The 115,343-nt window shown below is 69.8% G+C and carries 90 protein-coding genes and 1 pseudogene (2 of these 91 cut by a window edge); 46 read left to right on the top strand and 45 right to left on the bottom strand.

All coding sequences use genetic code 11. The annotated features are described in order from the left end of the window. Window positions 1–284: the 5' end (the start) of a condensation domain-containing protein gene (locus ACTRO_RS14875; RefSeq protein ID WP_034263647.1), read on the bottom strand. 1,192 nt of this gene lie to the left of the window's left edge; only the first 284 of its 1,476 coding nucleotides appear in the window; it begins with the start codon at window positions 282–284; its stop codon lies off the left edge, out of view. Window positions 285–294: 10 nt separating this feature from the next. Next, window positions 295–1,788 (bottom strand): class I adenylate-forming enzyme family protein, encoded by a 1,494-nt coding sequence (locus ACTRO_RS14870; protein ID WP_034263645.1) that lies wholly within the window; start codon window positions 1,786–1,788, stop codon window positions 295–297. Between the two features lie 140 nt (window positions 1,789–1,928). Here ACTRO_RS14870 and ACTRO_RS43330 point away from each other — a divergent pair, with 140 nt between their 5' ends. The 5 genes from ACTRO_RS43330 to ACTRO_RS14845 all read left to right on the top strand — a co-directional run bounded on the left by ACTRO_RS43330 (window position 1,929) and on the right by ACTRO_RS14845 (window position 5,790). Further along, the gene (locus ACTRO_RS43330) at window positions 1,929–2,216 is read left to right on the top strand and encodes a hypothetical protein (protein WP_063628245.1); all 288 of its coding nucleotides are present in this window, start codon (window positions 1,929–1,931) and stop codon (window positions 2,214–2,216) included. 32 nt (window positions 2,217–2,248) lie between these two features. Continuing rightward, entirely contained in the window at window positions 2,249–2,446 is a 198-nt protein-coding gene (locus ACTRO_RS14860; protein ID WP_034263644.1) for an MbtH family protein, read from the top strand. 298 nt (window positions 2,447–2,744) lie between these two features. Then, window positions 2,745–4,184 carry a cellulose binding domain-containing protein gene (locus tag ACTRO_RS14855; RefSeq protein ID WP_034263643.1) on the top strand — a complete coding sequence of 480 codons (1,440 nt, stop codon included), beginning with the start codon at window positions 2,745–2,747 and terminating at the stop codon, window positions 4,182–4,184. Window positions 4,185–4,270: 86 nt separating this feature from the next. Continuing rightward, complete coding sequence (locus ACTRO_RS14850) at window positions 4,271–5,041, top strand: GntR family transcriptional regulator (protein ID WP_051450856.1); 771 nt, start codon at window positions 4,271–4,273, stop codon at window positions 5,039–5,041. A gap of 161 nt (window positions 5,042–5,202) precedes the next feature. Next, the gene (locus ACTRO_RS14845; protein WP_084316270.1) at window positions 5,203–5,790 is read left to right on the top strand and encodes a diguanylate cyclase; all 588 of its coding nucleotides are present in this window, start codon (window positions 5,203–5,205) and stop codon (window positions 5,788–5,790) included. Between the two features lie 35 nt (window positions 5,791–5,825). Here the strand turns inward: ACTRO_RS14845 and ACTRO_RS14840 are convergent, their stop codons facing one another. Further along, a complete protein-coding gene (locus tag ACTRO_RS14840; RefSeq protein WP_034263642.1) occupies window positions 5,826–6,662 on the bottom strand; it encodes an EamA family transporter in 837 nt (278 codons plus the stop codon). 200 nt (window positions 6,663–6,862) lie between these two features. Between ACTRO_RS14840 and ACTRO_RS14835 the strand changes: the two genes are divergently transcribed. Continuing rightward, window positions 6,863–10,318: a serine/threonine-protein kinase gene (locus ACTRO_RS14835; protein WP_211244252.1), complete on the top strand. Its 3,456-nt coding sequence runs from the start codon at window positions 6,863–6,865 to the stop codon at window positions 10,316–10,318. A 53-nt stretch (window positions 10,319–10,371) separates the two neighbouring features. Here the strand turns inward: ACTRO_RS14835 and ACTRO_RS50330 are convergent, their stop codons facing one another. Then, window positions 10,372–11,412: a glycoside hydrolase family 11 protein gene (locus tag ACTRO_RS50330; RefSeq protein ID WP_034263641.1), complete on the bottom strand. Its 1,041-nt coding sequence runs from the start codon at window positions 11,410–11,412 to the stop codon at window positions 10,372–10,374. Window positions 11,413–11,937: 525 nt separating this feature from the next. Here ACTRO_RS50330 and ACTRO_RS14825 point away from each other — a divergent pair. Beyond that, entirely contained in the window at window positions 11,938–12,957 is a 1,020-nt protein-coding gene (locus tag ACTRO_RS14825) for a substrate-binding domain-containing protein (protein WP_034263640.1), read from the top strand. 133 nt (window positions 12,958–13,090) lie between these two features. On the opposite strand, the gene ACTRO_RS14820 is transcribed toward ACTRO_RS14825, so the two are convergent. Beyond that, window positions 13,091–13,675, bottom strand: coding sequence for a suppressor of fused domain protein (locus tag ACTRO_RS14820; protein ID WP_034263639.1), 585 nt, complete (start codon window positions 13,673–13,675; stop codon window positions 13,091–13,093). 16 nt (window positions 13,676–13,691) lie between these two features. Then, window positions 13,692–14,525 (bottom strand): lysozyme family protein, encoded by an 834-nt coding sequence (locus tag ACTRO_RS48075; protein WP_169739900.1) that lies wholly within the window; start codon window positions 14,523–14,525, stop codon window positions 13,692–13,694. A 283-nt stretch (window positions 14,526–14,808) separates the two neighbouring features. Here ACTRO_RS48075 and ACTRO_RS14810 point away from each other — a divergent pair, with 283 nt between their 5' ends. Together ACTRO_RS14810 and ACTRO_RS14805 are read left to right on the top strand one after the other, a co-directional pair. After that, complete coding sequence (locus ACTRO_RS14810) at window positions 14,809–17,523, top strand: ATP-binding protein (RefSeq protein ID WP_034263638.1); 2,715 nt, start codon at window positions 14,809–14,811, stop codon at window positions 17,521–17,523. 85 nt (window positions 17,524–17,608) lie between these two features. Further along, window positions 17,609–20,407 carry a LuxR C-terminal-related transcriptional regulator gene (locus ACTRO_RS14805; protein ID WP_051450853.1) on the top strand — a complete coding sequence of 933 codons (2,799 nt, stop codon included), beginning with the start codon at window positions 17,609–17,611 and terminating at the stop codon, window positions 20,405–20,407. A 1,542-nt stretch (window positions 20,408–21,949) separates the two neighbouring features. Here ACTRO_RS14805 and ACTRO_RS14800 read toward each other — a convergent pair. The 3 genes from ACTRO_RS14800 to ACTRO_RS14790 form a co-directional block, all read right to left on the bottom strand. After that, window positions 21,950–22,756 carry an SDR family NAD(P)-dependent oxidoreductase gene (locus tag ACTRO_RS14800; protein ID WP_034263637.1) on the bottom strand — a complete coding sequence of 269 codons (807 nt, stop codon included), beginning with the start codon at window positions 22,754–22,756 and terminating at the stop codon, window positions 21,950–21,952. Then, window positions 22,753–23,562, bottom strand: a complete 810-nt coding sequence (locus tag ACTRO_RS14795; protein WP_034263636.1) for an alpha/beta hydrolase — start codon at window positions 23,560–23,562, stop codon at window positions 22,753–22,755. Before ACTRO_RS14795 ends, ACTRO_RS14800 begins: the two co-directional genes overlap by 4 nt. Window positions 23,563–23,707: 145 nt before the next feature. Next, the gene (locus ACTRO_RS14790) at window positions 23,708–24,274 is read right to left on the bottom strand and encodes a universal stress protein (protein ID WP_051450852.1); all 567 of its coding nucleotides are present in this window, start codon (window positions 24,272–24,274) and stop codon (window positions 23,708–23,710) included. Window positions 24,275–24,688: 414 nt separating this feature from the next. Between ACTRO_RS14790 and kdpF the strand changes: the two genes are divergently transcribed. The 9 genes from kdpF (at window position 24,689) to ACTRO_RS14745 (ending at window position 35,908) form a co-directional block, all read left to right on the top strand. Next, window positions 24,689–24,778: a K(+)-transporting ATPase subunit F gene (kdpF, locus tag ACTRO_RS44880; protein WP_034263635.1), complete on the top strand. Its 90-nt coding sequence runs from the start codon at window positions 24,689–24,691 to the stop codon at window positions 24,776–24,778. A gap of 1 nt (window position 24,779) precedes the next feature. Next, window positions 24,780–26,444: a potassium-transporting ATPase subunit KdpA gene (gene kdpA, locus ACTRO_RS14780; RefSeq protein WP_051450851.1), complete on the top strand. Its 1,665-nt coding sequence runs from the start codon at window positions 24,780–24,782 to the stop codon at window positions 26,442–26,444. Continuing rightward, window positions 26,445–28,529, top strand: coding sequence for a potassium-transporting ATPase subunit KdpB (gene kdpB / locus ACTRO_RS14775; RefSeq protein ID WP_051450850.1), 2,085 nt, complete (start codon window positions 26,445–26,447; stop codon window positions 28,527–28,529). Between the two features lie 6 nt (window positions 28,530–28,535). Next, window positions 28,536–29,288 (top strand): potassium-transporting ATPase subunit C, encoded by a 753-nt coding sequence (locus tag ACTRO_RS14770; protein WP_063628003.1) that lies wholly within the window; start codon window positions 28,536–28,538, stop codon window positions 29,286–29,288. Window positions 29,289–29,391: 103 nt separating this feature from the next. Beyond that, complete coding sequence (locus tag ACTRO_RS14765; protein WP_034263634.1) at window positions 29,392–31,968, top strand: ATP-binding protein; 2,577 nt, start codon at window positions 29,392–29,394, stop codon at window positions 31,966–31,968. After that, entirely contained in the window at window positions 31,965–32,672 is a 708-nt protein-coding gene (locus tag ACTRO_RS14760; protein ID WP_034263633.1) for a response regulator, read from the top strand. The genes ACTRO_RS14765 and ACTRO_RS14760 overlap by 4 nt, the downstream gene beginning before the upstream one ends. Before the next feature lie 94 nt (window positions 32,673–32,766). Then, the gene (locus tag ACTRO_RS14755) at window positions 32,767–33,315 is read left to right on the top strand and encodes a PadR family transcriptional regulator (protein ID WP_034263632.1); all 549 of its coding nucleotides are present in this window, start codon (window positions 32,767–32,769) and stop codon (window positions 33,313–33,315) included. Between the two features lie 101 nt (window positions 33,316–33,416). Beyond that, a complete protein-coding gene (locus ACTRO_RS14750) occupies window positions 33,417–34,133 on the top strand; it encodes an ABC transporter ATP-binding protein (protein WP_051452392.1) in 717 nt (238 codons plus the stop codon). Window positions 34,134–34,135: 2 nt separating this feature from the next. Next, the gene (locus ACTRO_RS14745) at window positions 34,136–35,908 is read left to right on the top strand and encodes an ABC transporter permease (RefSeq protein ID WP_034263631.1); all 1,773 of its coding nucleotides are present in this window, start codon (window positions 34,136–34,138) and stop codon (window positions 35,906–35,908) included. Window positions 35,909–35,934: 26 nt separating this feature from the next. Here ACTRO_RS14745 and ACTRO_RS14740 read toward each other — a convergent pair whose 3' ends face one another. Then, entirely contained in the window at window positions 35,935–37,302 is a 1,368-nt protein-coding gene (locus ACTRO_RS14740) for a serine hydrolase domain-containing protein (RefSeq protein WP_034263630.1), read from the bottom strand. Further along, window positions 37,287–38,174 carry a TIGR02452 family protein gene (locus tag ACTRO_RS14735; protein ID WP_051450848.1) on the bottom strand — a complete coding sequence of 296 codons (888 nt, stop codon included), beginning with the start codon at window positions 38,172–38,174 and terminating at the stop codon, window positions 37,287–37,289. The genes ACTRO_RS14740 and ACTRO_RS14735 overlap by 16 nt, the downstream gene beginning before the upstream one ends. 127 nt (window positions 38,175–38,301) lie before the next feature. On the opposite strand from ACTRO_RS14735, the gene ACTRO_RS14730 reads away from it, so the two are divergent. Together ACTRO_RS14730 and ACTRO_RS14725 are read left to right on the top strand one after the other, a co-directional pair. Further along, complete coding sequence (locus ACTRO_RS14730; protein ID WP_034263629.1) at window positions 38,302–39,078, top strand: phytanoyl-CoA dioxygenase family protein; 777 nt, start codon at window positions 38,302–38,304, stop codon at window positions 39,076–39,078. A 183-nt stretch (window positions 39,079–39,261) separates the two neighbouring features. After that, window positions 39,262–41,442: an MMPL family transporter gene (locus ACTRO_RS14725; RefSeq protein ID WP_051450847.1), complete on the top strand. Its 2,181-nt coding sequence runs from the start codon at window positions 39,262–39,264 to the stop codon at window positions 41,440–41,442. 66 nt (window positions 41,443–41,508) lie between these two features. Here ACTRO_RS14725 and ACTRO_RS14720 read toward each other — a convergent pair whose 3' ends face one another. The 3 genes from ACTRO_RS14720 to ACTRO_RS14710 form a co-directional block, all read right to left on the bottom strand. Beyond that, complete coding sequence (locus ACTRO_RS14720) at window positions 41,509–41,715, bottom strand: hypothetical protein (protein WP_157436206.1); 207 nt, start codon at window positions 41,713–41,715, stop codon at window positions 41,509–41,511. Between the two features lie 677 nt (window positions 41,716–42,392). Next, window positions 42,393–43,622: an ROK family transcriptional regulator gene (locus tag ACTRO_RS14715; protein WP_034263628.1), complete on the bottom strand. Its 1,230-nt coding sequence runs from the start codon at window positions 43,620–43,622 to the stop codon at window positions 42,393–42,395. 171 nt (window positions 43,623–43,793) lie between these two features. After that, window positions 43,794–46,466 carry a beta-glucosidase family protein gene (locus tag ACTRO_RS14710; RefSeq protein WP_211244250.1) on the bottom strand — a complete coding sequence of 891 codons (2,673 nt, stop codon included), beginning with the start codon at window positions 46,464–46,466 and terminating at the stop codon, window positions 43,794–43,796. Window positions 46,467–46,887: 421 nt separating this feature from the next. Between ACTRO_RS14710 and ACTRO_RS14705 the strand changes: the two genes are divergently transcribed. Genes ACTRO_RS14705 through ACTRO_RS14685 form a run of 4 tightly spaced genes read left to right on the top strand, consistent with a single transcriptional unit; the run spans window position 46,888 to window position 49,894 of the window. Then, entirely contained in the window at window positions 46,888–47,196 is a 309-nt protein-coding gene (locus ACTRO_RS14705) for a hypothetical protein (protein ID WP_034263627.1), read from the top strand. 9 nt (window positions 47,197–47,205) lie between these two features. Next, window positions 47,206–48,525 carry a putative T7SS-secreted protein gene (locus ACTRO_RS14700; protein WP_051450845.1) on the top strand — a complete coding sequence of 440 codons (1,320 nt, stop codon included), beginning with the start codon at window positions 47,206–47,208 and terminating at the stop codon, window positions 48,523–48,525. Then, a complete protein-coding gene (locus ACTRO_RS14690) occupies window positions 48,525–49,238 on the top strand; it encodes a hypothetical protein (protein WP_051450844.1) in 714 nt (237 codons plus the stop codon). Before ACTRO_RS14700 ends, ACTRO_RS14690 begins: the two co-directional genes overlap by 1 nt. Beyond that, a complete protein-coding gene (locus tag ACTRO_RS14685; RefSeq protein ID WP_034263624.1) occupies window positions 49,235–49,894 on the top strand; it encodes a hypothetical protein in 660 nt (219 codons plus the stop codon). Before ACTRO_RS14690 ends, ACTRO_RS14685 begins: the two co-directional genes overlap by 4 nt. Before the next feature lie 19 nt (window positions 49,895–49,913). Here ACTRO_RS14685 and ACTRO_RS14680 read toward each other — a convergent pair whose 3' ends face one another. Further along, window positions 49,914–53,183 carry an ATP-binding protein gene (locus ACTRO_RS14680; RefSeq protein WP_051450843.1) on the bottom strand — a complete coding sequence of 1,090 codons (3,270 nt, stop codon included), beginning with the start codon at window positions 53,181–53,183 and terminating at the stop codon, window positions 49,914–49,916. A 131-nt stretch (window positions 53,184–53,314) separates the two neighbouring features. Between ACTRO_RS14680 and ACTRO_RS14675 the strand changes: the two genes are divergently transcribed. The 3 genes from ACTRO_RS14675 to ACTRO_RS14665 all read left to right on the top strand — a co-directional run bounded on the left by ACTRO_RS14675 (window position 53,315) and on the right by ACTRO_RS14665 (window position 57,007). Continuing rightward, a complete protein-coding gene (locus ACTRO_RS14675; protein ID WP_034274891.1) occupies window positions 53,315–53,956 on the top strand; it encodes a hemerythrin domain-containing protein in 642 nt (213 codons plus the stop codon). Window positions 53,957–54,158: 202 nt separating this feature from the next. Further along, window positions 54,159–55,220: an AAA family ATPase gene (locus ACTRO_RS14670; protein WP_034263623.1), complete on the top strand. Its 1,062-nt coding sequence runs from the start codon at window positions 54,159–54,161 to the stop codon at window positions 55,218–55,220. Further along, window positions 55,220–57,007: a vWA domain-containing protein gene (locus tag ACTRO_RS14665; protein WP_034263622.1), complete on the top strand. Its 1,788-nt coding sequence runs from the start codon at window positions 55,220–55,222 to the stop codon at window positions 57,005–57,007. The genes ACTRO_RS14670 and ACTRO_RS14665 overlap by 1 nt, the downstream gene beginning before the upstream one ends. A 12-nt stretch (window positions 57,008–57,019) precedes the next feature. Here the strand turns inward: ACTRO_RS14665 and ACTRO_RS14660 are convergent, their stop codons facing one another. The 11 genes from ACTRO_RS14660 to ACTRO_RS14605 all read right to left on the bottom strand — a co-directional run bounded on the left by ACTRO_RS14660 (window position 57,020) and on the right by ACTRO_RS14605 (window position 70,252). Then, on the bottom strand, window positions 57,020–58,546 hold the full coding sequence (locus ACTRO_RS14660; RefSeq protein ID WP_157436204.1) for a hypothetical protein: 1,527 nt from the start codon (window positions 58,544–58,546) through the stop codon (window positions 57,020–57,022). A gap of 158 nt (window positions 58,547–58,704) precedes the next feature. Then, window positions 58,705–59,469, bottom strand: a complete 765-nt coding sequence (locus ACTRO_RS14655) for an ABC transporter permease (RefSeq protein ID WP_034263620.1) — start codon at window positions 59,467–59,469, stop codon at window positions 58,705–58,707. After that, complete coding sequence (locus ACTRO_RS14650) at window positions 59,466–60,410, bottom strand: daunorubicin resistance protein DrrA family ABC transporter ATP-binding protein (RefSeq protein WP_034263619.1); 945 nt, start codon at window positions 60,408–60,410, stop codon at window positions 59,466–59,468. The genes ACTRO_RS14655 and ACTRO_RS14650 overlap by 4 nt, the downstream gene beginning before the upstream one ends. 106 nt (window positions 60,411–60,516) lie before the next feature. Beyond that, the gene (gene cysC / locus ACTRO_RS14645) at window positions 60,517–61,104 is read right to left on the bottom strand and encodes an adenylyl-sulfate kinase (protein ID WP_051450842.1); all 588 of its coding nucleotides are present in this window, start codon (window positions 61,102–61,104) and stop codon (window positions 60,517–60,519) included. A gap of 86 nt (window positions 61,105–61,190) precedes the next feature. Further along, the gene (locus ACTRO_RS43325; RefSeq protein WP_169739899.1) at window positions 61,191–62,228 is read right to left on the bottom strand and encodes an aminoglycoside phosphotransferase/kinase family protein; all 1,038 of its coding nucleotides are present in this window, start codon (window positions 62,226–62,228) and stop codon (window positions 61,191–61,193) included. 137 nt (window positions 62,229–62,365) lie between these two features. Then, the gene (locus tag ACTRO_RS14630; RefSeq protein ID WP_051450840.1) at window positions 62,366–64,210 is read right to left on the bottom strand and encodes a glycoside hydrolase family 15 protein; all 1,845 of its coding nucleotides are present in this window, start codon (window positions 64,208–64,210) and stop codon (window positions 62,366–62,368) included. 47 nt (window positions 64,211–64,257) lie between these two features. Beyond that, complete coding sequence (locus ACTRO_RS44875) at window positions 64,258–66,066, bottom strand: alpha/beta fold hydrolase (protein ID WP_063628002.1); 1,809 nt, start codon at window positions 66,064–66,066, stop codon at window positions 64,258–64,260. Window positions 66,067–66,214: 148 nt separating this feature from the next. Then, window positions 66,215–66,958: an SDR family oxidoreductase gene (locus ACTRO_RS14620; RefSeq protein WP_034263618.1), complete on the bottom strand. Its 744-nt coding sequence runs from the start codon at window positions 66,956–66,958 to the stop codon at window positions 66,215–66,217. A gap of 85 nt (window positions 66,959–67,043) precedes the next feature. Further along, the gene (locus ACTRO_RS14615) at window positions 67,044–67,418 is read right to left on the bottom strand and encodes a cupin domain-containing protein (protein WP_051452390.1); all 375 of its coding nucleotides are present in this window, start codon (window positions 67,416–67,418) and stop codon (window positions 67,044–67,046) included. 96 nt (window positions 67,419–67,514) lie between these two features. Next, window positions 67,515–68,345, bottom strand: a complete 831-nt coding sequence (locus ACTRO_RS14610) for an alpha/beta fold hydrolase (protein WP_034263617.1) — start codon at window positions 68,343–68,345, stop codon at window positions 67,515–67,517. A 176-nt stretch (window positions 68,346–68,521) separates the two neighbouring features. Further along, window positions 68,522–70,252: an FAD-dependent oxidoreductase gene (locus ACTRO_RS14605; RefSeq protein ID WP_034263616.1), complete on the bottom strand. Its 1,731-nt coding sequence runs from the start codon at window positions 70,250–70,252 to the stop codon at window positions 68,522–68,524. 162 nt (window positions 70,253–70,414) lie between these two features. On the opposite strand from ACTRO_RS14605, the gene ACTRO_RS14600 reads away from it, so the two are divergent. Then, the gene (locus tag ACTRO_RS14600; protein WP_034263615.1) at window positions 70,415–71,314 is read left to right on the top strand and encodes an RNA polymerase sigma-70 factor; all 900 of its coding nucleotides are present in this window, start codon (window positions 70,415–70,417) and stop codon (window positions 71,312–71,314) included. On the opposite strand, the gene ACTRO_RS14595 is transcribed toward ACTRO_RS14600, so the two are convergent. Then, window positions 71,287–72,657: an NAD(P)/FAD-dependent oxidoreductase gene (locus tag ACTRO_RS14595; protein ID WP_034263614.1), complete on the bottom strand. Its 1,371-nt coding sequence runs from the start codon at window positions 72,655–72,657 to the stop codon at window positions 71,287–71,289. The genes ACTRO_RS14600 and ACTRO_RS14595 overlap by 28 nt on opposite strands. Window positions 72,658–72,704: 47 nt before the next feature. Then, window positions 72,705–74,168 carry a universal stress protein gene (locus ACTRO_RS14590; RefSeq protein ID WP_157436202.1) on the bottom strand — a complete coding sequence of 488 codons (1,464 nt, stop codon included), beginning with the start codon at window positions 74,166–74,168 and terminating at the stop codon, window positions 72,705–72,707. 126 nt (window positions 74,169–74,294) lie between these two features. Between ACTRO_RS14590 and ACTRO_RS14585 the strand changes: the two genes are divergently transcribed. Next, window positions 74,295–74,936, top strand: a complete 642-nt coding sequence (locus tag ACTRO_RS14585; protein WP_084316266.1) for a TetR/AcrR family transcriptional regulator — start codon at window positions 74,295–74,297, stop codon at window positions 74,934–74,936. On the opposite strand, the gene ACTRO_RS14580 is transcribed toward ACTRO_RS14585, so the two are convergent. Further along, window positions 74,915–75,355 (bottom strand): hypothetical protein, encoded by a 441-nt coding sequence (locus ACTRO_RS14580; protein ID WP_034263612.1) that lies wholly within the window; start codon window positions 75,353–75,355, stop codon window positions 74,915–74,917. The two genes, ACTRO_RS14585 and ACTRO_RS14580, sit on opposite strands and share 22 nt — an antisense overlap. Before the next feature lie 143 nt (window positions 75,356–75,498). Between ACTRO_RS14580 and ACTRO_RS44870 the strand changes: the two genes are divergently transcribed. Further along, a complete protein-coding gene (locus ACTRO_RS44870) occupies window positions 75,499–76,338 on the top strand; it encodes a tautomerase family protein (RefSeq protein WP_063628001.1) in 840 nt (279 codons plus the stop codon). A 7-nt stretch (window positions 76,339–76,345) separates the two neighbouring features. On the opposite strand, the gene ACTRO_RS14570 is transcribed toward ACTRO_RS44870, so the two are convergent. Beyond that, window positions 76,346–78,424: a SpoIIE family protein phosphatase gene (locus ACTRO_RS14570; protein WP_051450839.1), complete on the bottom strand. Its 2,079-nt coding sequence runs from the start codon at window positions 78,422–78,424 to the stop codon at window positions 76,346–76,348. 199 nt (window positions 78,425–78,623) lie between these two features. Between ACTRO_RS14570 and ACTRO_RS14565 the strand changes: the two genes are divergently transcribed. The 3 genes and pseudogenes from ACTRO_RS14565 to ACTRO_RS50945 all read left to right on the top strand — a co-directional run. Continuing rightward, entirely contained in the window at window positions 78,624–79,151 is a 528-nt protein-coding gene (locus ACTRO_RS14565; RefSeq protein ID WP_034263611.1) for a mycothiol transferase, read from the top strand. A 229-nt stretch (window positions 79,152–79,380) separates the two neighbouring features. After that, a complete protein-coding gene (locus ACTRO_RS14560; protein ID WP_034263610.1) occupies window positions 79,381–80,199 on the top strand; it encodes a class I SAM-dependent methyltransferase in 819 nt (272 codons plus the stop codon). Between the two features lie 67 nt (window positions 80,200–80,266). Beyond that, a pseudogene (locus ACTRO_RS50945) lies at window positions 80,267–80,362 on the top strand (uridylate kinase); the annotation flags it as partial. 57 nt (window positions 80,363–80,419) lie between these two features. Here the strand turns inward: ACTRO_RS50945 and rpmB are convergent. Together rpmB and ACTRO_RS14550 are read right to left on the bottom strand one after the other, a co-directional pair. Then, entirely contained in the window at window positions 80,420–80,641 is a 222-nt protein-coding gene (rpmB, locus tag ACTRO_RS14555; RefSeq protein ID WP_211244249.1) for a 50S ribosomal protein L28, read from the bottom strand. Between the two features lie 351 nt (window positions 80,642–80,992). Next, the gene (locus tag ACTRO_RS14550; protein WP_169739898.1) at window positions 80,993–81,901 is read right to left on the bottom strand and encodes a phosphotransferase enzyme family protein; all 909 of its coding nucleotides are present in this window, start codon (window positions 81,899–81,901) and stop codon (window positions 80,993–80,995) included. 325 nt (window positions 81,902–82,226) lie between these two features. Between ACTRO_RS14550 and ACTRO_RS14545 the strand changes: the two genes are divergently transcribed. After that, window positions 82,227–82,874, top strand: coding sequence for a GNAT family N-acetyltransferase (locus tag ACTRO_RS14545; RefSeq protein WP_034263608.1), 648 nt, complete (start codon window positions 82,227–82,229; stop codon window positions 82,872–82,874). 88 nt (window positions 82,875–82,962) lie between these two features. Here ACTRO_RS14545 and ACTRO_RS14540 read toward each other — a convergent pair whose 3' ends face one another. Further along, window positions 82,963–83,712, bottom strand: coding sequence for a threonine/serine exporter family protein (locus tag ACTRO_RS14540; protein WP_034263607.1), 750 nt, complete (start codon window positions 83,710–83,712; stop codon window positions 82,963–82,965). A 1,576-nt stretch (window positions 83,713–85,288) separates the two neighbouring features. Between ACTRO_RS14540 and ACTRO_RS14535 the strand changes: the two genes are divergently transcribed. Next, complete coding sequence (locus ACTRO_RS14535; RefSeq protein WP_157436198.1) at window positions 85,289–85,555, top strand: hypothetical protein; 267 nt, start codon at window positions 85,289–85,291, stop codon at window positions 85,553–85,555. A 273-nt stretch (window positions 85,556–85,828) separates the two neighbouring features. Here ACTRO_RS14535 and ACTRO_RS14530 read toward each other — a convergent pair whose 3' ends face one another. From ACTRO_RS14530 to ACTRO_RS14520, 3 genes are all read right to left on the bottom strand, one after another. After that, a complete protein-coding gene (locus ACTRO_RS14530) occupies window positions 85,829–88,807 on the bottom strand; it encodes an FtsX-like permease family protein (RefSeq protein ID WP_051450837.1) in 2,979 nt (992 codons plus the stop codon). A 209-nt stretch (window positions 88,808–89,016) separates the two neighbouring features. Continuing rightward, entirely contained in the window at window positions 89,017–90,060 is a 1,044-nt protein-coding gene (locus ACTRO_RS14525; RefSeq protein ID WP_084316263.1) for a LacI family DNA-binding transcriptional regulator, read from the bottom strand. A gap of 101 nt (window positions 90,061–90,161) precedes the next feature. Further along, on the bottom strand, window positions 90,162–91,667 hold the full coding sequence (locus tag ACTRO_RS14520; RefSeq protein ID WP_211244247.1) for a glycoside hydrolase family 43 protein: 1,506 nt from the start codon (window positions 91,665–91,667) through the stop codon (window positions 90,162–90,164). A gap of 426 nt (window positions 91,668–92,093) precedes the next feature. On the opposite strand from ACTRO_RS14520, the gene ACTRO_RS14515 reads away from it, so the two are divergent. The 5 genes from ACTRO_RS14515 (at window position 92,094) to ACTRO_RS14495 (ending at window position 99,207) form a co-directional block, all read left to right on the top strand. After that, the gene (locus tag ACTRO_RS14515) at window positions 92,094–93,785 is read left to right on the top strand and encodes an ABC transporter substrate-binding protein (protein WP_051450836.1); all 1,692 of its coding nucleotides are present in this window, start codon (window positions 92,094–92,096) and stop codon (window positions 93,783–93,785) included. A 77-nt stretch (window positions 93,786–93,862) separates the two neighbouring features. Then, a complete protein-coding gene (locus ACTRO_RS14510) occupies window positions 93,863–94,786 on the top strand; it encodes an ABC transporter permease (RefSeq protein WP_034263606.1) in 924 nt (307 codons plus the stop codon). Further along, on the top strand, window positions 94,783–95,745 hold the full coding sequence (locus ACTRO_RS14505; RefSeq protein WP_034263605.1) for a carbohydrate ABC transporter permease: 963 nt from the start codon (window positions 94,783–94,785) through the stop codon (window positions 95,743–95,745). The genes ACTRO_RS14510 and ACTRO_RS14505 overlap by 4 nt, the downstream gene beginning before the upstream one ends. Before the next feature lie 10 nt (window positions 95,746–95,755). Further along, on the top strand, window positions 95,756–96,784 hold the full coding sequence (locus ACTRO_RS14500; RefSeq protein WP_034263603.1) for a LacI family DNA-binding transcriptional regulator: 1,029 nt from the start codon (window positions 95,756–95,758) through the stop codon (window positions 96,782–96,784). Window positions 96,785–97,032: 248 nt separating this feature from the next. Next, window positions 97,033–99,207, top strand: coding sequence for a cellulose binding domain-containing protein (locus tag ACTRO_RS14495; protein WP_051450835.1), 2,175 nt, complete (start codon window positions 97,033–97,035; stop codon window positions 99,205–99,207). Between the two features lie 92 nt (window positions 99,208–99,299). Here ACTRO_RS14495 and ACTRO_RS14490 read toward each other — a convergent pair whose 3' ends face one another. Both ACTRO_RS14490 and ACTRO_RS14485 read right to left on the bottom strand, forming a co-directional pair. Continuing rightward, window positions 99,300–99,602 carry a hypothetical protein gene (locus tag ACTRO_RS14490; RefSeq protein WP_034263602.1) on the bottom strand — a complete coding sequence of 101 codons (303 nt, stop codon included), beginning with the start codon at window positions 99,600–99,602 and terminating at the stop codon, window positions 99,300–99,302. Between the two features lie 1,500 nt (window positions 99,603–101,102). Then, window positions 101,103–101,711, bottom strand: coding sequence for a TetR/AcrR family transcriptional regulator (locus ACTRO_RS14485; protein WP_034263601.1), 609 nt, complete (start codon window positions 101,709–101,711; stop codon window positions 101,103–101,105). 91 nt (window positions 101,712–101,802) lie between these two features. On the opposite strand from ACTRO_RS14485, the gene ACTRO_RS14480 reads away from it, so the two are divergent. Together ACTRO_RS14480 and ACTRO_RS14475 are read left to right on the top strand one after the other, a co-directional pair. Beyond that, window positions 101,803–102,681: an aldo/keto reductase gene (locus ACTRO_RS14480; protein WP_034263600.1), complete on the top strand. Its 879-nt coding sequence runs from the start codon at window positions 101,803–101,805 to the stop codon at window positions 102,679–102,681. Window positions 102,682–102,704: 23 nt separating this feature from the next. Continuing rightward, window positions 102,705–103,607, top strand: a complete 903-nt coding sequence (locus ACTRO_RS14475; protein WP_157436194.1) for a DUF4253 domain-containing protein — start codon at window positions 102,705–102,707, stop codon at window positions 103,605–103,607. Here ACTRO_RS14475 and ACTRO_RS14470 read toward each other — a convergent pair. Together ACTRO_RS14470 and ACTRO_RS14465 are read right to left on the bottom strand one after the other, a co-directional pair. After that, window positions 103,604–104,329: a dihydrofolate reductase family protein gene (locus ACTRO_RS14470; RefSeq protein WP_034263598.1), complete on the bottom strand. Its 726-nt coding sequence runs from the start codon at window positions 104,327–104,329 to the stop codon at window positions 103,604–103,606. The two genes, ACTRO_RS14475 and ACTRO_RS14470, sit on opposite strands and share 4 nt — an antisense overlap. A gap of 81 nt (window positions 104,330–104,410) precedes the next feature. After that, window positions 104,411–105,070: a GntR family transcriptional regulator gene (locus ACTRO_RS14465; protein WP_169739897.1), complete on the bottom strand. Its 660-nt coding sequence runs from the start codon at window positions 105,068–105,070 to the stop codon at window positions 104,411–104,413. A gap of 158 nt (window positions 105,071–105,228) precedes the next feature. Between ACTRO_RS14465 and ACTRO_RS14460 the strand changes: the two genes are divergently transcribed. Then, on the top strand, window positions 105,229–106,317 hold the full coding sequence (locus ACTRO_RS14460) for a mandelate racemase/muconate lactonizing enzyme family protein (protein ID WP_034263596.1): 1,089 nt from the start codon (window positions 105,229–105,231) through the stop codon (window positions 106,315–106,317). 5 nt (window positions 106,318–106,322) lie between these two features. Beyond that, entirely contained in the window at window positions 106,323–107,411 is a 1,089-nt protein-coding gene (locus ACTRO_RS14455) for an aldo/keto reductase (RefSeq protein ID WP_084317075.1), read from the top strand. Here the strand turns inward: ACTRO_RS14455 and ACTRO_RS14450 are convergent. The 5 genes from ACTRO_RS14450 to ACTRO_RS14430 all read right to left on the bottom strand — a co-directional run bounded on the left by ACTRO_RS14450 (window position 107,363) and on the right by ACTRO_RS14430 (window position 113,179). Beyond that, window positions 107,363–107,734, bottom strand: a complete 372-nt coding sequence (locus ACTRO_RS14450; RefSeq protein WP_034263595.1) for an SGNH/GDSL hydrolase family protein — start codon at window positions 107,732–107,734, stop codon at window positions 107,363–107,365. The genes ACTRO_RS14455 and ACTRO_RS14450 overlap by 49 nt on opposite strands. A 118-nt stretch (window positions 107,735–107,852) precedes the next feature. Next, window positions 107,853–108,644 (bottom strand): sugar phosphate isomerase/epimerase family protein, encoded by a 792-nt coding sequence (locus tag ACTRO_RS14445; RefSeq protein ID WP_034263594.1) that lies wholly within the window; start codon window positions 108,642–108,644, stop codon window positions 107,853–107,855. Further along, window positions 108,641–109,444 (bottom strand): phytanoyl-CoA dioxygenase family protein, encoded by an 804-nt coding sequence (locus ACTRO_RS14440; RefSeq protein ID WP_211244246.1) that lies wholly within the window; start codon window positions 109,442–109,444, stop codon window positions 108,641–108,643. The genes ACTRO_RS14445 and ACTRO_RS14440 overlap by 4 nt, the downstream gene beginning before the upstream one ends. Window positions 109,445–109,577: 133 nt before the next feature. Further along, window positions 109,578–112,163 (bottom strand): glycoside hydrolase family 95 protein, encoded by a 2,586-nt coding sequence (locus tag ACTRO_RS14435; protein WP_051450833.1) that lies wholly within the window; start codon window positions 112,161–112,163, stop codon window positions 109,578–109,580. Next, a complete protein-coding gene (locus ACTRO_RS14430; RefSeq protein ID WP_034274853.1) occupies window positions 112,157–113,179 on the bottom strand; it encodes a LacI family DNA-binding transcriptional regulator in 1,023 nt (340 codons plus the stop codon). Before ACTRO_RS14430 ends, ACTRO_RS14435 begins: the two co-directional genes overlap by 7 nt. A gap of 302 nt (window positions 113,180–113,481) precedes the next feature. Here ACTRO_RS14430 and ACTRO_RS14425 point away from each other — a divergent pair, with 302 nt between their 5' ends. Together ACTRO_RS14425 and ACTRO_RS14420 are read left to right on the top strand one after the other, a co-directional pair. Next, window positions 113,482–114,786 (top strand): ABC transporter substrate-binding protein, encoded by a 1,305-nt coding sequence (locus ACTRO_RS14425; protein ID WP_034263592.1) that lies wholly within the window; start codon window positions 113,482–113,484, stop codon window positions 114,784–114,786. 7 nt (window positions 114,787–114,793) lie between these two features. Next, on the top strand, window positions 114,794–115,343 hold the 5' portion of the coding sequence (locus tag ACTRO_RS14420) for a carbohydrate ABC transporter permease (RefSeq protein WP_034263591.1). The gene runs 410 nt beyond the window's last position; the window shows 550 of its 960 coding nt (coding positions 1–550); it begins with the start codon at window positions 114,794–114,796; its stop codon lies beyond the right edge, outside the window.

Genomic DNA, 115,343 nt, shown 5'->3' with positions numbered 1-115,343 from the left:
TCGAGATCGAAGGGCTCTGCGATGTCGGCGGCCAGGTCGCCGCTGGAGGCGGTGAGTGTCGGGCGTCGGGTCGAAGGTAGCTGGACCACGGCGCCCTCGTGCTCGACGAAGCAGGTCCGCAGCGCCGGGTGGCGTTCGACTACCGCGTCGCAGGCCCGGGCCAGTGCATCGACGTCGAGCGGCCCGTCGAAGCGCACGGACAGCGGCAGGTGAAAGGCGCTGCCGGCGCCGCCGAGGCGCTCGGTCAGCCAGATGCCGCGTTGCGCGTCTGTGGCTGGGGTCATGGGGGAGTCGTCAGGCATCTGCCATCGCCTTTCGCGTCGTGGCGCTTTCCCGCAGAACGTTCTTGAGGACCTTCCCGGCGTCGTTGCGCGGGAGAGCGTCCATCGTCAGCAGCCGGGTCGGCTGCTCGTGCTCGGCGAGCCGTTCGCCGAGGAAGCTGCGCAGCGCCGACAACGACAGCGGCGCCCGCGTCACGGCCGCGACGGCGACACTCGATCCGAGCACGGGATGCGGCAGCGCGAACGCGGTCGCCTCGAGGACGTCGTCGTGTTCGAGCACTGCCGCCTCCACACGGAGGGTCGAGACCTTGAAAGCCCCGCATTTGACGACGTCCGAGATGCGGTCGACCAGGTAGAGATGGCCTTCGTCGTCGATGCGGCCCAGATCGCCCATCCGAACCCAGCCGTCGCGGAACGTGGTCTCGGCCGGATCGCCCTCGAGATAGCGCCGAGCGGCGTCCGACGCGCGCAGCCAGACCTCGCCGATCTCGCCCGGGGCGAGCCGATGGCCCGCGGCGTCGGCGATCTTCAAAGCGCATCCGGCGCCGGGTATGCCGATCGAGTCGGGACGCTCCGGGTCGAAGACCATCGCGGTGTGCGCGGGCGCGGCCTCGGTGGACGTGTAGTAGTTGACGATCGCGGCCTCGGGGAACGCCTCGGCCAGGCGCGCGGCGATCGGCGCGGGCAGCGGCGCCGCCGAGGATCCGATGAGCCGGAGGCTGGAGAGGTCGTGCGCCAGCGCGGCCGGCGATGCGAGCAGTTCCGTGGCCATGGCCGGCACGAGGAACACCGTGCCGACCCGGTGCTTCTCCACGAAGCGCGCGAAGCGTCTCGGCGTGAAGCGTGCCATACAGGCGACGGCCGGGGCCGCGGTGAGCGCGTGCAGGAGCATCATCTGGGCGGCGTTCGTGCCGATCGGGAAGGCGTGCAGCAGGATCCGGGAGTGGGCGAAGGCCCGGCGGCGTGGATCCAGAACCTGACCAAAGGTGAGGTTCTGATGCGTGGCTGCCACGCCCTTCGGCTCACCCGTGGTGCCGGAGGTGAACAGGATCTGGGCGACGTCGTCCGGCTCCGGCGGCAACTGCGCGCCGATCGGCCCGCCCGGCGGTTCGGCCAGGAGTGCGTCGAAATCGAGTACTGCGCCCGGCGGATCGAGAGCCGTCATTCCGTCCGCGCGGATTGTCTTCCACGCGCCGCAGCGCCGCGCCAGGTCCGAGATCTCCCGTGGCGGCAAGCGGGCCGAGATCGGGACGGCGACGCCTCCAGCGCTTTGGACTGCGCAGTAAGCGATCGCGAAGTCCGTCCAGCGGTCGGTGTCGAAGACGAGGCAGACCACGCCGGCCCGGCCGAGCCCCTCGGCGGTCAGCGCCCGAGCCGCCGCCGAGGAGCGCGAATGCCAGTCCTGATATGTCAGGCCTCTGCCGTCGTCGCCCATCAGGGCGACGCGGTCGGGATCGGCCGCGGCCCGGGCGGCGAGCAGCGCCGGCACCGTGGTGGGCATCGTCATCGCGTGCACCGTCGACCTCCAGCCTTCGCGTCCGTATGCACGAAGACTATGGGCCTAGACCATACCACTGGTCAAGTGTACGGTGTTTGCGATCTGCGGAGCCGGTGGGGCGAGCGGCGATCGAGCGGGAGGGCTTCGAGATGGCTGAGGTCGGCGACGAGCGGGAGGAGGTCGCGCATCGGCTCGCCGAACTGATCATCGAGGCCTGTGACGGCGAGATCGGGGCGCGGGACCTGTTCGGCGGACAGGAGCTGCGAGTGCTCGGCGTCACCTCGCTGGCCCGGCTCCGTCTGCTCGACATGCTCGAAGCCGAATACGACGTCGTCCTCGAACTCGACGACGTCGCCGGCCAAGGGGTCGGCCTCGACTCGATCGTGCAGAGGGTGCTGCGCCTCAGCACGCGCCGCGCGCCGGAGGCGAGACCGTGACGGCTCGCCGAGCGACCACAAAGGAGTAGCGGATGACCAGCGAGAACACGTTCATAGTCGTGGTCAATGACGAGGAGCAGTACTCGATCTGGCCCGACGACGGCCGGGAGATCCCGTCCGGGTGGCGGCCGGAGGGAATGTCGGGCAGCAAGGAGGCGTGCCTCGCCCGCATCGAGTCGGTATGGGCTGACATCAGGCCCCGCAGTCTGCGCGAACGGACGAGCCGATGACCGCTGCGCCGACCTCCGCCGACGGCGGGATCCGACCGCCCGCGAAGGCCTTCGCAGGGCCCTTCGACGCCCGCGGAGCTCGATGGCTTAGATCTGTCCTTTGGTCAGATCTCTGACGATCGGCCGATGTACGAGGTCGCGGCCGGAGGGCTTGACACGACGCCAGGGGAGCAGGATGCTCTGCGACACTCACCAAGAACTTACCTGTGGTCAGTTCTTGGAAAGTGCCATGCGCTACCCAGAACACGAGCAAGCGCGTCACCCACCCCTTTCACCCCCTCTCGCCAGAGGTGCCACTATGCGTCAGAAACAAGCCCGCCGGGCCCTTGTGCCGACCGGAGCAGCGCTCGCGCTGGCTGCGGGCGCGCTCGTCCCGACCGCCTTGTCGGCCAACGCCGCCACCCCGTCCCTGACGGTGCTGTACAAGACCAGCACGTCCACCGTGAACTACGAGGTGGACCCCTGGTTCGAGGTGGTCAACAACACCGGCTCGGCCATCGCCTACAGCACCATCACGATCGACTACTACTTCTCCGACCCGACCAACGAGACCTACAACTTCGGCTGCGCGTGGGCCGTGGCCGGCTGCGCCAACCTGACCGGCACCGTGCACACGCTGGCCAACCCCACCGCCAACGCCGACCACTACCTGCAGATCAGCTTCAGCGGCTCGGCCGGCAACCTCGCCGCCGGCGCCAACAGCGGCGACATGCAGCTGCGCATGTGGCGCGCCGACTGGGCGAACATCAACCAGGCGAACGACTACTCGTACAACGGCGCGGACACCTCGTACACGGCGTCGAGCAAGATCACCGCGTTCCAGAACGGCTCCCTGGTCTGGGGCTCCACCCCCAACGGCAGCACGCCCAACCCCTCGGCCAGCGCGAGCGCCAGCGCCAGCGCGTCGGCGAGCCCGACCGGTGGCGGCGGCACGAACCCGCCGCCCAGCGGCGTCATGTTCGACGACTTCAACTACTCCAGCTCGAGCGACCCGAACCTGACCGCCCACGACTGGACCGTGCGCACCTCCTCCGGCGGCCCCGGCGTGTCCGGTGCCACCTGGTCCGCGAACGCGGTCACCTTCCCGGCCTCGACCGCGGCCGGCGGCACGCACGTGATGAACCTCGCCGCCAGCACCGACGGCACCCCCGGCAACACGGTCCAGGCCGAGATCGACACCACCAACCGGAAGTTCCTCGCGGGCACCTACGCCGCCCGGGTCTTCTTCAACGACGCGCCGTCCACCGGCCCCAACGGCGACTGCGTCAACGAGACCTTCTACTCGATCAGCCCGGACGACAGCCTCTACAGCGAGGACGACTTCGAGTACCTGCCCAACGGCGGCTGGGGCGGCCCGCCGCACTCGATGTACACCACCAGCTGGTACAGCGCCGACGCGCTGGACCGCGTCACCAATGACGACCAGACCAGCCTGCAGGGCTGGCACACCCTCGTCGAGACCGTGCTCAACGGCACCGTCACCTACTACATCGACGGCACCCAGGTCTTCTCCAGCTCGGGCAAGTACTACCCGCGCGAGGACATGACCATCGACTTCAACGAGTGGTTCATCGACGGCGAACTCGCCGGCAGCTCCACCCCGCGCACCTGGAACGAGCAGGTCGGCTGGGTCTACTACGCGAACGGCCAGGCCCTGAGCCCGACGCAGGTGCAGACCAACGTCAGTGCCCTGCAGTCGGCCGGGACCAGCTTCACCGACACCGTGCCCTCATCCTGAGCGGACACGGCTGACAGGTGGGCCCCGCCGGGCTGGAGACAGCTCGGCGGGGCACCGCCCGTGCCCGGCATGTCAGGGGGAAGAAGATGACCATGGAGGCCACGCTCGAGGGCGTACGCGAGCGCCTGTATCTCAAGGTGAAAGGCCAGATCGTGGAGAGGATCGAGCAGCTGCGGCCCGGTGTGCTGATCCCCCCGGAGCGCGATCTCGCGGTGGCGTACGAGACCTCGCGTACAACCGTTCGCAAGGCGGTCGCCGAACTCGTCACCGAGGGCCGACTGGTGCGACGCCAGGGGTCGGGCACGTACGTGGCCGAGCCGAAGCTGGCCTGGCCGCTGTCGGTCTCGGATTTCAACGGCCACGCCGAGGCCGAGACCGAGGGTCTGCGCACCTGCACGATCCTGCTCGGGACCGAGCGAATCGCGGCCGGCGAAGAACTCGCCGACCGCCTCGGCATGCGGCCGGGCGCTGAGATCCTGTCCATGCAGCTGCTGCGTTCCGTCAACGACGCCCCGATGGCGCTGGAGTGCGTGCACGTGGTCGGCCGGCGCTACTGCGGGCTTGAGGCCGAGATCGCCGCGAGTGAGTTCGTGTACGAAGTGTTGCGCAAAAGGATCAGCGACCGCGTCGCCCGCGCCGTGGAGACGATCGAGACAGTGCCGGCCGCCCCGAGCCAGGCAGCGTTGCTCGGCACGGAGATCGGCACGCCGATGCTGCTGGTCACCCAGCACGGCCACACCGCGCAGGGCGAGCCGGTCGAGTGGGTGCAGACCTGGTACCGCGGCGACCGATACTCGTTCGTCGCCCACATCACGAAGCCGCAGGCGCACGCGGGCCGGCACTTGATGCCGACCTGACAATATGACCAGGCCTGACCATGTCTCGGCCATGGCCCGCGCCTGACTCGCCCCCACTCGGTCTGTTGCCGCAAGGGCGCGCCGCATGGGTGGTTTTCTTGATGCATGATCTCGCCTCGTCCTGCCTCCGCGGTGCGCCGGCTCGGGGCTGAGCTCGACAACTGGCTCATCTGTTCGGCACGACACTCGTCGGCATCGCGCTTCGCCGACGAGCGGAACTGTTCGCGGCCGCGCTACGCCGCCAGGCGCAGACGGACGCGCTCACCGGCCTGGCGAACCGCCGAGCCATGCAGGATTACTTCGACCACGTCACCGCGCGCGGCGCCGGCAAGGACGAAGACCTCGCCGTGCTTGTCGTCGACGTCGACCACTTCAAGCTCATCAACGACCGCTACGGCCATGTGGCCGGTGATCATACGCTCGAACTGCTCGGCCACCTGATCGCCTCGCACGTGCGGTCCGACGACTTCGCAGCCCGCATCGGCGGAGAGGAGTTCGCGCTGGTACTACCCGGCTGCGGCATGCCGGCCGCAGGTCAACGCGCCGAAGACCTCCGCTCGGCCGTCGAACGCAGGTCGCTGGCATCCTGGCCGCACCCGGTGACGGTGTCCATCGGCGTCGCCGTCGCGCGAGCGCGAGCGGGTAACGCGGGGGCCGAAGAACTGCTCACCGCCGCGGACGCGGCGCTGTATCGGGCAAAGGAAGCGGGCCGCAACACCGTCCGACGGGCTCCCTCGTCACGCGGATGACGCTCAACCTTGTCCGCCGCCGCCGCCGCCGCCGTTCAGCCCAGCGCCAGCAACGTCACGCCGAGGGCGGCCATGCCCAGACCGAGCCACTGGGCACGACTGATCCGTTCCTTCAGCACCGCCCGGGCCAGCACGATGGTCGCCGCCGGGTACAGCGCCACGATCACGGCACTGACGCTGAGTAGTCCGTGCCGCGCAGAGAGCAGGAAGCACAGATTGGCCAGCGAATCCAAGCAGCCGGCACCCGCAGCCAGGCCCAGGTTCGGCCGCCCCGGGTCGATCCGTCGGCGCACCGCAATCGCGGCGTTGAGCACGATCAGGCTACTGACAGCTCGTCCGACGATCAGCGGGGCGACGCCGCTGTCATGCGGAGCCTGATTCAGCATGATCAGCTGAGTGGCGATCGCCGCACCCGCCAAGACGGCCACCGCCACGGCCTTCGGCCGAACCCGCCCGACGCCGGCCGAGCGCTTGACCGTCACCAGTAAGATCGCGCACGCCGCCACCGGAATCCCGGCGATCTCGGTCGCGGACAGGCGATCGCCCTCCGCGAGCCCGACCACCACCGGCAGCGCCGCCGAGACGAGCGCGGTGATCGGGGCCATCACCGCCATCGGCCCGATCGACAAAGCCTGATAGAGCAACGCGAACGCGAACGCCGATGCGGCCCCCGAAGCCGCGCCCCAGCCGAGCGAACCCGCCTCCCACCGCGCGCCGAGCACGGGCAGCAGCAAGCCCTCGATCGCCAAGCTGGCCGGCGCGCTGATCGCGACCACCCGGAAGACCTTGGCCTTCCGCGTTGCCGCACCGCCGAGGAAGTCGGCGACACCGTAGGCGCAGGCGCTGGCGATCGCCAGCAGAATCATGAGCATCGCAGAGATCCCATGTGCCGGGTTGGATGGACTGGCCCGGCTTTTCGGGCTCTGAGGTGGCACTGCCGCTGACCCGACGATACCTCCCACGACGCGAATTCTCAGTGTCCTGCCACGCTGCCGACCTGGCGGGCAGGGACCGGTCCCTGCTGGAATCTGTTTTGCTGTAGCTCGAAAAGCCAGAGCACTGGAGGATCAGCGTGAGCCTGTCGAGCGGGTCGAGCAAGCCGGGGGACTGGCGGGTCGGGGCGGTGGTCGACGGGCGGTACCGGGTGGTGGGCGAGCTCGGGCGGGGCGGGATGGGCGTGGTTCATCGGGTGCGGCACCTCGGCTGGGACATCGATATGGCCGTGAAGAGCACGCTCGAGGACGTCTTCCGGTCGCCGGTCGGGCAGGGGTTGTTCGTCAGGGAGGCGGAGGCCTGGGTATCGCTGGGGCTGCATCCACACGTGTGCGCCTGCTACTACGTGCGCGTGCTGGGCGGCGTGCCCAGGGTTTTCGCCGAGTACGTTTCCGGGGGCAGCCTGCAGGACTGGGTGCGCGACGGGCGGCTGTACGAGGGCGGGGGAGCGGCGGTTTCGGGGCGCATCCTGGATGTGGCGGTGCAGGTCGCGCGGGGTCTTGAGCACGCGCATTCCCGAGGGCTCGTGCATCTGGATGTGAAGCCGGCCAACGTGTTGCTTGACGAGTCCGGCACCGCGAAGATCACCGACTTCGGGCTCGCCCGCTCGAAGGCCGCCGTTGCTGCCGTCGCGGCCGCGCCAAACGGCGCGTCACCGGGATCTGATGTCAGCATTCTTGTCGCAAACAGCGGCATGACGCCGGCGTACGCCTCGCCGGAACAGTCTGCCGGGAAACAGCTTGGGCGGCGCAGCGACGTGTACAGCTTCGCCGTGTCAGTGCTCGAGCTCTTGACCGGTGAGGTCCGCTGGAAGGCTGGATCGGTTGCGGGGGCAGGGCTCGGCCACTACCTGTCCGACCCGGGCAATCCGGTCGTCGCACCGCCGCGGCTGGGTGAGTTGCTGGGGCGCTGCCTGCAGCTGGATCCGGCCGAGCGGCCGTCATCGATGGCTGAAATAGCCGCCGAGCTCGTCGAGATCTACGAGCTGGCGACGGGGCTCCCTTATCCGCGCCCTGCTTCGCCAGAGGCCGCATTGCGGGCCGACGAACTGAGCAACCGAGGTCTCTCGTTGCTCGACCTCGGGCGCGCCAACGAGGCAGAGGCCGCGTTTGCTCAGGCGCTGGCCGTCGATCCGCACCATCTCGGCGCTGTGTACAACGGAGGGCTGTTGCGCTGGCGCAGCGGCGTGATCACCGATGTGGAGCTCGTCGCCCAGCTTTCTGAGGTTGTCCAGCACCGCGACGATTCCTCGTGGCAGGCAAGGTATCTGCTGGCGCAGGTCCACCTCGAACGCGGCGACTTCGCTGCCGTCCGCGCATTGCTCGACGAACTCGCGCACCAACCGCCTGGCCCGGGCGACGAGCTCGCGAACCAGATCCGTGCGGCGTTGCGCTCCGGGCGCGTCGTCGATGCACAATGCGTCGGCACCAAGACGGTCACGAGCCTCGCGGAGATACCGAGTCCGCCCATCAAGCTGCTGGCGCGCCACGAGGTCAACGGCTATCAAGCGCAACGGTTCAGCGCGGATGGACGGTTGACGCTCACCGGGCACTGGGACGGCACGGTCCGGCTCTGGGACGTCGCGGCCGACAGGCTGCTGTGCACGCTCGAAGGGCATCGCGGCCAGGTCATGAACATCGACTTCGACGCTGCCGCGCGGCACGCGTTGTCCACCGGTTACGACGGTACGGTGCGGTTCTGGGATCTGGGGACCGGCCGGTGCTTGCGCGTATTCACGGCCGGCCGCGCAACGAGGTTCAGCCCGGTCCGGCTCAGCGCGGACGGGCGGGTCGGCGTATGGGTCGGCGAGAGCGGGCGCATCGAGGTCTGGGATCTGACGGCCGGCGTTCTCCATCGGGCTCTCGGATTCCCCTTGGAGAACAGCCCGATCGAGGATTCGACGTTTTCAGTGAACTGCGACGGAAGCCTTGTGCTCATCGCCGACGGAACTGGGGCGCGGGTCTGGGACCCGGTCCACGGCCGGTCCCTGGCGCTGAGGACCGAGACCCTGTCGAAGCCGAGTGACCTGTGCTTCAGCTCCGACGGCCGGTTCGCGGCGGTCGCGACGGTCGATCGCGCCATCCGGCTGTGGGACGTGGCGGACGGGCGCTGCGTGCGCACGCTGACCGGGCACACCACGCCGGCCCGCACGATGGCGCTCAGCAGCGACATGCGATACCTGTTCTCCGGATCGGTCGGGGACAAGACGGTCCGGTACTGGGAGCTGAAGACCGGCCGCTGTCTGCGCACCTTCGCGGACCACGACCGCTACGGAACGGTATGGGTCGGCCTGCCCGCCGACGACTCGCGGATCGGGCTGTCCTCGGAAAACAGCAGGCCTGCGCCGCAGCCTGTGTACACATGGCGGCTGCCCGAGGGATACACCGCCGAGCCGTTCCTGATCCGGCCTCGCCAGTACGCGGAGGTCAGCAGACTCGGCGGCGAGGTGGACGCGCTGCTCGGAGAGGCGAACCGGGAGCTCGCCGATTCCCGGCCCCAGGCCGCCTTCGACCTGCTCACTCGCGCTCGGGCGGTGCCCGGATACGAGCGGGCTCCGCGGATACTCGCGGCCTGGCGGGAACTCGGGCGTTCGGCCATCCGGACGGGGTTGCGGGCAGCCTGGTCGAGGAAACTGGCGGACGGCCGGGCGGCGCTCGGCGACGTCGTCTCGATCGGCCTGTCCGCCGACGCGCGGCTCGCGGTGACCGCGCACTATAAGTCCGTCGTGCGTGTGTGGGACCTGACAAGCAGCACGCGAAAGCTGGTGCTCGAGGACGACCGAGGCTGGCCGTCCGTGGTCGCGCTGAGCGGCGACGGCGGGCGCGCGCAGTGCCACAGCCTGAGCTCGATCAACTCGTGGGACCTGGAAAGCGGCGAACGCAGCGTGATCCCGGTGGAGCGCGAGATGACCCGGGCCGTGTGTTTCCTCGACGATGGTCGGCAGGCGCTGTCCGGCGGGGGCGACGGGGTGATCCGCAGGTGGGATCTGGCGGCGAATCGCTGCCTGGCGACGATGCCGGCGCCTTCCCCAGGGACCAACGAGATCGCCTTGAGCGCGGACGAACGGCTAGCCGCGGTCGGCGACAGCACAGGCGCCGTCCGTCTGTGGGATCTCGAGCAAGGCAGGATGCTGACATCCTGGAAGGCGCACGTCCGGCCGGTTCTGTCCGTGTCGTTGAGCCGCGACGGTCGCCTGGCCCTTTCCACCGCCATGGACGACCCGGTGATCCGACTGTGGGACGCCTCGTCCGAGACGTGCGTGCGCGAGTTCGCGGGCCACGGCGACGGCTGGATCTCCACGGTGCGCTTCACTCCGGACGGCCGGTTCGCCTTCTCCGCGGGCCACGACAGGACCCTGCGGCTCTGGGACATCGCGACCGGAAGCTGCGTGCACGTCCTCGAGGGCCACGAAGGCGCCGTACGCCATTTCGAGCTGACCGACGACCTGCACCACGTACTGTCTTCGGGCGACGATGCGCTCCGACTCTGGGACCTGGACTGGGATCTGGCCGTCGAGAATCAGGGGACTGAATAAAGCGGCGGTCCGGCCGGCCCCGACAGCGGGGGCCGGCCGGACCCTGGCTCAGGTCAGGAGGTGCTGCAGCTGACCGACGGCCAGGTCCATGTGCCGTTGGGCGAGATGGTGACGTTGAAGTTGTTGCCGCTGCCGTTCGGCGTGGCCTTCATGACGTACTGGCTCGGGTAGGTGGCGTTGATCCCGGAGGTCGAGTACACGACGGCCGGGGAGACCATGTTCATCGTCACGGTCCAGGTGTTCGAACCGCTGACGGCGACGTTGAGGCTGTACCAGTTGCTGCCCTGCGATCCGGCCGAGAGCGTCGCGGTGCAGCCGCTGCTCGTGCCGCCGCCGCCAGTGGTGCCGCCACCACCGGTGCCGGTGCTGCCACCGCCGCCGGACGAGCTGCTGCCGCCCGAGGTGACGGTGATGTTGGAGCTGCCGCTGCTCTGGTAGCCCTCGGTGGCCAGGATCTCGTAGTTCGGGGTGCCGAGGTTCAGGCCGACGCTCTTCCAGGCGTTGAAGATGTTGGACACGGTGATGGTGCCGCCGGTCCGCTTCGACTCACGAACAGCCCAGTACTGGTGGAACGTCGCGGTGCCCTGGATGGACGGCTCGTTGGTGCGGGTCGTCTCGTACAGGTCGTAGGTGCTGCCGTCGCTGTTGACCGAGCCGAGCTTGGTAGCGCCGGAGCTCGGGTTGTAGCTGCCGTAGTTGTCGACGATGTAGTACTCGACGAGCGGGTTCGTGGTCCAGCCGTACAGCGAGAGGTAGCAGTTGCCGTTGCAGTTCCACGAGCCGGAGTAGGTCACGGTGTTGCTCGTGCCCGGGTTCCAGCCGGTGCCGGCCACGACGTTCTGCGAGCCGGTGTTCCAGGTCAGGCTGTAGTTGCTGCCGGATCCGAGCGTCATCGTGGCACCGCTCGCCTGCTCCCAGAACGAGTAGTAGTAACCGTTGCTCGTGCCGGTGGAGTTCGACGTGATGCTTGAGGCCGCACTGGCGGTCGAGACTGGCAGCAGGGTCATGGCCGCGGCCGTGACCGTGGCCGTGGCCAGGCCGAGCAGCAGCCGCAGCCGGCCGCCGCCTCGGGGAAGACTGGGGTGGGTGTGCACGCGGAACGCGCCTCCTGTCGTGGTGGATCTTTCCGGTGCCGTCCGGTCGGGGCCGGACGGTTAACACGGAAGTGTTGGATCTCGAAAGACGCCTGTCAATAAGTTTCGGAAAAGTTTCGAGATCCTGCAAGATCAAATAATGGTACTGATGGGACGCGAGTGATGTGAGTCAAGAACACTGGCGAAAAAAGGTAGGGCAGGATCGGACAAATGTCGTAAAACTTCGGCAGGATTCTGTCAGGTGTCCGAAATTTTCGGAGCCACAAGTCGAATGCATCGGGCTCCTGAGGGGGCGCGGAGGGCGGCGGCCGCCGTCGAAACTGGATCTTGAGGCTGGGTGAGCCGGGTCCGGGACGGATTCGCGACCGCTCCGGCCGCCCGAGTCGCCCGAGTCGCCTGAGCGGTCCAAGCCACCACCGTCGTCAGCGCGAGGCCGGTGCGGGCTATGGTGGACGGCAGCCGAGTGGGTGGCCAGACGTCTCACGGGGTTCCGGGCCGCATGAGCAAGGGAGAATAAGGGTTCGAATGGCTAATTCCGCTCACTCGGGCAAGCAGTTCCCGACGACTCTGGCCGACGTGGCGGGCATGGCGGGCGTCAGTGTGGGAACGGCTTCCCGGGCGCTCAGCGGCAAGGGCAGGATGCGCCCGGACACCCGCGACCGCGTCCTGGAAGCCGCTACCAGGCTCGGGTTTCGCCCCAACGAGCACGCGCGCAGCCTCCTGGCCGGCCGCAGCTGGACGGTCGGGCTGATCACGACCGACGGCATGGGCCGCTTCAGCACGCCGGTGCTGCTCGGGGCCGAGGACGCGCTCGGCGCGGGCAAGATCGCGGTGCTGCTCTGCGACACCCGTGGTGACCACATCCGCGAGCGCTACTACGTCGAAACTCTGGTGGCCCGCCGAGTGGACGGGATCATCGTCACCGATCCACGCACCGCTCCTCGCGCCCCGCTCGCCGGAACCCGCGACATCCCGACGGTCTATGCGATATCCCCGTCCACGGATCCGAATGACACGTCAGTGGTCTGCGATGACAAAGGCGGTACCCGCCTCGCCGTCGAGCACCTGGTCGCCACCGGCCGCACGCGGATTGCGCACGTCACCGGTCCGAAAAGCCACGCCGCCGCCCGCGACCGTTCCGACCACACCCGCGCGGCCCTCGCCGCCGCCGGCCTCGAACTCGCCGGCGGTCGGGCATTCTTCGGCGATTTCAGCGAGGCATGGGGCCGGCGCGCCGTCGCCGCCGTGCTGCGCGCGGCGCCCGAGGTCGACGCCATCTTCTGCGGCAACGACGAAATCGCCCGCGGCGTCACGGACGCACTGCGCGAAATCGACCGCCGCGTGCCGGAGGAGATAGCCGTGGTGGGCTACGACAATTGGGAGGTCATGGCGCTGGCCGCGAGACCGCCACTGACGACCGTCGACATGAACCTCACTGAGATTGGACGACTCAGTGCCCTGCATCTCCTGAACGCCATCGACGCCGAGGCGACTCCGGGCATCCATCCGGTCGAAAGCACGCTGGTCGTGCGTGAGTCGGCCTGATCGCGCGTATCCGAGAGGACATGGACCAGCCACCGATGCACACGCCACCCGAGGGTATAGAGCTGATCCGCCTTTGGCGGCGAGGCCCAGGTATAGCAGGACCCAATATCTAGGTCGGCCATCCGGGTGTATGTCAGATTACAGATTTTCTTCCGAGGTCTGCCAGGTCGGTTTCCCTGGCCTCCCAGAGGTCGAACAGGGCATCCGCGCCGCGCGCGGTCGCTAGGGCGATCTCGACCGCGCTGGCGGGGATCATGGTAATGATCTGCATCTCGGTTTTGCCGGCGACATCGCGTATGACGTTGAATTCCCCGTCGACGTATGGATGCTCGGCGCAGATGACGCCGACCATCTCGGTGCCGGGTACGAAGGGCTGTTGCCCGGGAATGATAGTGCCAACGAGTAGGCCGGCTCCGCCTTCGAGCACCATGTGCGCGGTGCGGACGATAATCTCGGCGGCTGCTTCCTCGTACTCCGTGAGCAGGCTGCAGCACAGTTCCTGCGGGAAGATCGCGTTGACGTTCTGGAATCGCAGGCCACTGCTCACGGCGGAGCCCACTTCGCTGCCTTGCGCGCGGAGGTAGAGCACGGCGAAGCCGCGATTCGGGCCGTGGGCGGTGGGTTCCTCGACCCACTTCAGGGGCCCGAGATATTCGGCGACCTGCGGCAGGAAGCCGGCGAACGCGGGCGTAGTTGCGGGCGCGGACTCAGCCGTCACGTCTCTCCCGCGGTGATCACGGTCCGCTGGATGCCGGCGTGGTTCGGGGGCCGGTCGCGTACGTGTCGGCGTAGTGGAAGACGAGGTTCGCGTAGGAGTCCGAGTGGTTGTAGGAGAGGATCGCGCTCCACCAGCCGGAGGGGGTGGCCAGGTCGCGGTTGTCAGCACACAGGTAACGGCCGGCGGCGATCGCGGCGGCGTCGATGTTCTGCGGGTTCGTGCCGGTATCGGCGAACTGGTACCAGGTTTCGGGGAGCAGCTGCATGGGGCCGACGGCGTGGTCGTAGGTGGTGTCGCCGGTGAGCCGGCCGTGGTCCGTGGCCGGCAGGTCCTGGCGGCCGGCGGAGCCGTCGAGGGCCGGGCCGATCACCGCCTTGGTCTCGGTGCCGTCGGCGGCGAGCGCCGCGCCGCCGAATCTGCCGTGGTCCGATTCGACCATGCCTATCCCGGCGAGGGTGTTCCAGTCGAGGTGACAGTCCGGGTTCTCGCTGTGCAGCACGAGTTCCGCGTATCCGTAGCCCTGAACGGCGCGCGCGGGGATCCCGGTAGCTGCGGAGACCCTGCCGGCCCAGTCGGCGAGCAGTTCCGATTCTGTTGCCGGCGACTGCGAAGCCGTTCCCGGAGAGGCGGAACCCAGCTCCTGCACCGAGAAGCCCGTCTGCGGGCTCGCCGCGGCCGGCGGCTGGATCGTGGCGGTGGCGCTGATGAGGGGAGTGGAGCTGGAGTCGGCGGCAGGCTCCCGGTCGACGGGGGTGGTTCCCGAGAACGCCCACACGCACCCGACGACCATGCTCGCGAGCCCGCCGGCCATCAGGCCCGCGACCGACCACGAAGCTATTCGCCCGATCATCGTCGGTGCCGGGAGTCGCCGGACGACGCGCCGCCCGCGTCCCCGCATGCGTTCGGACTGATGGTGATGGTGATCGGCACGGCCGCTGCCCTCACGAGCTTGTGTCCTCGTCCTCGTCCGTTCCCAAGCGACGCAGGCGACGCGCGCGGCGTGCGGTCCGGCCGCTTGGCTGCAGCCCCACGCTATCAGAGGGCGTTTGCTCGCGTCCTTCGCCGCCGTTCTGCGCGGCACAGTACGCTGAGCCGTGGGCGCACGCCGGCGAGGACCCGGCTGAAGGAGGACAGTGGATCTCGTCGGCCGGCAAGGGCACCTGGATCTTCTGGCCCGTCTTCTGTCCGAGTCGCCGAGCCGGGGCAGCGCGGTCCTGGTCCGCGGGATGGCCGGGATCGGGAAGACGGCTCTGCTGGCCGAAGCGGCCGTCCTCGCCGAAGTCTCCGGGTACCGGGTGTTGCGCACCGGCGGCGTCGAGGCCGAGAGCGACATCCCCTACGCCGGCCTGCAGATGCTGCTGCGTCCGTTGGCCGCCGGGATGGCCGACCTGGCGGCGCCGCACCGGCAGGCGTTGGACGCCGCGCTGGGACGCGCCGACGCCGATATCGCGGACCTCTTCCTGGTCGGCCTGGCGGCTCTCGACCTCATCGCGGACGCCGCGGCCGTAGCCCCGGTGCTGGTCATCGCGGACGACCTCCAGTGGCTCGACGACGCGACCGTCGGCATCCTCGCGTTTCTCGCCAGGCGTGTGGCCACCGAACCGGTGGTCATCGTGGGAGCCGCGCGCGACGGGTACCGGTCGCGCCTGAATCCCGACGAGCTGACCATGCTTCAGCTCGAGCCGCTGTCCGACGACGAGGCGACGGCTCTGCTCGCGGACCGGGTCCCGCATCTGCGCCCGAGTGCGCACCGACGGCTGCTGGCCGCCGCGGCCGGGAATCCGTTGGCGCTGACCGAGCTTTCGCGCACGCTCGGTGCCTCGGCCGATCCCCATCTCGCCGAGATCCCGCTCACCGAGCGGCTTGAACGTGCCTTCACCGGCCGCCTCGGACACCTGCCGGAGGCCACGCGCAGCCTGCTCCGTATCGCAGCACTCGACGACGGTCTGTCGCTGCCGGAGCTTTACCGCGCGGCTCGCGCGTTCACCGGATCGGCCGTCGGCTCGGCGGATCTGGACCCGGCCGTGCAGGCTCGCCTGGTCGAGGTCGTCGGCACCGAGCTGCGCTTCGGGCACCCGCTGATGCGGTCGGCGATTCAGCAGTCGATGTCGGCCCAGGTCCGGCGCGCCGCGCACGCGGCGCTCGCCTCGGCGCTCGAGGACCAGCCCGACCGTCAGGTCCGGCACCGCGCGGCCGCGACGGGCGATCCGGACGAATCCGTCGCCACCGCGCTCCAGGACGCGGCGCGACGCGCGGCCCGACGGGGTGGCGTCGCGGCGGCGCTGACGGCGCTGGAACAGGCCGCCGCGCTCAGCGAGGACGAAAGCCGGCGAGGCGAGCGCCTGCTGCTGGCCGCCGAGTACGCCGCCGAGCTCGGCCGGGCCGAGACCGTGAACCGTCTCCTGGACACGGCGCTGACCGGGCGGCTCTCCCGCCAGCAGCACGCCCGGGTCTTCTGGCTGCGCGGCGGGGCCGACGAAGGGCTCTACAGCCATTCCTCCGGCGCTCTCTCGCTCACCGCCCTCGCCGAGGAGATAGCCCTCGAGGATCCGGCGCTCGCGCTGCGGATCCTGTGGAGCGCGGCCCAGCTCTGCTTCTGGTCCGATCCCGGTCCGCAGGCGCGCGGCCAGATCCTGGCAGCCGTCGAGCGCATCGTGCCGGACGAGGTCGACCCGTGGCGCCTGGCCGTCTGCGCCTATGCCGCGCCGATCGAGCGCGGCGGGTACGTCCTTGACCGGGCCCGGGACGTCGCCCGGATCGAAGGCGACGACGGCCGCGCCTACCGGATGCTGAGCACGGCGGCCCTGTTGGCCGGCGGTTTCGGCCTGGCCCGGGCCTTTTCGGCGGCGGGCGGCGCGGGGCTGCGGGCCCAGGGGCGGCTGGGGCTGCTGGCCCGGACCGTCGGCGCGGACGCCTGGAGCGCTTTGGTCGTGGGGGACCTCGGCGCGGCGATCGCGGCGACCGAGGAGTCCCGGCGGCTGGCCCGGGAGACCGGTCAGATCATGATGTACGGCCTGATGACGGCCACCGCCGCGAAACTCGCGGCGCTGCGCGGCCAGGAGGGCGAAGCCCTGGCGCTGGCCGAGGCGGCCGAGGAGATCGGCCTGCCCGTCGGCGCACGACCGGTATTGGCGACGGCGGCGATGGCGCGCGGGCTGGCCGCGCTGGGCCAGGGCCGGTTCGAGGAGGCCTACGGCCACTTCCGGCGGCTGCACGACCCGGCGGATCCGGCGTTCCAGATCGCGTTGCGGCTCACGACTCTCGGCGATCTGGTCGACGCCGCGACGCACTGCGGACGCGCGGCGGCGGTGCTGCCGGTGATCGCGCAGCTCGAGGAGGTTGCCGAGGTGACGCCGGCGCCGGTGCTGCACGCCGACCTGCGCCTGGCCCGAGCCCTGGTTGCGGCCGATGACGCTGCGGAGCCGCTGTTCCAGGAAGCACTGAACGCCGACCTCACCGCCCTGCCGCTCATCAGAGCTCGTACACACCTGGCCTTCGGGGAGTGGTTGCGCCGACGCCGTCGCAGCGTCGAGTCGCGGGACCATCTGCGCGCCGCCCGCGACATGTTCGATGCGCTCGGTGCGATCCCCTGGGGCGAGAAGGCTCGCAGGGAACTGCGAGCCGCAGGCGAGACCAGCCGCGGCCGCGATCCCGATGCCCGCGACCAGCTGACCGCGCACGAACTGCAGATCGTCCAACTGGCCGCCGAAGGTCTGACCAACCGCGAGATCGGCCAGCGGCTCTACCTCTCGCACCGGACCGTCAGCTCGCACCTGCACCGGATCTTCCCGAAACTCGGCGTCGTCTCCCGCGCCGAACTGCACAAGGTGGTCGGCGCATTGCGTTAGCCCACCGTCATCTGACGCTCGAAGGCACCGGCCCCGCGCACTAGCGTTCTGACCAGGTCAGGGCGGCGATGACAGGGGTTATGCCATGGAGTGGCGCGGGGCTCGGGAGGCAACGGCGGATCCGCTGCTCGGCCGCTTCGCCGAACGCGAGGCGATCGCAGGGCTGCTCGAAGCGATGCGGGACGGGCTCGGCGGCGCCTTGGTCTTCGTCGGGGAGGCCGGGATCGGCAAGACCCGGCTGCTCGATTACGCGGCGGCACAGGCCCGGGCCGCGCAAGTCGAGCTGACGAGGCTGGTGGGGGTCGAAGCCGAGCAGCCCTTGGGATACGGCGCGTTACACCGGCTGCTACGTCCGCACCTGCACCGGATCGACCGGCTTCCCCCGCGGCAGCGCGACGCGCTCAACACCGCGTTCGGCCTCGCGGACGCGGCGCCGCTGGACCGGCACCTCGTCGGTCTCGCGACTTTGACGTTGCTGTCCGGGGTGGCCTTGGAGCTGCCGTTGCTGTGCCTCATCGACGACGTGCACTGGCTCGATCGGGAGTCGGCCGAGACCTTGGCCTTCGTGGCCCGCCGGCTCCAGGCCGACTCGCTGGGCCTGATCTTCGCTGCCAGAACCGGCATCGAGGCCCGCGGCCTGTTCGACGCGATGACCTCCCTACGTGTCGACGGCCTGCCCGTCGCCGACGCCAGGGAACTGCTGGCCCTCGCCACCCCCGGCCACCTGGACGCGGCGGTCGCGGACCGGATCGTGGCCGGCACCGGGGGCAACCCGCTGGCGCTGATCGAACTGGGCGCCCAGCTGAACGCGGAGCAGTTGGCCGGCGTCGTGCCGATGCCCGACCCGTTGCCGGTCAGCAGGCTGCTGGAGGCGCACTTCCAACAGGCGGTCGCCGCGCTGCCGCCGGACACCCGGACCCTTTTGCTGCTCATCGCCGCGGCACCGACCGACGATCCCACGGTGATCTGGCACGCCGCGGGTGTGCTTGGCCTGTCGGCCCGGGCCGCCGCGGCGGCCGTCGAGGCCGGGGTGCTGGACCGCGCGGCCGCCCCCGGGTTCCGCCACCCGCTCATCCGGTCGTCGGTGTACGCGGCGGCTTCCGGCGACGAGCGGCGCCGGATCCACGCCGCGCTCGCGACGGCCACTGATCCGACCCGGATGCCGGACCGGCGGGCCTGGCATCGGGCCGCGGCGGCGCTCGGCGCCGACGACGCGGCGGCCGCGGACCTGGACGCGGCTTCGGACTGGGCCCGGGCCAGGGGCGGATATTCGGCGCAGGCGTTGTTCCTGTCCAAGGCGGCCGAGCTGACCACCGAGCCGACCGAGCGCGCCGGACGCTACCTCGCCGCGGCCGAGGCTCATCTGGCCTCCGGCGACCACGCCGCGGTGCAACCCCTGCTCGATCTGGCCGCGCCCGCCCTGAACCGTCCGGCGGCCCGCGCCCGCGCGCTGCGGATCCGGGCTTCGGCAGAACTCTTCAACACCCGCAGCGACCGCGTCGCCGCCATGATGCTCGACGCCGTGGCAGAGCTCGGCGACGCCGACATCCGGATGACGTGGGAGCTGCTCTACGAAGCCGTACACGCCGCCGTCATCGCGCGGGACCCGATGTATCGCACGACCCTGGCAGAGGTCGCCGACGCCGTGACCGCCGCCCCGCGCGATCCGGACGCTCCGGCCTGGAGTCCGGACCCGCTGATCGAAGCCCTGGCCGTCCGCGCGGCTCACGGGTACGAGCGCAGCGTGTCGAGCATCCAGGCGGCCCTGGCAGGACTGCGAGCCTCGCCCGAACTGCACGATCGGGCCACCCCGTTCTGCGTCCTGGTGAGCCTCGCCGCGACCGACGTGTGGGACATCGACGCGAACATCGAGATCATCAGCCGTCTGGCAGCCGTGAATCGCAGCCAGGGGGCCCTCTACGACCTCAGCCTCTGCGTGTCCGACTTCGCCTACACGCAGATCTGGAACGGCCGGCTGAACGCGGCCGAAGCGCTGTACGCCGAGGCGGACGACTACGCCAGGGCCATCGGCCTGACGGTTCAAGGAGATCTCAACAAAGGTCTGCTATACGCCTGGATGGGCCGCGAAGCCGAGGTGCGCGCCACCGTCGCCACGATGGACGCCGTCGCCGACACCTACGGCTTGGGCATGCTTCGCCAGCTGGCGCTACAAGCGCTCTGCATTCTCGATCTGGGCCTGGGGCGTTACGGCGAAGCGAAGCGCCACGCGCTCCTCGCTTACGAGGAGGACGCGCCGTCGCAGGGCAACCTCATGCTGCCGCTTCTCGTCGAAGCCGCTGTGCGTGCGGGCGACCGGCATACCGCGGCGCGCGCGCTCACCCGGCTTGAGGAGCGCGCGCAATCGGCAGGAACGCCTTGGGCATTGGGCATGCTGGCCCGATGCCGGGCGCTGATGGACGAGGGGGATGACGCAGAGGCCTGGTATCAGGAGTCGATTGATCTTTTCGCCAAGGTTCCGCTGGCAGCGGAACAGGCCCGGTCACGTCTGCTGTTCGGGGAATGGCTGCGCCGGCGCCGACGGCGCGTTGAGGCCAGGACGCAACTGCGGTCCGCATACGAGTCCTTCGACGCCTGGGGTGCGTCGCTGTTCGCCGAACGCGCTCGGACCGAGCTGCTCGCGACCGGCGAGACCGCGCGCCGACGCGTCCCAGGCGCCGGATCCGACCTCACGCCGCAGGAACGGCAGGTGGCGCTGCTGGCGGTATCAGGACTCACCAACGCCGAGATCGCCTCACGGCTGTTCATCACGACCTCTACCGTCGAGTTCCACCTGAACAAGGTGTTCCGCAAGCTGGGCATCACCTCGCGAAGGCGGATCGCCGCCGCGCTGGAAGCCGTAGACGGTCCGGCGCCCTCCGCCTAGCGTGCCAACCACATAGGTTCACCGGGTTGCATCGGCGAACCAGTGCGGTCAGAGCACTACTGCGAGTTGATGATCGGCTGGCTGCGGTTTCAAGATCTCGCCTCCGGCGCGGGCCCTTCCCTCGGAGAGAGATGCCGGGGTTTGTGGGGTGGTGTGGTTGGTGGGGCGGGCTGTTGTTTGGGATGGTGGGGTTGCGGGGGTGTGCTCTCTCCTCGGTCGGTCCCCGGAGGCAATCAGGAACCTGCCGGGAGGTCAAGCGGCGGAGGTTTCCGTTGGTGGTGAATCCTGCAGCGCGCCGCTTGACCTCCCGGCAGAACCCTGATCGGGCTTCGCCTGCCCGACCGAGGAGAGAGCCCACCCCCTGGGGGAGTGGTGCGAGCTGCGCTCGGGCCGAGTCCCGGCCCGTGGCCCGGTCGCGCTCGATGCGGAAGAATCCTGCATCGCCGTTCTGGGCCGCTTCTTCTTCGCTATTCTTTCAACGCCGGGGAGCGCGCCCGAGTGCCCGGAAATCTCCCATATTTTTCTTTTCCGGCAATAGCCGGATGCGCGGCTTTTGTCGGTGGTGGCGTCTAGCATGGAAGAGTACAGGGGTTGTCGGGGCTTGTGACGGAGTGTGGACGGGGTGGCTGGTCAGATGGCGTCAGGGGTACGGCTGAAAACGGTGCAGGAATTCCCCTCGGCGTGCGACCGGGCCGCGCGATCCCGTGCAGTGCGTGAGCACCGGGCGGATCCGACCGGGGCGATGCAGAATTCGACGGCAGGCACGACCGGAGCACCGACGCCTGCGCGCGGATCGAGAGCCGGGATGGCCGGATCACGGCGATGCAGAATCCTTCCGGATCGAGCACGGCCGGCGTGCAGGGTTCTGCCGCGAGGTCTGGGTTCGGGGTCGACGTACCAGCGCCGTGCAGGATTTCACTTCAGGTGCGACCGAGCACCGAAGCCTTCGCGCGGATCGAGCATCGGGACGGTCGGATCAAGGTGATGCAGGATTCTTCCGGATCGAGCGCGGCCGGGCCACGGGATGGGACTCGGCCCGAGCGCAGCTCGCACCGGACCTCAGGGGGTGTGCTCTCTCCTCGGTCGGGCAGGCGAAGCCCGATCAGGGTTCTGCCGGGCGGTCAAGCGGCGCGATGCAAGATCCGCCACCAACGGAAACCACCGCCGCTTGACCGCCCGGCAGGTTCCTGATTGCCTCCGGGGACCGACCGAGGAGAGAGCACGCCCCCGCAACCTCACCATCCCGGACCCCAGCCCGCCCGACCACCCCAGCAGCCCACAGACTCCGGCATCTCTCTCCGAGGGAAGGGCCCGCGCCGGAGGCGAATAGCTTGAAACCCCAGCCCGCCCCGCTACGCAACGGGTGGGCGGGCGGACAGACGAAACGGGGCGACGCGAAGCGGCCGCCCCCACCCCGACAGCCGCCTCAACCTGGCAAGCCACCACAGCCTCACCAGCAGCCAGCCGATCATCAGCTCGTGTTGGGCAATAGCCGAGGGCCGGGCCCAGGCACGATCCAGCATGTCCTGGCATGCCCCGAAATCACAGGACGTCGGTCATGCCGCCGTCGATGAGGTAGTCGGCGCCGGTGATGTTGCCCGAACGCCGGCTGGCCAGGAACAGCACCAGATCGGCCACTTCGGCGGGCGAGGTGAAGCGCCCGGTGGCGGCCGCGGCAGCAGCGGTGGCCGCGACCGTGCCCGGGTCGACGCCGAGACGGGCGCCCACCGTCGCCGCCACGCCGTCAGAGCCCTGCCATAGTGGCGTCTCCACCGGCCCGGGGCTGACGCAGTTGACGCGCACGCCCTGCGGTCCCACCTGCTTGGACAGTGCCTTGCAGAAGTTCGACAGGGCGCCCTTGGCCGCGCTGTAGTCGATCACCAGCGGGTCGGGCAGACGTGCGTTGACCGACGAGACTGTGACGATCCGGCCGTCCCCGGCTTCGAGCAGGTGCGGCAGCGCGCTCCGGGTGGCCCGGACGGCGGCCATCACGTTGATCGTGAAGGTCCAATCCCAGTCCGCGTCGGTGGTGGCCAGGAAGCCGTCGACCCGCGGGCGCACCGCGCCGACGTTGTTCACCAGGACGTCGAGTCCGCCGAGCTGTTCGGCCGCGGCGTTCACGAGGGTGCCCGGGCCGTCCGGAGTGGCCAGGTCGAGCTCTAGGACGCTCAGCTCGGCGCCCTGCTCGATCAGGTCGTCGAGCGCTTCGGTGCGCTTCTTCGTCCCGGCCACGACGAGCGCGCCGGCCGCGAGCAGGCCCTCGGTGATCGCCAGGCCGATGCCCCGGCCGGCGCCGGTGACCACCGCGCGCTGACCGGTCAGGCCGAGGTCGAAGGCGGGTGCGGTCATCGGGCGGCGTCCAGATCCTGCCGCCGCAGCCAGGCCAGCGTCTGGTCCGCGACCTCGCGCCAGCCGCCGTCGATGGTCAGCGAGTGCCCGCGGTTGGGGAAGGTCATGAACTCGGTGACGGCGTCGGAGTGCCGGTACTGCTTGAGCGTGGCCCGGGTGACGGTCTCGGGCACGGTGTTGTCCATGCCGCCGGAGATCAGCAGCAGCGGCCCGCGCCCGGAGTTCGCGGTGTCGACCTTGGCCGGCGAATGCGGGTTGAAGTTCGCCGCGGCGGCCTCGAACAGCGGCTTGCCCGGCGCGGGCATCGTCCACTGCTCGAACAGCGCGTCGGACTCCTCCTCGCTCAGGGCGTTGCCGAAGGCGAAGCGGAACTGCTCGGCGGTCAGCGACACCGCGCGGTGCCGGTTCGCCGGGTTCTTGAACACCGGGAGGGTCGAGCGCAGCGCGGACAGCGGCACCGGCAGAACCCCCTTGATCTGCGCCGCGTCGATGGCCACGGCGGCCACGGCCAGGTCCTGGCCCAGCAGCTTCTGGGCGATCATCCCGCCGAAGGAGTGGCCGACCAGGATCGGTCGCGCCTCCATCTTGCGGATGACCTCGGCGTAGTGCTCCACGACGTCGTCGATGCCGTGGTCGGCGATGCTCTCCGGGTTCTGCCGCGCCTCCTCGACGCTCTCCGGGTCGCCGGGCCAGCCGGGCGCGGACGGGTCGTAGCCCTCGTGGCGGAACAGGTCGATCCACGGCTGCCAGGAGGCGCTGTGCAGCCAGAGGCCGTGGATGAACAGAACGGGGGTCGGCTCGGTCATGGCCGTTCGGCCTTTCTGGGCGGGGGGAGGTTGGGGGAGCGGGGCGCAACCCTTCGAGAAGGGTCGCCGCCGCCAGCACACCACCGACCCCCGCGCCTTCGAACCGGGGAAAGACCCCAGTGTCTGCTGGGATCCGACCCCGGTACTAAAGGTCCTTGCCAGAGCTCAGCGGCAGCGCGGCCGGATCGGCGTTGGCCAGCTCGTGGAGCAGGTGTCCGATCTCGCGACGCCGGCGCATCCGCGCCGGCAGGGCCGCCTGCAGCCGCGGCGGCGGAACGGCGATGACCGGGCAGACCGCGTGAGCGAGGCAGTAGCGGGCGGTGTTCGCGCGGAAGGGGTGGCTCAGCGATCCCCGGCGGCCCGCGCCGATGACGAGCAGGTCGTTGCCCCGGTCCGCGGTCTGCACCAATGCCGCCCCGGCGGCGCCCATGATCACCAAGCCCTCGGCCGCGACGTCGTCCGGCACCCCGCCGAGGCCCTGGTCGAAGGCCTGCCGCAAGGCGGCCTCGGCGCATTCGCGCAGAATGCGGTGGTACTGAGGGGACGGCGCGCGTCGGGCGGCGACCTGGCCGCCGGGGGGATCCCAGGCGAGCACGGGCATGAGGACGGCCTCGAGGCGGCGGGCCTGGCCGAGCGCGTAGCGCAGGGCCTCGAGGCTGCCGGGAGATCCGTCGACTCCGACGATGACGCGTCCGATGATTTTCGACGCCATCCGCCCAGCAGAGCACATCCCGGGGGAGATCGGCGGCTTGCTCACGGGAACTCAACGCGTTTCGGCGCGCTCTCGACGGGCCTCCCACACCCACCGACATACTGGGCCAGATCTTGACAAAAGGTACGAGGCGTGCCGTGGAGATCACGGAAGCGTCTCGGCCCGTAAGCCGGGTGTGGAGATATGCACGGCGGCTGTTAGAGGCGCGTATGCGGGCCCCGTTTCGGCGCGTCGCTGCTGTTCCATTCCTGGTGACCGGTGTACGCGGCGAACCAGCAAGCCTCCGCGCACAACCCGGCCCGCCAAACCAAACCGTCGAGTCCTAGGAGCCCGAGATGGGCGACGTCATCTTCGTCGTACTGACCGTCGCGACCTTCGCCGTGTTCGCCTTGATCGTCAAGGGGGTCGAGCGTCTTGAGCGCTGACAACATCATCGGCCTTGTCGCCGCGATCGCGCTGAGCGTGTATCTGATCATCGCGCTGGTCAAGCCGGAAAGGTTCTGAAGTGTCCGTGGCCACATCCGGCTGGCTGCAAGCCGGCCTGCTCGTTTTCGCCCTGGCGGTGACCTACCGTCCGCTGGGCGACTACATGGCCCACATCCTCACCTCGCCGAAGCACTGGCGGGTGGAGAAGGGCCTGTACCGACTGATGGGCGTCGACCCCGAGGCGGATCAGACCTGGCCGGTCTACATCCGCTCGGTGCTGGCGATCTCCGTGGTCGGCATGCTGCTGCTCTACCTGATCCTGCGCATCCAGGATCATCTGATGATGTCGCTGGGGATGCCGCCGATGCAGGCGGACCTCGCCTACAACACCGCGGCCTCCTTCGTCGCCAACACCAACTGGCAGAACTACGTCGGTGAGTCGACCCTCGGCTACACCGCGCAGTTCCTGGGCCTCGCGGTGCAGAACTTCGTCTCCGCCGCTGTCGGCATCTGCATCGTGGCGGCCCTCATCCGCGGGTTCGTGCGCACGAAGACCGACCGTCTGGGCAACTTCTGGGTGGATCTGACCCGGCTCAACCTGCGCCTGCTGCTGCCGATCTCGGTCGTGCTCGGCCTCGTGCTGATCGCCGCGGGCCTGCCGCAGGAGCTGTCGAACCACCTGACCACGGTGAACACCGTCACCGGCGGGTCGCAGAGCCTGTATACGGGGGCTACCGGGTCGCAGGAGGTCATCAAGCTGCTCGGTACCAACGGCGGCGGGATCTTCAACGCGAACTCGGCGCACCCGTTCGAGAACCCCAACGGGTTCACGAACTGGCTCGAGGTCTACCTCATGCTGATGATCGCGTTCTCGCTGCCGCGCACCTTCGGCAAGATGGTCGGCTCGCACAAGCAGGGCTACGTGATCCTGTCGGTGATGGGGATCATCTGGGTCGCCTCCGCCGGGTTCATGACCTGGGCCGAGGAGCGGCACTGGGGCAGCGCGCTGGCGGTGGCCGGGTCGTCGATGAACGGCAAGGAGGTGCGCCTCGGCGTGCCGGGCAGCACCCTGTTCGCCACGACCAGCACCCTGACCTCGACCGGCGCCGTGAACTCGATGCACGACTCGTACACGGCGCTCGGCGGCGGCACGGCGATATTCAACATGATGCTCGGCGAGATCGCGCCCGGCGGAACCGGTTCGGGTCTGTACGGCATGCTGATCCTGGCGATCGTGACGGTGTTCGTCGCGGGCCTGATGGTCGGGCGCACGCCCGAGTACCTGGGCAAGAAGATCCGCCCGGCCGAGATGAAGTACGCGGCCCTCTACATCCTGGCCACCCCGTCGGTCGCGCTCGCGTTCACCGGCATCGCCATGGCCACGACGACGGCGCGCAACTCGATGAACAACTCGGGGCCGCACGGCTTCTCCGAGGTGCTCTACGCCTTCACCTCGATGTCGAACAACAACGGATCGGCCTTCGCCGGCCTGACCGGCAACACCGATTTCTACAACACCATGGGCGGTCTCGCGATGCTGCTCGGGCGCTTCCTGCCGATGATCTTCGTGCTGGCCCTGGCCGGCTCGCTGGCCAAGCAGAAGCACACCCCGGCCTCGGTCGGCACGCTCAAGACCCACACGCCGCTGTTCGCGGGCCTGCTCACCGGCGTGATCTTCATCGTCGTCGGTCTGACCTACTTCCCGGCGCTGGCCCTGGGCCCGCTGGCGGAGGGACTGAAGTAAATGTCTGCCATCACTCCTTCTGACGCGGTCAAGGACACCAGCCGGATGGGCGGGGGCCTGCTCGACCCGAAGATGCTCTACACGTCGCTGCCGGACGCGCTGCGCAAGTTCGACCCGCGGGTGCAGCTGAAGAACCCGGTCATGTTCGTCGTGGAGATCGGGTCGATGCTCACGACCTTCTCCGCGATCGAGCACCCCTCGATCTTCGCCTGGACCATCACCGTGTGGCTGTGGCTCACGGTCCTGTTCGCGAACCTCGCCGAGGCCGTGGCCGAGGGCCGGGGTAAGGCCCAGGCCGCGACGCTGCGCAAGACCAAGACCTCGACCACCGCGCGGCGCATCGCCTCGTGGCAGCCGGGCGTGAAGGGCGCGGAGACGCAGATCTCGGCGACCGAACTCAAGCTCGGCGACTACGTGGTCGTCACCGCCGGCCAGATCATCCCCGGCGACGGCGACGTCGTCGAGGGCGTCGCCTCGGTGGACGAGTCGGCGATCACCGGAGAGTCCGCTCCCGTGATCCGCGAGTCCGGCGGCGACCGGTCTGCGGTGACCGGCGGCACCCGGGTCCTGTCCGACGAGATCGTCGTGAAGATCACGACGAAGCCGGGCGAGACGTTCATCGACCGGATGATCGCACTCGTCGAGGGCGCGGCGCGGCAGAAGACGCCGAACGAGCTCGCCCTCAACGTCCTGCTCGCCTCGCTCACGGTCGTCTTCCTGCTCGCCGTGGTCACCCTGCAGCCGTTCGCGTTCTTCGCCGGCGCCCCGCAGTCCCTGGTCATCCTGGTCGCGCTCACGGTCGCCCTCATCCCGACCACGATCGGCGCCCTCCTCTCGGCGATCGGCATCGCGGGCATGGACCGGCTCGTGCAGCGCAACGTGCTCGCGATGTCCGGGCGCGCGGTCGAAGCCGCCGGCGACGTCAACACCCTGCTGCTCGACAAGACCGGCACCATCACCCTCGGCAACCGGCAGGCGAGCGAGTTCGTGCCCGCCGACGGCGTCTCGATCGACGAGCTCGCCGACGCCGCCCAGCTCTCCTCACTCGCCGACGAGACCCCCGAGGGCCGCTCGATCGTCGTGCTCGCCAAGGAGCGCTACGGGCTGCGCGGGCGCGAGGTGCACGACGCGACCTTCATTGAGTTCACCGCCCAGACCCGCATGTCCGGGGTGGACCTGCCCGACGGCACCCGGATCCGCAAGGGCGCCGCCAACGCGGTGCGCGACTGGGTCCGCGACGCCGGCGGGCACTCCGACCCGAAGGTCGGCCAGAGCGTCGACGCGATCTCCGCGGCCGGCGGCACACCCCTGGTGGTCGCCCAGGTGCAGGGTTCCGAGGCCCGCGTCCTCGGCGTGATCCACCTCAAGGACGTGGTCAAGGACGGGATAAAGGAGCGCTTCGCCGAACTGCGCAAGATGGGCATCAAGACCGTCATGATCACCGGGGACAACCCGCTGACGGCCAAGGCCATCGCGGAGGAGGCCGGGGTCGACGACTTCCTGGCCGAGGCCACCCCGGAGGACAAGCTCGCCCTGATCCGCAAGGAGCAGGAGGGCGGCAAGCTCGTCGCGATGACCGGCGACGGCACCAACGACGCCCCCGCCCTCGCCCAGGCCGACGTCGGCGTCGCGATGAACTCCGGCACCTCGGCCGCCAAAGAGGCCGGGAACATGGTCGACCTCGACTCCAACCCGACCAAGCTCATCGAGATCGTCGAGATCGGCAAGCAGCTGCTGATCACCCGCGGGGCGCTCACCACGTTCTCGATCGCCAACGACGTCGCGAAGTACTTCGCGATGCTCCCGGCGATGTTCGCGGGCGTCTTCCCGGGCCTGTCCAAGCTCAACATCCTGCACCTCTACAGCCCCGCCTCCGCGATCACCTCCGCGATCGTGTTCAACGCCCTGATCATCGTCGCGCTGATCCCGCTGGCGCTGCGCGGAGTGCGCTACACCCCGTCCTCCGCCTCGGCGCTGCTCCGCCGCAACCTGTGGATCTACGGCGCCGGCGGCCTGATCATCCCGTTCGCCGGGATCAAGCTGCTCGACCTCGTCATCCACCTGCTCCCCGGAATGGGACGGTAAGCACTCATGTCCAGACTTCCAGGACCGGTGCTGCGCCACCTCGCAGCCATCCGCGCGATGATCGTCCTCACCGTCATCCTCGGCATCATCTACCCCCTCGTGATGACCGGGATCGGGCAGGCGGCGTTCCACAACCAGGCGAACGGCTCGCTCATCACGAACAGCAAGAGCCAGGTCATCGGCTCCAAGCTGCTGTGCCAGACGTTCGTCAGCCCGTCCGCCGCCGAGACCGCGCTGAACAAGAAGGACGGGGTCACCGGCTACGCCGACCCGATCAACAAGTACTTCCAGCCCCGCCCCACCTTCGCCGTCGACTCGACGGCCGGCGGCTTCACCATCCAACTCGCCGACGGCTGCACCTACACCGCATCCGGCAGCAACAACCTCGGCCCGAACAGCGACACCCTGACCACGCTGATTACCGCCATGCGCACGAACATGGCCGCGTTCGACTCCGTCGGCGGCGCCACCGTCACCGCTTCACAGGTCGCTACGGACGCGGTCACCGAGTCCGGCTCCGACGTCGAGCCCTACATCACCCCGCAGAACGCCGACCAGCAGGCCGCCCGCATCGCCGCCACCCGAGGACTCTCGGTCGCCCAGGTCAAGACCCTGATCGCCGCGAACACCTCAGGCCGCGACATCGGCATCCTCGGCGAGCCGGCCGTGAACACCACCACCCTCAACATCGCCCTCGACCAGAAGTACCCGAGCACCGACACCAGCACGACGGCGTTCGCGACGGGCGTCACTTCCTGAAGTCGCACGACGTCATCACCCCCTTCCCGGCCGCCCGGCTACGGCGGCCGGGAAGGACCCGTTTCTTTGGCAAGCACGGCCGGCAAGGACGGTTGATCGCACGATGCAACGAGCCAAGCTCAGGGTCTATCTCGGCGCGGCGCCGGGCGTGGGCAAGACCTACAAGATGCTCGAAGAGGGTCATCGGCGGGCCGAGCGCGGCGCGGACGTGGTGCTCGCCTACGTCGAGACCCACGGGCGCGCCGCGACGGCGAAGATGGCCGACGGCCTCGAGCTGATCCCGCGCTCCCATCGCGAGTACCGGGGCGTGGATTTCCCCGAGATGGACCTCGATGCGGTCCTCGCGCGCCGTCCCCAGGTCGCGCTGGTCGACGAGTTGCCGCACAGCAACGTGCCGGGCGGGCGGCACGAGAAGCGGTGGCAGGACATCCAGGACCTGCTCGACGCCGGCATCGAGGTGATCTCGACCGTCAACGTCCAGCACCTCGAGTCCCTCAACGACGTGGTCCAGCGCATCACCGGCGTGCCGCAGCGCGAGACCGTGCCGGACGAGGTCGTCCGTTCGGCCGATCAGATCGAGCTCGTGGACATGTCGCCGGAGTCGCTGCGGCGCCGACTCGCGCACGGAAACGTCTACGCCGCCGAGAAGATCGACGCGGCGCTCGGCAACTACTTCCGCGTCGGGAACCTCACCGCGCTGCGCGAACTGGCGCTGCTCTGGGTCGCCGACCGCGTGGACGAGGTGCTGCAGCGCTACCGCGAAGAGCACAACATCGACCGGATCTGGGAAGCACGCGAACGCGTCGTGATCGCCCTGCCGGGAGACGAATCCGGGGACATGCTCATCCGCCGTGCCGCCCGGATCGCGGCTCGCGCGGCCGGCGGCGAACTGATCGCCGTGCACATCGCCCGCTCGGACGGGCTGGCCGGGGGCACAAGCCCGACGGCCCTGGCCGCGCAGCGCCACCTGGTCGAATCCCTCGGCGGCAGCTACCACTCGATCATCGGCGACGACGTCCCACGCGCGTTGAGCGAGTTCGCCCAGGCCAAGAACGCCACGCAGCTCGTGCTCGGCACCTCGCGGCGCAGCCGGGTCAACCGCTTCCTGACCGGCCGCGGCATCGGCGAGACGACGACCATGTACTCCGGCGACATCGACGTGCACATGGTCACCCACGACGCGCGGCCCGGACACCGTCGCCGCCGCTGGTGGCTGCCGCCGAACCCGCTGCGGCAGGCGGCCTGGGGCTCTGGCGGGCGGTGGCGCGGCATCGCGGCCGGGCTCGTCGCGCCGCCGCTGCTCGCCCTGCTGCTGACCAGCGTGAGCGAGGACCTCGGGTTCAACCTGACCACCGACATCCTGCTCTTCCTCACCCTCACCGTCGCGATCTCCCGGCTCGGCGGGATGTTCTCCGCGTGCGTGGCGGCGATCTGGAGCTCGCTGCTGCTCAACTACTACTTCATCCCGCCGGTCCACTCGATCACCATCGCCGAAGCCAACAACGCGATCGCCCTGGTCGTGTTCATCATCGTCGGGCTGACCGTCGCGTCCGTGGTGAACCTCGCGATCCGCCAGACCCGCAGTGCGGCCAGATCCTCGGCCGAGGCCGAGACCCTCAACGCCTTCGCCGTCGCGGTGCTGCGCGGCGACGAGGCGATCGCCGCCCTGCTCGAACGCTTCCGTGAGACCTTCACCATGGCCAGCGTCAGCCTGCTGCAACGCAAGGACCCGGGCAATCCGCGTCTGCCCGACGAGATCGACGACCCGACGCGCTGGACTTTGGTCGCCTCCACCGGCAGCGACCCGGCGCTCAGTCCGGGCGGCGCCGACACCGTGATCGACGCCGGCCCGGGCGCAGTGCTCGCCCTGCGCGGACGCACTCTGCCCGCCGCCGACCAGCGCGTGCTCGCCGCGTTCGCCGCACAGGCCACGGCTGCGATGGAGCGCCGCCGCCTCGCCCGCGAAGCCGCCTCCGCCCAGACCCTGGCCGCTGCCGACAAGATGCGCACCGCGCTGCTCGCCGCGGTCTCGCACGACCTGCGCACCCCGCTGGCCGCGGCCAAGGCCTCGATCAGCACCCTGCGCGACCCCGAACTCGAGCTGCCCGCGGACGACCGCGCCGAACTCTTCGAGGCCGCGGAGGAATCCCTCGACAAGCTCATCGGCCTGGTCGAAAACCTGCTGGACATGTCCCGGCTCCAAGCCGGTGCCCTCAAACCGCGGCTCGAACCGGCCGCCGCGGAGGACATCGTCCCGCGTGCCATCGACGACGTGCCCGAAGCCGCCCACCGCGTCCTGCTCGAGCCGCCCGAGCCCGGCATCCCCGAGGTGCTCGTGGACGCGCCGCTGCTCGAACGCGTCATCGCGAACCTGATCGGCAACGCCGTGCGCCATACCGACTCGCCGGTCACGATCACCGTCTCAGCCCTCGGCGACCGCGTGGAAGTGCGCATCATCGACCGCGGCCCCGGCATTCCCGAGGCCGACTGGGACCTGCTCTTCCGGCCCTTCCAACGCCTCGGCGACCGCGACAACACCGTCGGCGTCGGCCTCGGGCTCGCGCTCTCCCGCGGCCTGGCCGAAGCGATGGGCGGCACCCTGCTGCCCGAGGAGACACCCGGCGGCGGGCTCACCATGGTGCTCACGCTGCCGGCCCGGACCGAGGAGGTCACCCGATGATCAGGGTTCTGGTGGTCGACGACGAGCCGCAGCTGCTGCGCGCCCTGCGGATCAATCTCTCAGCCCGCGGATACGAGGTCGTGGTAGCCGCCGACGGCGCCGAAGCCCTGGAAGTCGCCTCGCGGCATCTGCCCGACCTCGTCATCCTCGACCTCGGCCTGCCCGACATGGACGGCACGGAAGTCATCGCCGGCCTGCGCGGCTGGACGAAGATCCCGATCCTCGTCCTGTCCGGCCGCACCGACGCCGCCGACAAGGTCGACGCCCTCGACGCCGGCGCCGACGACTACGTCACCAAGCCCTTCTCCATGGACGAGCTCATGGCGCGACTCAGGGCCCTTCAACGCCGCTCCGAAGCCGACGCCGCCGCGCGCGCCACCGAGCCGACCGTGCTGATCGGCCACTTCAGCGTCGACCTCGCCGCGAAGACCGTCACCAAGCGCTCCGACGCCCCGGCGGACGCCCCCGAGTCGGTGCACCTGACCAAGACCGAATGGGCCGTGCTCGAAGTCCTCGTGCGCAACCCCGGCCGCCTCGTCTCCGGCAAGCAGCTGCTCCAGCAGGTCTGGGGCCCGGCGTACAAGTCGGAGACGAACTACCTGCGGTTCTACATGGCGAAGCTGCGCCAGAAGCTCGAGCCGGAACCCTCCCACCCGCGCCAGCTGCTCACCGAGTCGGGGATGGGCTACCGCTTCGCGCCCTGAGTTCCTCAGCGTGGGCGGTACCGGAGGCGACGGCCACGGGTTGACGACCTATTAGATAACCGCTATCTATTAGGGGTCGTCGAGGAGGCGGTCGGTGCAGGATGTGGTGTTGGCGCTGCTCGCCAAGGAGCCGTCGCACGGTTATGACCTGCGCCGGCGGCTGGCCGCGGCGCTCGGGCCGTTGGGCGAGGGCCTGAACGCGGGCCAGATCTACGTGACGCTCGCCCGGCTGGAGAAGGCCGGGCTGGTCGTCCAGGAACGCGGGGACGAGTCGGTGCGCGGCCCGCAACGCAAGGTGTACGCGCTGACCGCGGCCGGGCAGGAGCGGGCGGTCGCGTGGATGGCCGAGAGCGTCGGACTCAGGGCGGAGGTGGCGGAGGTCCACCTGAAGCTGGTGGCCGCCGCCGTGTCAGGCCTCGCCGACCCGCTCACGCTCATCGACGGGCGTCGGCGGGAGCTGATACGCGCACTCGCCGAAGCCCAGCGCGCCGCCATTCATCAGGACACGAACACACAGGCCGGCCTGCTCCTGGAGGGTATCGCGCTCCGGATGCAGGCCGATCTGCGCTGGCTGGAGGCATGCGAGCGGACCTGGTCCGCCGCCCGGTCCGCGCGCGGCAGAGACAGGGGAGATGAGGGATGAGCGGAGTCGGCCGACGGACCGCGGACCGGCCGCGGCGCCGGACCGCGCACGCGCACCGGCGGGGCGAGGCCGGCGGGCCGGTGCTCCGCGCGGTCGGGCTGATGCGTACGTACGGGCAGGACGAGACCCTGGTGCGGGCCGTCGACGGGGTCGACCTCGAGATCCCCGCCGGACAGACCCTCGCGGTGACCGGGCCCAGCGGCTGCGGCAAGTCGACCCTGCTGCAGCTGCTCGGCGGTCTCGACCGTCCCACCGAGGGCGAAGTGTGGCTCGGCGGGCAGCGGGTGGACCGACTCAGTGAGCGGGCGCTGGCCAGGTTGCGGCGCCGCGCGGTCGGCTTCGTCTTCCAGGCCTACCACCTGATGCCTGAACTCAGCGCGGCGCAGAACGTCGAGCTGCCCGCCCTGCTCGCCGGCGCTTCGCCGCGCAGCGCCCGCGAACGTGCCGAGGACCTGCTTGCCCGGGTCGGCCTCGCCGAACGGACCCGGCATCAGCCCGCGGAGCTCTCCGGCGGCCAGCGCCAGCGCGTCGCCATCGCCCGAGCCCTCGTCAACGAGCCGTTGGTGGTCTTGGCCGACGAACCGACCGGGAACCTCGACAGCGCGGCCACCCTCGAGATCCTCCGGCTCTTCGACGAGTTGCGCGCCGCCGGCCAGACGCTGGTGATGGTCACTCATGACGAGCGCGTCGCCGCCACAGCGGATCGCGTCGTCTCCTTGCGCGACGGGATGCTGGCCGACGACATACGCATCGACCCGCGCCTGGACGGCGTCGGCGGCGGTACGGGATTCGGCGTGCTGCTGGGCTGGGACGGTTGATCGTGGGACGTCTGCTGCTGATGTGGCGTCTGATCTGGAGCGATCTGCGCCGCGGTCCCGGCGAGGCGGTCATGTTCGTGTTCGCCGTCACCCTCGCCACCGCCACCCTGGCCCTGGGCACCGCGACCACCGACGCGGTCTCGACCGGGTACGTCAAGACCCGCGCGGCCACCGCAGGACCCGACGTGATGGCCACGACCACGGACCCGGATCCCGTCGGCATCGCCTCGCGCCTGGCCCGCGTGTCCGGTGTCGCCGCGCTCGGCGGCCCGTTCTTCGCCTTCGACACCACCATCGTGGCGCACGGTCGTCCCGCGCACTCCGCGGTCGAGGGGCGCGATGCCGCGCCGTCTGCCGTCGACCAGCCGTTGGTGACCTCCGGCGGCTGGGTGCGTCCCGGCGGCGCGGTCGTCGAGCGCGGCTTCGCGCAGGCGCTCGGTGTGCGCGTCGGTGATCGGATCACCGTGAGCGGGCGCAGCTACCCGGTCGTCGGGCTCGCGATCAGCACGGCCGTCGCGGTGTATCCGTGGAGCGATCCGGCGCAGATCGGACCCGGCGACGCCGGCGGCATCATCTGGCTCACCACCGCCGACGCCCATGCGGCGGTGGGCGATGCGACCAGCCTCTACCTGATCGACCTGAAGCTGTCCGATCCGGCCGCAGCCCAGGGATTCGGCCGTTCCGCGGCCGTCCTGGCGATCAAGACGGACACCTGGCTCGACTTCCACTATTGGCCGAATGTCCTGAAGACGGACACGGCCATCATCGAGTTCACCCGGCCCACCCTGGTCGTCGGCGGCTGGCTGCTCGCCATCGCCGCGATCGTCACGCTCGCCGGATCGGCCACCGCCCGCGCGGCCCGCGACAACCGGCGTGCCGCGCTGCTCAAGGCGGTCGGAGCCGGGCCGCAGACCGTGATCGCCGTCCAGCTGACGCAATACCTGTTGCTGACCGTCGTGGCCACCGCGCTCGGACTGACCGCTGGAACGCTCGCTGCGCCGCGCCTCGTCGATCCCAGCGCCGGGCTGCTCGACACCGTAGGGCCGCCGGACTCGAACACCGTCTGGGCAGCCGTCTTCGTCGCCGTTGTGATTGCCCTGATCGGCACCCTCGGCCCGGTCTTACGCACGGCCCGTACCGCGGCCGTCCGCGCGCTGGCCGACCCGGCCCACGCACCCACCTTCCACCCGCACCTGAACGCCGTGACGGCGTTCCTCCCGACATCGCTGCTGCTCGGCATCCGGCTACTCGCCGGCCGACCCGGACGCGCAGCCCTGACCTGCGCCGGCACGGCCGCCACCACCGTCATGGTGACCGCGCTGCTCACCTATCACGCCGATCAGGACAACGCCCCCGCCGCAGTGCGTTTCGGCCCCATCCAAGTGCGCAACGACCAGACCGACCGGGTCCTGCTCGCCGTCACCCTCATGCTGGTGGCGCTTTCCGCGCTCAACACCGTGCTGCTCGGCTGGAGCAGCGCCATCCAGGCCAGGAGTACCCTGACCATCGCCCGGACCTTGGGCGCCACCCCCGGTCAGACCGTCTCAGCACTCTGCGTCGCCCAGCTCCTGCCGGCCATACCGGCGGTGACGGCGGGCATCCCGGCCGGGCTCGGGCTGTACCGGCTCTTCGGCGACTCCGTCACCCCGCCGCCGGCATGGCTGCTGACCGCCGGGCTCGTCATCCTGGCGGCGGTCGGCGCGCTGACCGCCCTGCCAACGTGGCTGCACACCCGCAGCCCCGCCGGCCGCGTGCTCGACGCGGAGCCCGCATGACGCGCGTTCAGCAGAAGCCACGTCGGCTACGACGACCGGTCTCGACGCAGTTCGGCGGCCAGCTCGGAGGCCACTTCCTTCAGGCCTTCGGGCGGCGACTTGGACGCCAGAATCACGACGCCGGCGCTGCCGTCGAGCGCGGCCAGGATCTCGCAGTTGAAGCCGCTGGTGGCGCCGCCGCGCCAGAGCATCGTGCCCTCGGCGCGGTCCAGCAGAGCGATCCCGGCCCCGAAGCGGACGCCGGGGCCGGCCTGCGTGGTCAGCGACAGCGCGCTCTGGATCAGCGGGTCGTCCGCCGAGGCGTAGTGACGGGTCAGGGTGAGCAGGTCCGCGGCGCTGGCCGTCATGCCGCCGGATCCGGGAAGCTCCGCCCCTTCGGGTGCGACGGCGTCGACCATCGCGGCCACGACCTGGTGGCCCGTCACGGTGGCGGATGCGCCCCATCCGGCGTCTGACAGGCCGAATCGGGCCAGGACCTCCCGGGAGCAGAACTCTGCGTAGGGCTCGCCGGCGACAGTCTGGATGAGTTCGCCGAGCAGCAGGTAGCCGGTGTTGGAGTACTCCGCGCGCGCTCCCGGAGACCAAGCCAGCGGGATTTGCGGGACTGCTTCGCCGAGCGACGCCGAACCGGGCGGCAGCCGACGGCCCAGGGACTTGGCCAGGCCGCCGCGGTGCACCAGCAGCTGGGCCACGGTCGGTGCCGGGTCCTCGGGGTCTGCGCGGGTCAGTGTCGGCGTTTTCACGTAGGACTGGATCGGTGCGTCGAGCTCCACGAGGCCCTGCTCGGCCAGGTGCAGCACGCCCAACGCGGTCACGGCCTTGGCCACCGATCCGACGCCGAACACGGAGTGCAGGTCCAGCCGGCCCATGGATGCGAGGTCTGACACACCCAGATACGAGGCGTGCACTAGGGCGCCGTCGACGGCCAATCCGGCCACCAGTCCGACGATGTGGCTCGCGTCCACAGCCTGGGTCAGACGCGCGTGGACGCGGCGCGCGGCGTCCGCGGGCAGCTCGGACTCCATCCGGTCCTGCCCACGCAGGCCGTCCGCGATCGTCGTCCACGCGACCGCGTCCGGCGCGGCCATCCGCGGCTCGAAGCTCCGGATCAGGTGCGGGGACTCCGGATCGACCGCGACGTCGAGCTCCCACAGGTCGGCGCCGGTGCGCACGGTCGCGCGGACCGACCACCGGCCCAGCGCGGAGACGTCGTCGACCTCGCCGCCGTGCTCCCGAAACGCCGCGAACCGCTTGCCACCGGCGAAGATCCGCGCCATCTCGCCGCGCGCAGCCAGCCGCGGCGAGAACCTCGTGGCGATCTCCTCCGGCGCGGCCCGCCCGCTCAGAGCGCCCACCACCCACTCGGCTGCTTCCCGTGTCACCTCGATCGACATGGCTCTACCGTAACAGGGCCCTGTGTTGCAGCCGGACCGAAGGCGGTGCGAAACGCCGCCAGGTTCGGCTGGCCCGCCGTTTTGTCCAGGATGGCGAACACGATCCGCTCGAACGTGCCCGCGAAGGCGCCGCCGGGGGCCAGGTTCCGCTGGAAGGCGGCTGCGACGTGGGCCGGATCGTTGCGGAAGACGCCGCAGCCCCACGCTCCGAGGACGAGCGAACGGTGGCCGTGGTGGGCGGCCACGGCCAGAACGCGCGCGGCTCGCGCCGCAAGCAGTTCGGCGACGGCGGTGCTCCCGGCCGTTCGGTCGCGGGCGATGACTCCGGCGTTCGGAGCCGGGCTGGTCAGGAACGACACCTGGTACGGCGCCTCGAGCAGCCGGTATCGCACGTCGCGGTACACCGGGACGTCGGGCGAATAGATGACGCGGTGGCTGTAGGCAGGGTCCTTCGAAGCCCGATGCGCGGCGTAGTAGTCAGGAGCCTGACGAAGTGTCGTGTAGAGCGCTGATACTCGGCACAGATCCTCCTCCTGCGCCCGTGCGCCGCCGAGGTAGCCGCCGCCGGCGTTGCGCGCCGAGGCGAAGTTCAGCACCGCGACGCGACCCGCGCCCTCTTGGTGTAGCCGCCACGCAGCGGTCATGCTCGAATCGTGGGTAACCTCGACCTGCGTCGGCTCGGATCCGGCTACGGCATCGGCTTTGGCATCGGCGAGCAGCCGGTCCAGGCCATCCGGTGCGTAGGAGACGGTGCCGGCGCACGCGGCCGCCAGTGCGCGGTCGAGCTCCACGATCGCGCCGCTCGGCGCCGTGTACCGGCCCGCCGCGATGATCTCCTCGTTGGCATCGGCGATGCCCTTGTACTTGCTCATCGAGTCCCCCCATATTCGTCACAGTGACGATAAGCCAAGAGTGACGATAGGGCGGAGGGCAGGTCCGAGGAAACCGATTAAAGCTCAACCAGGGCGGCGATAGGCTGGTTCGGAGAGGAGCGGCTGCATGGTGACGGAAGATCAGGCGGACGAGTTCCGTACCACCGGCCTGCTGCGGCTTCCCGGCGCCTTCCCACCCGCCGCTGCCGAGGCGATGCGCGAGCGGCTGTGGGAGTTCCTCGCCGAGCGAGACGTGATCGACCGCGACGCCCCCACGACGTGGCGCGTCGCGGCTCCGACCGGCTTCCAGCCCGTCACGCACTCAGGCGCCTTCCACGCCGTCGGCAGCCAGGCCCTCTGCACCGCGCTCGACGCCCTGTTCGGCGCCGACGGGTGGGTGCGTCCCCGATGGTGGGGCCGGCCGCTCGTGACGTTCCCCGGCAGCGGCCGATGGGAGCTGCCCGCAGCTGGATGGCACTTCGACTTCATGCCCGCCTCAGCCAAGCCGCGGCCCGTGCAGTACTTCGCGTTCCTTGGCGAAGTGCCGGCCAGCGGCGGTGGCACGCTCGTGCTCAGCGGCTCGCACCGCCTGGTGGCGCGGTACCTCGACGACGGCAAGTCGTTCCGCATGGGAGCGGTACGCACAGCGCTCACCGAGCATCCATGGCTGCGCGAACTCTGGGCACCTAGCGGCCCGGGTAACCCTGACGAGCGCATCCAGCGCTACCTGGGCAACGAGACCACCGTGGACGGCGTGCCCCTGCGCGTCGTAGAGCTGACCGGGCAACCGGGCGACGTCGTCATCATGCACAGCGACACCTTCCACGCGGCTGCACCCAATCGTTCCAGCCAGCCGCGGATGATGCTCACCGAGATGATCGCCCCCGACGCCGCCCAGCGCTGACGTCATCTGCCCTCGGGCTGCGACCGGACGCACATACGGGGGCCTTCCCCCGTACCCGGGGTGCATCTAGCGCCACCACCGAGACGCCGGGTGGCCGGATGTCGGTGCGGCGGGCGCTTCCCTAGCGTAGTGGTGAGCCGGTGACCTGCACCGGAACCCGATTTTTGCTTGGGGGACCCACTGATGGCGCACAGACGGAGCCCGGCGGCTGCGCTCGGCGGCTGGAGCGCGACGCATCGGAAGACAGCCGTGTTCGGCTGGTTGCTGTTCGTGATACTCGCCACGGTGATCGGCGGCGCGGTCGGCCAGAGCCAGCTCAGCAACGCGCAGGAGGGGGTGGGCAGCTCCGCGCAGGCACTGCAGATCCTGCAGGACGCGGGGCTCTCGGACCCCGCCTCCGAGATGGTGCTGGTGCACGACGGCACGCAAACCGCCGACGCGGCCGGCTTCCGGCAGGCCGTCGACCAGGTGATCTCCGCCGTCAAGGCCACCGGGCAGACCGACGACCTGCAGAACCCTTACACCGCGGGCCTGATCTCGAAGGACCGGCACTACGCGCTGATCCAGTTCGACATGACCGGTGACGCCTCGACGGCGGCCGACCGGGTCCAACCCGTGCTCGACGCCGTCGCGACGGTCCAGACGGCGCATCCGGGCGTGCAGATCAACGAGGTCGGCGACGCTTCCGGGAACCAGTGGGTGAACCAGACGCTGGGCAAGGACTTCAAGCGCGCCGAGTGGACCGCGGTGCCGCTGGCCTTCGGCATCCTGCTGGCCGCCTTCGCCGCGTTGATCGCGGCGCTGCTGCCGGTGCTGCTCGCGGTCACCGCGTTCATGGGCGCGCTCGGCATGCTCGACCTGATCTCGCATGTGGTCCCGCAGGACTCCTCCTCGAACTCCGTGATGCTGCTGATGGGCCTCGCGGTCGGCGTCGACTACTGCCTGTTCTATCTGCGCAGGGAGCGGCAGGAGCGGGCGAGCGGGCGCGACGCGAAGCAGGCGCTGAGCATCGCGGCCGCCACCTCCGGCCACTCGGTGCTGGTCTCCGGGGCGACCGTGATGGTCGCGATGGCGGGCATGTTCCTCACCGGGATGCACATCTTCGAGGGCTTCGCGCTGGCCTCGATCCTCGTCGTCGCGATCGCCATGCTCGGCTCGGTCACCGTGCTGCCCGCGCTGCTCGCCATGCTCGGCGACCGGATCGACTGGGGCCGGCGCAAGTCGAAGCGAAACCGCCCGGTCGACCCGAACGGTGGCCGGCTGTGGAACGCCACGCTCGCCAAGGTGCTCGACCACCCCAAGGGCTTCGCCGCGGCCGCGGCCGGCTTCATGCTCCTGCTCGCGATCCCGGCAGCCGGTATGCACACCCAGTCGCTGGACATCAACAAATTGCTTCCTTCGAGCACGCCGATGGTCCAGACCTACAACCAGATCAGCGCCGAGTTCCCGGCCAGCCCGGCGCCCGGCATGATCGTGATGCAGACCCCTGATCCGTCGGCTCCGGCCGTGACCGAGGCGATCGCCGCGTTCAAGGCCAAGGCGGCCGCGGACGGCGCGCTCGGCAGCGGCCCGGTCCAGGTCACGCCGTACCCGGCGCAGCACGTCGTGAAGATCCTCTTCCCGATCGCCGGCCAGGGCGCCGACGCGCAGGCGGTGAAATCGATCGACACCGTGCGCAGCACCGTGCTGCCCCAGACGCTCGGGGCGGTCCCGCACAGCAAGGCGGCGCTCGGCGGCAACCTCGCCTTCAGCACCGACTTCAACGACCAGCTCGACCACCGGATCCTGCCGGTCTTCCTGTTCGTGCTCGGCGTGACTTTCCTGCTGATGCTGCTGACCTTCAGCAGCTGGACGATCGCGACCACCGCGATCGTGCTCAACCTGCTCTCCACCGGCGCCGCGTACGGCGTGATGGTGGCGGTCTTCCAACACGGTTGGGGCGCGAGCCTGGTGGGCACACATGCAGTCGGTGCGCTCGAGTCGTGGATCCCGCTGTTCGTGTTCGTGGTCTTGTTCGGCCTCAGCATGGACTACCACGTGTTCGTCGTCTCCCGGATCCGCGAGGCGCACGAGCGCGGCCTGAGCACGAAGGACGCCGTCGCCCACGGCCTGCGGGCCACCGCCGGCACGATCACCAGCGCGGCGGCCATCATGGTGGCGGTCTTCGCGGTCTTCGGCACGCTGAGCATGCAGGACTTCAAACAGCTCGGCGTAGGCCTCGGCGTCGCGATCCTGCTCGACGCGACCGTCATCAGGGTCCTGCTCCTGCCCACGGTGATGACGCTGCTCGGCGAGCGCAACTGGCGCCGCTCGGCCCGCCACGTCGAACCGCAGCCGACGGAGAAAATCAGCGTCCTGCGCTAGGACGGAGCCGGCCGGCCGGGCCCCTGGGAATGGGGGCCCGGCCGGCCTCGCTCCGTTTGATGGCGATCATTCGGCCGAACACTCGTGCCGGACGTCCTCGGGCCAAGTCCACGAGTCAATGATCTGCGACAGGCTCTTTATGCCGACGCCGAACGGCACCGTGTCCCGGTTCGCGAAGCGGTCGTTCTGTCCGTTGAGGAGCATGAAGCCGTCCGAGGAGCCTTCGGCCCCCGGATCGACGGCGTGGTCGCCCGCGTCGTCCTCGTCGGTCATGAGCAGGAGCATGACGCGGTGGCCGTTCGTGATGAAGCCCAGGCGTCGGCCATCCGGGTGCTCGAACCAGGATTCGTGGATGCCCCGCTTGCGGCGTTCGATCGATTCGCCGCGGTGGACGGCGACGAGCGAGTCTCTGCCCAGGGACGTCCGCGCCCAGGTACCGTGGACCGCCGTCGTAGCAGGGAGCCGGTGGCAGCACGAACCCGCCCCACTTCTGCTCGAACGCGACTGCGCGATCGATCTGCTCCCCGGGAATCCCTGCGGCGAGCCACCGTTCGCGATGCTTATCGAGGTCGATCGGCTCAAGCCGCACTCCGTGGCTGCGCATGAAACCCCGCGCGCCGTGCGTCAGCCCATCCGGCACGTCGCTGATGTGGCGTTCCATGCTGCCCTCCGAGCCTCGAATCTCACCCTCGCCAGATCAGGATCCTCCAGAACTCACCCGCCATCGGATGCAGGGCCACGAGGTAAGTGAGCGGGAGCGCCGACCGGCAGAATCCCGCACCCCACCCCACCCACCCGGAAAACCCCAGCCCACCAGCGACCCCCTCTCCGAGCGAGGGCCCCTCGGAGGGGCATGAAACCCAAGCCGAAACTCCGGCAAGCCAACCGAACATCAGCCGATCGCGAAGCCGAGCATTAATCAGCATTCAGCGTCTGATGGCCCTCGACGGTCAGAGACTTGGGTTTCTCGCCGGAGCCTCCGACGCCTCTTCGTCGGCGGTCGCCAGGGCGCCGTAGGCGATGGCGTCGGGGAGTTCGCCTCGGACGATGGCGAGCTCTTCGGCCACGCGTGGCGGGCAGCTGCGCGCGAGTTCGGTGCGCAGGCCGGTGATCAGGGGTGTGGCGGTGTGCTTGAGTTCGGCGTCGATGACGAGGGTGTCGGGGTCGAGCAGCACGATCGTCGAGGCGATGGTCTTGGCGAGCAGGACGCCGAGGTCGGAGAAGAAGCGTAGAGCGACGGCGTCGCCGTTCTCGATGAGGTCTTCGAGGTCGTCGAAGCTCGGCTCGTGTCCGTAGCGGCTGGTGAGGGCTTCGATCTTGAACGGATCGAAGCTCTGGGTGACCAGGCAGCCGCGGTTGCCGCAGAAGCAGTAGGGGCCGTCGTCGACGACCTGGACGTGGCCTATCTCGCCGGCCATGCCGCGCGCGCCCTCGATCGTCATGCCGTTGATGACGATGCCGGCCCCGATGCCGTGGCGGATGAGTAGGTGGACGGCGATCTTCGCGTCCCGGGCGGCGCCGCGGCGCGCTTCGCCGAGGGCGGCGAGGTTCGCGTCGTTGACCATGCTGACGGGTCGTTCCAACAATCCGCCGACGGCGGGCCTCGGGTCGCGCACGATCCACTCCGGCAGATTCGGCATGACCGTGGCGCGCGCGGGCGCGGTGCCGGCCGGACGCTGGCGGGCCTGGGGGCTGGCCGGTGGGGCGCCGCGCCCGTCCTCGACCGGGAAGGGTGCCGCGAGCACGACGTGGCGAGCGCGGAGCGGGTGCGCTGATTCGAGCAGGTCGAGGGCTTCGCGGACGGCAGGCGCCCAGATGTCCCACGGCTGCGTCCAGCCGACGCCGGTGTCGACCTCGGTGATCGGGCCGTCCGGGCCGACGAGGCTGACGCGGGTGGGCATGCGGTGCGCGAGGCGGACGAGGGCGATCGGCGCGGCCATCGCGGTCCGCCGATAGCTCATGGACGGGCGGCCGCGGGAACCGTTCGGCGCCGCGAGTTCCGACTCGGTCAGTTCGCCGCGTGCGACGAGGGTCGCGACGAGCGCGGTGACGGTGGGGCGGGACAGGCCGGTGGACTCGACGAGTTGGGGCCGGGTGAGCGCGGCGTAGCCGTCGAAGGCGTCGAGCACGATGCGTTCGAGCAGGGTGCTCGAGGAGCGGGGTCCGCGGGGGTCGGCCATTCGGGAATCCTACGAGGTGGCGGGGGTTTCCGGGAGATCCGGGAAAGGGGGTACGGCGCGGGGTTCCGGGGGCCGCCTCGCCCTGAAACCCCGCGCCGTTCACCCGGCCCGCGGCGACGTCCCTTCGCTGCGGGTGGGTGGATCAAGCGGTGTTGACCGTGCCTCTGGCGTTCAGTTGCTGCTGATGTCGACGGTCGCGGTCAGCTGGGTGCTGCGCTCGTCGTCGGCGACGTTGACCGGGCGGTTGCCGGTCGCGGTGGTCCAGCCGGATGCGTCGGTCCAGTACTGGAGCTGACGCAGCGGTACGTGCAGGGTCACGGTCTTGCTCTGGCCGGCGGCGAGGTCGACCCGCCCGTATGCGGCCAGGGCGTTGTCCACGAACTGCACGCCGGACGGGATGGTGGCCGGGGCGCCGAGGTAGACCTGCGGCACCGCGGTTCCGGCCGACTTGCCGGTGTTGCGGACGGTGAAGCTGACGTTGAGGCCGCCGTCGTTCGCCTTGGCCGTGTGCAGGCCGGAGTAGGCGAAGTTCGTGTACGACAGGCCGTAGCCGAAGGGGTAGAGCGGGGTCTCGTTCGTGGCGTCGAAGTAGCGGTAGCCAATGTCGAGGCCCTCGGAGTACGTGGTGAGGCAGGTGCTGCTGGCGAAGGGGTTCGACGACGCCGTGCACGCCTGGCCGCTGCTGTCGACGCCGTTGCTGCTGCGCTCGGGGTGAGCCGAGTCGTGCGCGACTTCTTGGTCGAGGGACTTGGGCCAGGTGAAGGGCAGGTGCCCGCTCGGGTCGGTGCGGCCGAGCAGCAGGTTCGCTGCGGCCACGCCGGCCTGGTCGCCGCCGTAGTAGGTGTCCAGGACCGACTTGACGCTGCCGAGCCACGGCATGGCGATCGGCTGGTTGGCCTGGAGCACGACGATGACGTTCTTGTTGACGGCCGCGATCTTCTCGATCAGCTGGTCCTGGCCGTCCGGCAGCGCCGTGGACAGGTCGCCCGAGCCGGTGTCCCAGACGAAGACGACCGCGGTTTTGGCCGACTTCGCCGAGGCGACGGCGGCGTCGGTGTTCGCCTGCTGCTGGGCCGGGGTGACCCAGTTCAGCCGCACCTGCACCGGGTTCCCGGACACATCAGGGTTCTCCGCCACCGCGAGGGTGTGCGCGCCCGCCGAGAGCTGAACCAGGGTCCTGTCGTTCGCCAGGCCGTCGGGCGTGCCGGTCGGAGCGCTGCCGTCGGTGGCGTGCACGACGCCGTAGCGCGGTGACGGGCCGAACCCGGCGCCGACCGTGGCGAGGGTCTTGCCGTCCACGGTCAGGCCCGCGGTGCCGCCGATGGCCTGGATGTTCAGCCAGTACTGACCGGCGCTCGGCACGGTGAGTGTGCCGGCCCAGGATTCGGTGCTGCCGGCCTTGAGCGCGTTCTTGCCGGCGGCGGTGAAGTTCAGCTGCGGGTCAACGGTCGTCGTGGACGAACCGCTGGTCGTGCGGACCAGACCGGGCTGTCCGCTGTGGGACAAAGCCGAGGCGGGCACGGGGACGCCGGTCAGGTCGTCGGCCACGGCGTAGTCGATGTGCGCGCCGCTGCCCTTGGTGTCCGACGTCAGGGCACTGAGGGCGCTGGTCTGCTGGCTGAGCAGACCGCCGGCCGCCTCGCCGCCGCTGTTGGTCGCGATCGTCTGGCCGGCGCCCGGACCGATCAGCGCGAGCGAGGACAGGGAACCCGACGAGAGCGGCAGCGCATTGCCGTTGTTCTGCAGCAGCGTCGCAGAGTCCTGTGCCGTCGCCAGCACGGTCGCCTCGTCGGCCTTCGTGTTCTCCGGCGTGACGTTGTGCTTGGAGGCGCCCGAGAGCAGGCCGAAGCGGTCCATCTCGTACAGGATCCGTCCGACCGCGGTGTTGACCGCGGAGATCTGGACGGAGCCGGAGGAGATGGCCGCCTTCATCGCCGAGGAGGAGAAGTAGCTCGGCAGGCCCACGCCCGAAGGCCCGCCCCCGCCCGGCATCTCCAGATCGAGGCCGGCGTTGATGTACGTGGTGCCGTGGTTCGCACCCCAGTCCGAGTCCACGAAGCCCTTGAACCCGAGCTCGTTGCGCAGAATCTGCGTCAGGTCGGTCGAGTTGTCGCAGGACTGGTAGCCGTTGATCTCGTTGTACGAGCACATCACCGAGGACACGCCCGCGTTGACGGCGTCCTGGAACGGCTGCAGGTAGATCTCGTGCAGGGTCTGCGAGTCGACGTCGACGTTGTTGCCGCCGTCGTACGCGATGTAGTGCTTGACCTGGGCCATCTCGCCCTGGCTCTGGATCCCGGTGATCTCCGCGGCGCCGGTCTGGCCGGTCAGCAGCGGGTCCTCGCCGAAGGTGTTGAACCCGCGGCTCCACGAGGTGTCGCGGTCCATGTTGACGAAGGGTTCCAGCACCACGTCCTGGCCCAGCGCCTTGCCGTCGGAGCCGATGACCTTGCCGTTGGCCTGCGCGTCGGTGGTGGAGAACGTCGCGGCCACGCCCATGGTCGAGGTCATGCCGGTCGAGTCCTGACGGGTGATCACCCCGGGAGGGCCGTCCGACAGCTTGAGCGAGGGGATCCCGAGGCGCGCGATGCCCGGCAGGTATCCGGCCTGGTACTGGTCGGAGGAGCTGGCGACCTCGGCTTCGCCCTCGATCATCGAGAGCTTCTCGTCCAGCGTCATCTGGCTGATGAGCCGGTCCACGCGGGCGTCGCCGGTGATGACCGGCACCGGGTTCTGGTGGGAGGCGGCCGAAGCCGTCCCGCCGCACACGGCGGCGGTCAGGGCTCCGAAGGCGGTGACGGCGACGAGGAGCCTCGGCCGTCGTGATTTAAGTCCTATGTGCACTCAAACTCCAGTGTCAGAGTGGAGGAACCGCCGCGCGCTTGACCCTCGGTCAGTTGCGTGGGAGCGCTGTCGCAGCCTCGGAATCCGAGGCGGCCGAAGGTGTGGCGCCTGTGGGACGTGTGCGGCATGGATGAGGCTACAAACGTCCCCGAGCACGGTCAAGGGTGGATCTCAGCATTTATTAATGACTTATCAGATCTAAAACGGCTGCCTCGCCCGGCTCGGGTGCCCTGGGCTGTGTGGCGGCGGTTCGGCAGTCGCGGGAGGACCTCGGCAGTCCGCTGAGCGCGTGGCTGATCCGAAACCGCAGATGGTGGATGTCTCCATGGTATGCCGATACGATGTGGACTCATCGTGGCGCGGCGCGATGCATGGGGTGTCGGGAGCCGGACGCGCGCACGGGGCCGAGAGGCGAGTCTCGATGAGTGATTTCTTCCAGGTTGATCTGGGCGTGCTGTCCAAGATGACCAGCACGCTGCAGCAGGCGGGGGAGCAGATGGACCAGGCGCTGCAGGCGTTCGGTTCGTCCGAGGACGGGCAGGTCGGACCGCAGACGATCGTCAGTGCGGCCAAGGACTTCCAGAGCACCTGGAAGTACGGGCTCGGCCAGCTGCAGCAGGCGATCCAGGAGTGCACCGAGGGTGTCGACAAGGTGCGCCAGAACTATCAGGAGACCGAGCAGACCGTGCAGCAGTCGCTCGGCAAGATCAGCAGCCTGCTGCAGGAATAGGGGGATTCCATGTCACTGGACGTCGTGTTCGACTCGTCCTTCGTCGATAGCAACACCTATCCGAACCTGGGCTTCAACCCGGCGCCGGGCGTGCCCGGGGACGTCGAGGTGCTGGAGAACATGGTCACCAAGGCCACGAGCTCCATGCAGGAGTCCGGACAGCTGCTCGACCAGCTGCGCGACTCCGACTCGGGCGTGTGGGTGGGCGCGGCGGGCGACGCGTTCCGCCAGCACTTCAACGACAAGCTCGTCACGGACCTGCAGCACGCGCAGCAGTCGCTGACCGAGGCCTGCGGCACGATCCAGAACTGGTACAAGGACCTCGTCGGCTTCAAGCAGACCGCGCAGAACCTGGACCAGGAGGCCGCCGCCGCGCGCGAGGCCCTGCAGAACGCGAAGAATCAGGTCTCGCAGGCGAAGTCGAACCCGAATCTCAACCTGATCAACGAGATCTTCACCGACCCGCAGGCGCTGCAGCAGGCGCAGTCCGCGCTCGACCAGGCCGAGTCCGCGCTCAACGACGCGAACGCGGCCGAGCAGCAGGCGAACGACGAGCTCAACTCGATCCTGCAGCGGGCGCGGCAGTTGCAGCAGGAGGTCGACTCGGCGGCGCGCAACTACGCCTCGCAGCTGGAGAACGCGACGAAGGGCCTCGCCCCGCACAAGCCCGGCTGGTTCTCGAGCATGATGCACGACATCGGCAGCGCGTTCAGCGCCGTCGGCAAGTGGGTCGAGGCGCACGCCGACGCCATCCACTCGATCCTCTCCACGGTCTCGGCCATCGCCGGCCTGGTCGCCCTGTGCACGCCGCCGCCGGTGGACCTGGTGGCCGGCGCCATCGCGATGGGGGCCGGCGCGGGCGCGCTCGCGATGGACCTCGCGAACCCGAAGACGCGGGCCGCCCTCGGCGGCCTGATGACCGGCCACTTCACCAAGGCGAACATCGAGGCCGCGGTGACCACCGGCGGCGACCTGCTGAGCGCGATACCCGGCGTGGGCGCGCTCAAGGACATCGGCGACGCGAAGAAGCTCGGCACGGCCGCGGAGGACGCGGCGAAGTCGATCCCGTCGCTGGTGAGCAAACTGCCCCAGATCGGCAAGGACGGCGCGGAGGTCGCCGAGGACGCCGCCAAGAGCTCGTCCAAGATCGCCAACCTGGTCACGCTCAAGGCGCACCAGCTCAGCATGGGCACGAAGGGTGTCGCCTCCGTCGTCGAGAAGGTCAGCGGCAGCGCGCTCAGCGACGCCGCCAAGCTCAACGTCGAGCTCGGCATGCGGACGAAGAAGGTCGCCTCCAACCTGTACCACGACTTCCAGGAAGCCTTCTGATGGGTGTCGCAGACCTGCTCAACAACCTCGAGCCCCAGCAGAGCGCCGGCGAGGTCGCCATCTGGCTTCAGCTGCCCGCCGGATATCTGCCGCTGCCGATCGAGGACAGCGCCGAACGGCTCGCCGAGGTGGAACCCGTGCTGGCGGAACTGTGCCCGCCCGAGAACGAGGATCTGCTCTACGCGACACTGAACACGTTCGCCACACTGCTCGCCGAGCTCGACCAGCGCAATGCCGTGTACTGCGGTCTCGGCTGGCACACCGCGCCGGACGAGAGCGTCGTCTCCTCGACGCTCGTGATCAGCGTCCAGCCGACCGGCGAGGAGCGCAATCCGAAGCTGGTGCTGGGCGATCTCGTCCACGCGGCGGCCAACGCGGGAGACCACGCGCAGGCGGACCTGGTCGACCTGACCGGCGGCCCGGCCCTGTTCTTCGAGCGGGTGCGCAGCCTCCCGAAGCCGTCGTTGCCGGGGCAGCAGGGCGATCCGGGGCGCGCGGACGTCTACCAACTCGAGGCGATCGTGGTCAGCGAGAAGGGCGACCTTCTGGCGGCGCTCGAGTTCTCCACGCCCTACGTCCAGTCCGGGACGCTCTTCCGCGAGATGATGGTCCTGCTGGCGAACTCCGTGTCCTTCACTCCTCCGCCGGCTTCGGAGGACGCGAGCGCGTCGGCGCGGCAGATCCACCATCTCCTCGGAGGCCTCGACGCATGACGCAGCTCTACCCGGCCGGTTCGACCCTGCCGATCCAGCCCTGGCTGATCGAGCGAATCCAGCAGCGCCTCGGCCACAAGAGCGCCGCGGTGCAGCGGGCCGGCCACTACGAGCAGTATCTCGTGCAGCGGTTCGGCGCGTGGCAGGTCTTCCCGGTCAAGATCGGGCGCTGGGAGCGGGAGCCGTTCTGGCACGAGCTGACCGACGATCTGCTGAGCCTGGTGCTCGCGCCCGTGCTGCTGACCCTGCGCTCAGGCCGGTGGAAGCCGCACGACGAGTACGTGCAGCTGCTCGATCCGTCCTCCGGGATGCCGATCGCGGAGTTCCCCGTCTACGGCGTGAAGCTGGGCAGCGACGAGGAGAAGGCGCAGTGGCGTCAGGCTCGTCAGCTCGCGTTCCTCGGCGACCCGCGTGTCGGCGGCCTGATCGCGCCGGTGTACGCGACCTCGGCCAAGCTCGTCTACAGCACCAACCGGCGCGGTCACCCCTTCGCGGACGACGCGGCCGAGTTCGAGCGCAAGGCCGCGCAGCTGGTCAACCTGCCCTACCGTGACTTCACCCATCGGACCGACGGCCCATGGTTCGCCGACCACCCGGACAAGCCGCAGGGGCACACGAACGGCTGGAAGCCCTCGCCTTGGTACCAAGGCGGCTGACGCCCTACCTCACAGGCGATCAGTTGACGCTTCGTCCACCAGCGTCCGACCAGTGCGGCGCGTTCCAGATCTCCGCGATCGCGGCGGCTCTGGCGAAGTGGGCGGCGGCATCGTCGGGGCGGCCGAGGAGGACGGCGAGTTCGCCGAGCGTGTGGGCGACCGGACGAACGGCGAGGGAGAGGCTGACGACTCCGGCCGGCGGCCCGTCCTGTTCGGCCAGCAGGTCCGCGTAGATCCGAGCGGCAGCCTCCCGGTCGTTCAGCGCGACGATCGCCATCGCGCGCAGGCTCATCAGGAAGCTGAAGAAGAAGTCGGGCCGGATCGGGCTTTGTGAGTTCTGCGCCCGGCGCAGGCCGCGGGCCTCGTCTTCGCGGCCGGCGGCGTGGAGGGCGAGCACCAGCAGATCCGCGACCATCGGGCCCAATGCCTCGTGTAGCGCGCGCACCTCGTCCAGGTGGTCGCCGAGCGATCCGTCGTTCAGCCAGATCGCCGCGAGGGCGAGGCTGCGGAAGCCGGTGTGCACCGATCCGGCGCGCTCCATGCGTTCGGTGGCCTCGGTGTAGCAGTGTTCCGCGTCGGCGAAACGGCCTTCGATCAGCGCCAGGGTCGCGAGCGCGATCTCGCAGACGCCGGTCGCCTCGGCCATCCGGTAGGCGCGGGCGAGTTCGAGGGCTTCCTCGGTGACGCGTCGCATGGTCGCCGGGTCGTTGGCCGCGGCGGCGTTCACCGCCTGATTGATCAGTCCGGCCACGCGGTAGACGGGCAGGTCGTGCGTTATGCCGATGTCCACGAGTTCGCGCGCGTACTCCTCCCGTCCGTCGTCGCGCACGAGGACCAGCAACGCCGCGGCCCGCAGGCGGGGATCGGTCGCGAGGTCGAGCGCTTCGCGCGCCGCCGCCATGACCGTCGGGTCGTCCTCGCCGACGGTCTCGTCGGCGTATGCCGTCAACAGGCGGGAACGCACGTCGCCGGCGAGGTCGGTCCGCCGAAGCAGGCGGGTGAGGCGGTCCACGATGCGACGGTCGACCGTGCCGTATGTGCGTGCCTGCCAGGAGGTGGGCTCGGTCCACGCGGTGAACGCGGCGATCATCAGGTCGTCGCGGCCGATCGACTCGGCGTACTGGACGGCCCTTTCGCGCGTCTCCCTCGCGGCGGCGACCGCTCCGGCCCTGATCTGCGCGCGCAGCAGTCTGCCGAGCAGGTCGACGCGCTCGTCGGGGTCGGTGGAGCCGGCGACGGCGTCGGTCAGCAGCGCGGCCGCCACGTCGTGGGCGTACCGAGCCTCGGCGAGTTCGGCGGCCTGCACGCAGTATCCGACGGCCTTCGGCGATCCCGCCCGCGCCGAGTGGTGCGCCAGCGCGGCGAGGTCGCCGCCGCCCTCCAGCGCCGCGGCGATCCGCGCGTGCATCCGGGTGGCCCGCAAACGGCTGATATCGGCGATTAGCGTGTCCCGGACCAGCGCGTGAACGAAACGGACCCGCCCGGGCGCCGGCTCGTCGAGCAGCCCGGCGATCACGCCCGCGTCCAGCGCGTCCAGCACGCCGTCCTCATCGGCGTCGGCGGCGTGGACGAGCACGTCCACGGAGCTCTCCCGGCCGGCGACGGCCGCCAGCCGCAGGATGGAGACGCCGGCCTCGGGCAGCCGTGCCAATCGGCGCCGCAACACGTCCCGCACACCCTCGGGCACCTCGGAGAGGGCGACAAGCGCGCCTTCGCCCGACAACAGCCGCGTGCTCTCCCGCACATAGAACGGATTGCCGCCGGTCCGTTCGGCGATCGCGGCCACGGTCGCGTCGTCGGCCTCGCACTCAGCGTGTATGAGTTCTGCGACGGCACGGCCGTCCAGGCCCGCCAGGTCCACCCGAAGCGGCCCGACGCGGGCGACGGAGCCGAGCGCGTCGGTGAGGCGTCCGCCCTCGTCCGCACGGTACGCGGCGACGACGAAGATCCGCGCCCGTGTGCCGAGCCCGCCGGCGAGCAGCTCCAATGTGGCGGCGTCCGCCCACTGCAGATCGTCGAGGATGACGGCGACGGGCCGGTCGGCGCACGCTTCCGCGAGCCAGCCCCACAAGGCCTGACGCAGCCGGAAGCGTCCTGCCGAGGCGTCGCCGTCGGCAAGTGCGCGGTCGGAGAGCAACGGCGCCAGGTCGTGCGCGAACTCGCCCGGTGGAACGCTCGCGGCCACCACGCGCAGCGCCTCGACCCACGCCCACGTGGGCGGCGCGCCGTCGGCCTCGGGGCAGCTCCCGGCGGCCACGAGCCAGCCGTCCTGCTCGAGCCGGCTCCCGAGGTGCTCGAGCAGCGTCGATTTGCCGAGCCCCGCCTCCCCGGTGACGAGCGCGACGCGTACGCCGTCCGCTGCGCTGGCCTGCTCGGCGGCCGCCACAAGCGCCGCGAGCTCGCTCTCACGCCCGATGAAGGGCTTGGCGGGGGAGACATTCGGCGGCAGCGAAACAGAAGGCTGCGACGGCTGCGACGCCAGCGGCAGCGGCAGCGGCAGCGGCGAGCGCGGGGGCACCGGCGCGATGGCCGACCGGAGGAAATCGATGTTCTGAGAAAGGACTGCCTCCTCGAGAGCCACCAGATCCGGACCGGGGTCGAGGCCGAGCTCGTCGGCGAAAGTGGCGCGGGCGCGGCGGAGCGCGGCCAGAGCGTCGGCCTGCCGGCCGGTACTCCACAGCGCAAGGGCATGCATGCGCCAGGCTGCCTCGCGAAACGGCGCATCGCGGGTGAGGCGGTCCGCCTCGGGTACCACCGCGACGTCGCCGAGTCGCAGCCCTGCGGCGATGCGCAGCTCGCGCGCGACCAGACGCAGCTCGTCGAGCCGGGCGGTCTCGGCAACGGCCCACGGCTCGTCGGCGGCCTCGGCGAACGCCGGTCCGCGCCACAGGGCCAGCGCCTCGTCCAGCCGTGCGCGGACCTCGCGCGGAGCGGCGAGAGTACGAGCACTGTCAAGCAGTTCCTCGAAGAGCCATGCGTCCACCGACTCCGGCGCCACCCGCAGGGCGTAGCCGGGCGACGCGCTCACGAGCAGGCGGGCCGGGGTGCGCGGCGGGCGGCCGGGCTCCAGCAGGCGGCGCAGGTTGGACACGTAGGCCTGCAACGAAGCCAGGGCACGAGCAGGGGGCTCGCCGCGCCACAGGTCCTCGACCATCCGATCGACCGGCACGACCTGACCGTGCGCCGCCACCAGCAGGGCCAGCACACCGCGCTGCCGCGGTCCGCCGAGGGGCACGGACTCGCCGCCGACCTCGGCCGCGAAGGAACCCAGCACGCGGATCAGGACCATGACGCGCCTGATCATACCCGTGGCCGTCCGAGCGCGGCGTTCCAAGCCGTCTCCAAGTGTCCTCCAAAGCCCCGGGAGCAGTCTGAAGACACCACGAACCGATGAAACCGATGAAGGGCAGGAACACCGCGATGAGCGTCGACACCCAGGACATGGAGATCGTCCACCGCGCCTTCCGCCGCGAGTCGCGGCTGCTGATCGAGCTCGTCACGGCGGTGACCCCGGGCGACACCGGGCGGGCCAAGGTGATCGCCGACCACTTCCGCGACTACCGGCTGGGGCTGAAGAACCACCACGAGGGCGAGGACGAGCTGCTCTGGCCGCCGCTGCTGTCCCGAGTCGATCTGCAGGCCGACATCGTCCTGCGCATGGAGGCCCAGCACGAGCGCGTGGCCGCGACCCTGGCCAGGCTGGACGCCGCGGTCCCCGCATGGGAGGCAGCCGCCGACGCCGACCGGCGCGACGCCCTCGTGGCGGCCCTCGCCGACCACCGGGCCGTCCTGCTCGAGCACCTCGACGACGAGGAGGCCACCCTCCTTCCGCTCGCAGCCGAGCACATCACCGAGGCGGAGTGGGCCTCGCTTGGCGACCACTTGGTGGCCAACACGCCCAAGCTGACATTGCTCACGTTGTTCGGCCTCGTCCTCGAGGACGCGAGCGAATCCGAGCGCGCCCTTCTGCTGTCCGTCCTGCCCGCCCCGGTCCGCGGCATCTGGCACCTGGTCGGCCGGCCCCGCTTCGTCCGCCACATCCGCCGCGTCCGCGCCGCCTGACCTACTGTCGGCGCGTCGATCAGGATCGTCGAGAGTCCTGCGGTGGGTCACGCCGCCTTTCTACCCGGCCGGCCGGTTCCATGTACGCCTTAACGCTTGGACACGGCGTCGGTCGGCCCGGCACGATGGTGCGCGACAAAGTCGGACGGCTGCGGGGCTGCATCGACGTGATGGGGTGTCAGGGGAGCGGGGATTCAAGACGATGCAGTCCACGGTGACGGTCACTCCCGCGCAGCTGCCCGCGTTCCTGCTCGACGTCGCCGTCGTGCGGCCGGTCTTCCTGTGGGGCGCACCGGGTATCGGCAAGTCGAGTCTGGTGCGCGAGTTCGCCGCGTCGCTCGGGCTCGAGTGCGTCTCGCTGCTCGGCACCCAGCTCGCTCCGGAGGACCTGATCGGCGTGCCGCAGATCCATGACGGGCGCAGCCGGTTCTGCCCGCCCGAGATGATCGCGCGCGACGAGCCGTACTGCCTGTTCCTGGACGAGCTCAACGCCGCCCCGCCGGACGTGCAGAAGTCGTTCTACTCGCTGATCCTGGACCGTCGCATCGGCTCGTACGAGCTGCCGCCGGGTTCCGTGGTGATCGGCGCCGGCAACCGCGCCACCGACAACGCGCTCGCGCGCCCGATGCCCTCGGCTCTCGTCAACCGGCTGGTGCACCTGCATCTGCGGGCGAGTGCCGCGGACTGGCTGGCGTGGGCGGGCGTGGCCGGGATCCACCCGTGGATCCTCGACTACCTGACCGAGCGCCCGGACCAGCTCTGGGCCCCGGCGCCGAAGACGGAAGAGCCCTTCTCCACGCCCCGGTCGTGGCACATGCTCTCCGACACACTGCATTCCGCGGGTCCGGAGATCAGCGAGCAGACGCTGCAGATCCTGGCCAGGGGCACGCTCAGCCCCACCCACGCGTCAGGGTTCTGCGGATACGTGAAGATCGTGCGCAACGCCTACGGTTTCGAGGCGATCCTCAAGGGCGACGCCCGCTGGCCCGCCCGGCCCGAGGACCGCGACCTGCTCTACTTCCTGGCCGAGGCGTTCCGCGCGCGGCTGCTGCGGGAGCTGCCCGCCACCAAGGGCCACGGCTCCGCCGCCGGGCGCCAGCTCGGCTTCCGGGCGAAGGCGCTGCTGGTGGAGCTGGCCGAGGTCTCGCTCGAAGTCGCGCAGAGCGTGATCGCGGCCGACGAGGACGGCGCGCAGGCGCTGCCGGGCTGGTTCCTGGTGGAGGCCGCCCGCGATCTGCCCGCCCTGATCGCGGCACGGGCCTGATGCCGGCCGGCCGCGGCGGTCCCAAGCAGGCGCCGCCCGGCGCCGAGAACCTGTTGCGGGGCCGCGAGATCCTGGCCGCCCACCAGGGGTTCCGGCATATCCGCCTCGGCACCGAGTGCGGGCAGCGCGACTGCCCGCAGGCGCCGCGTCGGGGCCTGGTTGTCGTGGACTCGCGCGGCTCCGTGCACGTCAACCTCTGGGCGAAGACCGAGCCGGTGGTCTGGGCCTGGGCGATCGGGCACGCCCGGATACACCTGGGCCTGGGGCACGTCCCGGCCGAGCGCTCGCCTGGACCGGAGCCGGACGACGCGCTGCGGGCGGCGCGCTGTGTCGTCGTCAACCGTTTCCTGCACGGATTCAAGGTCGGCGAGCACCCCTCCGGCGAGTGTGAGTGGCCCGAGGGGGACGAAGAGACCCTCGCGGCCACCTGGCGCGTCACCGGAATCCCGGCCCGTTACGCCGCCTGCGGATCCGCGGGCGAGGAGACGGACCATCGGCAGAAGCCGCATACCGCCTCGACCGATCCACCTGACTGGCCGGCGGAGTTCGCTTCCCAGCTCACCCGCGCGGTCGCCGACTCCATCCGGCTCGCCAGCGGCAGGACCGAGGCGGAGGACAAGCGCGCCTGGGACGCGGCGCTCGAGTGGTTCGTCTCCTCGTTCCCGCTCCTCGGCGCGATCGCCGCCCGGATGCGGATCGTCGCCGACGCCGATCTGGCCGCGGCGGCGCGGATCTCCATCGCCGCGGTGGACTCGGCGCTCGGCGAGATCTACGTCAACCCGCGGGCCGGACTGACCCAGGACGAGTGGCGTTTCGTGCTCGCCCACGAGATGCTCCACGCCGCTCTGCGCCACGCGGACCGGGTCGGCGGGCGCGACCGGTACCTGTGGAACGTGGCGTGCGACTACGTCATCAACGGCTGGCTGCTCGAACTCGCGGTCGGCGCGATGCCGGACGGGCTGCTGCACGACCCGCAGCTGGCCGGGCTCTCGGCCGAGCAGGTCTACGACCGGATCGCCACCGACCTGCGCCGCCTGCGCAAGCTCGGCACGCTGCGCGGACGCGGGCTCGGCGACGTGCTGACCGAACCGCTGCCGCGTCCCGGGGAAGCGGTGACCGCGGTGGACCTCGACGAGTTCTACCGCAAGGCCCTGATCGACGGCCGCGCCTACCACGAGGCGCGCCGCGGCCTGCTGCCCGCCGGCCTGGACGCCGAGATCAAGGCTCTGGAACACCCGCCGCTGCCCTGGGACGCCAGGCTGGCCCGCTGGTTCGACGAGCACGTGCCGGCTGACGCGCCGCGCCGCAGCTACGCTCGCCCCTCCCGGCGGCAGTCCGCGAGCCCGGACATCCCCCGGCCCGGGCGGCTGATCCCCACCGAGGCGGCGCCCCGGCACACCTTCGGTGTCGTGCTCGACACGTCCGCGAGCATGTCGCCGCGCCTGCTCGGCAAGGCGCTCGGCGCCATCGCCTCCTACGCCTTGGCGCATGACGTTCCGGCCGCCCGCATCGTCTACTGCGACGCCGCGCCGTACGACGCCGGATACCTGCCGGTCGAGAGCATCGCCGGCCGGGTGCGCGTGCGCGGGCGCGGCGGCACCGCACTTCAGCCTGCTATCAATCTTCTGATACGCGCCCGGGACTTCCCGGCCGAGGCGCCGATCCTGATCATCACCGACGGGGAGTGCGAGCCGCTGCACGCACCCGCCCGCGAGCACGCCTACCTGCTGCCGCGCGGCGCCCGCCTCCCGTTCACGCCGCGCGGCGAGGTCTTCGAAGTGCGCTGAGATAGACGGGGATCAGAAGTCGATGTGCTCGTATTCGACGCTCGCCAGCCAGCCGGTCAGCTGCGCCAAGCGGTCGCGGGTGAGGCCGTGGGCCATCCATTCCTCCTGATGGTCGAGGTGGAGGAACCCCTTCCCGGCGAACGCCTCCCGCAAGTAGTCGGTGAACGTCAAGCCGTGCGGTTCATCGCGGACGAGCGGGTCGGCGCCGGCGTCGGGCAGCCAAACCGAGTAAGGAGCCCCGCCGCTGATGTCGGCTTTGTGCAGGTAGTCGGCGGCGATGGTCACTTCCAGCGGGCCGGCGAGTTCGGGGTGCAGCTCTCCGGACTCGTCCTGCCACTCGTCGACGGAGAACCACGCGGTGTCGAGGTCGATGATCTCCAGCGGGTCGGCCACCGCGAGCTGCTCCGGCACGCCCGGCGGGAACGGTTCACCCCAGGAATCACGCGGGACGAGGTCGATCGTGCCGACGACGCGCCAGAAAGCCGCCAACGCCGGCGGCACGGCAGACCCGGTGATCTGCTCGAGTTCCCGCAGCCTGTCCTCGACATCCGGGTCGGGTCCCGGCAGCGCCTTCTCCAGGGTGACCGGCCAACCGCGGGCGATCAGAGCCTCGGCGAGGTTGACGGCGTTGCGCCGGACCCGCTCCATGGTCAGCGCAGCCACCTGTTCGGCCTCAGCGCGCCACGCGTCGTCCAGATGAGCGACCGCCCCGAGTTCGCTCCACACGGCGCGGTGGTCCCCGCTCTCGTACCGTGCGACGAGATCGCCGGAACGCAGCTCTCTGACATCAGACTGCGGTCGCGACGCCCGCGAAGCCCGCGCCGCTCTGGCGGCGTCGAGCGCCGGTCCGGTGACCGCGGGATCGGTGTACTTGAGCGCATCGCGGGCCGGTCGGCCGAGGATCCGGTGGTCGCGAAGGCGGATGCACAGGTCGAGCCAGCGGCGGTCCTGAGAGAGCAGGTCGGGCAGCTCGTACGGTTGCCACACGGGGTCCGAACCGGAGAACATCCCCGGTGACAGGAAGCCGAGAGCCTCGGCGGCAGCCGCCCATCCGCTCGCGGAGGCCAGGCATTCATCGGCGAACAGGTGACCGACGTTGTCCCAGGCCGTCCCCTCGTTGCTGAACATGACCTTCAGTGCCATGAACCGGCCGAGGTGCTCGTGGTCGTGGATCCCTTGCCGCAGCACGTCGCGGGCCTCGGCGTTCCCGATCCCGAACAGTGCGTGCGCGGCGTCCACCTCGACCGGGTGGACCGGGCAGTGCTGCCACAGCCCTGCCAATGTCGGGACGGCCGGCTCATAGCGCAGCTGGCCGAGTGCTCGGATCTGCCCCTGGACCTCCCGCAGGTCGGCGACGCTGCGAACGGCGGTGATGCTCGCGTCCTGCCGGGCCTTGGCTTCCTGGGGCGTGAGGTTCTGCTCCTGCTCGATGCTGAGGCGCGTCCTGTGCTCGAAGTCCGGCCAGGCGGCGAGAGCCTCCAGGAGGGAGGCCAGCACGTGCGCTCCGTCGATCGCATCCCTCTCCGCGTTTTCCGTCACCCGCACAGTATGTCAGCAGGTGAAGCCAGAGGTCACCGACGCGAAAACGCCCGGCCCCGCGCGGCCGTCTCGGCGAATCAGGCTTCGTCGAGACGGCCGCGCAGGGCCGGGAGACCGGGTGATCCGAGCTGGCGGGGTCACGCTCGGGCGCTTGAGCGTCAGGCCCGCTTCTCGAAGGTGGAGACCGACCAGAAGTATCCGAGCACTGCGAAGGCGACGCACCAGGCGACGGCCGCGATCGCGTTCCCGGCCGTCGGGCCGTGGCCGCCGAGCAGGGCGCGCAGGGTCTCGATGATCGGGGTGAAGGGCTGGTATTCGACGAACTGCTTCACGCCGGGCTTCATCGTGGACGCCGGGACGAACGCGCTGCTGAGGAACGGCAGCATGATCAGCGGCACGGTGCCCATGCCGGCCGACTCCGGGGTCTTGGCGGCCAGGCCCAGGGCGACGGTCAGCCAGCTGGTCGCGAACGCCAGCAGCAGCACGAGGCCGATCACCGCGAGCCACTGCACCGCCCCGGCGTGCGGACGGAAGCCGATCGCGAAGCCGACGCCGATGATCGCCGCGACCGCTATGAGGGCGCGCACCGTCGTGGCGGCGACGTGGCCGTTCATCACCGCGCCGCGGGAGACGTCCATGGCCTTGAACCGGTTGATGACGCCCTTGGTCAGGTCGCCGTTGACCTCGGTCGCGGTCGGGCCGAGGCCGTAGGTCACGGCCATCACCAGCAGGCCCGGCACCGCGTAGTCGACGTAGTTGCCCGCGACCTTGAATCCGCCACCGAAGATGAACACGAACATCAGCATCATGATGATCGGGAACAGCACGGCGTTGAACACTGTGACGGGGTTGCGGACGGTGTGCTTGAAGTTGCGGCGCAGCATGATCGCCGAGTCCTGAAGCGAGGCGGATGCGGTGCTCATGCGGAGACCTCCACGGTCTGCTCGGTGGTGTGCCCGGTCAGGGCGAAGAAGACGTCGTCGAGGTCCGGCGTGTGCACGGAGAACTCGTCGGCGTAGATGCCGTATTCGTCGAGCCGGTCCAGCAGGGCCTTGATCGAGCGCGAGTCGCCCTCGCTCGGCACCCGCAGGGTCAGCTCCGTCTCGTCCGCGGTGGATTCGCGGAAGATCCGCGCCGCCGCCTGCAGGACGTTGTCCCCGGCGAACCGCAGCCGGACGTGGGTGCCGGGGATCCGGCGCTTGAGCTCCTCCGGGGTGCCGTCGGCCACGATCCGGCCGCCGTCGAGCACGGCGATCCGGCCGGCGAGCTGGTCGGCCTCCTCCAGGTACTGGGTGGTGAGGAAGATCGTGGTGCCGTCCGCGACCAGCTCGCGCACGATCTCCCACATCGTGCGCCGGCTGCGCGGGTCGAGCCCCGTCGTCGGCTCGTCGAGGAAGATCACCCGCGGGCCGCCGACCAAGGTCATGGCCAGGTCGAGCTTGCGGCGCATGCCGCCGGAGTAGGTCGAGGCGAGCTTGTCGGCCGCCTCGACGAGGTCGAACCGCTCCAGCAGCCCCCCGACGAGCCGGCCGCCGTCGCGCACCCGCTTCAGGTCCGCGATCAGCTGCAGGTTCTCCCGGCCCGAGAGCAGTTCGTCGACCGCGGCGAACTGCCCGGTCACGCCGATCGCCTTGCGCACCTGCTTCGTCTCGGCGGCGACGTCGAATCCGGCGACGCGGGCCGTGCCGGCGTCGGGCGTCATCAGCGTCGCGAGGATGTTCACGGTGGTCGTCTTGCCGGCCCCGTTCGGGCCGAGCAGGGAGAAGATCGTGCCGGATTCGACCTCGAAGTCGATGCCGTCGAGCACGGCCTTGTCGCCGTACGCCTTGCGCAGTCCCTGGACCGCTATCGCTGAACTCGTCATGTCTCTAAGGTGCCGGGCCGCCCTGACACGGCTCCGCCGCGGCGCTGACACGGCCCGGCCCCGCCTCCGCCACGGATCGGTCGCCCGGCGAAACCGGCAGGTCGGCCTACACGAGCCCCCGCTCGGCGAGCGCCGTGTAGATGTGCTTGACGGACTCGGCCACGGTGAGGCCGTCGGTCTCCACCCGCAGTTCCGGCCGGTCGGGGATCTCGTAGGGGTCGTCGACGCCGGTCAGGCCACGGATCTCGCCGGCCCGCCGGCGGCGGTAGAGGCCTTTGACGTCGCGCCGTGCGCAGACCTCGACCGCGGTGGCGATGTGCACCTCGACGAACCAGACACCGTGCGCGGCGTGCCCGGCCCGGACGTCGTCCCGCGAGCAGGCGTACGGCGCGATGACCGGGGCCAGAACCTTGACCCCGTGCGTGGCCTGCGTCCGCGCGAGCAGGCCGATGCGCTGGACGTTCGTGATCCGGTCGGCTCGGGAGAAGCCGAGATCACTGCTGAGCGTCGCCCGGATCTCGTCGCCGTCGAGCACCTGGACCCGGTGCCCTTCCTCGCATAGGACGTCGGCGAGCGCCGCGGCGATGGTGCTCTTCCCGGAGCTGGGCAGGCCGGTGAGCCAGATCGTCGCGCCGACGGTACGTGGATCGATCACCGTGCTCACTCCTCCTTCCCGGCGGACCCGGCCGCGCATGCATCGAGTATGAAGCTGCCAAGCCGGCGGATGCCCGCAACGTCAGAGGGTGAACCCGGCCGGATGCGAACGACGGCCTGACCGCATCACCTCAGGACGGCATCGGACCACTGGGCCAGCTGCTGCGCGAGCGGCTTGCTGCGTTCCATGGCCTCGAAGGTCGCGTCGTCCCGGCCGGGGTCGGTTCCGCCCTTCCGGTCGTTCGCCGCGGAGGCGACGACTTGCGCACCGAGCCAGCTGTATTTGGCGACGGCGCAGGCGGCGATCGCCGCGCGCGTCTCGTCCGCGGAGCCGGCCCAGCCGCCCTCGGCCAGACCTTTGACATACCCGTCGGTGATCGCTTCGGCGAGCTCGGGCAGGCTCGCCATGTCGATCAGGCCGTCCGTCACGCTGTCGACGATCAGGTTGGCCGGATCCTCGCCGACCGCGCCTTCACCGACGAACGCCCAGTCGATCAACACTGAGGTGCCGGAGCTGTCCTCGATCAGGTTGGCGGGCCACAGGTCGAGGTGGCAGAGCGTGCGTGCGCACGCAGTCGCGGCATCAAGGGCCTGCGAACGAGACTCCCACAGCCGACGCAGCGAATGTCGTGTCTCAGCCGGCCAGGCTCGCACGGCCGGGTCGTCCCAGTCGGCGTCGCTGATGTCGACGGTGGCATGAGGCCCGTGGCGGAGGTACTGGGCCAGCCAACCGCGGGAGAGCCACGGAAGTTCGGCGGATGAAGGGACGCGCCCGGCCCAGCGCGCCTGCCCGACGCCGAGCTCGTGCGCGAAGCGGCCGAGGCGCTGCGTGGGCACTTCGAAACCGGAGGGTCCGACGACGTCCTCGAGCCAGAGCTCGATGCTGCCGTCAGCCCGGGTGTCGAGGGAATGCAGGCTGGGCGCGCGGATGCCGGCGTCGCGGAACGCGGAGTGCGCGAAGCCCGATTCGTATGCCTCGACCTCGCGCCGCCAGTAGTTGAAGTGGTCCGGCGCAGCGCTCGTCGGCCAAGCCGTGGCGGCGGCTTGCGGACCCGTCGTCGGCGATGCGGGCGGACGGAAGATTTTCAGGATCCTGCTTCGCCCGCCATTGTCCGGCACCCGGAAGACACCGCCCGACGCGGCGTTCTCTTCGTTGTGCGGCAACGCAATCCGCTCTTCGGTCACCCGCGCCGCCCTTCATCGCCTTCTGTCAAAGACTCGAGCATGGTCGCGATGATGGTTTCGAACGAAGGTTGCGGCAAGGAAATCGCTCGGAGGCCTCAGACGCAGAAGGCTGATCGTCACCCCAGCGCGCGGTCCAGGTGCTCCGCGGCGATGATCAGGGACAGGTGCGTCAGAGCCTGCGGGAAGTTGCCCAGCTGCTCGCCGGCCTGGCCGATCTCCTCGGCGTACAGGCCGAGGTGGTTGGCGTAGGTGAGCATCTTCTCGAAGGCCAGCCGGGCCTCGTCGAGCCGGCCCGCGCGGGTGAGGGCGTCGACGTACCAGAAGGTGCAGATCGAGAAAGTGCCCTCGGACCCGCCGACACCGTCGGGGCTGGCGGCCGGATCGTAGCGGTAGACCAGGGAATCGGAGGCCAGGTCCTTGCCGAGCGCGTCCAGAGTGGAGAGCCACTTCGGGTCCGTGGGCGAGATGAACTTCGCCATCGGCATCATCAGCAGCGACGAATCGAGCACGTCGCCGTCGAGCTGCTGGACGAACGCGCCCCGCTCCTGCGACCATCCGCGCGTCATGATCTGCCGGTAGATGGCGTCGCGAGACGAGCGCCAGCGGGCCAGGTCGGCCGGCAGCCCGCGCCGGTGCGCCATCCGGATCGCCCGCTGCAGCGCGACCCAGCACATCAGCCGCGAGTAGACGAAGTTGCGCGGGCCGGCCCGGGTCTCCCAGATGCCGTGATCCGGCTGGTCCCAGTGGTCGCAGAGCCAGTTGACGGTGATCGCCACCCGCTCCCAGATTCCGCTGCTGATCGGCTCCCCCCACTTGTCGTAGAGGTAGACCGAGTCGATCACGGCCCCGTATATGTCCAGCTGGACCTGGTCGGTGGCCGCGTTCCCGATGCGGACCGGGGAGGATCCGAGATAGCCCTCGAGGTGCGGGAGTTCCTGCTCCGGCATCTCGCTGCGCCCGTCGATGCCGTACATGATCTGCAACGTGCCGGACGCGCCGAGCTCGGGCAGGTTCGCCCGCCCGTACTGTCCGAGGAATCCCATGAACGCCCGGGCCTCGGTCGCGAAACCCAGGCGCAGCATGGCGTACATGCACAGGGCCGCGTCGCGGATCCAGACGTAGCGGTAGTCCCAGTTGCGCTCGCCGCCGATCCGCTCCGGCAGGCTCGTCGTCGGCGCGGCGACGATCGCCCCGGTCGGCGCGTAAGTCAGTAGCTTGAGGAGCAGCGCGGAACGGTTCACCATCTCCCGCCACCGGCCGTGGTAGTGGGAGCCGGCCAGCCACCGGCGCCAGAACTCCACGGTCGCGCGGAACTCGTCCTCGGCCTCCAGCTCCGGGCAGGCACGTGGTCTGACATCGTCGCTGAGTTCGTCGAGGGCGAACACGGCGGATTCGCCCTCGGCGAGCTCGAATCGCGCCCGCACGTCGGTGCCGTCGGTCTCCAGCGGCTTCGTGGCGGTCAGGCCCAGCGACAGCGACGGGGAATGGAAGAGCGCCTGCCCGTCCTGCACCTCCACGGTGTGCCGCTCGGTGCCGTAGCCGAACCGGGGCGCGACGGTCGCGCGGAACGGCAGCGACCCGCGCACGCAGAAGACCCGGCGGATCAGCCGGTGGCGCCCCGCCTCCTGCGACTCGTCGACGATCGGCATGAAGTCCTGCACCTCGCCGACGCCGTCCGGCGCGAAGAACCTGGTGATCAGGACGTTCGTGTCCGGGAAGTAGAACTGGCGGGTGCGCGCGGGCCGGTCCACCCGCAGCTCGAACGACCCGCCCCGATCGGCGTCGAGGATCGAGCCGAACACGCTGGGCGCGTCGAAGCGCGGGCAGCAGTACCAGTCGATCGTCCCGTTCGTGGCGACGAGGGCGGAGGTGCGCAGATCACCGATCAGGCCGTGTTCCGAGATCGGCAGGTAGCGGATGCCGTCCACGTTTTCGTCCACTATGTCGGCCTCGTCCACCATGTGGGCCTCCCATGCAGTCGCCGGCGATCACCCGGCCGACCGTGCGGTCACGCGGCGCTCAGCACGACCGGCGTCTGCCCGCTGCCGGCCAGCAGCGTCGCCAGCGCCTGGTCGATGTCGGCCATGGCGAAGGCGGCCGGCTCCGGCATGACGATCTCGCCGCGGTCGAGCGCGTGGGCCGCCCGGCCGAGCAGCTCGCCGTCCGGATGCACCCGGATGTAGCGCGGTTCGATGCCGCGCTCGGGGTCCGGCGGCGTGGGATCCGCGATGGTCGTCATCCGTCCGTGGTCGGTGACCACGGACAGCGCGGTGCCGGCGCCGCCGGACGTGGCCACGGCCGCCGCGTCGGCACCGCGGCCGCCGAACAGCCGGCGGGCTTCTTCCGGCCAGTCGGGGTCGTCCCGGTCGAGGACCGCGGCCGCACCCAGCGCGGACACCTGGGTGGTGCAGTCCGGCTCGGAGGTCGCCACGACGTCCAGACCGTGCGCCGAGGCGATCTGCACCAGCAGTCCGCCGATGATCCCTTCCGCCCCGTGGACGAGCAGCGTCTCATTCGGGCGCACCTTCAGGACCTCGAAGAGCAACTCGTACGCGGTCAGCCCGGGCAGCGGCAGGGCGGCCGCGTTCTGCCACGTCAGCCCGGCGGGCTTGAGCGCCACGTGGGCGCTGGGTGCGAGGACGCGCCGGGTCCGGGCTCCGCTGCCCTTCAGCGGATACGTGTGGGTCAGCACCTCGGTCCCCGGAGCGAACCCCTCGGTCTCCGGCCCGGCCTTGATCACCGTGCCCGCCACCTGCACCCCGAGCGCGCACAGCTCGGCCACCCCGCTCTGCCAACCGCCCGCGCGGGTGACGTCGTCCCAGTCGCCGATGCCGGCGCACCGGACCTCGATGAGCACCTCGTCGCCCTCCGGCTCGGGTGCCGGGCCAGGCGTGTACGGGGGCGCGCTCGCGCGCGGCGGCGTGGGCCAGGGCTGCCGCTCGGTCACGGCGGCCGGGCGCGCCGCGGGCGTCGCCGCGGCCTCGGCGGTTTCGTCTTCGGTGCCGGCCGGGACGTGCTTCCCGAGCCAGTCCAGGCAAGCCTCGGCGATCTCCCGCCAGCCGCTGTCGATGATCAGCGAGTGACCGCGGTCGGGGAACTCCATCAGGTCGGCCTCGGCGGAATCGCGGTAGAACCGGTACGCGGACCTGGTGACGGCCTCCGGCACGGCGTGGTCCTCGCCGCCCATCACGAGCAGCAGCGGCCGTCGCACCTCGCTCTCCGCGTCCACGGCGGCTGCCGTGTGCCGGGCGAGGTTGGACGACGTGGCCTCGAACAGCGGGCGCGCGGGAGCGGGGACCGCCCACTGCTCGTACAGCGCGTCCGATTCCTGTTCGGTCAGCGAGTTGCCGAAGGCGTAGCGGAACTGGGCGGGGGTCAGCGACACCGCCTTGTGCCGGTTCGACGGGTTGCGCAGGATCGGCATCGCGGCCTTGAGCGAGGTGGGCGTGGCCGGCATCACCCCCTTGAACTGCGCGGCGTCGATGGCGACCGCCGCGCGCCCGTACCCCATGGCCAGCAGCTTCTGCGCGATCAACCCGCCGACGGAGTGGCCGATCAGCACCGGCGGCTCGGGCAGCTCCGCGATGATCCGGGCGTAGTGGCGGGTGATCTGGTCGATACCCGGATCGGCGACGACGTTCGGATCCGCCCGGGTGCCCTCGACGGTGTCCGGGACGCCGGGCCAGCCCGGCGCGACGGTCCGGTAGCCGTTCGCCTGGTACAGCTCCTCCCACGCTCTCCACGAGGTCGGATGCAGCCACAGGCCGTGGAGGAAAACCACCGGGGTGCCGTCGTGGCCGGTCAAGGTCGGCGCCATGATCCTCACCTGTCCAACGGGGGTCGCGCGATGCTCCTTGCGTGTCCAGTCTTGTACAAAGCCGACCGGCCTGCACGCGGCGAGCCTGGTGCCCGCCTCGGCCGGACCGTCCGACGCCGTCGGCGGACGGTCCGGCCGAGGCCGGGGGTCAGTGCGACTGCGCCTTCAGCCAGTCGCGGTAGCGGGTCGTGGCGAGCTCGGCGCCCTCGCGCGTCGTGATCGCGTCACCCTCGACCGCGGCGAAGAGCCCGGCCTTCTCGTCGGTCACCACCTGGCGCTTGGTGTCGCCGGTCTCGGCCAGCGTGATCCGGCCCAGCTCGTCGAGCTGGAAGACCTCGGGGCCGCCGATGTTCCGGGTGCCCTGCAGCGGAGCGCCGACGGTGGTCTCCACGACGGCCTGCGCGACGTCCGCCGAGCTGATCGGCTGGATCGGGGTCGGCGGCAGGTGCACCGCGTCGCCCTCGGTGGTCCACTGCATGGTCGGCGCGACGAACTCCATGAACTGCGTGGCGCGCACGATCGAGTAGGGCACGGGCCCGGCCTTGACCAGGTCCTCCTGGAGCACCTTGGCGCCGTAGTAGTCGAGCGCCGGGACCAGCTCGGCGCCGACGATGGAGAGCGTCACGATGTGCCGCACGCCCGCCGCCTGCGCGGCCGCCAGCAGGTTGGTCACCGACTTGCGGAAGAACTCGACCGAGGCCTTGTCGAAGGTCGGCGAGTTGGACACGTTCACGACGGCCTCGGCGTCGCGCAGCGCTCCGTCGAGCCCGCTGCCGGTGAGCAGATCGACGCCGGTGGACAGCGAGTGCCCCTTCGCGTCGTGCCCGGCCGCGGTGAGCCGGTCCACCACCTGGGAGCCGATGAGGCCGGTGCCGATGACGGCGATTTTCATGAGTACTCCTCTACTCGGGACATCCGTCCCTGATATGCGATACCTGCTGATGGCCGGTCGGCCGGCCGCAGGCGGTGCCGCCTCGTCACGGCCGGGGCGCGCGGCGGTCGCGGCGCGCCTCCAGCTCCTCCGCGCTGACCGGGACGATCATCGGCCGTCCGGCCGCGCAGAACATGGTGACGAGGAAGCGGGTCTCGGCGTCCGCGAGGTTGTTCGCGTCCTGATAGTGGATGACGTCGTAGCCGGGCTCGTAGAAGGCCTCGCCGGCCTTGACGACCCGTTCCGGCTCGCCTTCGAGTTCGAAGAGCATCTCGCCCTCGAGCACGTAGCCGTAGCACGGGCCGCTGTGGCGGTGCGGCGGCAGGCCCGGCGAGCCCGGCGGGAGCGTGACCAGGATGGTCATCGCCTCCGCGCCCTCCGGCAGCGGCGACGGGTGCGTCACGGTGGCGACCGTCTCGATCCGGGGCGGCGCGGCCCCGTCCGGGCTCGGGATGTGGTGCGCGTGCTGGGCGTTCAAGGTGTTGATGCTCTCCTTCTCGGGGGGCGGGTCGGCGGCTCAGCTCTTGAGGAAGTCCATCAAGTCCTCGTTGAACCGCTCCTTGAATCCGGGGACGACGGTCAGCCCGTGCGGCGCGCCCTCGTAGATCTTCAGCGTGGCGTGCGGGATGAGCTTGACCGACTTCTTCGCGGAGGCGTCGATCGGCACGATCTGGTCGTCGTCGCCGTGGATGAGCAGGGCCGGGACGTCGCCGAAGCCCTTGAGATCCTCGGTCATGTCGACCTCGGAGAAGGCCTTGACGCAGTCCAGCGAGCCCTTCAGGTTCAGCTGCATGGCCTGCAGGAAGAACGTGTCCTTGTTGCCCTGGGTGGCCTTGCTGCCGGGGCGGTTGGCGCCGAAGAAGGGCACGGCGGTGTCCTGCCAGTACTGGGCGCGCTCGGCCCGCAGCCCGGCCCGGATCTCGTCGAACACCTGCATCGGCAGGCCGTCGGGGTTCGCGTCCGTCTTGATCAGCAGCGGCGGGACGGCGCTGACCAGCACCACCTTCGAGACCCGGTCGGTGCCGTGCCGGCCGATGTAGTGCGTCACCTCGCCGCCGCCGGTCGAGTGCCCGACCAGCACGGCGCCGCGCAGGTCCAGGGCGTCGAGCACGGCCCCGAGATCGTCGGCGTAGGTGTCCATGTCATTGCCCTGCCACGGCTGGCTGGAGCGGCCGTGCCCGCGCCGGTCGTGCGCGATGGCGCGGTATCCGTTCTCGGCCAGCAGGTTGAGCTGGTCGTCCCAGATGTCCGCGTTCAGCGGCCAGCCGTGGCTGAAGACGACGGGCGTGCCGGTGCCCCAGTCCTTGTAGAAGATCTCTGTTCCGTCGCGTGTGGTGACGAATCCCATGACTTCTCCTGTCGAATCGTCGGGAGACCGGCCGTGGGCGATGCGGCCGTGCTGCCCCCGCAGCTCGTTGCCGGCCTCACTCATCAACCTATGGTCGTGGGCAGGCGCCCGCATGCCGGAGTTTCACCCGGATGGCGGCTCGACGCCGCGAGGCGTCCGCGGCTGGGCCGGCCGGGTCATTCCGCCAGCTTCCCCTCGGTGGAGACCTCTTCCATCAGCGCGGAGATCTCGGCCGGGATGCCCGGGATGCCCTCCCGGCTGACGCCGCTCGTCGGCGACCACACGAGGTTGACCTGCAGCGCGGGGTCCAGCTCGGGGTAGTCGCTGCGATTGTGGCAGCCGCGGGTCTCCCGGCGCTCCAGCGCCGCCTCGAGGGTGGCCCTGGCCGCGAGGGCCGCGGACTTGAGGTCGAAGGCGTGGGCGAGGTCCTGGAAGCCGGCGATGTCCGGGTGCACGCCGACGTCGCGCATCCGGCGCTCGATCGCGGCGAGTTCGGCCAGCCCGGCGCGCAGGCCCTGCTCGTCCCGGACGACGCCCGCGTGCTCGGTCATCGTGTTGCGGATCGCGCGTTGCAGCGCGCGCACGTTCTCCGGGCCGTCCGCGGCGAGGAGATCGTCGATCTCCGCGCGGGCCTGCTCGATCGCCGCGGCCGAGCGGGGCTGGGCGGTGAGCGACCGCGAGTAGGCGGCGGCCGCCTGACCGGTGATGCGGCCGAAGACCATCAGCTCGATGAGGCTGTTCCCGCCGAGCCGGTTGGCGCCGTGCAGGCCGCTGGCGGCTTCGCCGATGGCGTAGAGGCCGCGCACCTCCGTGCTGTGGTCCTCCGGACGCACCCACACTCCGCCCATCGAGTAGTGCGCGGTGGGCGCGATCTCGATCGGATCGCGCGTGATGTCGAGCATCTGCAGGTCGAGCATGGTCTGGTACACGCGGGGGAGCCGCGTCATGATCGTCTGCCGCGGCAGGTGGGAGACGTCCAGCCACACTCCGCCCTTCGGCGTGCCGCGCCCCTCCTTGATCTCGGTGTAGGAGGCCAGCGCGACGCGGTCCCGGGTGGACAGCTCCATCCGGGCGGGGTCGTAGCGGCTCATGAACCGCTCGCCCTCGGCGTTGCGCAGGATGCCGCCCTCTCCCCGCGCCGCCTCGCTGACCAGCGTGCCCGCCGCGTTCTCCGGCTCGATGATCCCGGAGGGGTGGAACTGCACCAGCTCGGGGTCGCGCAGGCGCGCTCCCGCGTCCACGGCCAGGCGGAACGAGTCGCCGATGTTCTCGTCGCGGCGCGAGGAGGTGCGCCGCCAGATCCGGGTGTGGCCGCCGGTGGCGAGGATGACCGCGTCGGCGTGGATCAGGTAGCGGGTGCCCTCGGCGAGGTCGAAGCCGTAGGCGCCGAACACGGCGCCGTCCTCGACCAGCAACCGGGTGATGTAGACGCCCTCGAGCACCGGGATCTCCAGCTGCTCGGCCCGCCTGATCAGCGCGCGCTGGATCTCCAGCCCGGTGTAGTCCCCGGCGAACGCCGTCCGGCGGAACTTGTGCGCGCCGAAGAAGCGCTGGGAGATCCGGCCGTCCTGCTCCCGGGCGAAGGCCATGCCGTAGCGCTCCAGGTCGTCGATGCCCTGCGCGGCGCCCTGGGAGACGATCTGGACGGTGCGCGGGTCGGCCAGCAGGTAGCTCTCCTTGAGCGTGTCGGCGGCGTGCTGCTGCCAGCTGTCCTCGGGGTCCATGGTGGCCAGGGCCGCGTTGATGCCGCCGGCGGCCAACGCCGTGTGCGCGTCCTGCTTCGGGCGCTTGCCGACCGCGAGGACGTCGACGCCGGCCTCGGCCAGCTCGATCGCCGCGCGCAGCCCCGAACCGCCGGTGCCGATCACCAGCACGAGGGTGGACAGGCTCTTCTCGGTGATGGCCATGGTGTACTCCGATCGCGGGGTTTGTCGTTCACTAAGACCGGACAGGCCAGTGATCTGTGACAGGAATCCCGCACGTGTGACGCAGCACACATCGGGGATGTACGCCTGCGCTTTCCCCGCCGCGGCGACTTGTAACATAGTGCGCGAGTGCGAAGGATATGTATGAATACTGATGGTAATGAAGAATCACTCGACCGGGCCGTGCGGGATTTCGAGGCCGCGCGGCCGCGGCTCTTCGGCATCGCCTACCGGATCCTCGGCAGCGCGGTCGAGGCGGAGGACGTGGTCCAGGAGTCCTGGCTGCGCTGGCAGAACGCGGAGCGCGCCGACATCCGCGAGCCGGCCGCGTTCCTGGCCACGGTCACCACCCGGCTGGCGATCAACGCGGCCCAGTCCGCCGCGGCGCGCCGGGAGTCCTACATCGGGCCCTGGATCCCGGAGCCGGTCGACACCGGCGCGGATCCGCAGCTCGGCGCGGAGCGGGCCGAGGCGCTCGATCTCGCAGTGCTCTTCCTGCTGGAGAAACTGAATCCGGTGGAACGCGCCGCGTACGTATTGCGCGAAGCCTTTGATTACCCTTATGCGCGGATCGCGGAAATGCTCGAGACGAGCGAGGCGAATACCCGCCAGCTGGCGAGCCGGGCCCGCAAACGCCTGGCCGAGGAACGCCGGCAGGCCGTCGACTCCCGGACGCACCGGCGCCTGCTGAAAGCATTCCTCGGCGCGGCGCAGGCCGGAGATATGTCAGAACTCGAAAAGGTCCTCACCCAGGACGTGGTCAGCTACGCCGACGGCGGCGGGGTGCGCGGCGCCTCCCGGATCCCGGTGGTCGGGCGCACCCGGGTGGCCCGGTACCTCGTCGCCTTCGCCCCGCGCTTCTGGCCGCCGACCGAGGTTCGCTGGGTCGAGGCGAACGGCCGGCCGGCCGTCCTGGTCACGGTCGAGGGAGCGGCGGTGGCGCTGCTGACCGCGGACGTGTCCGAGCGCGGGATCGAGCGGCTGCTGTGGGTGCTCAACCCCGACAAGCTCGCCCGTTACGCGGCTTCGGCGGCGGCCGGCTGAGGCTCCCCGCCCGTGCCGGCGTGCACCACGTTCGGCGCGGCGCCCGCCACGAACGCCTCCCGGGGGCGCTGCACCGAGGCCAGCGAGACCAGGTCGCGCCCGAAGAAGGCGGCGGTGAGCCAGATCGAGAGGACCCGCACCTTGCGCTCCCAGGACGGCACGGCCAGCACGTGGTACCCGCGGTGCATCAGCCAGGCCGGCAGGCCCTTGATCACCAGCTTCTTGTACTGGAAGACGCCCTTGCCCAGCCCGAGCGCGGCCACCGTGCCGAGGCTCCGGTGGCGGTAGTCGCGGATCGTGCCTCCGCGCAGCTCGGCGACGAGGTTCTTGGCCAGGCGCCGGCCCTGGCGCACCGCGTGCTGAGCGTTCGGCACGGTGTGCGCTCCCGGCACCTTCGAAGCAAGGTCGGGCACGGCCGCGTCGTCCCCGGCCGCCCACGCGCCCGGGACGAGGTCTCGCTCGGTGCCGACCCTGAGGTCGGCCCGGACCACGACCAGGCCGCGCTCGTCGACCGGCAGGTCCGTGTGCGTGCGCACCACCGGGTTGGAGGCGTTGCCCGCAGCCCACACGAGCAGGGCCGAGTCGAACTCCTGCCCGTCGGAGAGCACGATGTGGCCGTCCTCGGCGGAGACGAGCTGAGTGTTGAGATGCACCTGGCCGCCGCGCCGGCGCAGGGAGCGCACCACCCACGCGCCGGGCTTCGCGCTCACCTCGGGCAGGATGCGGTCGCGGGCTTCGACGAGGTGGAAGGAGAACTCGTCGAAACGAATCCCCGGATAGTACTTCGGGATCGAGGACGCCAGCGACAGCAGCTCGGCGAACCCCTCGACGCCGGAGAACCCGCCGCCCACGTACGTGACGGTCAGCAGCTTTCGCCGTTCCGGGCCCGGAGGCAGCGAAGCCGCCTGGTCGCACGCCGTCAGGAACCTGTCGCGAATCGCGACGGCCTCCTCCACGTGCTTCAGGCCGATCGCCTGCTGCGCCACGCCCGGGATCGGGAAGGTGCGGGTCACCGCGCCGGCGGTGACGACGACGATGTCGTACTCGAGCCGGTAGTCGGTGCCGTTCGTCATCCGCACGGTGACGCTGTGGTCCGCGTGGCGTATCTCCGTCACGGTCCCCGCGATCAGCCGGGTCCGGTGCAGATGCCGCCGCAGCGACACGGCGGCGTGCCGCGCCTCCACCGAGCCGGCGGTCACCTCCGGCAGGAACGGCTGGTAGGTCATGTAGGGGCGCGGATCGACGACCGTGACCCTGGCCTCCTCGGGACGCAGCTTCTTCTCGAGGCCCCACGCGGTGTAAAAGCCCGCATAGCCGCCGCCGACGATCAGGATCTCGCGCATGGTTCTCTCTGCTTTCCGACGGTCCGATGGTCGGACCGGGTGACGGGTCAGGCTATGGCCAGCACTGGGAAGGGCGACCGGGCCAAGAGGTGAGTGGGTACCGAGCCGAGGAGCCGGTGCGCGGCGTGTCCGGAGCGGCCCACGATGATGACGGGGTCTGATTCGCTCTGGGCGGCGAGGTCGGCGGCCGCGGCCAGGATCGCGTCGGTGGGCGCGCCCTGCCGGCGTACGAAGGTGTAATCGATGCCTGCTTCGCCGGTTTCCCCGACGATCGCGGTGGCCGCCGCGGCGATCGCCTCCGCGGTCTCGTCCCGGGCGGTCTCGATCTCGGCGTGGGCGTAGCCGGCCAGGTCGCTGTCGAGCACCACGTGGTCGGCGTACACGACGTGCAGGGGTTCGTGCCGTGCCGTGGCCAGGCGAGCGGCCTGGGCTAGCGCGCGGCGGGACGGCTCGGAGTCGTCGAAACCGACGACGACGCCGGAGGGAGCGCGCGGCGGGAGCGCGGTCTGGAGCGGCTGGCCCGGCACGGACGCCCGCCGCCGCGCCGCGACCAGCGCGAGCACGAGGAGGCCCCCGCCCGCCCAGGCCGCCAGCGTCCACAGCGGCCCGGCTGTGCCGTAGCCGCCGAAGTAGACCGTCTTGCGCACGGCCGAGGCGGCGAGCCCGAGCGGCAGCGCCGGGTTGAGGTCGCGCAGGAAGCTCGGGCCGAACGGGCCGAGCCCGGACGGGCCGCCGCTGGCGGGGAGCCCGAAGACCACGAACGCCAGCACGGCCAGCGCCGAGAGCGGCGGCCGGATCCGCGCCAGGGCCGCGGTCGGAGCCGCCACCGCCAGCGAGAACAGCGCGACGATGCCGGCCAGCGCCGGGTAGTTCCCCAGCCCGGAGACCCCGTCCGCGATCGCGGCGGTGGCCAGGCCGATCGCCGCGGCGGCCAGGACCGGCGCGCCGAACCACCACGCCCGCCGGGCCCGGCGGAAGACCAGCGCCGAGGCCGATCCGACCGCGACGCTCGGGATGAGCACCCCGAGCACGAGGAAGAAGGGCGAGAGCCCCAGCGTGTCCGCGGACCCGGGCGCGACCACGTCGGTGACCGCCAGGCTCTGCCCGGTGTGCTCCGCGATCGCGGTGAACGCGCTGGTCAGCGCCTGTGTCGGGGCGGTGCCCGCCGCCGGGGCCAGCAGCAGCTGCATCCCGCCGGAGGAATCGATCAGGGCGCCGTCGACCTGGCCCTGCGTGATCCCGGCGCGGGCCGCCGCGAGGCTGCCGTAGGTGTGCAGGTCGAACCCGCCCGGCGCGGCGTGCTGCAGCGCCTGGCCGACCTGGCCGGCCGCGGAGGCGGGCGCGACGATGCCGACCGGCAGGGCGTGCGGGCTCGGCGCGTGGAACTCGCTGAGGACCATCGCGACGAAGACGGCCGCGAACAGCGTCATGGCCGCGACGAAGACCGCGTGCGGCCGGAACCTCGCTCTGGCTCCGGTCGTGCTGGTCGTGGTTGCTGCTGGTGCGCTCATCGCGGCCTTCCCCGGGTTGCCGGTGTTCTCGCCGACCACGCTAGATCGCCCGGCGGCCGAATGTCAACGCGCGTTGGCTAACATGCGTTGGCAAACACCCGATGGTGAAAGCGCTAGGCTGGGGGCATGGAGACGACGGGGCAGACCAGCGGACCAGCGGCAGGTCAGAGCGTTCCGGGCCACGGCGGCCCGCGTTCGGCGGCCACCCGCCGGGCCATCCTCGACGCGGCCCGCTCGGCGTTCGCGGCACAGGGGTACGACCGGAGCACCATCCGTTCCATCGCCGCCGCGGCGGGCGTGGACGCCTCGATGGTGATGCGGTACTTCGATTCCAAGGCCGGCCTGTTCGCCGCCGTCGCGACCGCCGACATGCCGGTGCTCCAGCTGGCCCCGTTGCCGGCGGCCCGGCGGGGCGAAGCGCTCGTGCGCCATCTGATCGAACGGTGGGAAGCACCCGCGAGCGGCGACGAGCTCATGCTGCTGCTGCGCACCGCCGTCACCAGCGAAGACGTTGCCGCAAAGCTTCAAGACGTGCTCGCGCAGCTCATCATCGGGCCCATCGCCGCGACAGGCGCGAAGGACGCGGAGGTGCGCGGCGCGCTCATCCAGTCCCAGCTGCTCGGCACGGTCCTGTGCCGCTACATCCTGCGCCAGGAGCCGCTCGCGTCGCTCTCCGTGGAGGACGTGATCGCCTCGATCGCGCCCTCGGTCCAGCGGTACCTGGACGCCCCGGATGTGACGGCGACCTACTCGGCCGTCTCCTCGTAGATCGCGGCGCCGTCCGCGTCGGCCTGCCCGGTCCGCCGGTACTTGCTCGAATCCGAACCGTCCAAAGCCTCGACGATCAGCAGCTCCTGGCCGAGGAGGTGCGAGAAGTACCTGCCGTCCGCGCGTCCGCCCGCACATCGGACGCGTTCACGTTCGACCGCCATGCCCGGCAGCGGATACAGAGACCGGGGGAAAGCCGCCCCGGGGACGCCCGGGACGTGCCCGGCCGCCGCGACGCAGGCGCCGCGGACCTCCTTCACGGCGACGGTGAGGCCATCGGTGCCCGCGTAGATCGGTGTGTCGTCGTGCTGAACCCGGTTTGTCACTTCTATGATGAAATGGCCAGCTCCTGGCGCTCGCAGACCGCCGGTGGATCGCTCCGGCGGGATCGCGATTTCGTACTTCTCGACGAGCGTCATGGGCTGACGGTAACGCTGCGGTGGTCCACCCGCCCGGGCTGCAACCGGGGGATCCCCTAGGCGGGTGAGCGAGGGCGCGCGGAGCGGCCCTGCGAAGCCGCAGCCCCCGCGGCCCAGCGGCCCTGATCGGAGAGGACAAGGCCATGCCTTTCGTGGACATCTCGCTCGCCCGGGGCAAGTCGCCCGACTACCTGGAGGCACTCTCACGCGCGGTGCACGACGCGCTCGTCGCCGAACTCGGGATGAAGCCGGACGACGACTTCCAGCTCATCCACCAGCACGAGCCCGGCGAGATGATCTTCCCCCGCGACTTCCGGGGCGGCCCGCGCTCTGCGGACTGGGTCGTGGTGCGCATCACCGACGGGCTCGAGCGCGGAGCCCAGGCCAAACGCCGGTTCTACCGGACCCTGGTGGGCCTGCTGCAGCAGGCGCCGGGCATCGAGCCGCAGGACGTGTTCGTCATGATGTCCCTGACGACCCCGGACGACTTCTCCTTCGCCGACGGCGTCATCGGCACGGACACGGCCGCGTCCGAGTCCCTCGCGGCCGCCGCCGCGAACGCCGGCTCGCGGCGTAAGTACACGAACGCTGAGATCAGCTACGGCGTCGCAGAGCTCTTCGAGCACCACGACCACGCCCTGATCGAGCCGATGCTGCGTGACGACGTCGTGCTCAAATTGCCGACGACTCTGCCCTACGGCGGCGAGATCCGCGGATCCGGTGCGTTCACCGACTTCTTCAAGGCCACACCCGGCGGGGGCAAGGTGTGGGAGTCGTTGGAGAGCCACGTGGACCAGGTCATCGACGCCGGGAACTACCTCGCGGTGCAGCTGACCAACACGGCAGTGCCCAAGGCCACCGGCAAGGAGATCGTGTTCCACAACCTGTGGCTGTTCGGCCTCACAACCGGGCGCATCTCCAGTGCCCAGCTCTACGCCGACACCGCCGTCCTGACCCGCCCGGCCCCCGACCCAGGACACTGACCGTCGATCATTCGAGGCCTGCGACGCGGGCGAGCAGCAGGGTGGCGTCGTCCGCGGGTTCCCTCAGTTGCAGCTCCGCCTGGAGTTCGGAGAGCTGCCCGGAGGGCCGGGCCTCGAAGACGGCCTCACACAGTTCCGGGAGCGAGAGTCCCGGGTGCGCAAGGGCTGCCGCCAGCCGATCCATGCCCACGTCGATGTCGGCGCCGCGGGTCTCCACCAGGCCGTCGGTGTAGAGCGCGATCACGTCGCCTTCGCTGACGTCGAATTCCATCTGCTCGTACTGCGAGAGCCCGTAGCCGAGCGGGGTGCCGGAGGGCGACTCGGCGAAGACCACCGAACCGTCCCGCGAGACGACCGCGGGCGGCAGGTGGCCCGCGCTGGCCGCGGTGACGCGGCGGGTGGCCGGGTCATGGACGAGATAGAGGCAGGTGGCGCCGGTGATCGAGGAGGTCGCGGCCGCGTCCATGGCGTCCGCCTCGCCGAAGCTTCCCGAGACCTGGTCCAGGCGGGAGAGCAGTTTGCCCGGAGGCAGGTCCATGAACGCGAGCGTCCGCACCGCCGTGCGCAGCCGTCCCATCGCCGCGGCCGCCCCGATGCCGTGGCCGACGACGTCGCCGACGATGAGGCCCGTGCGCGAGTCGCTCAGCGCCATGACGTCGAACCAGTCGCCGCCGACCCCCTCCTCGGCGTCCGCGGGCACGAAGCGCGAAGTCACCTCGAGCCCGGGGCCGCCCTCGATGTGGCGCGGCAGCAGGTCCTTCTGCAGGGCCTGGGCCATGTCGCGGTAGTGCGCGTTCGCGCGCTGCCGGTTGAGCCGGGGGGCGGTCTGCCCGACCAGGTCCTCGGCGAGGCGCAGGTCGTCCTCGTCGAACGGCCGGGGATTCTCGTTGCGCACGAAGACCGCCACTCCCAGGATCGCGTCGCCTTCGCGCACCGGCAGCACCATCAAGGTGTGCATGCCGGTCGCTCGCACCACCCGCGCCCGGTCCTCGTCGTTGCGGAACCAGGCGTCGCGCGAGGCGTCGAGGATCGGCTGGAGGTGGGACCTGCCGGTGGTGAGCACCTCGATGAACGGCGAGGAAGGCGGCACGTACACCGGCTGGCCACGGGCGAAGAGCGCCTCGCGCAGCCCCGGGCGCTTCGAGGCCACCCCGGCCCGGTGGAAGACCGGGATCCTTCCGGCATCGGGATCCAGCAGCGCCAGCGGCTCCCGGCCGGCCAGGTCGACCGTCACGTAGTCGGCGATGCGCGGCACCGAGAAGTCGGCCAGCTCCTGCGAGGTGTGCATGACGTCGTTCGAGGTGCCGATCCGCAGGCTCGCCTCCCCGAGAACCGCGAGGCACTCGTGCTGATACAGCTCGGAAGTGACATCCACGGTCAGCGAGCACACCCCCAGCCCGACGCCGTCCGCGCCCTCGAGCCGGGAGAGCGAGACGAGGTGCGTCCGGGCGCGGGCGCGAGTCGCCTCGCACGGCAGCTCCCAGCGGTAGTCGAGCGTGGTGGAACCGGTCCTCAAGACGTTGCGCATGACCGCCTCGAGCGCATCGGAGTCGATCCCGGGCAGGATCTGCGCCATCCGGTGGCCCAGCAGCCGCCCTCGCGGGATGCCCTCGGCCTGTTCCATGACGTCGTCGGCCATCACGCAGCGGAGGGATCGATCCCAGACGGCCGCGCCCGGGGCCGGGCGGCCGACCGGAGACCAGCGCGTGGCCGCGCGCGGTGGGGTGACGTCGGGGTCCGCGGGCGCCCACAGGAGCCAGGAGACGTCGTCGGCGGCACGCCACAGGCGGGTGACCCGCAGAGGCACCTGGTCCCCCGGCGGCGTGCGCACGTTCGCGGACCAGCCGTCGCGCCCGGGGACCTGACCTGCGGTTTCGGAGAGCGCGCGGCCGTCGTCCGGCCCGAGGAAGAATTCGGCACGTCGGCCCACGGCGTCTTCCGCGCTCGGCCCGAGCATCTGCGTGGCCGCCCTCGTCCACGCGGTGACCGTCCCGTCGTCGGCGACGAGCGCGAGCGGACTCCCGCCGCAGGAGTTCTGCACCGCCCCGGCGTGCGGCCGCTCGCGGCCCGGATAGTGCAAGGCCATCGCCACCTACCTCCGTAGCGCTCCGGCACCTCATTCGATGGTAAGTCGGCACCGGAACGACCGGCATCCGCAGGAGCGCGGGGCGCCGTACGTCGCCGCGTGTCGGGCCGGGAGCCGAAGGCCCCTGGCGCTCCCCGGTGCGTTACGTTGGTGGACGGGGCTGAGACGACCCGATCGAGAGCACAGGAGAGCAGCAGCGATGACCACCGGTGCCGAACTGTTGACGGACGCTTTCGGCCGCGTCCAGGAAGCCGTCCACGCGGCGATCGAAGACCTCGACGCCGAGGAGATGACCCGCCGCATCGACCCCGCCGCGAACTCGATCGCCTGGCTCATCTGGCACCTGACGCGGGTTCAGGACGACCACGTCGCGAACGCCGCCGGCCTCGAGCAGGTCTGGCTCGCCGGCGGCTGGGCCAAGCGCTTCGGCCTGCCCTTCGACGACAAGGCGATCGGCTACGGCCACACCAGCGAGGAGGTCGGCTCCGTCCGGGTCGACGACGCGCAGATGCTGCTCGACTACCACGACGCGGTCCACGCGCAGACGGTTGAGTACGTCCGGGGTCTGCAGGACGCGGACTTCGACCGGATCGTCGACCGCTCCTGGAACCCGCCGGTCACCCTCGGCGTCCGGCTGATCAGCGTCGTGCAGGACACGCTGATGCACGTCGGCCAGGCACAGTACGTCCGCGGCGTGCTCGGGCGCGAGCCGGAATCCGGGTCCTGAGGCGAGGCGGCGGCGCCCGGGCGCGGCGCGCGGGACGGCCCTGGCACGGTAGGGCCTGGCGCGGCGGGGCCGAAGGCGGTCTGCTCGCCGCAGGAGCGTCCTGTTCGCCCAGGTGGCACGAGGTCTGCAGCTTCCACCCGGGAGACGCGGGAGAATCTCAACCCTGACACACTCGAAGCCTGCGCTCCGCCGCCCTGGTCCGCCCGCCGAGCCACTGAGGATGCCATCGATGCCCACCGAAACGCCGTCGGTCCCGAACCCCTACGCCACCGGAACCACGCGCGAGCGCATCGAGCGCGCGCTACTCGACGCCGGCTACCGACTCGACGCAGTAGACGCCTCCGCGCTCGAGCTGATGGAGGACTTCCACATCCTCGGCCGCCTGGCCACCAACGCCATCGTCGACCTGGCCGCCGTCACAGCCGACGATCGCGTCCTCGACGCAGGCAGCGGCGTCGGCGGCACGGCGCGCTACCTGGCGCACAAGGTGGGCTGCCACGTGAACGCAGTCGACTTCACCGCCGAGTACTGCGACACCTCGAAGTGGCTCAATGCCCTGACCGGCCTGAGCGGCCTGATCGACGTGCGAGAAGGCGACGTCCTCGACCTGCCGTTCGAAGACGCCGCCTTCGACGTCGTCATCAGCCAGCACGTGCAGATGAACATCGAGGACAAGGCCGGCCTCTACGAAGAGGCCTGGCGCGTCCTCGCCCCCGGCGGCCGCCTCGCCCTATGGGACGCCGTAGCCGGCCCCGTCGAGCCGCTGCTGTTCCCCGTCATGTGGGCGGAGAACCCCGAAGCCAGCCACCTGGTCACGGCGCCACGCCTGCGCGAGCTCGTCGAGGAAACCGGCTTCGAAGTCCGCGCCTGGAACGACCTGACAACGGACTCGGCCGCATTCATGCGCGCCTGGATGGCCGGCGCCGCCCCCACCCTCGGTCTGCAGGTCTTCGTCCCCGACTTTGAGCGGAAGGTCGGCACCTTCCTCGACAACCTCGAGCAGGACCGGGCCCAGCTCATCCAGGCGATCCTGGTCAAGCCCGCCTGACCGTCGCCCGCACGAGAGGCCCGTGACTGGCTTCGAACGCCGCCGCAGCGAACCCTTGGGCCCTCGCCCGGCGACGACGGCCCCTACGGATGCCGTACTGCTCTTCGACGGCGTATTCCTGCCGCGCCCAGAGCTGATCGATCAGTGGGGTCTGCGCATCTTCGATGCCCACCGGGGGCGGGGCCCGCTGGTGCGGACCCCGCCTTGAGTGCGGCAGACACTACGCGGAGCGGCGCTGGACCTTTCCGGCCTTGAGGCAGGCGGTGCAGACCTTGAGCTTCACGGGGCGGCCGTCGACGGTCGCCTTGACCGGCTGGATGTTCGGGCGGAACATCCGCGCCGAGCGGCCGAGCACGCGCCGCCGCTGAGCGTTGCGGCCCAGGCGCGCGACCTGGTTGCCGAAGCGCGGCTCCTTGCCGCACACGTCACAGCGTTGAGACATCAGCATTCTCCTCGAGGTAATCGTTCGATGGCATGCCGACCGCCCATCGCGACCGATCGATCGAGAAGGGTGAAGACCGCAGCAGACGCGGTGGTCGACGGCATGGGGAAACAAGGGCAGCGCTCAGCGCAGAGCGTCGAAGGGATCGACCGCTGTCGGGCCGGGCTGTGCCTGGTATGTGTCTCGACCTATGCCGTCTCTAGAACATGCGGCCGACGGTAGCCGCGCGGCCCATTTTGTTCAAACGGTTTATGACGTGGGGGAATCGTGGCGTCCCGTATCGCCCGCGACAGGCCGAACCCGTCGCCGAGTCGTTCTATCTCGCATCGGTCGCGGAACCTACGACTACACCTACGACGACAGCTCAGCCCGGCGCGACCACCAGGCCTCGGCGGCGGTCATCGCGCTCTCGGCCTCCCGGATCGAGTCGCCCACGAGTCCTGAGGTGGCAGCCCAGTGCAGGGGTATAAAGGTCAGAGCCCCGGGGAGCCAGCGGTGCTCGTCGGGAGTCAGCGGTTCCGGAGCCGTGCTCTCGTAGGCGTCGAGCAGTCGTCGCGGCTCAAGCGATTCGACCGGGCCAAGGGTTCCCGGCGGGCGGCCGCTCTGTGAGACGTGGTTCAGGCTGGCCGCGACGTCGTACAGCCGCTCCCTGACCCTCGCGAAATCCAGGTCGAAGGTGGCCCATGAACCGTCTGACACTTCCCCCACGTTGCCCAACTTGTAGTCCCCGTGAATCGGAGCGCATGGCAGTTCGACCTCCTCCCGGAGCTTGGAGAGCTCGCCGGCCAGGTGGCGCATACGACGCACGACCGGCTCGCTGCGGGGTCCGAACCTGCGGCGTGTGAAGCCGATGGAGTAACGCAGCTGCCCGAATGTCCTGTGGTCGTCGAGGGGTTCGGGCGGACCAGGCTCCCAGACTGCTTTGAGCGCAGTGTGAAGGCGTCCGAGCTCCTCGAATAGACGGACGTAGGACTCCTCGCCCGCCGGCGGCTCGACGTGGTCGATGAACTCCTCAATCTCAGCCCAACGATCAGCAACCCTCACGATGTCGCCGCTCCCAGCTGGAATCGGCCTAGCGACTCGGACTCCCGTGCCCTGAAGTCGCTCGCGCAGGCGCCGCAGCCCAAGCACCCGGCCGCGACTTGGCCACGGCCTGTGTACCCGAAGGACAACCGGCGGTTCAGCGTCGATCCGCACGTTGAGGTTGAACCCACCGCCGACGTCTGCCCATCCGGCCCCGCACGCGACGCGGTCGATCAAGGCCGAGACGGCCGGATCCTCCGGGCTGGCCCTGGGTCCGAACCAGCGCGGCAAAGCGGGAGCAGAGGTCGAAGCCTCGATTCCGGTCAAGGCAACCGCCCTCCAGCGCACCCGACGAAGGGTTCATCGACGCACCCCATCCTCCTCGACGCGGGTCGATCGTGCCACACCGTATGCCGCTGTAGGGACAGGGCGCGGCGGCGGCGCCTGAAGCAGCACTACGTCCCGCACATCCACTTCAGATCAGAGAACGAGCACTGTCCGCCCGGATTGCGTCGTCGAGATGACGTCACTGCCGAGAGCGGTCTCAACTACAGTCCTTCACATGAGTTTCCGATTCGAAGCTCCAGCTCTCGAAGGTCAGCGCGTGCGCCTCGAGCCGCTTGACCGCCGGCATGTGGCGGCGCTGGCCATCGCCGCATCGGAGTCACAGGAGTCGTATGAGTACACGGAGGTCCCATTCACCGCGAACGAGGTCGCCGACTACGTAAACCAACTGCGTGGACTGGCCGACGCTGGTCGGCTTGTTCCCTACGCGCAGATCGACAAGGCGTCCGGCCGGGAGGTGGGTGTCACCGCCTTCTGGGATCCGCGCTGCATCGAGGACGGGCGACTGTATGCGGTCGAAGTCGGTTTCACCTGGCTCGCAGCGTCCGCGCAGGGCACCGGGATCAACACGGAGGCGAAATACCTGCTGTTTCGGCACGCGTTCGAAGAATGGAAGGTGGCGCGGGTGGACCTGAAAACGGACGCCCGCAACACCCGGTCCCGCGCGGCGATCGAGAGCGTCGGCGCCCGACTCGAGGGCGTGCTGCGCAAGGTCTCGCGCTCTTGGGCGCCGGGCGAAGGGGGCATGCTGCGCGACTCTGCGATCTTCTCGATCATTGACACCGAGTGGCCCGCCCGTCGGCGGCAGCTTGAATCGAAGCTCGACTCCCGCCGGGCGGCATGGTCTTCGAGTTCTGATCAGTGATGCCGCCCCCCGACGTTGGCCGATACGGCCAGAGGGATTGTGCAGGATCCAGATCATGGTCATGCGGCTGGGTGGACTGCGACCATCCCTAGCCGGCGAGCAGTTCCGCAGCCCGCACGCGATGGCGCCGCACGAGCACCGCGATCCCGGTGGTGACGAGCAGACCCGGGACGAGGACGATCACCCCGCCGATGATTCCCGAATCCACCGATCTGGTGTCCTGGATCGTCACGCCGGCCACGAAGAGTGCGGCCCCCACTGAACCGCCGATCACGTTGAGGGACAGCCACAACCGGGGACGGCGCATTCGTAGCGGAGGGGCGTCCAGCGCACCGAGCCAGACGTACATGCCGAGCACGAAGCCGAACGGACACAAGGCCGTGGCGATGTCGTCGTAGCGGCCGTGCCCTGCGGCGTTGTCGCTGTAAAGAATCTCACCGCTCGGGTCGCGCAGTGCCTGAGCCTCGTTCCTCCACACGAGCACCGGGATGGAGGCTCCCGAGGTCAGGGTCGAGGGCCAGGCGGTCTTGTTCCCGAACGAGAGCGTCTGCCCTCCGAGACTCAGGTGAACACCGACGGCGCTCTTGCCCACTACGACACTGCTGACCGTCACTTGTTCCCACCCGACGCAGTTACCGGTGGGTGCCGCGCCTGGCGGGCATGCGGGAGCGGCCGCGAATGCCATGCCCTGAGCGGCGTCCTGGCTCGCCCAGCTCATCTCGAAGCAGCCGAGCACGATAGTGGCGGCGAGCAGGACAGCGGACACGCCGTGGAAGATCCGCCGGCCCCACGCGGTCTTTCCTTCAGGGCGCCGGTCGGACCGGTCGTTGACAGGCATACCGTTCCCCCATGATCAGACGACACTCAAACTAGGGCACAGACGGACCGCGCACCAGGGTTCTCAGTGGCCTGATCTAAATATGAGCTGATTCGGCAGCGCGCCACGCGCGGCGTTCTAGCAGGCTGACACCAAATCCCGCCCATCGACCAGAGAGCTGGACTCTGAACAGTGCTTAGAGCGAATTGATGATCGGCTGAGTGTTGGCGGGGCGGGCTGGGGTTTCAAGATTTCGCCTCCGGCGTGGGCCCCTTCCCTCGGAGAGATTGCCGGGTCCGCGTGGGTGCTGGCGTTGGTGGGGCGGGTTGGGTTCGGGATGGTGGGGTTGCGGGGGTGTGCTCTCTCCTCGGTCGGTCCCCGGAGACAATCAGGGACCTGCCGGGAGGTCAAGCGGCGGTAGCTTCCGCTCATGCTGGATCTTGCATCGCGCCGCTTGACCTCCCGGCAGAACCCTGATCGGGCTTCGCCTGCCCGACCGAGGAGAGAGCCCACCCCCTGGGGAGTGGTGTGAGCTGCGCTCGGGCCGAGTCCCGTTGGCCCGGCCGCGCTCAATCCGGAAGAATCCTGCATCGCCGTTCTGGGCAGCTCATTCCCTCCCTACTCCTTCAACGCCGGCGAGAACGCCCGAGTGCCCGGAAATCTCCAGAATTTTTGCTTATCCAGTGAAGAGTCGGACTCGCGGTTTTTGTCGGTGGTGGCATCTAGCATGGAAGAGTACGGGGATCGGGGCTTGTGACGGGAGGGTGGTGAACGGGATGACTGGGCAGATGACGTCAGGGGTGTGGCCGAAAGCGGTGCAGGAATTCCCCTCGGCGTGCGACAGCGCCAAGCGACCGAGCACCGACACCTTCACCGATGGTTCAGGATGCTCGGATCAGGGCGATGCAGAATCCGTCCGCATCGAACGCGGCCGGCCCGCGGGATTCTGCCGCGAGGTACAGGACCAGGGTCGACAGCATGACGGCGATGCAAGATCCAGCATCAAGCGCGACCGAAGCACCGACCCCATCGCACAGATCAAGCATCGGGATGCTCGGATGACGGCGATGCAGAATCCTTCCGGATCGAACGCGACCGCGCCACCGGACGGGACTTGGCCCGAGCGCAGCTCGTACCGCTCCCCCAGGGGGTGTGCTCTCTCCTCGGTCGGGCAGGTGAAGCCCGATCAGGGTTCTGCCGGGAGGTCAAGCGGCGCGATGCAAGATCGACCATCAGCGGAAACCTCCGCCGCTTGAGCTCCCGGCAGGTTCCTGATTGCCTCCGGGAACCGACCGGGGAGAGAGCACGCCCCCGCCACCTGACCACCCCGGACCCCAGCCCGCCCCGCCGACGCCAGCACCCCACAGACCTCGGCACTCTCCGAGGGAAGGCCCGCGCCGGAGGCGAGATCTTGAAACTGCAGCCCGCCCCGTGAACGCAACGGGTGGGCGGGCGGTCAGACGAACCAGGCGGCGCGAACCGGCCGCCGACACCACGACGACCACCCCGACCCGACAAGCCACCACACCCCACGAGCACTCAGCCGATCATCAACTCGCAGTAGTGCCGTCTTGGGCTACGAGTGCCTTGTCGGTGTGTGATGCTGACGGCAAGGGTGACGCGATGCGCGCGGCTTTCGCGGCTGTGGGATGAGCACCGAAGCGCCTCGTTCCCACCGTCGGACCGCGGCCTGGATCTCGGCGGCCTGGATCTCGGCGGCGTGGACCTCGTCTTGCTGGATGCGCACATCGCCGGCTGCGCGCGCTCGGCGCTTGCCGGGCTGCTGGATGCAGGAAGCCCGAAGATCCTTGGGTTGAGCATCGGTCGGCTCGATGTGGTCGGTGGTGATCTGGCACCGGCGTAGAAGTGTTGCCGTCCGCACAGATCGGCTGCCTGGGCCCGATCCAGCATTCGCTCGGCGAGCTTCTTCATCTGGTGCCGTAGTTTCACGAACGCGGCCAGTTCTGCGTCCTGCGACGTCTCCACCGTCCCCATCGCCCCTCCCCGGGCTCCCTGTGGTCCATGTTCGACCGTGTACTTCAAGTGTAGGTGCCGGGGGTGACAAAAGATGTGGAATCGGACTCATTTGGGAAAGAGGGCTTATATGACGTACGGGGATGTGGTGCGGTGGGTCCGGCTACTCGGCTACCAGCACCTGGGCGAGGGGTGCGCGGGCGGCGAGGCGGGCGGGGATCAAGCAGGCGGCGAGGGTTATCGCGAGGGCGAGGACGGCGAGTAGGCCGAGGGCCGCGTAGACCTCGACGGGGACTGTGTGCACGAGGAGTTGGGTGGCTGCCGCGCCGAGTATCGCGCCGAGCACGGCGGCGCAAGGGGCTACGACGGCGCCCTCCCAGAGAATGAGGCTCCTGATGTCTCGGTCGGTCCAGCCGGCGGCGCGGAGCGAGGCGAGTTCGGCCTCGCGCTCTCGGGCGCCGAGGTAGATCACGTCGGCTGCTGCGAGCAGCGACAGAACGAGGGTGATGGCTGCGGCCGCCTCGTCTACGCCGCGTACTCGGACGCCCACGGCGGCTCCGAGCAGGCTGCCGGAGCTGCTGGCGTGGAACGCCGTGTCGATGCCGACGAGCACGCCCACTGCGCCGATCCCCAGCGCCAGCGCGCTGATCGAGGCCGCGGTGCGGCCGGGCGTGCGCAGGGTCCAGCGCCAGGCGAGCATCCGGGTGGAGCGCACCTGGCCCCGGCCGCGGCGTGCGGCGGCTCGGCCGCGACGGGTCTCGCTTCCCTCGTGCGGGCGCAGGCCTTCGCCCGGATGCGAGCGCGCGGCCCGCAGGGCGGGGACAGCGGCGGCTACTGCGGCGACGGCGAGTGCCAGCGGGATCGCGGTCAGACTCCGCAGGACACTGATATGTACGCCCGTGACCGCCCCGATCGGCTTGGCCAGGGCGGCGCCGAGTAGGCCGGCCGCTCCGGCGAGCAGGAATGCCTCGCCGAGGATCAGCGCGGCGAGGCGGCGCCCGGTCCAGCCGAGGCACGCAAGGATTGCCAGCTCGGTCCGACGAGCGCGCACCGAGGCGGCGACTGCGTCCGCCACGAACAGGACGCAGACGAGCAGCACGAGCAGGAACAGCATCATGCTCTTGTCGTCGATCACGTTGACCAGGACGGCGGCCACGCCTTTGCGCGACCACTGCTCGGACAGAGTCAGCGCCGGACGACCGTAGCGGCCGGCCGGCAGGTCCACGGTGACCGTCGTGGGCGAAGAGCCGGCCACGATGTCGACGCTCAAACCGGTGCTGTCCTCGATCTCCTTGGCCACCGCGGCCAGCCGGTTCGCCGAAGACGCGTCCACGCCGGTGATTCCGGACACCCGGATCTGGACCTCGGAGATCGGCGCCGCCTGCTGCGGGTCCGAGGAGTCTAGGATGTAGGGCACCGCGGCCATCGTCGTCAGCAGCTGCGGGGGAGTGGCCACGTAGCCGCCCGGGTTGGAGTCGGCGCCGAGGGTGCGGCCGTCGAGCAGGCCCGTGCTGCTCGTGTTGCCGCCTGTGTCGGTGGTCGGCTGGAAGGTCTCCAGCGCGACTGACGACAGCTGGGAGAACTGCCGCAGCTTCGCCGGGTCGTATTCGCCCACTGCGAAGCCGGCCACGTCGTCGCTGCTGGGCAGGTTGCCCACCTCGCTGAGCGCACGGGTCGTGTAGTCCTGGGCGTAGGGGTTGTCGACGGCGCTGGCGTCGACGGATGTCAGGCCGCTGCCGGGCACCGGCCAGAGCTTCTGCGCGTCGGCGACGCCGTCGGCGTGCGGCGAGAGGATGCCGGATGTAGAGGCACTGTAAGAGGTTTGGCCGGACTGGATGCGTGGATTGAGATACACCAGCCCGCTCGCCGTCTCGAGGCCGTTGCCGAGCACGCCGGTGTAGGACGGGTCGAGGTTGGCGCTCGGCAGGACGGTCCTGGCGTAGACGGAGTTCGCGTCATAGCTCTGCGTCGTCCGCGTGGTCGCGGTGGTCTTCGCGAGTGCGGAGAGCGCGGACGACGTCGGGGCGCCGTCGACGACTGGTTGATCGGCGAAGGTCTGTACCGCGGCGGACAGCTGCTCGTCGTAATTGCCGGAGTCGGAGAGCAGTAGCGGCACGGAGACGAATTGCGCCGAGGAGTTGAGCACCTTCGCCGTCGTGTCGACCTCTGGCTTGTCGGCGGACGTCAGCGGGCTTCCCGCGGTCACGGCGTGGTCCAGGGCCACCATCTGGTCTTCTGACTGCGGATCGATCGCGGCGACGAGGAGGGAGAGCAGCCAGGGGACAGGGGCGACAAGCCGTGCCGACTCGGTCGGCTTGATCTCGCCGAGCTGATTGAAGTCGTCGTCGGTCGTGAACGTGCCGTCGGGATTCAGCCGGGCGACGGAGAAGGACGTGCGCACCGACGACGTGTACTGATTCGTCGGGACCGCGGCCGGACGCGCGTTCACCTCGTTCAGGCCGCCGGCCGCGCAGATCGGGGTGAAAGCGCCGCTCGGCAATACCTCTACCGGGACGGACGGATCCGACACGCCGCAGGACGAGGTGTCCGGCGATACAGTGCGGCCCTGGTAGACGTACTCGGTGCCGTCCTGCGGGTTCGACGTGTCCCGCCACTGTGGCCAGACGACCGGGTTCTTGGTGACGTACACGTATACCGCGCCCGGATCAGGGATCTTCGTCAGCCCGCGGTCGGTGACCCAGGTGTTCGAGACCTTCACGACCTGCTGCGTGAGCCGCGGATCCACCTGGGCGGTCGCATCGACGTACGCGGTGCCCTGGATCGGGACGTAGCCGAGCATGGCGACCGGTGCGGCTACCTGCACCCCGGAGAGCTGCTGGATCTGGTGCCACTGCGCGGTGGTGATCCCGCCGTACTGCCCGGAGAGGTAGTTGCCGCGTACCAAACCGCGCTGGGTCTCGAGCGCCGTCTCGCTGCCGGACGGGCGCACCAGCAGGTCGTAGGCGCCGCGGCTGTTGGCCTGTACCAAGCCGTTCAGCTGGGCGCGCTGCGTCGATACCGACCCGGTGAGGACGGTGAACCCCGTCACCGCGACGAGCACGCCCGCCACCACGGCCAACGCGCGGATCCAGCGACGCCGCAACTGTTCGACCGTCATCCGCAGCATCTGCCACCGCCGCATGCGCACCCGCGAACCCTCCGTCCGTCCCCGCTGGCTGACGCCGCACGGCGACGCCCGCCCGCTGTCCTCCCGCTGACCGTGCACATCAGGGCACGGTCATACGTCCGCCACCGTAGCAGTGGCCCGGATTCTGGTCTAGACCAATGGATTCGCAAGCGGTGTAGCCCGCTGATTTCGTGCCCTGATACGCCGGTATCGCCGACGCGGCGTCAGTCGGACTGGGCCGGCGGGGCGGTGCTGCCGCGGACCGCGAGGCGGGTGGCGATCTCCACTCCGGATTGGGGGGCTTTTTCGCCGCGGCCGAGGGAGAGCGCGAGTTCGGTGGCGGCGATGGCCATTTCGGTCAGCGGCTGGTGCACCGTGGTCAGCGGCGGATCCATCCACGCGACGACCGGGAGGTCGTCGAAGCCGACGACGCTCAGGTCGGCCGGGATGGCCAGGCCCGCCTCGCGCGCGGCCTGGTAGACGCCGAGCGCCTGCAGGTCGTTGGACGCGAAGATCGCGGTCGGGCGGTCGGGGCCGGCCAGCAGGTCGCGGGCCGCCTCGTAGCCGCCTTCGCGGGTCAGGCCGGCGACGACGACCGTGCTCGCGTCCAGACCCGCCGCGGTCATGGCGGAGGTGAATCCCGCCTGCCGGGCCCGGCAGTAGGCGTGGCCGGGGCCGGCGATCATGGCGACGTGCCGGTGGCCGAGGTCGATCAGGTGCTGCGTGGCCGAGCGTCCGCCGCGCCAGTTGGTCGCCCCGACGAACGCGACGTCGTCGGGCAGCTCCTCGGCCGGGTCGAACACGACGAAGGGGATTCCCTTGGCCGCCAGCTGTTCGCGCTCGGCCTCGGAGAGCTGGGCGACGGAGAGCACGGCGTGCGGACGGCGCTCGACCGTGTCCTCGAGCGGCGAGCCGTTCGAGTCGTGCAGGCCGAACTGGGAGACGACCACGCCTATCCGGTTCTTCCGGGCGATGCGCTCGACGCCGCGGATGATCTCGACCGCCCACATGTTCTCCAGCTCGCGGAAGACGAGCTCGACGACGTTGCTGCGGTTCGGCGGCTTGCGGTAGCCGTACCGGGAGATCAGCTCCTCGATCCGGGCGCGGGTGTCGTCGGAGACACCCGCCCGCCCGTTGAGTACCTTCGAGACGGTGGGGACGGACACGCCCGCCGACTCCGCGATGTAGGCGATGGTGACCGGCTTGAGCCCGTCCTCGTGCGGGTTCGCCCCGTCCGCGCCTGGTACCTCAGGCAGTTTGTCCGCCACGGTCGCCTTCCCTCACTCGGCCCGGCCCGTCTTCACCGCGCTCACCACGTCCATTGTCACACCTGCCTCATCCCGGGCGGGCCGACTCCCGGCCGGAACGGTCAGCGGGGCGGCTGTCCGTACTCGAACCAGTCGAAGTGGACCACTCCGCTCGCCGCGTACAGGCCGATCACGCGGCCCGTGAAGCCGCCGGCCACCTCGGTCGAGAGATAGCGTCCGTCGAGCTGGGCCAGTTGTGTGCGCGTGCCGTCGGCCTCCTCGACGGCGAAGGTCACGGTGTCGGGTCCGGTACGCGCGTCGCGCACCTGGGTGGTCGCGGCCATATCGACGACGAGGGTCGCGGTGCCGGACGCCGGTAGGGCCTGGGTCGCGACGGTCGTGCGCAGCGACCCGATCCGCGCGATGACCCGCACCTGCCCGTCGCCCGCCTCGATCTCGTAGTGGTGCTGCTCGTCGAGGCGCAGCGCCAGGCCGCCCCGCCCGCTCGTCGCGTCGACGAGTGTGCGCGCGAAGCATGAGGTGTGCTGCTGGCGTCGGCCGATGAAGGTCACGTCCGCGGCGTCGAGCGAGTCGCCGACGGCGTGGAGGGTGAGCCAGCCGGGCCGCTCCTTCGTGGTCGAGGTCTGCTCAGACCTCGAACGCAGCGAGATCCAACGCGGCGCGAACTCGCTCAGGTCGAAGTCGTCCCGTTCGGGCTCTGCGGCGGACGTGTCCGGCTGCAGCGGCCACGGCGGCGCGGGCTGATCGAGCGCCAGTTCCCCGACCACCGGCCAGCCGTCGGCCCAGCTGACCGGAGCGAGGTAGGTCTCGCGGCCGAGCACGTGCCAGCCGGGCGTGCCGCCGCCCGGGCGCACGCCGAGGAGCACCATCCACCAGGAGCCGTCCGGTCCCTGGACGAGGTCGGCGTGGCCCGTGTTCTGGATCGGGTGCTCGGTGCCGCGGTGGGTCAGGATCGGGTTGGCCGGGCAGGGTTCGAACGGTCCGTTCGGCCCGGCGGCGCGGGCGATCGACACGCCGTGGCCGCGTTCGGTGCCGCCCTCGGCGATCATCAGGTACCAGTATTCGCCGATGCGGTAGAGGTGGGGGGCTTCCGGCGCCTTGCTTCCGGACGTGCCGGACCAGATGCGGCCCTGCTCGCCGAGCGTCCGGCCGGTGTACGGGTCGATGCGCACCTGGCTGACCCCGGCGACGGTGCACCAGCAGGTGCCGTCCTCCTCCCAGGCGAGGTCCGGGTCGATGCCGGCGACCTCGGGCAGCGGGACCGGATCGGACCAGGGCCCGGCCGGGTCGGTGGCGGTGACCAGGAAGTTGCCGCCGGCGCTGACGTTGGTGGTGATCAGCCAGAACCGGCCGTCGTGGTGACGCAGCGTCGGGGCGTAGATCCCGCCGGAGGAGGAGCCGGTGGTGGGGGGAAGGCTCAGCTGGCCGGGCCGGTCCAGCGCGTTGCCGATCTGCCGCCAGTGCACGAGGTCGCGGCTGTGGAACAGCGGGATCCCGGGGAAGTACTCGAAGCTCGAGCAGGCGAGGTAGTAGTCCTCGCCGACGCGGCAGACGCTCGGGTCGGGATGGAAGCCGGGCAGGATCGGATTGCTGAACGTCGCGGTCACCAGTGGGGGCCTTTCAGCCTGGTTCGGAGCGGGGCGCACGAGGTCGCGGAGCTCGGCCCGGCCACAGGCCGGCGAGTACCGACCGGTCTCGCGGACGGGGCTGCTGGAAAGTATCTCGGATGTGATCGAGAAAGTTTCCTTGAGGAGAGTATCGACGACTTCGCCGCGCGGCAACGGCTCGCCCCCTGAAGGAGGCCTGGCCTGCCGATACTGCCAGGAAACTACCATGCGAGAGAAACTTTCTCGCGTGAAGCCACGATAGTTTCCTTGCGGGAAGCCGCAAGCTCGCGTAATCTCTCGGCGACATCGAAGCGCTTCGACCGGCGCCTCGTCGCCCTACCCCCGCGCACCCGTCCCGCGCCCCTCCCGTGGCGCGCCGGTGCGCCGGCGCGCACACATCTCGACGATGAGAAGGGGCTACTCACGATGCACAACGGTGGATTCGGGCTCAGTCGCAGGAGCCTGCTGCGCAATTCCGCACTCGGCGCCGGCGCCGCGGCTGTCGGCGTACCGCTGCTGGCGGCCTGTGGCAGTAGTGCGAGTGCGTCGGGCGGAGTGAGCTCGAAGGGGCTCAAGACCTCGCTGCCCGACTACGTCCCGCTGGCCGCGGGCACGAAGCCTGACATTCCGAGCGTGACCGGCGTCAACGGCGCGCTCACCGATCCGGGCTACCTGAACTACCCGACCAACCTGGTCAAGACCGTCAGCCAGGTCCCCGGATCCGGCGGCTCCTACAGCGCGATCACGCCGCTGTGGGGCTCGATCCCGACCGCGGGAAACGCCTACTACCAGGCGATCGACAAGGCGCTCGGCGCGCACCTGGCGGTGAATCCGGCTAACGGAAACACCTACAACAACACCATTCCGACACTGGTCGCCGGCAACAAACTGCCCGACTGGATCCAGCTGCCCAGCTGGTGGAACGCCTCGCTCAACGTCGGCGAGCTGGCCGCGGGCAAGTTCGCCGATCTGACCTCGCACCTGTCGGGCAGCAACATACGCAAGTACCCGAACCTCGCCGCGATCCCCTCCGGCGGCTGGGAGGCCGGCGCCTGGGAGGGCAAGCTGTACGGTATCCCGTCGTTCGTGACCGGCCAGGCGTTCGCCGGCGCGCTGTACTTCCGCAAGGACGTGTTCGACGCGAAGGGCATCGATCCCGCCGACGTCAAGAGCGCCGACGACCTGTACCAGCTCGGTGCCGAGCTGACCGCGCCCAAGGCGAACGTGTGGGCCTTCGACGTGCTCTGGCTGATGATCCAGCAGATCTACAAGGTCCCGTCCGGCGGGTTCTTCGTGCAGGACGGCAAGGTGCACAGCGGGTTCGAGTCGCCGCAGATGATCCCGGCGCTCGAGTTCGCCTACAAGCTGGCCAAATCCGGCTACGTCCACCCGGACGCGCTGGCCAACGACACGAGCAACGCCACCCAGCGCTTCTACAGCGGGAAGGAACTCGTGCAGCCCGGCGGCACCGGGGGCTGGAACGTGATGGACGCGCAAAGCGGCCGCGCCGCGAACCCCGCCTACGTCCGCGGCGCGTTCCCGCTCTTCGCCTCCGACGGCTCCACGCCGACGATCGCGCTCGGCCCGTCCACGTCCGAGATCAGCTACCTGAACAAGAACCTGTCATCCAGCCAGATCGAGGAATGCCTGCGCATCGCCGACTACCTCGCGGCCCCGTTCGGATCCTACGAGTACACGCTGATCAACTACGGGGTCGAAGGCGCGGACTGGTCGATGGGCGCGGCCGGCCCGACCTACACGGCGACCGGCCAGAAGGAGGCGAACGAGCAGACCTACCAGTTCCTCGCCTCGCCGCAGAGCGTGGTGAGCAACCCGGGCTACTCCTCGATCACCCAGGCCTACTGCGCCTGGTCGGCGGCCGCCGTCAAGCAGGCCTACAAGCCGACCTTCTGGAACATGAACGTCACCGTGCCCTCGCGCTACTCCAGCGTCTCCACCGCGCAGGAGGTCAACGACATCATCACGCAGGTCACCTGCGGCACGAAGGCGGTCGGCGACTTCCAGGCGGCACTCAAGACCTGGAAATCCAGCGGCGGTGACGCGATGGTCGCCTGGTACCAGACGAACGTATACGACATCTACGGCGCCGGACAGTAAAGCGACGCGGCTCTTGCCCGTCCTACTCCGCGGCGTCGGGGCGGGACGGGTACTCCGCGGTGAACAGGAGACGCGACGTGCAACCCCGACTCGACTGGCGCATCCGGCTGCGCCGCGACAGAACCCTCATCATCATGACGCTGCCGGCCCTCGCGCTGGTGCTCGCGTTCAACTATCTGCCGATGTTCGGCACGGTCACGGCATTCCAGTACTACGACTACATCGCCGGCTTCCTGCACAGCCCGTGGGCCGGATGGGCCAACTTCCAGCAGCTGTTCGCCGACCCCAACTTCTGGCACGCCTTCGCCAACACCCTCGTGCTCAGCTTCGTGCAGCTCGTGCTCTACTTCCCGATCCCGATCGCCCTCGCGATCATGCTGAATTCCGTGCTCAGCTCCAAAGCCCGCTCGATCGTGCAGGCCGTGGTCTACCTGCCGCACTTCTTCTCCTGGGTGCTGGTCATCACCCTGTTCCAGCAGATGCTCGGCGGCGCGGGCGTGTTCAACCACTTCCTGACCACCCAGGGGATGGGCCCGTGGCACATCATGACGGACCCGGGCACGTTCAAATACCTGGTCACTGCCCAGGCGGTGTGGAAGGAGGCCGGCTGGGGCGTGATCGTGTTCCTCGCCGCGATCGCCGCCATCGACCCCGCGCTCTACGAGGCCTCCGCGGCCGACGGTGCGGGACCCTGGCGCCGCATGTGGCACGTCACCCTCCCCGGCATGCGCGGCGTCATCGTGCTGATGCTGGTCCTTCGCCTCGGCAGCGCGCTCACCGTCGGGTTCGAGCAGTTCCTGATCCAGCGCTACGCCGTCGGTTCCGGTGCCTCGGAAGTACTCGACACCTACGCCTACTACTACGGCGTCGTGGCCAACAACTTCGGCCTCGGCGCGGCGGCCGGCCTGTTCAAGGCGGTCGTCTCCCTCCTGCTCATCTTCGCGGCGAACAAGCTCGCCCACTTCTTCGGCGAGGACGGCCTCTATCGGAGCGGCTCATGACCCTGATCACCACGTCTCCCACGCGCACGGCCGGCACCCGCCCGAACCGTGTACGCAGCCGGCCGACCCGCCCGGCGTGGGAGGAGAAACCAGGCCTGCTCGGCAGGATCGGCAAGATGCTGAGCCTGGCCGTCATCCTGCTGCTGATCCTCTTCCCGCTCTATTGTGTGGTGATCACGAGTTTCTCCACGCAGGGCTCGATCAACGTCGCCGGCGGCATCGTCGTCGTGCCGCACGGTCTGACGCTCGGGGCCTACCACGAGATGCTCAGCGGCGGCGTGGTCACCCGGGCGATGGTCATCGCGCTCGCCATCACCTTCGCGGGCACCGCGATCTCGATGGCGGTCTCGGTCATGTGCGCCTACGGCCTGTCCCGGCAGCGCTCCTACGGCCACCGGCTGATCCTGATGACCTTCATCGTCACCATGTTCTTCGGCGGCGGGCTGATTCCGACCTTCATCGTGGTCGCCGACGTCTTCCAGGGTTACGACCAGTACTGGGCACTGATCCTGCCCAGCGCCGTATCCGTCTTCAACATCCTGATCATCCGGGCGTTCTACCTGAACACGGCCCGGGATCTGATCGACGCGGCGCGCATCGACGGCGCTGGGGACTGGCGGATCCTGTGGTCGGTGGTGTTGCCGACCTCCAAGGCGGTGAGCGCCGTGATGGCCCTGTTCTACGGGGTCGGGTACTGGAACAGCTGGTTCAACGTCATGCTCTACATGCCCGCGGACAGCGGGAAGTGGCCGATCCAGTACGTGCTCTACGAATACGTCAACCAGGGCGCCACCATGCCGGGCGCGGCCGCGCAGCAGGTCGCCGGGCATGCCCAGTCAGCCCCGCTCTCGCTGCAGATGGCGGTGGTCGTGCTCACCCTCGTCCCGATCGTCATCGTCTACCCGTTCGTCCAGAAGCATTTCGCCAAGGGCGCGCTCACCGGCGCGATCAAGGGCTAGGAGATGAGGGATGGTCACCCTCACCGACGTCGCCGCCCGGGCCGGCGTCTCCGCGAGCACGGTCTCTTACGTGATCAGCGGCAAGCGGCCGATCTCCCACGACACCCGCGACCGGGTGCTGCAGGCCGTGGCGGACCTCGGCTACCATCCGCACGCGAGCGCGCGGGCGCTGGCCTCACACCGGTCGAACGTCATCGCGATGATGGTGCCGCTGCGCACCGACATGTACACGCCCATCCTGATGGAGACGGCGTTGACGGTCGCGACCGTCGCGCACGAGCGGGGCCGCGACGTGCTTCTGCTGACCGGTGACGAGGGCAGCGGGGGAGTGCGCCGGGTCGCGGCCAGCGGTCTCGCCGACGCGGTGATCCTCATGGACGTCGAACTCGACGACGCGCGCATCCCGACCCTGCGCGAGACCACGCTGCCCTCGGTGCTGATCGGCTGTCCGGACTCCCCGGCCGACCTCACCTGCGTCGACCTCGATTTCGCGGCGGCGGGCGCGGCCTGCGCCGATCATCTCGCGGACCTCGGCCACCGCCGGATCGTGCTTATCGGCGCGGACGCCGAGGTGTACCGGCGACGCACCGGCTTCGCTGCCCGCACGCTCGGCGGCTTCCTGCGAAGATCCCGGCAACGAGGGATCGCGGCGTCGCATCATCCGTGTGACGGCAGCTTCGCCGCGGCCGCGCAGCTGATCGGCCGCATCCTCGCCGAACACCCCGACACGAGCGGCTTCGTGGTGCAGAACGAAAGCATCGCCGGGTTGTTGCCGCACCTGCTCAGACAGCGCGGCAAAGCTGTGCCCGAAGACGCCTCGGTGGTCGCCATCTGTCCCGAACAGCTCGCGCTGCAAGCAGTGCCGCAGCTGACTGCCGTGGCCGTACCCGCGCAGGAGCTCGGTCGACGCGCTGTCGCACTGGCCCTAGCTCAGCTCGCCGGCCTCCCGACCAGCGGAGTGAGCCTGATACCGCCGCACCTGGTCGTGCGGCAGTCGAGCCAGAGGCCTTGCACGGCGTTGCGGAGGACCGCGGCCTGACGGTCGCGAAAGTTTCTCGCGGCAGGTGTCGCTCCGCAATGCCTTGCGCGAGGCCAGCGGGCGGCTCGCGGCCGCGCGCCGTCGCAGGGATCGGCGACCGAACTGCGGGATTGACCGATGCCAGAGCGCTGACTACTCTCGCCGAGAAAGTTGCTCGACAGTAAGCGCGAAACTTTCTCACGATCCTGCGGAAAGTCTCGCAGATCACTAATGATGCACGGCTTCCGACCCACTCAAGGAGAGTCTTCGTGCCGATCAACAAGATCCGCGCACCGCGGAACCGGCGGCGCACAGCACTCGCGTCCGCGTTGGCGGTGATCGCAGCCCTGGCCGTTCCCGGCGGGCTCACCGCCTCGCCCGCCGAGGCCGCCACCGGTGTCGCGATCACCGTGAACAGCACCACCGGTCTCGGCCAGGTGGCATCCAACGCCATCGGCCTGAACACCGCCGTGTACGACGGCAACATGAACAACGCTGCCGCGCCCGGACTGATCAAGGCTGCCGGAATCGACGCTCTGCGCTACCCCGGCGGCGGATACTCGGACGGCTACAACTGGGAGACCAACACCGTCACCGGCGGCTACGACGCCCCCAACACGAGCTTCACCGACTTCATGGGCACGGCTCAGGCCACCGGCGCCAGCCCGATCATCACGACGAACTACGGCACTGGTACGGCGGCGTTGGCCGCGGCGTGGGTGCAGAACGCGGATGTGACCAACAACTACAACATCAAGTACTGGGAAGTCGGCAACGAGGTCTACGGCAACGGCACGTACGGCGCGAACTGGGAGACGGACAGCCACTGCACCACGGCGGCTTCCGGTGGCGCGGTGACGATCGGCAGCGAGCCGAGCCAGACCTATAACTGCGGGCCGAGTACGTACGCGAGCGGCGTCCTGAGCTACATGTCCGCGATGAAGGCGGCCGACCCGAACATCCACGTCTGCGCGGTGCTGACCACGCCCGGGTTCTGGCCGGACGGCGTCACGAACTCGACTACTAGCCCGCTGCCGTGGAACCAGACGGTGCTCTCGGCGCTGGGCTCGAAGACGGACTGCGTCATCGTGCACTACTACCCGGCCTACTCCGGCATGACGACAGCGCAGATGTTGGCCACCACCACCGACATCTCCGGCATCGTCACCTCGCTCAAGTCCGAGATCAGCCAGTACGCGGGCGTCAACCCGGCGAACGTGCCGATCATGGTGACCGAAAGCGACAACACCATCGACCAGGACACCATGCCCGCGGCCCTCTTCAGCGCGGACATGTACATGTCATGGCTCGAAGACGGCGCGCTCAACGTGGACTGGTGGGACCAGCACAACGGCCCGGGCACGCCCAGCACCGTCGACGGCGCGCAGGACTACGGCGACGGCGGCATGTTCTCCTCCGGCACCAACGGAAGCGGCGTCACCGAGCCTCCGCTCGATACGCCCTTCGACTCGTACTACGGCGTCCAGATGCTCACCAAGCTCGCCGCGCCCGGCGACGAGATGGTCAGCTCGACCTCGGGAAACGCACTCGTCCGCGTACACGCGGTACGCAAGGCGAACGGGACGCTCACGGTCCTGATCGACAACGAGGATCCGACGAACTCGTACACGGCCAGCCTGAGCTACAGCGGCTTCACGCCATCCGGCACGACGACCACGTACACCCTGGCGAACAACGCGACCGCGATCACGTCGGCGACGCAGAGCTCTGCATCATCCGTGACGGTGGCTCCGTACACCCTCACGGTGCTGCAGATCCCCGGCAGCGGCGGCACCGTCGCAGCGGCGCCGAGCGCGCCCGGCCAGCCGGCTGTCTCCAACCTGAGTTCGACCACTGCGAGCAACACCTCCGGCACGGCCACCCTCACCTGGCCCGCCGCCACCGCGGGTACCTACCCCGTGGCCAAGTACCAGGTCTACCGCCTCGGTGCCTCCGGAAGCTCGACGCTGGTAGCCAGCCCCACCGCGACGACCCTCAATCTCAGTGGGCTGACGATCGGCCAGAGCTACAGCTATGACGTGGTCGCCGTGGACACGCAGGGCAACGCGTCGATCCCATCGTCACCTGCCACATTCACGGTCCCGCCCCCGGCTGGCGCCTCGTGCGCCGTCCACTTCGCCATCAGCAACAGCTGGCCTGGAGGCTTCGGTGCGAGCATCGTCCTGACGAACAACTCCACAACCGCGATCAATGGGTGGACACTCACGTTCACCTGGCCTGACGCCGGCGAGGGCATCGGGTCCGGCTGGAACGGGAACTGGACGCAGAGCGGCCAAACCGTCACGGTGACCAACGCCAGCTGGAACGGCGCCATCGCCGCTAACGGCGGCACCGTCAGCATCGGCTTCAACGGCACCGACACCGGCCAGGACGGCGCCCCGGCCGCCTTCTCCATCAACGGCGGGATCTGTTCTAACAACTAGTTGAGTAACAATCCCGCGGCATCGCGGGAGCGCAAGCCGGCCCAGGCTACGGTCTGGGCCGGCTTCTGCCGCGTTCGCTTCTGCTGTCCGCGTCAGAATTTGGGCAGGAAATCGTCCGGGATCTCGCCGTCCGCATTCACGGGCATCGCGAACTCGGGCTGGCACACCGGAGCGTTCGCCTCATCAGCATCGACGTCCTCGCTGCCCGGGGCGCCGTTCTGCCGCGGGTGCGCGGGCCGCGCGCCCTGTGCGGGGCGCTTCCGCCTGCGCGCCGCCTCGTCGTCCTTCGAGGCCTGTTTCAGCTCCCGCTCACGCGCCCGCTGCTGCTGTTCGGCGAATCTGGCCACCGTGCGCACGGCCCGGATCCCGAGCCGAGCCATCTCCCAATCGTCCATGCCGTTCGCCCGTTCCGCGTTCTCGCCGTACCTTCGCTGAGCATCAGCTTACTGCCATGAACGCGGGCGCCCGAGCGTTAGTGTCCGCCGCCGGACCGCGTTCCGGCGGCGGGGTGCGAGCGGATGCGAACACTAACGCGACTTGATGATTGGCTGAGTGCTCGCGGGGTGTGGCGGCCTGTGGGGTCGGGGTGGTTGTCTGGGTGTGGGCGGCCGCTTCGCGTCGCCCGGTTTCGTCTGACCGCCCGCCCACCCGTTGCGTTGGTGGGGTGGGCTGGGGTTTCAAGATTCCGCCTCCGGCGCGGGCCCTTCTCTCGGAGAGAGATGCCGGGGTTTGTGGGGTGCTGGCGTTGGTGGGGCGGGCTGGGGTTCGGGGTGGTCGGGTGTCGGGGGTGTGCTCTCTCCTCGGTTGGTCCCCGGAGGCAATCAGGGACCTGCCGGGAGGTCAAGCGGCGGTGGTTTGTGCTGGTGGTGGTTTTTGCAGGGCGCCGCTTGACCTCCCGGCAGAACCCTGATCGGGCTTCGCCTGCCCGACCGAGGAGAGAACCCACCCCCTGAGGTCCGGTGCGAGCTGCGCTCGGGCCGAGTCCCGGCCCGTGGCCCGGTCGTGTTCGGTGCGGAAGAATCCTGCATCACCGTTCTGGGCCGCTCATTCCTTCTCTACTCTTTCAACGCCGGAGAACACGCACGAGTGCCCGGAATATCCAGAGTTTATTCTTATCCAGTAAAAGTTGGATTCGCGGCTTTTGTCGGTGGTGGCGTCTAGCATGGAAGCGTACGAAGGTTGTCGGGACTTGTGACGGAACGGGGTGGACGGGGTGGAAGCGCAGATGGCGTCAGGGGTGTGGTCGAAAGCGGTGCAGGATTTCCCCTTGGGGTACGACCGGGTTGCGCGATCGAGCGCAGCGCGTGAGCACCGGGTGGATCGGGCCAGGGCGATGCAGAACTCCCCATCAAGCGCGATCCGAGCGCCGACCTCTTCGCCCGGATCGGGAGTCGAGATCGCGGATCAGGTGATGCAGGATTCTTCCGGATCGGGCGCGACCGGGCCGCGGGACGGGATCCGGCCCGAGCGCAGCTCGCACTGGACCTCAGGGGGTGGGTTCTCTCCTCGGTCGGGCAGGCGAAGCCCGATCAGGGTTCTGTCGGGAGGTCAAGCGGCGCGATGCAAGATCGACCATGAGCGGAAACCTCCGCCGCTTGAGCTCCCGGCAGGTTCCTGATTGCCTCCGGGGACCGACCGAGGAGAGAGGACACACCCGCAACCCGGCCACCCCGGACCACAGCCCGCCCCTCCAACGGCAGCACCCCACAGACTCCGGCATTCTCTCCGAGGGAAGGGCCCGCGCCGGAGGCGAGATCTTGAAACTCCGGCTCGCCCCGCCAACGCAACGGGTGGGCGGGTGGTCAGACAAACCGGGCGGCGCGAAGCGGCCGCCCACACCACCACGACCACCCCGAACCCACAGGCCACCACGCCCACGAGCACCCAGCCGACCATCAATCCGCAGTAGCGCCTTCCCCAACGCGCTTGCGCGCTCCGTCGAGTACGAGGTCGAACAATCTCCCGAGTTGTTCGCGACCTCCGGCAATCGCAGTGGCCGAGACGACGCCGACGATGGCGGTGACGAGATCCTCGGGCCGCAAGTCAGCCCGCAACGTTCCATCGGCCGCGCCGGAGTCCAGCAGGTGCCGCAACGCACCGGCGAGCCGCTCGCGCGACTTCGCCGCCGTCACCACGCCTGCGTCGATCAGTGCGCGCAGGGCGTCGCCCATCTCCTGCTTCGCCTCCACGTAGTCGGCGAAGCAGTCCATCCACTTCCGCAGCGCCACGTCGGGGCGGTGCGCCGCGAGCAGGCTCTCCACGCGTGCGCACAGTTGCTCGACTTCTTCGCGGTACAGCGCCTCGACGAGCGCTTCGCGGCTGGGGAAGTGCCGGTAGAGCGTGCCGATGCCGACACCGGCCTGCCGCGCGACCTGATCGAGCGTCACCTGCTGCTGCCCGGTAGCGCGCGCGGCGGCGAAGGCGTCGCGGGCCGCTTCGAGCAGTCGCTCCCGGTTGCGCTGCGCGTCGGCGCGCGGACGCCGTGCCGTGTTGTCTTCGGCCATTATCCGGAGGGTCCTCCGAATCTGCTAGTCTGAGGAGAGCGGAGGATCCTCCGCTTTTTCTCCGCTCCACTATGCCAGGACGGGAGCCCTCATGACACCGAGCAACGCCACCACCGTCCACCTCGCCGGACGCGACATCGCCCGCATCGGCTACGGCGCGATGCAGCTGACGCATGGCGGCCACGTCTCGCCGGACACCGCCGTCGACGTTCTGCGGCTGGCCGCGCGCTCGGGTGCGAACCATTTCGACACGGCCTTCTTCTACGGCGCCGGCGCCTGCAACGAGCTGATCCGCGAAGCGCTCGCGCCGTACCCGGACAACCTCGTCATCGCGACGAAGGTGGGTGCCGACAACGCCGCCGAGGGTGGTCTCGTCCCGGCGCAGCGCCCCGAAGAGTTGCGCCAGCAGGTCGAGGCGAACCTCAGCAGCCTCGGAGTCGAGCGCCTGGACCTGGTTTACCTGCGTCGCCTCGACTTCGCGCCCGGAATCATCGCCGAGGGCGAACAGAGGGTTGATCTCGACGACCAGCTCACCGAACTCGCCGCACTGCGCGAGGCCGGCAAGATCCGCTCGATCGCGCTCAGCAACGTGGACGCAGACCAGTTGCGGCAAGCGCTTCCGGTCGGAATCGAGGCCGTGCAGAACGCGTACAACCTGCTGGATCGAGCAACCGAACCCGTGCTCGAGACGTGCCGCGAGCACGGCATCGCCTGGATTCCGTACATCCCGCTCGGCTCGGCGTTCCCCGGATACCGCAAGGTGACCGAGGACGCCACGGTCCTCGCGGTGGCACGCGAACTCGGCGCCACCGCGTCGCAGGTCGGCTTGGCCTGGCTGCTGGCCCACTACGAGCGCACGGTGCTGATCCCAGGCACCGCCGATCCCGTGCACCTCGCGGAGAACCTCGCCACGCTCGACGTCAGCCTCGGCCCGAACGAGATGGCGCGCCTCAACGGACTGGCGGACTGACGGCGCATCAGGACAATCAATACGTGTCAGTGCCGGTGCCTACGATTGCTGTCATGACTGCTGATCGCGTTGCGCCGCTTCTCAAGCTGGCGCGAGACGCGAGCGGTGCCTCGATAGGGCTGGCCATACGTGCTCTGCCGCCGGGGCACTTGGTCGAGGTCCCTGATGACGGGCCGCTGTTCTGGATCGGCGAGGGCGCGCCCACGTCCGAGGACATGGCGTGGGCGCGTGCCGGGTTCGCGGTGAGCGGCCTTTGGCCGCTGCTCCTCGACAGCGACGGGTCGCCGGCAGGCGTGGAGCACCTCGACTACCGCCTGGAAGAGCAGACGCCGGGTTGGCACCTCGACAGAGGGTCGGAGCAGGATTTTCCCGAGCTCGATCCGGAGAGCCTGCTGGCCGACGCCTGGCTCGGCGAGATCACCGAGAACGAGGAGAACGAATACTACGAGCCGCATGAGCGCGTCTCCGGTCTCGCTCCGGCCGGCACCGACTGGCCCGGGCTCGCGCCCGCCGCGACCTGGGAAGGCCATCCCGATCAGTACGCGAACGGCATGGTCGAGTTCCTCTTGGCCAACGAGTGGTTCCGGCAATCGCGGATGGTTCTGGTCCCGGCCGTCTCCAGCATCGACGCGCTGATCGCGTCCCGCTGCGTGTTGCGCGGCCTCCCGGCGCCCGAGCACACTGCTGGCCTGGTCGCGATGCTGAGCAGCTGGGCGCGCCGTTTCGGCGCGCAGCCGATCGCGATGAGGCCCGACACCCTGTTCGTCAGCGTCGCCGCCCCACCGACCGACCGGCCCCAGGCCGCACACGTCGCCTGCGAGCACTTTGCCTTCGCGCCCGACAACGTCAATCAGAACTCAGACTCTTTCCCCGAGTACGTCGACGGAATCATCGATGCCAACCTCTGGGCGTTCTGGTGGGACTAGTCCTCTGACCGGGCCTGCCCGACCAGCTCGCCGCTGGCGCCGCGATCGTCGAGCACCAGCTTCGACCGCCCGATGACGGCGTAGCGAAGGTGGGTGACGTCGGGCGCCTCGACGATCCGGGTCGGGATCAGTTCGATGCCGTCGTCGGCGCCGAGGCCGAGGCTGGGGTCGAACAGGCGCTGGCCGTCACCGAGGAGCACCGGCGCGATGTGCAGCTCGAGCTGCTCGAGCAGTCCGGCCGCCAGCACTTGGCGCACGAGCTCCCCGCCGCCGGCCACCTGCACGTCCTTGCCGCCCGCCGCGACCCGGGCCAGCTCGATGGCCCGCTCGAGTCCCTCGGTGACGAAGGTGAAGGTGGTGCCGCCCCGGCGTTCGAGCACTTCCCGGCCTCGGTGCGTGACGACGAACACCGGCGCGTGGAACGGCGGCTCCTCGCCCCACGGCACCTCGCCGGCGTCGAACATACGCCGGCCCATGACATACGCGCCGGCCGCCGCGAACGTCTCCTTGACGATCTCCGAGTTGACCGACTGCTCCCCGCCGGCGAAGCCCTGCCGCTCGCGCCAGGCCATGGCGTCGACCACCCAGCGGCTGACCCGGAAGAATCCGGGCGCTTCGGGGCCGCTCATCCATCCGCTCATGTCTTCGGGGTGCTGCGGGTCTCGCGGTCCGGTGTAGAACCCGTCGAGGGACACCGACATCTGCGCGGTCACCTTGGTCATCGTCCTGCTCCTCTCGTGTCCGCTGGCCCGTATGGCCGCCGACACTCATGAGACGGAGCCGACTTCTCGTCCTCTACACGCTTATGACGTGCGCGGGTCGCCGATCCGATCCTGCGCTCGGCGGATGTGCGTGCGCATCGCGCCGGCGGCGGTGTCGGGCTCCGCTTCCCGCAATGCCTCGACGATGCGTTCGTGTTCCCGGCAGGTTGCCGCCGCCATCTCGCCGTCGAAGTGCAGCCGGTAGAGGTGCGTGTGGGAATGCAGGCGGCGAAGCGTGTCGGACATCAGGGCATTGGCTCCGGAGGCCGCGATCTGCTCGTGGAACAGAGTGTCGTGGTGGACGAAAAGGTTCAGCGTCCGCTTGTCGCTTCTGCCCCCAGCAGAGCGGCGCATCCCGTCCAGCAGCTCGTCGAGCCTGGCGAGGTCGGCTTCGCTGATGCGGGTCGCGGCGCGGGAGGCCGCGGCGGGTTCCAGCAGCAGCCGCATCTCGAACAGGTCTTCCAGCTGCTCGGAGCTGAGCAGGGGCGCGGCGGCGTATCCGGCGAGGCTTCGCTTGACGACCAGCCCGTCGGCTTCGAGGCGGGCGAGAGCCTCCCGCACCGGGGTGGGGGAGACGTCCAGGTCGAGGCTGAGGGAGTGGATGTTGAGCTTGCTGCCCGGCTCGATGTCGCGGTCGACCAAGCGCCGCCTGATCAGGTCGTAGACCGTCTCGGTCAGTACCGTGCGCTGCGACGGCGGCATCGGCGTCATCCTTCCTCGGCTCTTCTGCTGCGGCCCACCATTATCGTTCCTGCAAGAATCCTATATGATCTGCAGTCGATGGGCGGATCTGTCCGGCGCAAGCCCCGAGTATCCGACCGCCAGGAATACAGAAAATATAGGATCTGAGGATGCGGGACATGATCGAAATCGTCGACGCGGTTGCCTGGCTGGTCGATCTGGAAGTGGAGACGGTGCGGACCGACGCGGTCCAGTCCTTCGTCAAGCAGGAGACCGTCTTCGTCGAGGTGACCACGAACGATGGCAACAAGGGCATCGGATACTCCTACACGATCGGCACCGGCGGCACCTCGGTGCTGGCCATGCTGCGCGAGCATCTGCTGCCGAGGTTGATCGGCGCGGACGCAGCGTTGGTGGAGCGCGTCTGGTTCGATCTGTTCGCCTCGACGAGGGCCACGACCGTCGGCGCCATCACCTCGCTGGCGCTGGCGGCCGTCGACACTGCTCTATGGGACTTGCGCTGCACGCGCGCGGGTGAGCCGTTGTGGCGGCTGGCCGGGGGTTTCCGGCCCAAGGTGCCGCTCTACGACACCGAAGGCGGCTGGCTGCACCTGTCCACCGACGAGCTTGTTGCGGGCGCGCGAGCCTCGCAGGCCGCCGGGTGGCCCGGGGTGAAGCTGAAGGTGGGCAAGCCGCGGCTGGATGAGGACGTCGAGCGGCTGACGGCGGTGCGGGATGCGGTCGGTGCTGGCATGGACATCATGGTCGACGCCAACCAGTCGATGACGCAGGCCGAGGCGCGGCGGCGCGCGGCAGCGTTCGAGCCGTTGGGGTTGTCCTGGTTCGAGGAGCCGCTGCCGGCCGACGACGTGGCCGGGCACGAGGCCTTGGCTCGGGGTACCGCGATCCCCATCGCCGTGGGCGAGTCGATGTACTCCGTGGCCCAGTTCCGGGAATACCTGGCGCGTGGTGCCGCGTCGATCGTGCAGGTCGACGCGGCGCGGGTGGGCGGGATCACGCCGTGGCTGAAGGTCGCGCACACCGCGGAGGCCTTCAACGTCCACGTCTGCCCGCACTTTCTGATGGAGCTGCACGTCAGCCTGGTCGCCGCGGTCCCGAACGGGCGCTATGTGGAGCACATACCGCAGCTGCGGGCGATCACGCACGGCCAGATGAGGATCGAGGACGGCCACGCGGTCGCCCCCGACACCCCGGGCATCGGCATCGACTGGGACTTCGACGCCATTGACGATCGGCGAGTCGCGTGAGCACGCTGCATGCCGACTTGTCGGACGGGCGTACCCTCGGTCGAAGCTCGGTCCCCGTCACAGAACTCTCCTTCGGCGCGGCCGGCATAGGTAATCTGTACGCCCCGGTGACCGAAGCCGCCGCGCACGCTGCGGTGAATGCCGCCTGGGAAGCCGGAATCCGCTACTTCGACACCGCGCCTCACTACGGCCTGGGCCTGTCGGAACAACGCCTCGGCAGTGCACTGCGACAGCGCCCTCGCGACAGCTACACGCTGTCGACCAAGGTCGGCCGCGTCCTCGAACCGGTCGAGCGCCCGGCCGGCGATGATCTGACCAACGGATTCGCCGTTCCCGCCACGCACCGTCGTCGCTGGGACTTCAGCGCCGACGGTGTACGCCGCTCGCTCGCCGAATCTCTGCGCCGCCTCGATATCGACCGCATCGACATCGTCTACCTGCACGACCCGGACGACCACGCAGAGCAGGCCCTTGATGCCGCGTATCCGGCCCTTGAGGAGCTTCGGTCGGAAGGCGTGATCGGCGCGATCGGCATCGGCATGAACCGGGCTGAGCTTCCGGCCCGGTTCGTGCGGGAGACCGACATCGACGTCGTTCTGCTCGCTGGGCGCTATACCCTGCTCGACCAGGAAGGGTTGGACGAGTTGCTGCCGGTCGCGCAGGCACGCGGAGTCTCAGTGGTCGTCGGCGGGGTGTTCAACTCCGGCCTCCTGGCCGACCCGCAGCGCGCGCCCACCTATGACTACGGCGCGGTGCCCGAGGACGTGTTGACGCGGACGCTGCGCATGCAGGTGCTGTGTGCGGAACACGGAGCGACGCTGCGCGCGGCTGCGTTGCAGTTCCCGACCGGCCATCCGGCCGTCAGCAGTGTCCTGATCGGCGCGCGCACCGCCGACGAGGTGCGCGACGCGGTGAAGCAGGCGCGTGCGATCGTTCCCGCAGAACTCTGGCACCGGTTTCGCTCGGCCGGCCTCCTCGAGGAGTCGGTCCCGGTGCCCGAGGGGACGGCGTCGCGCGGAATGTTCGCACGCCACCTGTCTTGCTGTCACGCCTCCAGCCAGGCTGCGTCAAAGGCCGCTGCGATAGCCCGGTAGCCCGCGTCGTTCGTATGCACACGGTCGCCACTGTCGTAGGCCATCAAGTCGCGGAGCCGAGGCAGCGGCTGGTCGAAGAGAGCAGCCTGGATGAGGTCGTTGACGCCCAGTTCGACGACCGCGTGGGTCACGCCGGGAACACCCAGCACGTCGTGCTCGAAACGGGTGAGACCGGCGGCGCCGAAGCCGTTGCGGAGCAAGCGGTTGCCGCCGATCCCGAAGTTCAACACGCTGCAACCGAGTCGGCGGGCGAGGTGATCGGTGAATCGGTTGTGGGTGCCGGGGGTGCTGCCGTCGCCATTGGTCAGGGAGTCGCCGAACACTGCGACAGTCGGCCGGCCCGCATCGGCGGATTCGACGTATACGCCGCAGATCCAGTCGATGCGGCCCGCTCCGAGGTGGAGGGCGACGCGTTGGCGGTCATCGTCTCCCTGCTAGGGATCACGCTGATCCGGCGGTGATCGCGGCCAGCAGGCTGCGACTGTCCGCCCAGATGTCGCCGATCGGCCGGCCGTCCAGATCGGTCGTGTCGTAGCCGATGGAGCTCGGCAGGAGCTCCGTGGTCACCAGGAAGTTCGGGCCGGGCCAGGCCGCGCGGGCGGTACGCCAGAGTTCGAAGAACTCCTCGCGCTGTGCCGCGCCGACGAGCGGCAGTGGGTCTTGGACGCGCTGGCCGTCGTTGAGGCGCGCGTGGACCTCGCCACAGCGTCGGGCGAGGCCGTGCAAGGCCTCGCGCCATTCGTCGGGCCAGGGGGCACGCAGCTCGGACATCACCGTGTAGTGGCTGAAGTCTCCGCACAGAGCGAGCGCGGGATGCCGCTCGATGAGCGCGATGGTGCGCCGGATGTCCTGGGTGAGCCGGTGGCGGTGCGTCTCGAGGAAGAACGGCAGCTCGTAACGCGCGCTGAGGTCGAGCAGCTCGGTGACGCGCGCGTCCTGCCAGTCGTCGTCCCGCCAGTAACCGTTGACCTGCGCGTTGAGGCTGGTCATTCCGGCCGCGACGGCGCGTTCGAACATCGGCTCGGCCAGCTGGTCCTCGGCGAGGTGGCAGCAGCCCGACGCTTCCAGACCGGTTTCCGCGAGAGCCTCGATGAAAACGGCTCGGCCGTCGGCGTCCGGGGGCACGGTCTGCACGCCGTCGAAACCAGCGTCGGCGATGAGCTGCAAGCGCGCCGGCAACTGCTCTTCGGCGGGAAGCGTCAGCACACTGCAGTGGACGCTCAGCCCGCTCACAGGCCGTCCTCGTCGTGCCAGTGGTTCTGCCAGCGGGCGTCGATCGCCTGATCGGCCGCCTGGTAGCGGATGTCGGTGGACAGGCGGATGACGCCATTCGGGTCGTGGTTGTCGAGGGAGGCGTGGATGATGTGGGCGCCGTGGATCATCAGGTCGCCGGCGGAGAAGTCGGTGACCAGCCAGCGTGCGTCGTACTCTTCGGCCAGCGCCGGGAGGTCGGCGGTCATCGAGGCGGCCGGACGCTTCAGGGTGCCCGCGGTCTCCTGCCGCCGGACGGCGTGGTGGCTACCCTCCAGGTAGATCAGCGGTCCGCGCTCGATCGGGCAGTCGCCCAGCGGGATCCAGGACGAGACGACCCGGTCGGTGCCTTCACGCAGGTAGACGAGGTCGTAGTGCGCCTGGGTCGCCACGCCGATGCCGGCCTCGCCCGGACCGACGTGCCGCAGGATCTTGCGGCGGTGCAGGTGGAGGTCGCCGGTGCCGAGGAACTGTTCGTAGAACGACACGAGCTTCGGGTGACGGCACAACGAGTCGTACTCGGCGCCGGGGACGATCTGCCGGAACAGGATGCTGCGCAGTTGCTCGCGGTCGAGAACGTCCCGCTGCGCGGCGATGCCCTCACCTGGGTCCGTGCCCGGGCGGGTCAGGCCACTGGGCTGCAGCTGCTCGAAGTAGTGCCGGCGAAAGTCGTTCACCGTCGCCGGATCGAAGAATCCCGGCAGGAAGAGGTAGCCGTCGCGGGCGAACCTGAGCCGCAGCGCCGGGAAATCCTCGCGCTCGGCCTCCGAGACCGGCTCCAACCGGCCCAGTCGCCGAGGATCGGGATCGAGGCGGTATCCGTTCGAAGTGAGGACTCGCGTCGACGCAGATGATGGTTGAACTGTCACGACAACCATCCTGTTAGCGCAGTTGATCTTTGCGCAATGCACGGGTTCACGAGGTACTTGGACTCTTGTCGAATACGTTCGGCGGGCTGCAGCCCGCTGCGGGGCGAAGGTGGATGACTCGCGATCCGCGGGGCGTGATCGTCAGGTGCATTCCGTCCGCCTCGCGGCTGACGACCGCTTCGACGGCGTTGCCCTCGGCATCGGTCACGGCCAGGTCCGGGGTCGCAGCGGGAAGCAGCATGCTGTATCGCTCTTCGCCAGGCAGACGCGGCAGACGAGGCAGACGCGGCAGACGCAGCGTCGCGTGGACGAGTAGTCCGTGCGCCCAGGTGACATCGACGCCGACGCCTCCGCGCGCACGGCAGCCACGGAACTCGCCCGAGGGCCACGATTCGGGGAGCGCGGGCAGCAGCCGCAGAACGCCGTTGTGGCTCTGCACGAGCATTTCGGCGATCGCCGCGGTAGTGCCGAAGTTCCCGTCGATCTGGAACAGGTCCGGGGGATGGAGACCGAGGAGGTTCGGTGCGATCGAGCCGCTTATCAGGGAACGTACGGAGTCGTGGGCCAGCCGTCCGTCGCCGAGGCGTGCGGCGAGTGCCGCGACCCAGGCCAGGCTCCAGCCGGTCCCGCCGCCGCCGTGTTCGAGACGTCGGGCGAGTGACCGGCGCGCGGCTTCGGTGAGCGCGGGATCGCGCAGCGGATCGATCGCAGTGCCCGGGTAAAGCCCGTAGAGGTGGGACATGTGGCGATGGCCGGGGTCTTCCTCGGGCAGGTCCTCCCACCACTCGAGGAGCCGTCCGTCCGCGCCGATCGTCGGCTTGCGCAGACGGCCGCGAGCCGTATCCAGGGCCTCAGCGAAGTCGCCGTCGATACCCAGTTCTCGGGCAGCTGTCGCCGTGTTCTGAAACAGTTCGGCGGTGAGCCAGTAGTCCATCGTCGCCCCGGCGGAGACCGCCGCGAGCGTGCCGTCCGGCAGCCGGAAGCGGTGTTCGGGCGAGGTCGACGGGCAGGTGACGAGGTCTCCCGCGTCGTCTTGCGTGAGAAGGTCGAGCAGGAACAGGGCTGCTCCACGCATCAGCGGATACGCGCGCTCGGCCAGGAACGCGCGGTCCGCTCCGAAGATGTAGTGGTCCCAGAGATGGGCGCAGAGCCAGGGCCCGGCCATCGGCCAGTTCGCCCAGACCGGCTCGCCTGCGACGGGGTTGGCGCTGCGCCAGATGTCGACGTTGTGGTGGACCGCCCAGCCGCGCGCGCCGTAGTACGCGGCTGCGGTGGCGGCGCCGGTCCGGGCAAGATCGGCGGTCAGATCGAACAGCGGCTCGTGGCAGTCGGACAGGCCCGTGGTCTCGGCCGCCCAGTAGTTCATCTGCAGGTTGATGTTCGTGGTCCACAGGGAGTTCCACGGCGGTGCGACGTCCGGGTTCCAGATGCCTTGTAGCGTCGCGGGTTCGGTGCCCGGACGCGACGAAGCGATCAGCAGATAGCGGCCGTAGGCGAACAGCAGTGCCGCGAGTCCCGGATCGTCGGCGCCGGCGCGTGCGGCAGCGAGCCGTATATCAGTGGGCTGTGCGGCCGCAGCCGCAGACGCGGCCTCGCCGACGAGCGTGAGCGCCGAACTGCGGAACAACCGCTGGTGGTCGGCGACATGCTCGTCGCGCAGCTGGATGAAGGGCCTGGTCGCGCAGTCGTCCAGCAGGGTTATGAGATCGGGGACGAGCCCGTCGTCCGGGCCGGCTGGCATCTTGGCATAGCCCTGATAATTGGTGTCGGCCGCGGCCAGCAACACGATCTCGTCCGCGCCGGTAACAGTCACAGAGTCCTGTGTCGAGCGTATGTAGCCGGTGCCGCTGACGACGCGCAGTCCGGCGCCGAAACCCATGCCCTCGTCCGGCGAGTAGCGGACCGGATCGTCCTCGCTGAAGGCCACATGAGACGGCGCCCGGCCGGAGACCACGAGGGTCGCCTCATCCGGTGCCTCGATCCGCTCGCGCGGGTGCGGGGTGCTGAGCCGCGCGGTCAGTTCGAGACTGCCGGGGGTCGACGAGGTGACCCGCGTGACCAGTACGCCGGCCGGGGCCGAGACGAACGTCTCCCGCCGGATGTTCGCATCGCCGACGCGGTAGGAGACGGTGTGCACCGCCCGATCCAGCTCGAGGACGCGCACGTAGTCGGTGGCGTCGGCGTGAGATTCACCGAAGTCCAGAGTCAATGTCGCAAGCGGCTGATACGCCTCGGCGTAAGGGCCCTGCATCCGCGACGCGGTCTTCTCCGCGCGGGCGTAGTCGCGCTCGACGAGGACCGCCTCGCGCAGCGCTGCCAAGTGGTCGGCGGCGTGCGGGCGATTGCGTGGTCCGGGGCCGCCGGACCACAGCGTGTCGGCGTTCAACTGGATGGTCTCGCCGCCCGCGGACGCGGCGCGACGTACGGCCATCGTCGAGTGGGCGCCGGTGGATCCCATGCCCAGCAGGCTGCCGGTGGCTCCGTCGGCGTGCTCGTCCTCTGCGATGGCTGCGGCGAGAGCACCTCCGTAGACCATCGCTCCGAGTCGGCCGTCGCCCAGCGGGAGGGCCTCCAGGAAGGAGGCTGCCGGCTCCCGGTACCAGAGACAAGGCTCGCCGGGACGTATCAGCATGCTGAAGTTCCGCGCGCCGCCGGAGGCGGCCCGCTGCTGTCGCGCACGACCAGCGTGGGCCTCAGCATCTGGATGAAGTTGCCCGGGGCCTCGCCGGCCGCGATCGCCCGCAGCAGGACGTCGATGGCCTGGCGGGCCATCTCCCGCCGCGGGAACGAGACCGTCGTCAGCGCCGGATGCGACCGCGACACCTTCGGGACGTTGTCCTGGCCGACCACCGACACGTCACCCGGGATCGACCGGCCGGAGACCTGCACCGCATCCATCGCTCCGTGCACCAGCACCTCGTAGGTGGCGAAGATGGCGGTCAGCTCCGGGTCGGCGGCGAGCGCCCGGTTCGCGGCGGCGAAGGCGGCGTCGATCGTCGGCTCCGCCACGTACTGGACCGCGGAATCCGGCACGGTGAGCCCGTCCCGGGCGAACGCCCGGCGGAAGCCGTCCAGGCGGCGGGTGTGCGCGGGACTCGCCAGCACGGCGACCCGCTCGTGCCCGAGCTCGCGCAGGTGACGGCCCGCCAGATAGCCGGCCTGTTCGTAGTCCACCGTGACGACGGGGAAGGTGTCGGGCGCGTCCGTCTCCCAGGCGCACAGCGCGACCGGGAAGCGGGCGTCGGCCAGCAGCGGCAGATGGTCGATCAGGTCCCGGTCGCCGGCGATCAGCAGCGCGTCCACCGAACGGCTGGTCAGGCCGGCCAGCTGGCGCCTGGCCCGCTCGCCGTCCAGCCTGGTCGTGCACAGCAGCAGGTGGTAGCCCGCCTGCTCCAGGATGTCCTCGACCTCGGAGATGATCTCCGAGTAGAACCAGCCGTCGGTGGTCGGCACGAACAGGCCCACCGTCATCGTGCTGCCGGTCGAGAGCGACCGGGCGACCAGGTTCGGCACGTATCCGAGCTCCGCTATCGCGGCGCGGACCTTGGCCTCGGTCGCGGGCCGCACGCGCGCTCCGCCGGAGACGACGTTGGACACCGTCTGCGTCGAAACCCCGGCACGTTCGGCCACATCCCGCATCGTCACCACGGTGGACAACCCTAGACCTCCTCGCAGATTTTGTACCGATCCAAAGCTCTGGGCCCAAAATCTAGCGAGCGATCTTCGGCGAGTCAACGGCTTCCGACGATCACGCCAAGATCTAGACGATTTCACCTGCGCTGATGGTCACGATTCGGCCGCGCTGCAAAAGATCTATCAAGTAGACACTTGTTTTACCGCTCCAAAACACCGTACTGTTCCGTGCCACGCACCGATCTTTCTGCCGCGGATCTCGTCGACCGGCCCCATCGGCCGACGCCGCCTCCCCCCTTGAACGAAGGAACCCAATGATGGGCAGTAGTTCCAGGACCACCCGCGTCCTCGGCATAGCCACGGCCGCGACCCTCGCGCTCGGCCTCACCGCCTGTTCTTCCAGCGGCGGCTCGAGCGGCGGGGCGAAAGCAGGCGGAAGCTTCACCTACTGGTCGATGTGGCGTTCGGACGAACCGCAGGCCAAGGTTCTCCAGCAGGCCATCACGGACTTCACCAAGCAGACCGGCATCAAGGTGAACGTCACCTGGGCCGGGCGCAACGTCTCCAAGCAGATCGGCCCGGCGATCGCCGCCAACAAGGCGCCCGACCTGTGGGACAACGCCTCCGGCACGGTGTACGGCGCCACGGCCTCCGAAGGCCAGGCCGCCGACCTCAGCTCGGTGCTGAACATGACGATCCCCGGCGAGAACGTGACCGTCGGCAGCGTCATCCCGGCCAAGTACCTGGCCACGCAGACCAAGGACTCCGACGGCACCAGCAACTACGTGATCCCCTACGAGGTCACCTCCGCGGGCATGTTCTACAACACCGCCGACCCGGCGATGCAGGCCGCGATGCCGAGCGCGCCGACGACCTGGTCCCAGTTCATCGGCGTCTGCGCCGCGCTCAAGGCGAAGGGCGAGCCCTGCATCGCGTCCGAGGGCGAGGACTCCTGGACCAACGGCCTCTACCTCGACTACGAGCTCGACGCCCAGGGCATCGACTTCGCCAAGCTGACGGCCGATAAGACCGGCGCGGCCTGGGACGACCCGAAGGTCGCCACCGCCGTCGACAATGTCGAGCAGCTGATCACTGGCGGCTACATCGTGCCGACCTACACCGGCACGAAGTACCCGGCGCAGGAGACCAACTGGGCCGGCGGCAAGGCCGGGTTCTACATGGACGGCAGCTACGTGACCTCCGAGGTCGCCAAGGAGATCTCCTCGAGCTGGAAGTTCGGCATGATCCTGCCGCCCGGCGCCACCCAGGCCGACGTGACCACGTTCGGCTTCGCGGTCCCGAAGCGGGCCAAGAACCCGACCGCGGCCGAGCAGTTCATCGCCTTCTTCATGCAGAAGAAGGAACTCTCCGGGATCTCCACGGTCGCCGACAACATCACCCCGCGCGCCGACATCCCGGCCCCGGCCGAGCTGGGCGACGTGCAGAAGGCGCTGGCCGCCCCCACCCTGCGGGTCGACTTCGGCGGCGCCGACTCCGGCGACTACTACAACAAGGTCTACAACCAGAACTTCCTCGACTTCTGGCACGGCAAGATCAACGCCGCGCAGTTCATCGCCGCGATGAAGTCCGGCCAGATCAGCTTCTGGAAGACCGAGGGCTGATCGCACCGTGGCAACGCTGATCTCGGACTCCCCGCGGACGCGACGCGTCCGCGGGGGCTCCCCCCGGCCCACCGGGATGGCCCCGCTGGAACGCCAGTACCGCCGGGCCTTCTGGCCCTTCGCCGCCCCGGCCCTGATCTTCTACGTCGTGCTCTTCCTCGTGCCGATCGGCTTCGCCGTCTACACCAGCTTCTACAAGTGGGACGGCATGAGCCCGATGCACGACCGGGGCTTCGGCAACTATCGGATCCTCTGGGAGGATCCGGCCTTCCGCACCTCGCTCGGCAACACCCTCAAGATCCTGATCGTCGGCGGCGCGCTGACCTTCGCCATCGCCCTCGGCCTGACCCTGGTGCTGCGCGAGATGAACCGCCGGCTGTTCGCCAGGTCGGTGCTCTTCTTCCCCTGCCTGGTCAACTCGCTCGTCTTCGGCATCGCGGCCGGCTTCCTGTTCTCCCCGGACGGGCCGGTCAACCAGGTGCTCAAGTTCCTGGGCTGGTCCACGCCGCCGCTGTGGCTCTCCACCGAGAACCTCTTCCCGATGATCGTCGGGACCC

Origin of the sequence: Actinospica robiniae DSM 44927, from assembly GCF_000504285.1 — a bacterium.
Taxonomy (GTDB): Bacteria; Actinomycetota; Actinomycetes; order Streptomycetales; family Catenulisporaceae; genus Actinospica; species Actinospica robiniae.
This window is presented reverse-complemented; position numbering and strand designations above follow the sequence as displayed.

Excerpts from the sequence above, each read along its gene's own strand:
- ACTRO_RS14870 (WP_034263645.1), bottom strand. The coding sequence starts at position 1,788 with ATGACGATGCCCACCACGGTGCCGGCGCTGCTCGCCGCCCGGGCCGCG.
- ACTRO_RS43330 (WP_063628245.1), top strand. The coding sequence starts at position 1,929 with ATGGCTGAGGTCGGCGACGAGCGGGAGGAGGTCGCGCATCGGCTCGCC.
- ACTRO_RS14860 (WP_034263644.1), top strand. The coding sequence starts at position 2,249 with ATGACCAGCGAGAACACGTTCATAGTCGTGGTCAATGACGAGGAGCAG.
- ACTRO_RS14855 (WP_034263643.1), top strand. The coding sequence starts at position 2,745 with ATGCGTCAGAAACAAGCCCGCCGGGCCCTTGTGCCGACCGGAGCAGCG.
- ACTRO_RS14850 (WP_051450856.1), top strand. The coding sequence starts at position 4,271 with ATGACCATGGAGGCCACGCTCGAGGGCGTACGCGAGCGCCTGTATCTC.
- ACTRO_RS14840 (WP_034263642.1), bottom strand. The coding sequence starts at position 6,662 with ATGCTCATGATTCTGCTGGCGATCGCCAGCGCCTGCGCCTACGGTGTC.
- ACTRO_RS14825 (WP_034263640.1), top strand. The coding sequence starts at position 11,938 with ATGGCTAATTCCGCTCACTCGGGCAAGCAGTTCCCGACGACTCTGGCC.
- ACTRO_RS48075 (WP_169739900.1), bottom strand. The coding sequence starts at position 14,525 with ATGATCGGGCGAATAGCTTCGTGGTCGGTCGCGGGCCTGATGGCCGGC.
- ACTRO_RS14805 (WP_051450853.1), top strand. The coding sequence starts at position 17,609 with ATGGAGTGGCGCGGGGCTCGGGAGGCAACGGCGGATCCGCTGCTCGGC.
- ACTRO_RS14800 (WP_034263637.1), bottom strand. The coding sequence starts at position 22,756 with ATGACCGCACCCGCCTTCGACCTCGGCCTGACCGGTCAGCGCGCGGTG.
- ACTRO_RS14795 (WP_034263636.1), bottom strand. The coding sequence starts at position 23,562 with ATGACCGAGCCGACCCCCGTTCTGTTCATCCACGGCCTCTGGCTGCAC.
- ACTRO_RS14790 (WP_051450852.1), bottom strand. The coding sequence starts at position 24,274 with ATGGCGTCGAAAATCATCGGACGCGTCATCGTCGGAGTCGACGGATCT.
- kdpB (WP_051450850.1), top strand. The coding sequence starts at position 26,445 with ATGTCTGCCATCACTCCTTCTGACGCGGTCAAGGACACCAGCCGGATG.
- ACTRO_RS14770 (WP_063628003.1), top strand. The coding sequence starts at position 28,536 with ATGTCCAGACTTCCAGGACCGGTGCTGCGCCACCTCGCAGCCATCCGC.
- ACTRO_RS14765 (WP_034263634.1), top strand. The coding sequence starts at position 29,392 with ATGCAACGAGCCAAGCTCAGGGTCTATCTCGGCGCGGCGCCGGGCGTG.
- ACTRO_RS14760 (WP_034263633.1), top strand. The coding sequence starts at position 31,965 with ATGATCAGGGTTCTGGTGGTCGACGACGAGCCGCAGCTGCTGCGCGCC.
- ACTRO_RS14750 (WP_051452392.1), top strand. The coding sequence starts at position 33,417 with ATGCGTACGTACGGGCAGGACGAGACCCTGGTGCGGGCCGTCGACGGG.
- ACTRO_RS14740 (WP_034263630.1), bottom strand. The coding sequence starts at position 37,302 with ATGTCGATCGAGGTGACACGGGAAGCAGCCGAGTGGGTGGTGGGCGCT.
- ACTRO_RS14735 (WP_051450848.1), bottom strand. The coding sequence starts at position 38,174 with ATGAGCAAGTACAAGGGCATCGCCGATGCCAACGAGGAGATCATCGCG.
- ACTRO_RS14730 (WP_034263629.1), top strand. The coding sequence starts at position 38,302 with ATGGTGACGGAAGATCAGGCGGACGAGTTCCGTACCACCGGCCTGCTG.
- ACTRO_RS14725 (WP_051450847.1), top strand. The coding sequence starts at position 39,262 with ATGGCGCACAGACGGAGCCCGGCGGCTGCGCTCGGCGGCTGGAGCGCG.
- ACTRO_RS14720 (WP_157436206.1), bottom strand. The coding sequence starts at position 41,715 with ATGACCGACGAGGACGACGCGGGCGACCACGCCGTCGATCCGGGGGCC.
- ACTRO_RS14715 (WP_034263628.1), bottom strand. The coding sequence starts at position 43,622 with ATGGCCGACCCCCGCGGACCCCGCTCCTCGAGCACCCTGCTCGAACGC.
- ACTRO_RS14705 (WP_034263627.1), top strand. The coding sequence starts at position 46,888 with ATGAGTGATTTCTTCCAGGTTGATCTGGGCGTGCTGTCCAAGATGACC.
- ACTRO_RS14700 (WP_051450845.1), top strand. The coding sequence starts at position 47,206 with ATGTCACTGGACGTCGTGTTCGACTCGTCCTTCGTCGATAGCAACACC.
- ACTRO_RS14690 (WP_051450844.1), top strand. The coding sequence starts at position 48,525 with ATGGGTGTCGCAGACCTGCTCAACAACCTCGAGCCCCAGCAGAGCGCC.
- ACTRO_RS14685 (WP_034263624.1), top strand. The coding sequence starts at position 49,235 with ATGACGCAGCTCTACCCGGCCGGTTCGACCCTGCCGATCCAGCCCTGG.
- ACTRO_RS14680 (WP_051450843.1), bottom strand. The coding sequence starts at position 53,183 with ATGGTCCTGATCCGCGTGCTGGGTTCCTTCGCGGCCGAGGTCGGCGGC.
- ACTRO_RS14675 (WP_034274891.1), top strand. The coding sequence starts at position 53,315 with ATGAGCGTCGACACCCAGGACATGGAGATCGTCCACCGCGCCTTCCGC.
- ACTRO_RS14670 (WP_034263623.1), top strand. The coding sequence starts at position 54,159 with ATGCAGTCCACGGTGACGGTCACTCCCGCGCAGCTGCCCGCGTTCCTG.
- ACTRO_RS14665 (WP_034263622.1), top strand. The coding sequence starts at position 55,220 with ATGCCGGCCGGCCGCGGCGGTCCCAAGCAGGCGCCGCCCGGCGCCGAG.
- ACTRO_RS14655 (WP_034263620.1), bottom strand. The coding sequence starts at position 59,469 with ATGAGCACCGCATCCGCCTCGCTTCAGGACTCGGCGATCATGCTGCGC.
- ACTRO_RS14650 (WP_034263619.1), bottom strand. The coding sequence starts at position 60,410 with ATGACGAGTTCAGCGATAGCGGTCCAGGGACTGCGCAAGGCGTACGGC.
- cysC (WP_051450842.1), bottom strand. The coding sequence starts at position 61,104 with ATGCGCGGCCGGGTCCGCCGGGAAGGAGGAGTGAGCACGGTGATCGAT.
- ACTRO_RS14630 (WP_051450840.1), bottom strand. The coding sequence starts at position 64,210 with ATGGTGGACGAGGCCGACATAGTGGACGAAAACGTGGACGGCATCCGC.
- ACTRO_RS44875 (WP_063628002.1), bottom strand. The coding sequence starts at position 66,066 with ATGGCGCCGACCTTGACCGGCCACGACGGCACCCCGGTGGTTTTCCTC.
- ACTRO_RS14620 (WP_034263618.1), bottom strand. The coding sequence starts at position 66,958 with ATGAAAATCGCCGTCATCGGCACCGGCCTCATCGGCTCCCAGGTGGTG.
- ACTRO_RS14610 (WP_034263617.1), bottom strand. The coding sequence starts at position 68,345 with ATGGGATTCGTCACCACACGCGACGGAACAGAGATCTTCTACAAGGAC.
- ACTRO_RS14605 (WP_034263616.1), bottom strand. The coding sequence starts at position 70,252 with ATGGCCATCACCGAGAAGAGCCTGTCCACCCTCGTGCTGGTGATCGGC.
- ACTRO_RS14600 (WP_034263615.1), top strand. The coding sequence starts at position 70,415 with ATGAATACTGATGGTAATGAAGAATCACTCGACCGGGCCGTGCGGGAT.
- ACTRO_RS14595 (WP_034263614.1), bottom strand. The coding sequence starts at position 72,657 with ATGCGCGAGATCCTGATCGTCGGCGGCGGCTATGCGGGCTTTTACACC.
- ACTRO_RS14590 (WP_157436202.1), bottom strand. The coding sequence starts at position 74,168 with ATGAGCGCACCAGCAGCAACCACGACCAGCACGACCGGAGCCAGAGCG.
- ACTRO_RS14585 (WP_084316266.1), top strand. The coding sequence starts at position 74,295 with ATGGAGACGACGGGGCAGACCAGCGGACCAGCGGCAGGTCAGAGCGTT.
- ACTRO_RS14580 (WP_034263612.1), bottom strand. The coding sequence starts at position 75,355 with ATGACGCTCGTCGAGAAGTACGAAATCGCGATCCCGCCGGAGCGATCC.
- ACTRO_RS44870 (WP_063628001.1), top strand. The coding sequence starts at position 75,499 with ATGCCTTTCGTGGACATCTCGCTCGCCCGGGGCAAGTCGCCCGACTAC.
- ACTRO_RS14570 (WP_051450839.1), bottom strand. The coding sequence starts at position 78,424 with ATGGCCTTGCACTATCCGGGCCGCGAGCGGCCGCACGCCGGGGCGGTG.
- ACTRO_RS14565 (WP_034263611.1), top strand. The coding sequence starts at position 78,624 with ATGACCACCGGTGCCGAACTGTTGACGGACGCTTTCGGCCGCGTCCAG.
- ACTRO_RS14560 (WP_034263610.1), top strand. The coding sequence starts at position 79,381 with ATGCCCACCGAAACGCCGTCGGTCCCGAACCCCTACGCCACCGGAACC.
- rpmB (WP_211244249.1), bottom strand. The coding sequence starts at position 80,641 with ATGTCTCAACGCTGTGACGTGTGCGGCAAGGAGCCGCGCTTCGGCAAC.
- ACTRO_RS14545 (WP_034263608.1), top strand. The coding sequence starts at position 82,227 with ATGAGTTTCCGATTCGAAGCTCCAGCTCTCGAAGGTCAGCGCGTGCGC.
- ACTRO_RS14540 (WP_034263607.1), bottom strand. The coding sequence starts at position 83,712 with ATGCCTGTCAACGACCGGTCCGACCGGCGCCCTGAAGGAAAGACCGCG.
- ACTRO_RS14530 (WP_051450837.1), bottom strand. The coding sequence starts at position 88,807 with ATGCGGCGGTGGCAGATGCTGCGGATGACGGTCGAACAGTTGCGGCGT.
- ACTRO_RS14515 (WP_051450836.1), top strand. The coding sequence starts at position 92,094 with ATGCACAACGGTGGATTCGGGCTCAGTCGCAGGAGCCTGCTGCGCAAT.
- ACTRO_RS14505 (WP_034263605.1), top strand. The coding sequence starts at position 94,783 with ATGACCCTGATCACCACGTCTCCCACGCGCACGGCCGGCACCCGCCCG.
- ACTRO_RS14500 (WP_034263603.1), top strand. The coding sequence starts at position 95,756 with ATGGTCACCCTCACCGACGTCGCCGCCCGGGCCGGCGTCTCCGCGAGC.
- ACTRO_RS14490 (WP_034263602.1), bottom strand. The coding sequence starts at position 99,602 with ATGGACGATTGGGAGATGGCTCGGCTCGGGATCCGGGCCGTGCGCACG.
- ACTRO_RS14485 (WP_034263601.1), bottom strand. The coding sequence starts at position 101,711 with ATGGCCGAAGACAACACGGCACGGCGTCCGCGCGCCGACGCGCAGCGC.
- ACTRO_RS14480 (WP_034263600.1), top strand. The coding sequence starts at position 101,803 with ATGACACCGAGCAACGCCACCACCGTCCACCTCGCCGGACGCGACATC.
- ACTRO_RS14470 (WP_034263598.1), bottom strand. The coding sequence starts at position 104,329 with ATGACCAAGGTGACCGCGCAGATGTCGGTGTCCCTCGACGGGTTCTAC.
- ACTRO_RS14465 (WP_169739897.1), bottom strand. The coding sequence starts at position 105,070 with ATGCCGCCGTCGCAGCGCACGGTACTGACCGAGACGGTCTACGACCTG.
- ACTRO_RS14460 (WP_034263596.1), top strand. The coding sequence starts at position 105,229 with ATGATCGAAATCGTCGACGCGGTTGCCTGGCTGGTCGATCTGGAAGTG.
- ACTRO_RS14435 (WP_051450833.1), bottom strand. The coding sequence starts at position 112,163 with ATGCTGATACGTCCCGGCGAGCCTTGTCTCTGGTACCGGGAGCCGGCA.
- ACTRO_RS14425 (WP_034263592.1), top strand. The coding sequence starts at position 113,482 with ATGGGCAGTAGTTCCAGGACCACCCGCGTCCTCGGCATAGCCACGGCC.